The sequence below is a fragment of the Actinokineospora sp. NPDC004072 genome (genome assembly GCF_053604195.1).
On sequence record NZ_JBSGHB010000009.1, the window covers coordinates 216,796 to 302,133 of the forward strand.

The 85,338-nt window shown below is 74.0% G+C and carries 81 protein-coding genes; 32 read left to right on the forward strand and 49 right to left on the reverse strand.

The annotated features are described in order from the left end of the window. Positions 1 to 330: 330 nt before the first annotated feature. On the reverse strand, positions 331 to 3,264 hold the full coding sequence (locus tag ACWEPX_RS16270; protein WP_451897969.1) for a BTAD domain-containing putative transcriptional regulator: 2,934 nt from the start codon (positions 3,262 to 3,264) through the stop codon (positions 331 to 333). A 299-nt stretch (positions 3,265 to 3,563) separates the two neighbouring features. Here ACWEPX_RS16270 and ACWEPX_RS16275 point away from each other — a divergent pair, with 299 nt between their 5' ends. Then, positions 3,564 to 4,754 carry a hypothetical protein gene (locus tag ACWEPX_RS16275; RefSeq protein WP_451897970.1) on the forward strand — a complete coding sequence of 397 codons (1,191 nt, stop codon included), beginning with the start codon at positions 3,564 to 3,566 and terminating at the stop codon, positions 4,752 to 4,754. Positions 4,755 to 4,934: 180 nt separating this feature from the next. Here ACWEPX_RS16275 and ACWEPX_RS16280 read toward each other — a convergent pair whose 3' ends face one another. After that, a complete protein-coding gene (locus tag ACWEPX_RS16280; RefSeq protein WP_451897971.1) occupies positions 4,935 to 6,983 on the reverse strand; it encodes a tetratricopeptide repeat protein in 2,049 nt (682 codons plus the stop codon). A gap of 430 nt (positions 6,984 to 7,413) precedes the next feature. On the opposite strand from ACWEPX_RS16280, the gene ACWEPX_RS16285 reads away from it, so the two are divergent. Then, positions 7,414 to 7,827 (forward strand): enediyne antibiotic chromoprotein, encoded by a 414-nt coding sequence (locus ACWEPX_RS16285; RefSeq protein WP_451897972.1) that lies wholly within the window; start codon positions 7,414 to 7,416, stop codon positions 7,825 to 7,827. A 78-nt stretch (positions 7,828 to 7,905) separates the two neighbouring features. Here ACWEPX_RS16285 and ACWEPX_RS16290 read toward each other — a convergent pair whose 3' ends face one another. Then, the gene (locus ACWEPX_RS16290; protein WP_451897973.1) at positions 7,906 to 8,235 is read right to left on the reverse strand and encodes a hypothetical protein; all 330 of its coding nucleotides are present in this window, start codon (positions 8,233 to 8,235) and stop codon (positions 7,906 to 7,908) included. A gap of 79 nt (positions 8,236 to 8,314) precedes the next feature. On the opposite strand from ACWEPX_RS16290, the gene ACWEPX_RS16295 reads away from it, so the two are divergent. Both ACWEPX_RS16295 and ACWEPX_RS16300 read left to right on the forward strand, forming a co-directional pair. Further along, positions 8,315 to 9,043 (forward strand): Long-chain-fatty-acid--CoA ligase, encoded by a 729-nt coding sequence (locus ACWEPX_RS16295; RefSeq protein ID WP_451897974.1) that lies wholly within the window; start codon positions 8,315 to 8,317, stop codon positions 9,041 to 9,043. 41 nt (positions 9,044 to 9,084) lie between these two features. Continuing rightward, positions 9,085 to 9,747, forward strand: a complete 663-nt coding sequence (locus ACWEPX_RS16300; RefSeq protein ID WP_451897975.1) for a HemK2/MTQ2 family protein methyltransferase — start codon at positions 9,085 to 9,087, stop codon at positions 9,745 to 9,747. Here ACWEPX_RS16300 and ACWEPX_RS16305 read toward each other — a convergent pair. After that, positions 9,731 to 11,770 carry an MMPL family transporter gene (locus ACWEPX_RS16305; RefSeq protein WP_451897976.1) on the reverse strand — a complete coding sequence of 680 codons (2,040 nt, stop codon included), beginning with the start codon at positions 11,768 to 11,770 and terminating at the stop codon, positions 9,731 to 9,733. The two genes, ACWEPX_RS16300 and ACWEPX_RS16305, sit on opposite strands and share 17 nt — an antisense overlap. Positions 11,771 to 11,851: 81 nt before the next feature. Between ACWEPX_RS16305 and ACWEPX_RS16310 the strand changes: the two genes are divergently transcribed. Further along, positions 11,852 to 12,310: a MarR family winged helix-turn-helix transcriptional regulator gene (locus tag ACWEPX_RS16310; RefSeq protein WP_451897977.1), complete on the forward strand. Its 459-nt coding sequence runs from the start codon at positions 11,852 to 11,854 to the stop codon at positions 12,308 to 12,310. A 1-nt stretch (position 12,311) separates the two neighbouring features. On the opposite strand, the gene ACWEPX_RS16315 is transcribed toward ACWEPX_RS16310, so the two are convergent. The 16 genes from ACWEPX_RS16315 to ACWEPX_RS16390 form a co-directional block, all read right to left on the reverse strand. Continuing rightward, a complete protein-coding gene (locus ACWEPX_RS16315; protein ID WP_451897978.1) occupies positions 12,312 to 12,776 on the reverse strand; it encodes a quercetin 2,3-dioxygenase in 465 nt (154 codons plus the stop codon). An 8-nt stretch (positions 12,777 to 12,784) separates the two neighbouring features. Beyond that, complete coding sequence (locus tag ACWEPX_RS16320; protein WP_451897979.1) at positions 12,785 to 14,770, reverse strand: iron-containing alcohol dehydrogenase; 1,986 nt, start codon at positions 14,768 to 14,770, stop codon at positions 12,785 to 12,787. Further along, positions 14,767 to 16,002 carry a DegT/DnrJ/EryC1/StrS family aminotransferase gene (locus tag ACWEPX_RS16325; protein WP_451897980.1) on the reverse strand — a complete coding sequence of 412 codons (1,236 nt, stop codon included), beginning with the start codon at positions 16,000 to 16,002 and terminating at the stop codon, positions 14,767 to 14,769. The genes ACWEPX_RS16320 and ACWEPX_RS16325 overlap by 4 nt, the downstream gene beginning before the upstream one ends. Further along, positions 15,971 to 17,467 carry a GMC oxidoreductase gene (locus ACWEPX_RS16330; RefSeq protein WP_451897981.1) on the reverse strand — a complete coding sequence of 499 codons (1,497 nt, stop codon included), beginning with the start codon at positions 17,465 to 17,467 and terminating at the stop codon, positions 15,971 to 15,973. The genes ACWEPX_RS16325 and ACWEPX_RS16330 overlap by 32 nt, the downstream gene beginning before the upstream one ends. A 16-nt stretch (positions 17,468 to 17,483) precedes the next feature. Continuing rightward, positions 17,484 to 17,861 (reverse strand): cupin domain-containing protein, encoded by a 378-nt coding sequence (locus ACWEPX_RS16335; protein WP_451897982.1) that lies wholly within the window; start codon positions 17,859 to 17,861, stop codon positions 17,484 to 17,486. Continuing rightward, on the reverse strand, positions 17,858 to 18,562 hold the full coding sequence (locus tag ACWEPX_RS16340; protein WP_451897983.1) for a cupin domain-containing protein: 705 nt from the start codon (positions 18,560 to 18,562) through the stop codon (positions 17,858 to 17,860). Before ACWEPX_RS16340 ends, ACWEPX_RS16335 begins: the two co-directional genes overlap by 4 nt. Before the next feature lie 9 nt (positions 18,563 to 18,571). Next, entirely contained in the window at positions 18,572 to 18,943 is a 372-nt protein-coding gene (locus tag ACWEPX_RS16345; RefSeq protein ID WP_451897984.1) for a cupin domain-containing protein, read from the reverse strand. Next, positions 18,940 to 19,266, reverse strand: coding sequence for a hypothetical protein (locus ACWEPX_RS16350; RefSeq protein ID WP_451897985.1), 327 nt, complete (start codon positions 19,264 to 19,266; stop codon positions 18,940 to 18,942). The genes ACWEPX_RS16345 and ACWEPX_RS16350 overlap by 4 nt, the downstream gene beginning before the upstream one ends. Beyond that, positions 19,263 to 19,679: a cupin domain-containing protein gene (locus tag ACWEPX_RS16355; RefSeq protein ID WP_451897986.1), complete on the reverse strand. Its 417-nt coding sequence runs from the start codon at positions 19,677 to 19,679 to the stop codon at positions 19,263 to 19,265. Before ACWEPX_RS16355 ends, ACWEPX_RS16350 begins: the two co-directional genes overlap by 4 nt. Further along, complete coding sequence (locus ACWEPX_RS16360) at positions 19,676 to 19,945, reverse strand: phosphopantetheine-binding protein (RefSeq protein ID WP_451897987.1); 270 nt, start codon at positions 19,943 to 19,945, stop codon at positions 19,676 to 19,678. Before ACWEPX_RS16360 ends, ACWEPX_RS16355 begins: the two co-directional genes overlap by 4 nt. 1 nt (position 19,946) lies before the next feature. Further along, positions 19,947 to 21,572 (reverse strand): (2,3-dihydroxybenzoyl)adenylate synthase, encoded by a 1,626-nt coding sequence (locus ACWEPX_RS16365; RefSeq protein WP_451897988.1) that lies wholly within the window; start codon positions 21,570 to 21,572, stop codon positions 19,947 to 19,949. Between the two features lies 1 nt (position 21,573). Beyond that, positions 21,574 to 22,614 carry a ketoacyl-ACP synthase III family protein gene (locus tag ACWEPX_RS16370; protein ID WP_451897989.1) on the reverse strand — a complete coding sequence of 347 codons (1,041 nt, stop codon included), beginning with the start codon at positions 22,612 to 22,614 and terminating at the stop codon, positions 21,574 to 21,576. Continuing rightward, positions 22,611 to 23,957, reverse strand: coding sequence for a salicylate synthase (locus ACWEPX_RS16375; RefSeq protein WP_451897990.1), 1,347 nt, complete (start codon positions 23,955 to 23,957; stop codon positions 22,611 to 22,613). The genes ACWEPX_RS16370 and ACWEPX_RS16375 overlap by 4 nt, the downstream gene beginning before the upstream one ends. Before the next feature lie 135 nt (positions 23,958 to 24,092). Then, entirely contained in the window at positions 24,093 to 25,268 is a 1,176-nt protein-coding gene (locus ACWEPX_RS16380; protein WP_451897991.1) for a 3-deoxy-7-phosphoheptulonate synthase, read from the reverse strand. Between the two features lie 279 nt (positions 25,269 to 25,547). Further along, positions 25,548 to 26,321 carry an SDR family NAD(P)-dependent oxidoreductase gene (locus ACWEPX_RS16385; protein ID WP_451897992.1) on the reverse strand — a complete coding sequence of 258 codons (774 nt, stop codon included), beginning with the start codon at positions 26,319 to 26,321 and terminating at the stop codon, positions 25,548 to 25,550. Between the two features lie 43 nt (positions 26,322 to 26,364). Then, positions 26,365 to 26,988 (reverse strand): LmbU family transcriptional regulator, encoded by a 624-nt coding sequence (locus ACWEPX_RS16390; RefSeq protein WP_451897993.1) that lies wholly within the window; start codon positions 26,986 to 26,988, stop codon positions 26,365 to 26,367. A 326-nt stretch (positions 26,989 to 27,314) separates the two neighbouring features. Here ACWEPX_RS16390 and ACWEPX_RS16395 point away from each other — a divergent pair, with 326 nt between their 5' ends. Beyond that, entirely contained in the window at positions 27,315 to 28,925 is a 1,611-nt protein-coding gene (locus ACWEPX_RS16395) for an FAD-binding oxidoreductase (RefSeq protein ID WP_451897994.1), read from the forward strand. A 3-nt stretch (positions 28,926 to 28,928) separates the two neighbouring features. Here the strand turns inward: ACWEPX_RS16395 and ACWEPX_RS16400 are convergent, their stop codons facing one another. The 9 genes from ACWEPX_RS16400 to ACWEPX_RS16440 all read right to left on the reverse strand — a co-directional run bounded on the left by ACWEPX_RS16400 (position 28,929) and on the right by ACWEPX_RS16440 (position 34,768). Then, positions 28,929 to 30,080, reverse strand: a complete 1,152-nt coding sequence (locus ACWEPX_RS16400) for a GyrI-like domain-containing protein (RefSeq protein WP_451897995.1) — start codon at positions 30,078 to 30,080, stop codon at positions 28,929 to 28,931. A gap of 46 nt (positions 30,081 to 30,126) precedes the next feature. After that, a complete protein-coding gene (locus ACWEPX_RS16405; RefSeq protein WP_451897996.1) occupies positions 30,127 to 30,996 on the reverse strand; it encodes a GyrI-like domain-containing protein in 870 nt (289 codons plus the stop codon). Positions 30,997 to 31,100: 104 nt separating this feature from the next. Next, positions 31,101 to 31,496 carry an iron chaperone gene (locus tag ACWEPX_RS16410; RefSeq protein WP_451898057.1) on the reverse strand — a complete coding sequence of 132 codons (396 nt, stop codon included), beginning with the start codon at positions 31,494 to 31,496 and terminating at the stop codon, positions 31,101 to 31,103. A 179-nt stretch (positions 31,497 to 31,675) separates the two neighbouring features. Beyond that, on the reverse strand, positions 31,676 to 32,194 hold the full coding sequence (locus ACWEPX_RS16415) for a hypothetical protein (RefSeq protein ID WP_451897997.1): 519 nt from the start codon (positions 32,192 to 32,194) through the stop codon (positions 31,676 to 31,678). Between the two features lie 24 nt (positions 32,195 to 32,218). Continuing rightward, positions 32,219 to 32,887, reverse strand: a complete 669-nt coding sequence (locus ACWEPX_RS16420) for a hypothetical protein (protein WP_451897998.1) — start codon at positions 32,885 to 32,887, stop codon at positions 32,219 to 32,221. Between the two features lie 7 nt (positions 32,888 to 32,894). Continuing rightward, positions 32,895 to 33,596 carry a WXG100 family type VII secretion target gene (locus ACWEPX_RS16425; RefSeq protein WP_451897999.1) on the reverse strand — a complete coding sequence of 234 codons (702 nt, stop codon included), beginning with the start codon at positions 33,594 to 33,596 and terminating at the stop codon, positions 32,895 to 32,897. Then, positions 33,593 to 33,907: a type VII secretion target gene (locus ACWEPX_RS16430; protein WP_451898000.1), complete on the reverse strand. Its 315-nt coding sequence runs from the start codon at positions 33,905 to 33,907 to the stop codon at positions 33,593 to 33,595. The genes ACWEPX_RS16425 and ACWEPX_RS16430 overlap by 4 nt, the downstream gene beginning before the upstream one ends. A gap of 3 nt (positions 33,908 to 33,910) precedes the next feature. Next, positions 33,911 to 34,372, reverse strand: coding sequence for a YbaB/EbfC family nucleoid-associated protein (locus ACWEPX_RS16435; RefSeq protein WP_451898001.1), 462 nt, complete (start codon positions 34,370 to 34,372; stop codon positions 33,911 to 33,913). 63 nt (positions 34,373 to 34,435) lie between these two features. Further along, entirely contained in the window at positions 34,436 to 34,768 is a 333-nt protein-coding gene (locus ACWEPX_RS16440; protein WP_451898002.1) for a DUF6223 family protein, read from the reverse strand. Between the two features lie 185 nt (positions 34,769 to 34,953). Here ACWEPX_RS16440 and ACWEPX_RS16445 point away from each other — a divergent pair, with 185 nt between their 5' ends. Both ACWEPX_RS16445 and ACWEPX_RS16450 read left to right on the forward strand, forming a co-directional pair. Then, positions 34,954 to 36,060 carry a sensor histidine kinase gene (locus tag ACWEPX_RS16445; protein WP_451898003.1) on the forward strand — a complete coding sequence of 369 codons (1,107 nt, stop codon included), beginning with the start codon at positions 34,954 to 34,956 and terminating at the stop codon, positions 36,058 to 36,060. Beyond that, a complete protein-coding gene (locus ACWEPX_RS16450) occupies positions 36,057 to 36,710 on the forward strand; it encodes a response regulator (RefSeq protein WP_451898004.1) in 654 nt (217 codons plus the stop codon). The genes ACWEPX_RS16445 and ACWEPX_RS16450 overlap by 4 nt, the downstream gene beginning before the upstream one ends. Here the strand turns inward: ACWEPX_RS16450 and ACWEPX_RS16455 are convergent. The 4 genes from ACWEPX_RS16455 to ACWEPX_RS16470 all read right to left on the reverse strand — a co-directional run bounded on the left by ACWEPX_RS16455 (position 36,707) and on the right by ACWEPX_RS16470 (position 40,377). Next, positions 36,707 to 37,924: an ATP-grasp domain-containing protein gene (locus ACWEPX_RS16455; protein ID WP_451898005.1), complete on the reverse strand. Its 1,218-nt coding sequence runs from the start codon at positions 37,922 to 37,924 to the stop codon at positions 36,707 to 36,709. The two genes, ACWEPX_RS16450 and ACWEPX_RS16455, sit on opposite strands and share 4 nt — an antisense overlap. Further along, positions 37,921 to 38,898 (reverse strand): glycosyltransferase family 2 protein, encoded by a 978-nt coding sequence (locus tag ACWEPX_RS16460; protein ID WP_451898006.1) that lies wholly within the window; start codon positions 38,896 to 38,898, stop codon positions 37,921 to 37,923. The genes ACWEPX_RS16455 and ACWEPX_RS16460 overlap by 4 nt, the downstream gene beginning before the upstream one ends. Further along, a complete protein-coding gene (locus ACWEPX_RS16465; RefSeq protein ID WP_451898007.1) occupies positions 38,895 to 39,902 on the reverse strand; it encodes an NAD-dependent epimerase/dehydratase family protein in 1,008 nt (335 codons plus the stop codon). Before ACWEPX_RS16465 ends, ACWEPX_RS16460 begins: the two co-directional genes overlap by 4 nt. 100 nt (positions 39,903 to 40,002) lie before the next feature. Next, positions 40,003 to 40,377 carry a YybH family protein gene (locus ACWEPX_RS16470; RefSeq protein ID WP_451898008.1) on the reverse strand — a complete coding sequence of 125 codons (375 nt, stop codon included), beginning with the start codon at positions 40,375 to 40,377 and terminating at the stop codon, positions 40,003 to 40,005. A gap of 224 nt (positions 40,378 to 40,601) precedes the next feature. Between ACWEPX_RS16470 and ACWEPX_RS16475 the strand changes: the two genes are divergently transcribed. Both ACWEPX_RS16475 and ACWEPX_RS16480 read left to right on the forward strand, forming a co-directional pair. Then, on the forward strand, positions 40,602 to 41,300 hold the full coding sequence (locus tag ACWEPX_RS16475) for a hypothetical protein (RefSeq protein WP_451898009.1): 699 nt from the start codon (positions 40,602 to 40,604) through the stop codon (positions 41,298 to 41,300). Next, complete coding sequence (locus tag ACWEPX_RS16480; RefSeq protein WP_451898010.1) at positions 41,297 to 42,547, forward strand: hypothetical protein; 1,251 nt, start codon at positions 41,297 to 41,299, stop codon at positions 42,545 to 42,547. Before ACWEPX_RS16475 ends, ACWEPX_RS16480 begins: the two co-directional genes overlap by 4 nt. A gap of 3 nt (positions 42,548 to 42,550) precedes the next feature. Here the strand turns inward: ACWEPX_RS16480 and ACWEPX_RS16485 are convergent, their stop codons facing one another. The 8 genes from ACWEPX_RS16485 to ACWEPX_RS16520 form a co-directional block, all read right to left on the reverse strand. Next, complete coding sequence (locus tag ACWEPX_RS16485) at positions 42,551 to 43,546, reverse strand: GNAT family N-acetyltransferase (RefSeq protein ID WP_451898011.1); 996 nt, start codon at positions 43,544 to 43,546, stop codon at positions 42,551 to 42,553. After that, on the reverse strand, positions 43,543 to 44,580 hold the full coding sequence (locus ACWEPX_RS16490) for a GNAT family N-acetyltransferase (protein WP_451898012.1): 1,038 nt from the start codon (positions 44,578 to 44,580) through the stop codon (positions 43,543 to 43,545). The genes ACWEPX_RS16485 and ACWEPX_RS16490 overlap by 4 nt, the downstream gene beginning before the upstream one ends. Continuing rightward, positions 44,577 to 45,359 (reverse strand): hypothetical protein, encoded by a 783-nt coding sequence (locus ACWEPX_RS16495; protein ID WP_451898013.1) that lies wholly within the window; start codon positions 45,357 to 45,359, stop codon positions 44,577 to 44,579. The genes ACWEPX_RS16490 and ACWEPX_RS16495 overlap by 4 nt, the downstream gene beginning before the upstream one ends. A 100-nt stretch (positions 45,360 to 45,459) precedes the next feature. After that, positions 45,460 to 46,179: a hypothetical protein gene (locus tag ACWEPX_RS16500; protein ID WP_451898014.1), complete on the reverse strand. Its 720-nt coding sequence runs from the start codon at positions 46,177 to 46,179 to the stop codon at positions 45,460 to 45,462. After that, complete coding sequence (locus ACWEPX_RS16505; protein ID WP_451898015.1) at positions 46,176 to 48,302, reverse strand: caspase family protein; 2,127 nt, start codon at positions 48,300 to 48,302, stop codon at positions 46,176 to 46,178. The genes ACWEPX_RS16500 and ACWEPX_RS16505 overlap by 4 nt, the downstream gene beginning before the upstream one ends. 379 nt (positions 48,303 to 48,681) lie before the next feature. Next, a complete protein-coding gene (locus ACWEPX_RS16510; protein ID WP_451898016.1) occupies positions 48,682 to 49,722 on the reverse strand; it encodes a hypothetical protein in 1,041 nt (346 codons plus the stop codon). After that, positions 49,719 to 51,665, reverse strand: a complete 1,947-nt coding sequence (locus ACWEPX_RS16515; RefSeq protein WP_451898017.1) for a hypothetical protein — start codon at positions 51,663 to 51,665, stop codon at positions 49,719 to 49,721. Before ACWEPX_RS16515 ends, ACWEPX_RS16510 begins: the two co-directional genes overlap by 4 nt. Beyond that, the gene (locus tag ACWEPX_RS16520; RefSeq protein WP_451898018.1) at positions 51,662 to 52,255 is read right to left on the reverse strand and encodes a toll/interleukin-1 receptor domain-containing protein; all 594 of its coding nucleotides are present in this window, start codon (positions 52,253 to 52,255) and stop codon (positions 51,662 to 51,664) included. Before ACWEPX_RS16520 ends, ACWEPX_RS16515 begins: the two co-directional genes overlap by 4 nt. A gap of 255 nt (positions 52,256 to 52,510) precedes the next feature. Between ACWEPX_RS16520 and ACWEPX_RS16525 the strand changes: the two genes are divergently transcribed. From ACWEPX_RS16525 to ACWEPX_RS16540, 4 genes are read left to right on the forward strand one after another with little or no spacing between them, the layout of a single operon-like run. Then, positions 52,511 to 53,107: a TIR domain-containing protein gene (locus tag ACWEPX_RS16525; protein ID WP_451898019.1), complete on the forward strand. Its 597-nt coding sequence runs from the start codon at positions 52,511 to 52,513 to the stop codon at positions 53,105 to 53,107. Further along, positions 53,104 to 54,816, forward strand: coding sequence for a tyrosine-protein kinase family protein (locus ACWEPX_RS16530; RefSeq protein WP_451898020.1), 1,713 nt, complete (start codon positions 53,104 to 53,106; stop codon positions 54,814 to 54,816). Before ACWEPX_RS16525 ends, ACWEPX_RS16530 begins: the two co-directional genes overlap by 4 nt. Next, positions 54,773 to 55,342: a hypothetical protein gene (locus ACWEPX_RS16535; protein WP_451898021.1), complete on the forward strand. Its 570-nt coding sequence runs from the start codon at positions 54,773 to 54,775 to the stop codon at positions 55,340 to 55,342. Before ACWEPX_RS16530 ends, ACWEPX_RS16535 begins: the two co-directional genes overlap by 44 nt. After that, entirely contained in the window at positions 55,339 to 58,398 is a 3,060-nt protein-coding gene (locus ACWEPX_RS16540) for an ATP-binding protein (RefSeq protein WP_451898022.1), read from the forward strand. The genes ACWEPX_RS16535 and ACWEPX_RS16540 overlap by 4 nt, the downstream gene beginning before the upstream one ends. A 95-nt stretch (positions 58,399 to 58,493) precedes the next feature. Here the strand turns inward: ACWEPX_RS16540 and ACWEPX_RS16545 are convergent, their stop codons facing one another. Then, positions 58,494 to 59,387: a hypothetical protein gene (locus ACWEPX_RS16545; RefSeq protein ID WP_451898023.1), complete on the reverse strand. Its 894-nt coding sequence runs from the start codon at positions 59,385 to 59,387 to the stop codon at positions 58,494 to 58,496. 215 nt (positions 59,388 to 59,602) lie between these two features. Here ACWEPX_RS16545 and ACWEPX_RS16550 point away from each other — a divergent pair, with 215 nt between their 5' ends. The 3 genes from ACWEPX_RS16550 to ACWEPX_RS16560 all read left to right on the forward strand — a co-directional run bounded on the left by ACWEPX_RS16550 (position 59,603) and on the right by ACWEPX_RS16560 (position 62,083). Then, positions 59,603 to 59,764, forward strand: a complete 162-nt coding sequence (locus tag ACWEPX_RS16550; RefSeq protein WP_451898024.1) for a hypothetical protein — start codon at positions 59,603 to 59,605, stop codon at positions 59,762 to 59,764. A gap of 108 nt (positions 59,765 to 59,872) precedes the next feature. Then, positions 59,873 to 61,060 carry a helix-turn-helix domain-containing protein gene (locus ACWEPX_RS16555; RefSeq protein WP_451898025.1) on the forward strand — a complete coding sequence of 396 codons (1,188 nt, stop codon included), beginning with the start codon at positions 59,873 to 59,875 and terminating at the stop codon, positions 61,058 to 61,060. A gap of 69 nt (positions 61,061 to 61,129) precedes the next feature. Continuing rightward, positions 61,130 to 62,083 carry a LysR family transcriptional regulator gene (locus ACWEPX_RS16560; protein WP_451898026.1) on the forward strand — a complete coding sequence of 318 codons (954 nt, stop codon included), beginning with the start codon at positions 61,130 to 61,132 and terminating at the stop codon, positions 62,081 to 62,083. Between the two features lie 3 nt (positions 62,084 to 62,086). Here ACWEPX_RS16560 and ACWEPX_RS16565 read toward each other — a convergent pair whose 3' ends face one another. Further along, positions 62,087 to 65,014, reverse strand: coding sequence for a tetratricopeptide repeat protein (locus tag ACWEPX_RS16565; RefSeq protein WP_451898027.1), 2,928 nt, complete (start codon positions 65,012 to 65,014; stop codon positions 62,087 to 62,089). A 138-nt stretch (positions 65,015 to 65,152) separates the two neighbouring features. Here ACWEPX_RS16565 and ACWEPX_RS16570 point away from each other — a divergent pair, with 138 nt between their 5' ends. The 4 genes from ACWEPX_RS16570 (at position 65,153) to ACWEPX_RS16585 (ending at position 68,557) form a co-directional block, all read left to right on the forward strand. Further along, positions 65,153 to 65,734, forward strand: coding sequence for a vWA domain-containing protein (locus ACWEPX_RS16570; RefSeq protein WP_451898028.1), 582 nt, complete (start codon positions 65,153 to 65,155; stop codon positions 65,732 to 65,734). 89 nt (positions 65,735 to 65,823) lie between these two features. Further along, positions 65,824 to 66,741 carry a hypothetical protein gene (locus ACWEPX_RS16575; RefSeq protein ID WP_451898029.1) on the forward strand — a complete coding sequence of 306 codons (918 nt, stop codon included), beginning with the start codon at positions 65,824 to 65,826 and terminating at the stop codon, positions 66,739 to 66,741. A gap of 20 nt (positions 66,742 to 66,761) precedes the next feature. Continuing rightward, positions 66,762 to 67,388, forward strand: a complete 627-nt coding sequence (locus ACWEPX_RS16580) for a GntR family transcriptional regulator (protein WP_451898030.1) — start codon at positions 66,762 to 66,764, stop codon at positions 67,386 to 67,388. Then, positions 67,385 to 68,557 carry an amidohydrolase gene (locus ACWEPX_RS16585; RefSeq protein WP_451898031.1) on the forward strand — a complete coding sequence of 391 codons (1,173 nt, stop codon included), beginning with the start codon at positions 67,385 to 67,387 and terminating at the stop codon, positions 68,555 to 68,557. The genes ACWEPX_RS16580 and ACWEPX_RS16585 overlap by 4 nt, the downstream gene beginning before the upstream one ends. A 50-nt stretch (positions 68,558 to 68,607) precedes the next feature. Here ACWEPX_RS16585 and ACWEPX_RS16590 read toward each other — a convergent pair whose 3' ends face one another. Continuing rightward, positions 68,608 to 69,270 (reverse strand): LysR substrate-binding domain-containing protein, encoded by a 663-nt coding sequence (locus tag ACWEPX_RS16590; RefSeq protein WP_451898032.1) that lies wholly within the window; start codon positions 69,268 to 69,270, stop codon positions 68,608 to 68,610. A gap of 36 nt (positions 69,271 to 69,306) precedes the next feature. Between ACWEPX_RS16590 and ACWEPX_RS16595 the strand changes: the two genes are divergently transcribed. Both ACWEPX_RS16595 and ACWEPX_RS16600 read left to right on the forward strand, forming a co-directional pair. Next, positions 69,307 to 69,678 (forward strand): DUF5997 family protein, encoded by a 372-nt coding sequence (locus tag ACWEPX_RS16595; protein WP_451898033.1) that lies wholly within the window; start codon positions 69,307 to 69,309, stop codon positions 69,676 to 69,678. A gap of 5 nt (positions 69,679 to 69,683) precedes the next feature. Further along, the gene (locus ACWEPX_RS16600) at positions 69,684 to 70,460 is read left to right on the forward strand and encodes a class I SAM-dependent methyltransferase (protein ID WP_451898034.1); all 777 of its coding nucleotides are present in this window, start codon (positions 69,684 to 69,686) and stop codon (positions 70,458 to 70,460) included. Between the two features lie 59 nt (positions 70,461 to 70,519). Here the strand turns inward: ACWEPX_RS16600 and ACWEPX_RS16605 are convergent, their stop codons facing one another. After that, complete coding sequence (locus ACWEPX_RS16605) at positions 70,520 to 70,984, reverse strand: hypothetical protein (RefSeq protein ID WP_451898035.1); 465 nt, start codon at positions 70,982 to 70,984, stop codon at positions 70,520 to 70,522. Between the two features lie 122 nt (positions 70,985 to 71,106). On the opposite strand from ACWEPX_RS16605, the gene ACWEPX_RS16610 reads away from it, so the two are divergent. Together ACWEPX_RS16610 and ACWEPX_RS16615 are read left to right on the forward strand one after the other, a co-directional pair. Then, positions 71,107 to 73,743, forward strand: a complete 2,637-nt coding sequence (locus tag ACWEPX_RS16610; RefSeq protein ID WP_451898036.1) for a BTAD domain-containing putative transcriptional regulator — start codon at positions 71,107 to 71,109, stop codon at positions 73,741 to 73,743. A 58-nt stretch (positions 73,744 to 73,801) separates the two neighbouring features. Further along, positions 73,802 to 74,440: a ComEA family DNA-binding protein gene (locus tag ACWEPX_RS16615; protein ID WP_451898037.1), complete on the forward strand. Its 639-nt coding sequence runs from the start codon at positions 73,802 to 73,804 to the stop codon at positions 74,438 to 74,440. Between the two features lie 124 nt (positions 74,441 to 74,564). Here the strand turns inward: ACWEPX_RS16615 and ACWEPX_RS16620 are convergent, their stop codons facing one another. The 3 genes from ACWEPX_RS16620 to ACWEPX_RS16630 form a co-directional block, all read right to left on the reverse strand. Then, a complete protein-coding gene (locus ACWEPX_RS16620; RefSeq protein WP_451898038.1) occupies positions 74,565 to 74,813 on the reverse strand; it encodes a WGxxGxxG family protein in 249 nt (82 codons plus the stop codon). 78 nt (positions 74,814 to 74,891) lie between these two features. Continuing rightward, positions 74,892 to 75,680, reverse strand: a complete 789-nt coding sequence (locus ACWEPX_RS16625; protein ID WP_451898039.1) for an AfsR/SARP family transcriptional regulator — start codon at positions 75,678 to 75,680, stop codon at positions 74,892 to 74,894. 168 nt (positions 75,681 to 75,848) lie between these two features. Beyond that, entirely contained in the window at positions 75,849 to 77,408 is a 1,560-nt protein-coding gene (locus tag ACWEPX_RS16630; protein WP_451898040.1) for a class I adenylate-forming enzyme family protein, read from the reverse strand. 92 nt (positions 77,409 to 77,500) lie between these two features. Here ACWEPX_RS16630 and ACWEPX_RS16635 point away from each other — a divergent pair, with 92 nt between their 5' ends. Beyond that, positions 77,501 to 79,081, forward strand: a complete 1,581-nt coding sequence (locus ACWEPX_RS16635; RefSeq protein WP_451898041.1) for an FAD-dependent oxidoreductase — start codon at positions 77,501 to 77,503, stop codon at positions 79,079 to 79,081. Continuing rightward, positions 79,081 to 79,848, forward strand: coding sequence for a cyclase family protein (locus tag ACWEPX_RS16640; protein ID WP_451898042.1), 768 nt, complete (start codon positions 79,081 to 79,083; stop codon positions 79,846 to 79,848). The genes ACWEPX_RS16635 and ACWEPX_RS16640 overlap by 1 nt, the downstream gene beginning before the upstream one ends. A 2-nt stretch (positions 79,849 to 79,850) precedes the next feature. Here the strand turns inward: ACWEPX_RS16640 and ACWEPX_RS16645 are convergent, their stop codons facing one another. Next, positions 79,851 to 80,300 carry a nuclear transport factor 2 family protein gene (locus tag ACWEPX_RS16645; RefSeq protein WP_451898043.1) on the reverse strand — a complete coding sequence of 150 codons (450 nt, stop codon included), beginning with the start codon at positions 80,298 to 80,300 and terminating at the stop codon, positions 79,851 to 79,853. Between the two features lie 107 nt (positions 80,301 to 80,407). Here ACWEPX_RS16645 and ACWEPX_RS16650 point away from each other — a divergent pair, with 107 nt between their 5' ends. From ACWEPX_RS16650 to ACWEPX_RS16670, 5 genes are read left to right on the forward strand one after another with little or no spacing between them, the layout of a single operon-like run. Further along, the gene (locus ACWEPX_RS16650) at positions 80,408 to 81,352 is read left to right on the forward strand and encodes an SRPBCC family protein (protein ID WP_451898044.1); all 945 of its coding nucleotides are present in this window, start codon (positions 80,408 to 80,410) and stop codon (positions 81,350 to 81,352) included. A 57-nt stretch (positions 81,353 to 81,409) separates the two neighbouring features. Continuing rightward, positions 81,410 to 82,672 (forward strand): beta-ketoacyl-[acyl-carrier-protein] synthase family protein, encoded by a 1,263-nt coding sequence (locus ACWEPX_RS16655; RefSeq protein ID WP_451898045.1) that lies wholly within the window; start codon positions 81,410 to 81,412, stop codon positions 82,670 to 82,672. Further along, complete coding sequence (locus ACWEPX_RS16660; RefSeq protein WP_451898046.1) at positions 82,669 to 83,889, forward strand: ketosynthase chain-length factor; 1,221 nt, start codon at positions 82,669 to 82,671, stop codon at positions 83,887 to 83,889. The genes ACWEPX_RS16655 and ACWEPX_RS16660 overlap by 4 nt, the downstream gene beginning before the upstream one ends. After that, entirely contained in the window at positions 83,886 to 84,143 is a 258-nt protein-coding gene (locus tag ACWEPX_RS16665; RefSeq protein ID WP_451898047.1) for an acyl carrier protein, read from the forward strand. The genes ACWEPX_RS16660 and ACWEPX_RS16665 overlap by 4 nt, the downstream gene beginning before the upstream one ends. Positions 84,144 to 84,173: 30 nt before the next feature. Next, positions 84,174 to 85,205 carry a methyltransferase gene (locus tag ACWEPX_RS16670; protein WP_451898048.1) on the forward strand — a complete coding sequence of 344 codons (1,032 nt, stop codon included), beginning with the start codon at positions 84,174 to 84,176 and terminating at the stop codon, positions 85,203 to 85,205. Positions 85,206 to 85,338 lie beyond the last annotated feature (133 nt).

The following is an 85,338-nucleotide window of genomic DNA, read 5'->3' on the forward strand; positions in this document are numbered from 1 at the left end:
CTCCAAGCGGCTAGTGGTACCGCCACCACAGGGCGGTCACCATGTCGGGGGCCGCTGAGGCGGTGGTCGGAAAGAGAGCCACCGCCGCGATGACCGCCAAGGCGATCACCAAGCGGCTATGCCGGTACTGCAAAGTCAGCTCCTCGGGACATTCGACACATCGTCTGCTAGAGGCGAAAAAGTCTCTGCCGGAGGGAACTTACTCGATCACTCGATGAAGCAGCCATCGGGGGTAGGGCACGACGACCCGCAGACTGGGAGTACCGCTCTTACCAGCGAAGACCCCAACGAGGGGTCAAAGGGTTCACGCCACCGAGGGGCGATCGGGGGCTAGGCCAACCCGGAGTGGGTGTCGTCGTCGGGCTGGATGGGGTTGGTGGGGCCCTCGCCGGGCGTGCTGTTCAGGCGGGCGCGGATGCGGGTGACCCCGGTTTGGTCGCGGAGCTGGGCGTAGGCGTGCAGGGCCTGGGTCCAGCAGACGTTGGCCTGCCTGCGGTTTCCCAGCCGTTCGCACGCGGTGCCGTGGACTTCCGAGCCCCTGGCCAGGGTCGCCAGCGCGTTGATCCGGCGGGCGAGGGTCACCCCGGTGCGGGCGGCGGATTCGGCGGGCTCGGGGGCGCCGCGGTCGAGGTGCAGGGTGGCCAGGGAGATGTGCAGGCGGGCGGCGACCGGGAGGTCGGTGGCGGCGGTCAGGGCCAGCGCGGCCTCCACGTAGCCGACCGCGGTGGCCCACTCGCGCCTGCCCCGGTGCAGGTCTGCCAGCCCCTCTAGGCACTCGGCCAACGCGGAGGGCTCACCCAGCATCCGGCTGTGGAACTCGCCGTGGCGCAGGTGAAACTCGGCGTCCCCGGTGTTGCTTGCCTTGAGAAGGGCCTTGCCGAGCGCGATGTTGGCCCAGGCGAGGGATTCGCCGTCGTTCAGCTGATGGGCGAGGGCGAGGTGGTCGCGCAGGTGGCGGATGGCGGTCGACACCGATCCGCTGGTCAGCTCCAGCTCGCCCATGGCCTTGTGGACTGCGCTGAGCGCGCGGTCGTTCCCGCTGGCCCGCGCCCACTCCTGGGCTGCGGTGAGGGAGAACCGGGCCTGGTCGGTGTCGCCTTCGGCCATGAGGAGGAGGCCGAGTTCGAGGTGGTTGGACGCCTCGGCCTCCAGGTTGCCGTCGGCTCTGGCGGCCTCGGCGGCGAGTTCGTGCAGGCGGCGGCAGTCGCTGAAATGGCCGTGGCGCATCAGGTGGGCGCTGAAGCAGTCGGCGAGGCGCCAGGCGTGGGCGTGCTCGCCGTGCTCCACGGCCAGTGCGACCGCGCGCACCAGCGCGGTCCGCTCGGTTTCGCACCACGTGCGCGCGTCGGCGGCCGTGGTGAAGGCCAGCGGGCGCACGCCGGGCCCGCACCGGAGGTCGAGGCTGCGGCTGTGCTGCACCGGGAACTGGGCGGCGTTGGCCGAGTGCGCGCTGAACAGGTAGAAGTCCAGCAGCCTGCGCACGCCGCGCGCCTGCTCGCCCGGGTCCTCCAAGCCCACCCGCTGGCGGGCGTAGCTCCGCAGCAGGTCGTGGAACTGGAAGCGCTGGCGCCCGCCCGCGCGGGCCAGCAGGTGCCCGCCGACCAGCACGCCCAGCGCATCCCGGGTGGCGGCCTCGTTCATGCCTGCGCAGGCGGCCGCGGCCGCGAGGCTGAAGTCGCCCGCCGGGTGCAGCCCGGCGAGCCGGAACACCCGCTGGACCTGGTCGGGTAGAACCCGGTAGGACCAGCCGAACACCCGCTCGGGGGAGGAACCGTCGTCGCCGTCGCGGCCGATCTCCTGCAGCAGCTCGTCGGCGTCGGGCAGCGCGGGGGGACCGGTGTGCGACGCGAGGTGCTCGGCGAGCAGAGTGACGATCAGCGGCAGCCCGCCGCACACCGCGGCGAACGCGGCCACCGGCCGGGGGAGCGGGACGCGCCCGGCCAGCCGGGCCGCCAGCAGCTCGGCGCTCTCGGCCGTGGTCAGCGGCGGCACGGTGACCGCCCGGGCGCCCTTGCCGCTCAACGAGGTCAGCCGGTTGCGGCTGGCGACCAGCACCAGGCACTCGGCCAGCACGGCCAGCAGATCGGCGACGTGCTGGGCGTTCGCGGCGTTGTCGAGGACGACGAGCACCATCCGGCCCGCGACGAGCTGCCGCAGCGCGGCCTGCCGGTCCCGCCGCAGGTCGCCGCCGCCCTCCGGGTGGAGGTGGACGAGCAGGGCTTCGACCACCGCACGCGGGTCGACCGGCTCCTCCTCGGCGAAGCCGTTGAGGTCGAAGTACGCCACCTCGTCCACCCGGTCGCGGACGCGGTGGGCCCAGTGGATGGCCAGCGTGCTCTTGCCGACGGCGGGCGGGCCGTCGACCAGCAGCACACCGCGCCGCGGCGCCCCGGCGGCGTCGAACGCGGCGGCGTCGAGCGCCGCGAGCTGGTCGGCCCGGCCGAGGAAGTCCGGGTAGTCCGGGGGGAGCGTGCACAACGCCTGCCCGGCTGCCGCGGGTGGCGGGGGCGGCGCGGACGGCTTGGCGGGGAACATGAGCGCGTTGTGGTGGTCGAGCAGCACCTGCGCGCCCTCCTCGTCGCCGAGCTCCAGCAGCGCGGCGCGCGTCTCGTGGAAGTAGGCGATCTCCTCGCGGCGGTGGCCGCGGGCGACCAGCGCGGTGATGCGGACCTTGGCCAGCTCCACGTCGGTCGGGTGCTCGCGCTGGATCTCCTCCAGGGCGATGAGCGCGCGGTCGGGCTCGTCCAGCACCAGCCAGGCGTCGACCAGGGTGAGGTAGGCCGGGACGAGCTGGTAGCGCGCGGCCTGCCGCCGCCACCGCTCGGCCGCCTCGGTGCGCAGGTCGTCGAGGGCGGGCCCGCGCCACAGCCGGATGGCCTCCTGCGCCAGCTCCGCGGCCCGGTCCGGCGCGGTCGCCTCCCGCGCCATCCGGGCCAAATCCTGGAAGCACCACAGGTCGACGTCCGTCGGGTCGGCGGGGATGCGGAACTTGCGGTCCCTGGTCTGCACGCGCGGTTGGCCCGGCAGCCGCTCCAGGACCGGCTTGAGCTTGCTGGCGTAGCTGTCGAGGGTGCCGGTGGGGTTCTTCGGCTCCGCCTGCGGCGTCCACATCAGCTCCGTCAACGCCTCCCACCGCATCCACTTCCCCGGACGGGTCAGCAGCGCGGCCAGCATCGCCCGCAGCCGGGGCGGCCCCCAGTCGTCGACGAACTGCCCATCGATGCGCAACGCGGTGGTGCCCAAGATCCCGAACAGCGCGTTCACCAGCTTCACCCCTGAGCCGGTAGGGACTCTGTTCCCGCTCTCTCACTACTCTGCGAACGGTCGATGTGACGTTCCGTGATCTTGGAGTGTAGCCGACCGGGCTGCGACCGAGGACCGGCAGAACGACGAAAGTGAACCGTCAGGAGTTTCCAACGCGAAACGCGAACCACCGTCGTTTTCCGGCTGCCGCAAGCCGATGAACCACGCGGCGCGAGGGATTCGCGCGGATGCCCGGGCGACCCTGGTCCGCGACGGCGGGAATCGATTCCCGGCAGGCGCAGGGACAGGGGAGGCGCGAGATGGGAACGGTCAGGTGGATACGCGGGCCGGTCGGCCACGACGCGGCCGGTCGGCTCACCCGCTCCGGGCTCAAGTCGGTGCTGGTGCTGGTGCAGACGGTGACCGCGGCCAACCGGCTGGCGGACGTGCTGCCGGTGTTCGACGGGGACAACCGCGTCCAGCTCGTCTACGCCGTGCCGCACGGCGAGGACGTGTGGGACGGCGTGGAATCGCATGTGCGCTCGCTCGGCGGGCTCGTGCTGCCGTGGGAGCAGGCCATCCGGCAGGAGTGGGACCTGGCGATCAGCGCGTGCCAGGAGGGGATCGAGCAGGTGCGCGGGAAGCTGCTGACGCTGCCGCACGGCGCGGGCGCGGGCAAGTCCCGCAAGCGCAGCCGGATGAGCGTGGCGACCGAGCCGACGACCGGCCTCGACCGGGAGGTCTTCGTCCGCGGCGGTCGGATCATCCCGCAGCGGATCGCGCTGTCCACTGAGGACGACCTGCGCCTGCTCGCCGCGCACTGCCCGGAAGCCCGGGAAAGGGCTTTCATCGCAGGCGATCCGTGCCTGGACCGCATGCTCGCCTCCCGCGCCCTGCGCGAGCGCTACCGCGCGGCGATGGGCGTGGCCCCTGGACAAGAGCTGGTGCTGCTGACCTCCACCTGGTCGCCGGAGTCGGCGTTCGGCCGCCATCCCGGCCTGCCGGACCGGCTGGTCGACGAGCTGCCGTCGGCGCGCGTCGCGCTCGTGCTGCACCCCAACGTCTGGGCCGTGCACGGCGCGTCGACCATCCGCGGCTGGCTGGCCAGGGCGGTGGCCCGCGGGCTGGTGGTCGTGCCGCCCGAGCGCGGCTGGCAGGGCGCGGTGCTCGCCGCCGACGTCGTCCTCGGCGATCACGGGTCGACCACGGCCTACGCCGTCGGCGCGGGCGCGCGGGTGGTCCTCGCCACGACCCCGGTGGACAACCTGCGCCGGGGCAGCGTGGCCGACCAGGTGCGCGCCGCGCTGCTCGTCATCGACCACGGGCGCCCGCTGGCGCAGCAGCTCAGCCGCGCGCAGGCCGTGCCCGCCCTGGCCGCGGCGCTGTCGTCCTGCCCCGGCGAGGCGCACGCCCGGCTGCGGGCGGCGATGTACCGGCTGCTCGGCCTGCCCGAGCCGGAGTGGCCCGCGGTCGCGGCGTGCGTGCCCGTCCCGGTTCCGCTGCCGTGGTAGGAGTGGCTATGGCGATCATCTGGATCCAGCTCACCGCGGTGGCGCCGGGCGTGCACCGGGCGGACTGGCTGGACACCGCGCTCGGCCGGGGCGACGTGCTGGTCGCCGAGGACGGCGCGGACGACCGGTGGCGTGCCGTGGCCGACGTGGTGACCTCGGCGGACACCGTCCTCCCGGCGGTCAGGTCCTATGTGGAGGAAGTTGCCCGATGCGTTCGCGGACGGCATCGGCCTTCGCCTCGTCCGACTCCGTGTAGAGGTCTGCGGCCTCGGTCCAGGCGGTGAGCGCGGCGTCGTGGTCGCCCTCGTGGCGGGCGGCGTCGCCCAGGGCGGTCAGGAGTTCTGCGGTGTAGTAGGGCGAACCGAAGTCGCGCATGGCGGCGGTCGCGTCGGCCAGCACCCGGCGGGCGCGGCCGCCGTCCCCTTGGCGCAGCTCGATCCCCGCCAGCAGGGCGGCCGCGCGCGCGTGCTGGACGGGGTCGCGGAGGTCAGCGGTCGCCGTGACGACGGCGGACAGCTCGTCGGCAGCCGCCGCCAGCTCACCCCGGTCGGCCAGGATCTCGCCGATCCGCCGCCGGCACAGCACCACCCCGCGCGTGCAGTCCAGCTGCGCGTGCAGGTCGCGGGAACGCCGGAAGCAGGCCAGGGCATGCTCGGGGTCCGCCGAGCGCACGACCACGCCGAGCTGCTCCCACGCGATGGCCTCGCCCATCTCGTCGCCGCACGCGCGGGCGAGGTCCATCGCGCGGGTGCAGTGCTCGGTGGCGCTCTCGGTGTCTCCCAACTGCGCGTAGGCGTAGGCGAGCTGGTTGCGCAGCCTGCATTCCGCTCGGGCGTCCCCGCAGCGGCGGGCGCTGGCGATGCCCGCCTGCTGCAGGTCAATCCACTCGGCGTAGCGCCGGGTGTGCAGGAACCGGCCCCACAGCGCCTCGCAGAACTGCCACACGAGGTCGTCCCAGCCGTGCTCGACCGCGCTGTCCACGGCGGCGCGCACGTTGGCGCGCTCGGCCTCCGCCCAGGCCAACGCTTCCTCCGAGGAGCCCAGGGGCCGCGCGGCCGGGAACCGCGGGCCGATCCGCTCCCGCAGCGGGTGGATGGTCAGCTCGGCGGCGACGGTCCGGTCGAGGTACCACTCGACCACCGCCCGGACGGCGGCCGAGCCGCCCTCGCCGCGCCCGTGCAGGCGCACGAGGTCGTGGAGCGCGTACCGCCCGTCGGCCACCTCCATCACCAGACCGGCCTCGCACAGGGCTTCCAGCCGCCCGGCCATCTCCGCGTCGGCCACCCCCGCGCCCGCCGCCACCGCGGGCACGCCGAACTCACGGCCGGGGTGCCAGGCGCACACGTGGTACGCCTCGCGCAGCGGTGCGGGCAGGTCGCGCGTCGACAGGTCCAGCGCGGCGCTGACCGACAGGTCGTCCCCCAAGGCGAGACCGGCGAGGCGTTCGCGCTCGCTGTCCAAGTTGCCCACCTCCCATTCCAACCGGCGGCGGGACCGGGTGGCCAACCTGGCCCCCACCACGGACAGCGCGAGCGGCAGGCCGCCGCAGAGCCTGCCCAGGGCGGCGGCTGCGCTGGGCTCGGCGGCCACCCGGTCCCGGCCGACCACCGACTCCAGCAGCCGCACGGAATCCCCCGCCCCGAACGGCTCGACCCGCACCCACTGCGCGCCGTCGGTCGCCAAGCCGGACAGCAGGGCCCGCGAGGTGACCACGACCGCGCTGCCGCCTGCGGGCAGCAGCGGCCGCACCTGCCGCGCCGAGACGGCGTCGTCCAGCAGGACGCGCAGCTGCCGGTCGGCGGTGACCGACCGGTAGAGGGCGGCGCGGCGCGGTTCGTCCGGGGGGATGCGTTCGGGTGGGACGCCCAGGGAGAGCAGGAACCACTCCAGGACGTCGGAGGGGGCCGCGGGGCCGCTGAGCACGGCGAACAGGGAGCCGTCGGGGTGCGGGCGCGTGCTCAGCCAGCGGACGGCCAGCGCGGTCTTCCCGGCGCCGCCGATCCCGGTGAGGACGAGCGGGCCGCCGCCCGCGTCGTGGGCGCAGTCCATCGCGGCCAGCTCGGCGGCGCGGGCGACGAAGGCGGCCGGGGGCCGGGGGAGCTGGTCCGGGGTGACGCGCCAGGCGGGCTGCCCGTGGAAGTGGACCGCGCCGACGCTGCCCGCCTGCACGATCTGGTCGGTGGAGCGCCCCACCACCGAGTTGCTGACGGTGCGGTCGGTGCCGCCCATGCCCACCCCCCGGGTGCCGTCCCCCTTCTGTCTTAGCCGCTTCCGATCACCGGGTTGTCCGGTCGGGGCGGTAGTCCACCCGATCGGCGCATGCGGGTGCCTGGGGGGAGTCCTGGCGGTATGCCTTTCTTTTGGGCCGTGGTCCGATAGGGTGAACACGTATTCACCGGCGCCGATCGGCCGCTTTCTCCGCGATGTTTACACGGTTTCCGCAATGGGTGGGAAATTCGCGCCTGCGCACATCCGGCGAACCGCGTCCACTTCCAGAAGGCGCAGAATTACACCTTCTTCCATCGTGCTGTGAACTGTTCACGAACGCCGGTGATCCGCTACTCTTTGGCGGCGGGCGAAATTCACGCCCCATCCCATTGCTGAGCGACGGGAGAACAATTTGCGCAGATTTCAGCGGATCAGTGCGATTGTGGGACTCATGGTCGGGCTGGCCTTCGTCGTGCAACCGGTGGCCGGTGCGTCCGCCGCGGGCGCGGAGCAGACCGCGCGGCTCAGTGTCAGCAAGACCGCGGGGCTCGTCGACGGGACCAGGGTGACCGTGCGGGTGACCGGGTTCCGGCCGAACAGCACCGTCTTCGTGGGCGAGTGCGGCGGCGTCCGCGGCGAACCCGCTTGCCCGGCGGGCAGGCCGCTGGCGGTGACCACCGACAGCACCGGGTCGGCGGCGGTGGCCGTGCCGGTGCGGCGGGCCTTCGAGGGGTACTCGATGACCGGCGCGCCGCTGGGCGTGGTCGATTGCGCCACCAGCACGTGCTACCTGCTGGTGAGCGACCCGGTGTGCGAACCGAGCGTGGAACTGCCGATGGCGGTCCTCTCGTTCCAGACGGCCTAGCCGTCATCGGCTGAATTGACGCGGGCAGCTCGAACGGAGGGAACGCGCGCCTTTTCCGTTCGAGCTGTTTCCGCGGTTCTAGACGAGTATGTGGCGGTGGGGGCGGTCGGGGTCGTAGCACAGGGCAACGGTGTCGCCCGGCTGGGGAATCCGGCTGGAGCGGAAGAACTTCTCGCCGGTGATCTGGTGGGGCTCGCCGGTGTGGTCGGCGAATGAGATGGTGTATTTGACTGCCTCGAACATCGAGGTGGTGTCGCCGGTGCGCGGCGTGACGGTGGTGAACACGCCCTCCGCGCGGTGGCCGTCGCGCAGCATGGCGGTGACCCAGAACGCGATCAGCGCCGTCCCCGCCACGACCAGCACCCCGCCTGCGATTGCGAGCCACGGCCGGCGGCGGGAGGTGATCATGGCGACCACCGTACAAGCAAGACCCGGCAGCCTGCGGCGATCACCCCCGCGGCGTGATCGCCCGCGGCTAGGATCCGGCATGCAGATCCTCACCACCGCCGAGCACCCGGACCTGATGGAGTCGGCCAAGGCGGCGCTGCGGTCGGTCTGGCCGGAGTTCATCCGCCACGACCCGGCGTCGAACACCCACCGCGACGCGGTGAAGCGGTACTTCCCCGAGTTCAACATCCTGCTGGTGGCCGACGGCGAGGTGTGGGCCAACGCGGTCGCGGTGGCGCTGCGGTGGGACGGGGAGGTGGGGTCGCTGCCCGAGGGCTACACCGGGGCGCTCACCGCCGCGGTGGCCGAGCACGAGGCGGGCCTCGCCCCGGACACCCTGTGCGTCATGTCCGCCACGGTCGTGCCCGACCGGGCCCGCGGCGGGCTGGCGGGCGCGGCGCTCACCGCGCTGCGGGAGCGGGCGCAGGCGGCGGGGCTGCAGCGGGTCATCGTGCCGGTGCGGCCCACCCTCAAGGCGAGCTACCCGCTGACCCCGATGGCCGACTTCCAGCGCTGGACGCGCGACGACGGCCTGCACATCGACCCGTGGATCCGCACCCACCAGCGGCTCGGCGCGGTGGTCCTGGGCCCGGCGCCGCGGTCGATGACGGTGACCGGCACCGTCGCCCAGTGGGAGGAGTGGACCGGCATGGCCTTCCCGCAGAGCGGCAGCTACGTCGTGCCGGGCGCGCTGGAGCCCGTGGCGATCGACCGCGACGCCGACCAGGGCGTCTACCACGAGACCAACCTCTGGATGCGCCACCGGTAGGCAGGCGAGTTTGACCGGTTCGCGCCGGGGCACTCTGGCGCATGCTGCTGCGGATACCGGGCGTCTACCGCCCCCAAGGCGACACCCGCCTGCTGTGCTCGGCGTTCCACGACGCGAACCTGCCGCGGGGCGCGAGCGTGCTGGACATCGGCACCGGCACCGGCGTGGTCGCGCTGACGGCCGCCCGCGCCGGGGCCCGCGCCGTGACGGCCGTCGACGTCGCGCGCCGGGCGGTGGCCACGGCGCGCGTCAACGCCTGGCTCAACCGGGCGCCGGTCACCGTGCTGCACGGCGACGCGCTGGCGCTGGTCGCCGGGCGCAGCTTCGACGTCGTGCTGGCCAACCCGCCCTACGTCCCATCCGTCGCCGACGGCGCGGTGACGGGCCCGGCGCGGGCGTGGGAGGGCGGCTGCGACGGGCGCGCCGTCCTGGACCGGCTGTGCGCCGCGGCCCGCGACCTGCTCGTCCCGGGCGGCACGCTGCTGATGGTCCACTCCGCGCTGTGCGGGATCGACCGGTCCCTGCTCGCCCTGCGCGAGCTGGGCCTCAAGTCGGCGGTGGTGGCCCGCGCCCGCGAGCCGTTCGGCCCGGTCATGCGGGGGCGGGCGGCCGCGCTGGTCGGCGCGGGGCTGCTCGGCCCGGACGACGTGGACGAGGAGCTGGTGGTCATCCGGGCCGACCGGGCGATCACCGACGTGGTCTAGCCAGCGCGGACGGCCACCAGATCCGGCGGCCGATGTCGATGGTGAGCGCGGGCACGAGCAGGGAGCGCACGACCAGGGTGTCCAGCAGGACGCCGAAGGCGACGATGAACGCGAGCTGGGCCAGGAACAGGATCGGCAGCACGGCGAGGGCGGCGAAGGTCGCCGCCAGCACCACCCCGGCCGAGGTGATCACCGCGCCGGTCAGCCGCAGCCCGCGCAGCGTGCCCTCGCGGGTGCCGTGCGCCGCGGCCTCCTCGCGCACGCGGGTCATCAGGAAGATGTTGTAGTCGATGCCGAGCGCGACCAGGAACACGAACCCGAACAGCGGCACGACCGGATCGGCGCCCGGGAAGCCCAGGACGTGGTTGAAGACCAGCGCCGACACGCCCATCGTCGCAGCGAAGGACAGCACGACGGTGGCGATGAGCATGAGCGGCGCGAGCAGGGCCCGCAGCAGCAGCGCGAGCACGGCGAAGACGACCGCCAGCACGATCGGAATGATCACCGCGCGGTCGCGCTCGGAGGTCAGCTGGGTGTCCAGCAGCTGGGCGGTGGGCCCGCCCACCTGGGCGTTCGCGCCCGGCACCGCGTGCACGGCCGAGCGCAGCCGGTCCACGGTGGCGATGGCGGTCTCCGAGCCCGCCGGGTCGGCCAGCACGGCCTCGATGCGCACCAGGCCATCGGCCTGCCCGGTGACCCGCGCGTCGGCGACCCCCGGCACGCGCGCCGCGCTGGTGACCGCCTCGGCCTGGCCCGCGTCGGCCACGATGATGGCCGGGGAGCCGCTGCCCGCGGGGAAGTGCCGCGACAGCGCCTCCTGGCCCGCGACCGACTCCACGGGCGTCAGGAAGATGTCGGACTGCGCGGTGCCCTCGGCCTTGAGCTGGGGGAGGAACGCGGCCAGCGCGACCAGGCCGATGGTGGTGGCGACCCAGACCGCGCGCGGGGCCCGGCCCACGCGCCCGGCCACCCGGGCCCAGAGCCCGCCGTGGTCGGCGCCCGCGTCGACCTTGGGCGCGAACGGCCAGAACGCGGCCCGGCCGACCAGGGCGAGCACGGCGGGCAGGAAGGTGACCGCCGAGAGCAGGGCCGCGCCGATGCCGATGGCGGCGACCGGGCCGAGGCCGCGGTTGGAGTTGAGGTCGCTGAACAGCAGGCAGAGCACGCCGAGGATGACCGTGCCCGCCGAGGCGGCGATGGGCTCGATCGTGGCCCGCCACGCCCGGCTGATGGCGACGTGCTTGTCCGCGGTGCCGCGCAGCTCCTCGCGGTAGCGGGCGACCAGGAGCAGGGCGTAGTCGGTGGCCGCTCCGAAGACCAGGATGAACAGGATGCCCTGGCTCTGCCCGTTGAGCGCGAGCACGTCGTGGTCGGCCAGCAGGTAGACCGCCAGGCTGGCCAGCCCGAGCGCGAACACCGCCGCGACCAGCACGAGCAGCGGCAGCAGGGGGCTGCGGTAGACCACGACCAGGATCAGCGCCACCACCGCGCCCGCGACCAGCAGCAGCAGGCCGTCGACGCCGCCGAAGGCCTCGCCCAGGTCGGCCGCCTGCGCGGCGGGGCCGGTCACCAGGACCGCGAGCCCCGGGGGAGCGCCATCGCCGACCGCGGCCCGCATCGCCTCCACGCCGTCTCCGGGGTCCTGCCCGGGCGCCAGCGCGACGACCACCTGCGCGGCCTCGCCGTCCTCGGCGGGCAGCACGGGGGAGACCTCGCCCAAGCTGGTGAGCGCGCGGGTCGTGGTGCGCAGGTGGTCGAGGTCGGCGGGGGTGAGCCCGCCCGCCCGCTCGGCCACGACGACCGCCGGGATGCCCTGCCGGTCGGCGAAGCGCCGCTGCGCCTCGGCGACCTGCGTGGACTCGGCCGAGGCTGGCAGGAACGCGGCGCTGTCGTTCTCGGCGACGCCCGCCAGCTTGCCCGCGTACGGCCCGGCGATCGAGCCCAGCGCCAGCCACCCGACCGCCACCAGGGCGGGCAGCAGCCACCGCCACCGTCGGGGCCGGACCGGTGCGCTGGCGTCCACGGCACGCTCCATTTCGGTGGCGGGATTTTTCGGCCACCGAAGGATAAGCTGGGCCGGTCCACCCGGCAACCGGAGGTCCGCATGTCCGACGACGACGGCCTGATCGCCCTGATCCGCCGCCTCGGCGTCGAATCCGAGCGCTTCACCGACCTGTTCGTCGAGTTCCACGGCGTGCACCGCACCGACATGACCGCGCTCGTGGTGATCATGGACGCGGCCCGCGCGGGCGCCCCGATGACCCCCACCGCGCTGGCCGCCGCCCTGAACCTGAGCAACTCGGCCACCACGTCCGTGCTCGACCGCCTCGAACAGGCAGGCCACATCGAGCGCACGCGCAGCGCCCAGGACCGCCGCCGGATCGAGCTGCGGATGCACGAGCGCGCCCGCGAACTCGGCGCGGCGTTCTTCGCCCCGCTGCGCGCCGAGCTGGTCGACGCATGGCAGGGCATGACCGACGCCGACCGCGCGGTCGTCGCCCGCTTCCTGCGCACCACGATCGAGGCCACGGTCGCGGCCCGCGAGCGCCTCCAGCGCCGGTGACTCAGCGCTCGGCGCTCTCCCAGCCCAGCCGGGTGGCGATCTCGGTGGCGCGCAGGAACTTCTCCGGCCCCCACGTCGGGATCGGTTCCCCCGGCACCGCCGGGTCACCCGCCTCGGTGAACAGCGCCTCGAATCCCCCGGGCGTGTAGAGGAACACCGTGCGGGCGACGTGGGAGCTCAAGTTGCGGAAGCAGTGCGGCGTCCCGCGCGGCACGAAGACGAAGTCGCCCGCGTTGCCGAGGAACCGCTCGTCGGCGACGCGGAACTCCAGCTGTCCGGAGAGGACGTAGAACGCCTCGTCCTCGCGCGTGTGGACGTGCATCGGGGGGCCGCCGCCCGGGGGGATGGACGACTCCAGGACCGACAGCGCGCCGCCGGTCGTCGCCGCGCTGGCCTTGACGGTGTAGACGTTGCCGTCGAACCAGGTGGTCTCGCCCTGGCCCGCGGGCACGTGTGCGGGGCGCATGCTGCTCCTCACTCGGTGGACCACGGTCGGTCCGGTCGGTACAGCCGGGCCGCCGTCCGCTGCTCGAACGGCGCCCCGGCGGGCAGGTTGATCAGCTCCATCTGCATCCCCCACGGCGTCAGGAAGTACACCCAGCGGTCGCCCGCGATGGGCCCGTCGGCGATGGTCTCCGGATCGCCGAGGACGTCGACGCCCCGGGAGCGCAGGTAGTCGGCGGCGGCGTCCACGTCGGCCACGTGGATGGCCAGGTGGTGGCCGCCCCAGTCGCTGTTGCGGGGCAGCTGCCTGCGCTGGTCGGGCGCGTTGTACTCGAACAGCTCCAGATTGGTCACCGGGCCGAGGCGGAGCATGGCGACCCGGGCGGTGGCGGTGGGGTGCACGGCGAGCTTGCGGGTCATCCAGTCGCCCTCGTCATCGCGCACCGGCCCCTCCTCGTACACCAGCCGCGCGCCGATGACCTCGGTGAAGAACGCCACCGCCGCGTCGAGGTCGGGGACGGTGTAGGCGACGTGGTGCACCGCCGACGCCCCCGGGATCACCCCGCACCGCCCGCGCGCGGCACGTCGATCGCCAGCCAGCAGCTCCTCCGCGCCGAGGTTGGCGAAGCGGTGCGCCGACCCGGTCCGGGTGGCGACCAGGTGCCCCGGCCGCAGCCGGTGCGGCGCGTCGTCGACGTCGAGCCGACCGTCGCCCGCGAGGACGAAGTAGAACCGGTCGGTGTCGGGCCGCTCGTCGCGGACCGCGCCGGGCGGCAGCGACGACCAGGTGATGGCGCCCCACGTGCTGCTCAGCCCGTCCCTGCGCACCTGCGGCCCGCCGCGGTCGGGGCAGGCCAGCCCGGCGAGGGCATCGGCGGCGTCGGCGAGCTCGGCTGCGGTGAGGTCGTTGCGGAAGCAGGCCGCGCCGATGCCCACCGGCAGCGGCATGCGCTGCAGCCCGTCGCGGTGGCGGGTCGTCTCCCGCAGCGCCTGCCCCAGCAGGTCGGCGTCGAGCAGCGGGTGCCACACCGGCAGCCGCAGCCTGCGCATCAGGGTGAAGATCCGCTCGCGGTCGCGTTCGGACACCAGCCCGCGCCGCTCGGCGAGCACGGTGGTCAGCGCCATGTCGATGGCGACGGCCTCGCCGTGCAGCAGCGCGGGCAGCGCGCGCATCTCCAGCGTGGGGCTGAACGAGTGGCCGTAGTCGACCACGCGCTCCAGCTCCTTCTCCCACAGGTTCGGCCGCAGCTCGTCGAGCATGCCGCCGACCGCGCGGTTGAACACCTCGGTGGCGATGATCTCCCCGGTCAGCGTCTGCCCGGTCAGCCGCTCGGCGAGCAGCAGCTCGGCGTACTCCTCCAGCAGCCGGAACAGGCGCGCGTCCTTGATCAGGGCGATCTTGAGGATCTCCGCGAGGCCGTTGCTGACGTGCCGGTCGGCCAGCGTGGCCAGGAAGCCGCGGTCGAGCAGGGCGACGCTGGCGGGCGAGTAGGACCCCAGCCGGTTCTTGTGGCAGCCGAAGTTCACCCCCGTCTTGACCCCGATCCCGGCGTCGACCAGCCCGATCAGCGAGGTCGGCACCCGCACGTACGGGGTGCTGCGCCGGTAGAGGCCCGCGGCCAGGCCCACGATGTCGAGCACGATCCCGCCGCCGATGCCGATGATCGGCTCGTGCCTGCGGGAGATGCCGAAGGCGTCGAGCCCGCGCACGATGGTGAAGACGGCGTCCATCGTCTTGGCCTCCTCGGCCGCCGGGAGGACGCACAGCCGGTACTCGCACCCGTGGTGCTCCAGGTAGGCGCGGATGTCCTGGCCGTAGCGCTCGTGCACCTCGGCGTCGACCACGACGAACCGCCGCGGCCGCTCGGTGGCCACGGTGGCCCCGGCCTCGATCAGCGCCGGGTTGGCCGGGTCGAAGACGCCGCTGACCGCCTTGACCTCGTAGGTGATGGACTGCTGGGCCGAGACCTGCCAGTGGTGGGGCGCCAGTTGGGTGCGCGCCGCTGGTGTGTTCATATCCTCGCAACCACTTCGTTGACTGCTGACTGCACGGCGGCGGCCGCTGCCGCGATCGCCGCGGGCGGGGAGAGCGGGTCGATGCCGAACCCGGCGCCGAGGTAGGCGTCGACGACGCCGACCGACAGCGCGATCGACCGGCTGAGGAGGTCGTCGGTGCGGGGGAGCATGTTCGGCGCGTACCGCCGGGTGGTGGGGTGCGCCGGGCACGCGAACGGGTGCTCGGCCGCGGTGGGCATGCGCCGCCCGAACAGCTGCGGCATGTTCCCGTAGTAGTGGCGGCCGGAGTCGATGAGCGTGGCGGTGCCGAGCCGGTCGGCCACCGCCCGCGCCGCCGCGGCCGACTCGAACCGCAGGACGAGGAAGGTGGCGCACTCGCCGTCGGGGTCGTTGAGCCGCCTGCGGGCCACGCCCGGCAGCTCCCCGATCGCCTCGGCGAAGGCCGCCTTCTGCTTGCGCAGCACGGCCAGGATGGTGTCGATCTTGCGGAGCTGGCCCAGCGCCACCGCGCCGCTGAGCTCGTGCATCCGCAGGTTCATCCCGAACAGCGAGTCGGCGTCGGCGATGCCCCGCCGCAGCGGTTTGACGCCGTGGTCGTGGAAGGCGAAGGCGCGTTCGTAGGCGTGGTCGTCGGCCAGCGTCAGCAGGCCGCCGTCGCCGCTGGTGATGACCTTGAACAGGTTGAGCGAGAACGCCCCGGCGTCGCCGATCGCGCCGAGGGCCCGGCCGCGGTACCGGCCGCCGCACGCCTGGGCGGCGTCCTCGATGAGCAGCAGGCCGTGCGCGTCGGCGACCTGCCGCAGCTCGGCCATCGCGGCGGGCGCGCCCAGCATGTGCACGGCGATGACGGCCTTGGTCGCCGGGGTGATCCGGCGGGCCACGTCGGCGGGGTCCAGCGTCAGCGACTCGTCGACCTCGGCCAGCACCGGCACCGCGCCGCGGTGCACGACCGCCGCGATCGTCGCGATGAAGGTGTAGCCGGGCACGATCACCTCGTCGCCCGGGCCGACGCCGAGCGCGGCCAGCGCGGTGAGCAGCGCCGAGGTGCAGCTGTTCACCGCGAGGCAGTGCCGGGCCCCGGTGCGCTGCTTGAACTCCCGCTCCAGGGTGTGCACCATCGACGGCGCGTCCGCGTCGTCGAACCGGTACCGGTTGATGCGCCAGCCCGCCAGCGCTTGGTGCACCAGGGCTTTCTCTTCGTCACCGAGGAAGAAGTATCCCGGGCCGCTCATCGGCGCGCCTTTCTGCCGTGGGGTGGCGGTCGGCGCCGAGGATCCGGTCGGCCGACCGCAGGGCCAGTGCGACGCTGGTCAGCGTCGGGTTGCTCGCGGTGCCGGTCGGGATCAGGCCGTTGCCGCCGAGGTGGAGGTTGGCGACGCCCCAGACCCGGGCGTCGGGGTCGACCACGCTGGTGGCCGGGTCGGCGCCCATGCGGGTGGTGCCCGCGATGTGCAGCGGCAGCGTGGGCACCACGAACCGCGGCTCGGACCCGGGCAGGTACGGCCCCAGCGCCGCCGCGGCCCGGCGCAGGTCCGCCATCATCCGGTGCTGCCGGACCCGGTCCGCGGTGCTGAGCGCGAACTCGAAGCGCGGCTCCGGCATGCCGAAGGCGTCCCGCGCGGTCTCGGCGAAGCGCACCCGGTTGGCGGGCGCCGGGTCGACCAGGCCGAACCAGCGCAGGTCCACCACGCGCCGCCGGTCGACACCGGGGTGGGGGACCGCGTCGGCGTAGGGCAGGTCGCGGTGGATCTGGCAGTGCCAGGGCCGCCCGTCCGACACCGGGATCCACACGTTCGGGTCCTCGGGGTCGGTCAGCTCCCCCAGCTCGTCGCGCAGCACGACCTGGCAGAAGGCCACCGGCTGCTCGGTGAGGTACCGGCCCAGCGCGGGCGGGCGGATGCCGGAGGCGTGCAGCAGCTGCGGGGTGAGCACCGCGCCGCAGGCCACGACGTAGGTCTGCGCCTCGACGTGCAGGACCTGCCCGGTGGTGAGGTCCTCGACCTCGGCGCGCTCGACCCGGGAGCCGTCGGCCGAGCGGACGAGCCGCCTGCACAGGTGCTGCTCGCGCAGGGTGAAGCCCGCCCAGCCCTCGGCCAGCGGGCCCAGGACGGTGTCCGCGCCGGTCCAGCGCACCAGCCGCGGGTTGTCCGCGCTGCGCTGCGCGGCGATGGGCAGGTGCTGCACGCCGTGCGGGTCGGGCAGCTCGGCGTACTCGGCGGCCAGCGCGCCGAGGACCGCCCGGTGGCAGGGCGCGTGGGCGGTCAGGTCTGAGCGGGTGCCGAGCAGCGCCTCGGCCTGGGCGTAGCGGGCCTCCCACTCCGCGGCCGGGAGGGCGGTGGAGCGCTCGACGGTCGGGTGGTGCCGGGGCGTCACGCCGGTCCAGTGCGTGGCCATCCCGCCGACGGCGTAGGTGGCCACCGCCGCGTCCAGGCTGATGAGCAGGTCGCGCTCGGTCGCCGCGGACGCCGGGCCGGACAGCGGGTGCAGGTGCCCGCGGACCAGCGCGCCGAAGCGGTCGTGGTCGCGCTGGTAGGCGTGGGTGTTCTTCAGGTGCTCGCCGGGCCTGCGCGACAGCTGCGGCCCGGCGTCCACCATCAGGACGCTGCGGCCCCCGGCGACGATGGTGCGCGTGAACGCGGCGCCCACCGGCCCGGAGCCCACGACGAGGACATCGACCTCGACGCGCTGGTGACTCATGCGGTTTCCCCTCTGATCAGTCGGCCGGTGTGCGCACCGGAAGGCCGGCGCTCACCGCTGCGGGCATCAACGCGAGCAGCAGCAGTTCCAGCGGCGCGTCGCCCGCATTGCGCCACCGCCCGCGCACCGCGTGCGCGCACAGGAGCACCGCCCCTGCGGCGACGGGCAGCGGCGCGGCCCCCTCGGCGGTGTACTCGCCTGCGCCGCCGAGGACGAACCACACCTCTTCGATGTCGTCGCGCCCGCGCTCGTCGAGGACCGCCCCCGGCGCGAGCCGGACGTAGTCGAAGGACTCGCACTCGCTGAACAACATCCCGCGGCGGCCCAGGCACCGCCACGCCGCGTCGCCGTCGAAGGACCGGGTGAGGCCGTCGTGGGTCCGGGAGACGATCACGCCGCACCTCCCGCCGCCAGGCTGACGACGAAGAACTCCAGGCCGCGCGGCCCGCTCGTCACGGTGACGCCCTCACCGAGCGGCACGGCGACGGACACCCCGTGCCGCAGCGGGACGGTCCTCGTCGCCGTCGCGGCGGTCCCGGTGCCCGCCAGCGCGAAGAGCACGTGCTCCTGGCCGTCGGCGACCAGGACCTCGGCGTCGGCCGGGCGCAGGCGCACCAGCCGGGCCCGGCGCAGCGGCCCGGCGAGGTAGCCCGCGGCGTCGAGGTCGCGGACCTCGCGCAGGGGGACCACCGCCGCCCGGACCGCGCCTGCACGCTCGGGCGACCCGCAGGCCATCCCCGGCCCGGACACCTCGATGACCAGCCAGACCAGGTCGGCCGCGCCGGTGTTGCGGATGCCGTGGCGGGTGCCGAGGCAGGTGGTGACCAGGTCGCCGGGGCCGACCGGGTGGTCCACCCCGTTGATCGTCATCACCCCGGAGCCGGAGACGATGTAGTCGAACTGCTCGGTGCGGCTGTGCAGGTGCTCGCCGCTGGCCCCGCCCGGGGGCAGCCACGAGCACTCCACCGCCTCCCACGCGCCGAACAGGTTGTTCCGGCGGGCCAGGCACTTCCACCGCGCGACCTTCTCGCCGCCGTGCATCTGGTAGACCTCGGACGGCTCGTCCAGCGTCGTGACCACCAAGCGGTCGGCCATGCGCACCTCCTAGGCGACGGGGCAGCGGGCGGGGAGCCGGTCGGTGACCGCGGCGGGCAGCACCGCGAGCGCGACGAGTTCGAGCGGGCCGCCCGATCCACTGTGGACCGAGCCGCCGCGGCCGCCGGTCCACAGGACGAGGTCGCCCGCGCGCACCGGGACCGAGTGGTCGGCGCCGTCGTGGAAGCGGCCTTCGCCGCTGAGGACGAACCACACCGCCTCGACGCCCGCCCGGCCGCGTCCATCCCGGACCGACCCGGGCGGCAGCCGCACGTAGTCCACGGCCTCGCACTCGCTGTGCAGCATGCCCCGCCGCGCCAGGCAGCGCCAGGCCGCGCCCGCCGCGGTGCGGCTGCGCACGCCCGCGTCGGTGACGATCACGACGCCGCGCCGTCGGGCTGCGGGGTGGCCAGGCTGGCGATGAACAGCTCCAGGCCGTCGCCGCCCGCCTCGACGGTCACGCTGCTGCCCAGCGGCAGCGTCAGCGCGACCCCGTGGCGCAGGGCGACCGTCGCCGAGCCGTTCACCGCGTTCCCGCTGCCCCGCACCGTGAACAGCGTGTGCTCCTGGGTGTCGGCCACCAGCGTCTCGCGCTGGCCCGGGGCCAGCTGCGGCAGCCGGATCCGGCCCAGCGGTCCACTGAGGAACACCCGGGCGTCGATCTCCCGGACCTCCCTGAGGTTGATCACCACGGCGTTGCTCATCGCATCCCCCCATGTTCGGCCTGCTTCTGGTAATCGGCGTAGACGGCGGCCATCAGCGGTCCCACCACTTCGATGACCAGCCACGTCAACTGGTCCTCGCCCGCGTTGCGCAGGCCGTGACGGGTGCCGATGCCGTTGAGCACCACGTCGCCGCCCTGGACCGGGTACTCCCGGCCGTCGAGGAGCATCACCCCGGTGCCGGAGATGATGAAGTACAGCTCCTCGGTGCGGGTGTGCACGTGCTCCCCGCTGACCCCGCCCGGCGGCAGCCCGGCCCACTCGACGGCCTCCCACCCGCCGAACAGGTCGTCGCGGCGGGCGAAGCACTTCCACCAGGACACCCCGGCGGCGCCGTGCACGCCGTGGACCTCCGACGGGTCGGCGGCGTCGGCGATGACCGCGGGCTCGGTCACGGCCGCCCTCCCGCCCGCAGCCCGTCCAGGTGGGCCAGCCACCCGCGCAGCGTCGGCGCGGCCGCCAGCTCCTCGAAGACCACCGGGATGCGGGCCCGCCGCCAGCGGCCGACCAGCCGCATCATGTCGATCGAGCTGAGCCCCAGCAGGACCAGGTTGGCCTCGGCCGGGATGTCCTCGGGCGCCACGCCCAGCAGCGGGGCCACCAGCGCGCGCAGCTCGGCCTCGTCGGGCGGCTGGGTGCTCGTCGGGGAATCGGTGTCCATGTCAGCCTCCGGGGTTCGCCGCGGGCGTGCGCGGCCGGTCGGCCCGCAGCGCCAGCGCCTTCTTGTCGACCTTGCCCAGCGGGGTCGTGGGGAGCTCGGCGACGAACTCGACCCGGTCGGGCAGCTTGTAGTCGGCCAGGCCCCGCTCGCGCAGGGCGCGCTTGATGTCGGGCAGCGCCGGGGGCTCGCCGGTGACCACGAGGTAGGCGCAGGTGCGCTCGCCCAGCAGGTCGTCGGGGACGCCGACCACCGCGGCGCGGGCGACGCCCGGGTGGGCCAGCAGGTGGCCCTCCACCTCGGCTGCGGAGATCTTGTCGCCGCCGCGGATCACCACGTCCTTGATCCGGCCCTCGATGACCAGCTCGCCGTCCCCGGTCAGCCGGGCCAGGTCGCCGCTGCGGTAGAACCCGTCGGCGGTGAACGCGACCGCGTTGTGCTCCGGCGCGCGGTAGTAGCCGCGCAGGGTGTACGGGCCGCGGGCGAGCAGCTCGCCCACCTCCCCGGGAGGCACGTCATGGCCGTCGCGGTCGACGATCCTGATCTCGTCGGCGGGGGACAGCGCCCGGCCCTGGGTGCCCAGGACCACCTCGCGCCGGTCCTCCGGGCGGGTCATGGTGATCAGGCCCTCGGCCATGCCGAAGACCTGCTGCAGCCCGCAGCCGAAGGCGGGCGCGATCCGCTCGGCGACCGACCGGGGCAGCTTCGCCCCGCCGACCTGCACCACCCGCAGGCTCGACAGGTCCGCCTCCGACCACTCCGCCGCCTCCAGCCACAGCTGGGCGACGCTGGGCACCAGCGAGGTCACCGTGACCCGCTCCCGCTCGACCAGCGCGAAGCAGTCGTCGGCCGTGGGGTCGTCGGCCAGCACCACCGTGCCGCCCGCCAGCAGCGTGCCGATGACCCCCGGGCAGCCCCAGGTGAAGTTGAACTCCAGCGGCAGCACGGCCAGGTACACGTCCGATGTGGACATGCCGAGCACAGCGCTGCACGCCCGGGCCTGGTAGGCGTAGTCGTCGTGGGTGCGGGGGATGACCTTCGGCAGCGCGGTGGTCCCACCGGAGAGCAGGAAGAAGGCCACGTCCCCGGCGTCGGGCTCGGGCAGGTCGACCGGCTCGGCGTCCACAGCGGACAGGTCCGCGATGTCGCCCTCGCCGCTGGTGCTCACCAGCAGCCGCAGGTCGGGCGCCTGCGCGCGGACCGAGCGGGCCAGCTCGCGGTGGTCGAACCCGCGGTGCACCCCGGGCAGCACGTAGGCGGTGGACCCGGTGATCCGGCACAGGTGCCCGATCTCCTGGCCCCGGTGCGCCGCCAGCGCGAACACCGGTGTCGCGCCGAGCCGGAACAGCGCGAAGCACACCGCGGCGAACTCCGGCACGTTGGGCAGCTGCACCACAACCCGGTCACCGGCTGCGACGCCGCGCTGGGCGAAGCCCGCGGCCATCCGGTCGGCCCAGCGGTCGAGCGCGGCGTAGGAGATCCGGCGGTCGCCGTGCACCAGCGCGGTGGCCGGGCCGAACCGGGCCGCGGCGCCGCGCAGCAGCGCGCCGAGGGACTCCCCGCGCCACATCCCGGCCGCCCGGTAGCGCCGGGCCGCCTCGGTGGGCCAGGGCGTGCATCCGGCGAGCATGTCAGCCCTCCTCCGGCTCGGGGGCGGCGCTGATCTCGACCACCGCGGCGCCCATCGACGCGCCCGCGCCCGAGGACACCAGCAGCACGCGGTCGCCGGGGCCGACCTGCCCGCTCGTCCACAGGTGCTCCAGGCCGATGAAGACCTCCGTCACCCCGGCGTGCCCGATGCCGCGCAGGTGGTCCCAGACGCCGCGCTCGGCGTCGATGCCCAGCGGGGCGAGGAACATCGCCTCAAGCGAGTCCCAGCCGAACCCCGGGTGGGCCACCCGGGCGATCTCGTCGAGGGTGCAGCCCGCCTCCTTCAGCACCGACTCCACGACGTCGACGATCTTGTCGCCGAAGTAGCCGATGGGCGGGGTGACGCCCCGGGCCCACTGGGCGCGCATGTGCGCGCGCCGCCGGTCGAAGTCCAGCGGGGCGCCGACGGTCACCCCGGGCGGGAACAGCGGGTCGCCGCCGCGGTCGAGCGCCTCCATCCGGGCGTCGGAGACCGAGCCGATGGCCAGCAGCCGGGCGAACCCGCCGGTCCGCGACACCGCCACCGCGGCGGCGGAGTCGGCGAGCACGAACGCCGACGAGGTCCGCCAGCGGTCCACCAGCGGGATGGAGAAGTTGTCCGCCGCGGTCACCAGCGCGGCCGGGTGGCTGGGGTTGGCCAGCAGCCGGGTCGCGGCCAGCTCCAGCGCGGCCAGGCCGCCCAGGCAGCCCTGCTTGACCTCGATCGCCGGGATCGGGCGGTCCAGGGTGTTGTTGAGGATGTAGTGCGCGGGCGACCAGGCGTCCGGGCCCTGGTGGTGGGCGTGGCTGTGCAGCAGGACGCCGAAGTCGTCTGCGGTGTGCCCGCTGCGCCGGACCGCCGTCGCGGCGGCCTCGACGGCCATGTCGGGCGCGGGCCGCGGACCGGCGACGGCCACGGCGGTGAGGCGCGCGGACTCGCGGGCCGCCGCGTCGTACCAGCCCTGGGCCACCGCGTGCTCGGTGCTGACCCGCTCGGGCACGACGCTGCCGATCCCGGCCAGGTGGATGCCGTCGGTCCTCACGCGCCCACCCCGGCGCGCACCGGGCTGGCGACGAGGAACCGCGCCACGCTGTCGAGCTTCTCGCAGGTCTCCTCGAACTCCCGCTCGGGCTGCGACTGGCCGACGATCCCCGCGCCCGCCCGCAGCCAGGTCCGCCCGTGCTGGCGGTAGATCGTCCGCAGGACGAGGGCGGCGTCCAGGGCGCCCGATTCGTCCACTGTGAGCACCGCGCCGCTGTAGACCCCGCGCCGCTCGGCCTCGTGCCTGCGGATCGAGGCGTAGGCCGCCTCCTTCGGCACCCCGGATGCGGTCACCGCGGGGAACACCGCGCCGAAGGCGTCCCAGGCGTCACGCCCGGCGGCCAGCCGCCCGGTCACCCGGGAGGCGAGGTGCTGGACGCTGCCGCGCTCGGCCAGCGACATCAGGTCGCGGACCCCGACCGAGTCCGGCTCGCACACCGTCAGCAGCTCGTCGTTGCCGACCTTGACCGAGATCGCGTGCTCGTAGATCTCCTTGGCCGAGGCCAGCAGCTCCCCGCCCAGCCTGCGGTTGGCCGCGGCGTCGGCGGTGAGCGCGCGGGTGCCCGCCAGCGGCTGGCTGACCACCCCGCCGTCGGCGGTCACGCTGACCACGATCTCCGGGCTGAACCCGGCCGCCTCCAGCCCGTCCAGCCGCAGCAGGAACGAGCGGGCCGGGGTGTTGCGCCTGCGGCCGAGCACGTAGGTGCCCACCAGGTCGACGTCCTGCTCCACCTCGACCAGCCGGGACAGGATGACCTTCTGCAGCCGCTCGTCTTCGATCTCCCCGACGGCGCTGGCCACCGCGGCGCAGTACTCGTCGTGCCCGGTCTGCCGCACGTCGATGGGCACGGCGCGGTGGTCCCGCTCGGGGACCGGGCCGGTGAGCAGGTCGATGAGCGCGGCCAGGGTGGCCGGGTCGGTGGCCCGCACGTGGGCGTGGCCGCCGCTGATGCGCACCTCGCTCTCGGGCACCACGAGGTGCAGCAGGGCCGCGTCGTCCAGATGCGACCGGTCGCCGCCCTTGGCGTAGGACAGCTCGAACGCGGCGGTGCCGTAGGCCCGCCAGCCGCGCACCGGCACCATCGCCAGCAGGTCGCCGACCTGCCGCAGCGGTTGGTCGCCCCACGGCAGCGAAGCATCGCGCACGCCGCGCAGCCGCGCCCCGCTGCGGTCGAGCCGCAGGTCGGCGAGCACCCCGCCCGCGTACGACCAGTGCCCGCCGTTCTCGTACACCACGAACTGCTCGTGCGGGCCCGAGTCGGCCAGCCGGGCGACGGCGTCCAGCGGGTCGGCGGGCACCTCGATCGTCGTCTCGATGTAGTGCGGCCTTGCAGTCGTGCCCATCCCAGCGACCTCCGGTAGCCCGAGAAATGCGATTTCAGCGAAATGTGATGAGCGCGAGGACCTGCGCTCGCAAATGCGGTGTCCCGCCCCGCGGGACATCGGGAGGAAATCCAACCCGCCGTGAACCAGGCTAGTTCACCGCGGCTGCGGCCCGCCACGGAACCACGCGGAAACCACCGCTATGGCCTGCTTGGGGTTGAGCCGGGGATCGCAGAAACTGGTGTACTTGTCGCCGACGTGATCAATCATCGAGGCGTCGGCGACGCATTCGGTCACCGCGTCCGGGGTGGTCTCCAGGTGCAGCCCGCCCGCGACCCCGCCGCCCGCGGCCACCGCGCGCTGGAACCCCACGACCTCGCGCACGACGGTCTCCAGGAACCGCGTCTTGAGCCCGTTGGGCCCGTTGACGGTGTTGCCGTGCATGGGGTCGGTCAGCCAGACGACCGGGTGGCCCGCCGCGCGCACCGCGGCCACCAGCGGCGGCAGCCGCTCGCCCACGGCGTCGGCGCCCATGCGGGCGATGAGGGTCAGCCTGCCCGGCGTGCGGAAGGGGTCCAGCAGCTCGCACAGCGCGACCAGCTCGTCGGGGTCCATGCCCGGCCCGACCTTGCAGGCGACCGGGTTCTCGACCGCGGCCAGCAGGGCGGCGTGCGGGCCGTCGACCTGGTTGGTGCGGTTGCCGATCCACGGCCAGTGCGTCGAGGTGAGCAGCCGCCGCCCGGCCTCGTCGCGGCGCAGCATGGGCAGCTCGTAGTCCAGCAGCAGGGCCTCGTGGCTGGTCCACACCGACGCCGCCACCCGCGGCTGCCGCTCCCGGGTGCGCCAGCACAGGTAGCCCATCGCCGCGCTCGCCGCGTCGTAGCCGGTGAGCAGCCGCCGCGGGTCGGGCAGGCGCAGCAGCGGGTCCGGCTCCGGCCGGTTGACCATGTGGCCGCGGTAGACGGGCAGGTCCGCCCCGCCCACCCGCTCGGTCGGCCGCGACCGCGGCTTGCCGAACTGCCCCGCGATCCGGCCCACCCGCAGCACCGGCCTGCCGGTGGCCATCTTCAGCACCCCGGCCAGCAGGTCCAGCAGCGCGACCTTGCGGGCCACGTAGACCGGGGTGCACTCGTCCGGGTCCTCGGCGCAGTCGCCCGCCTGCACCACGTGCATCTCGCCCGCGGCGACCCGGGCCAGCAGGCGCCGCAGCGCGGCGACGTTCTCCGCGCGCACCAGCGGCGCCCGCGCGGCCAGCTCGGCCCGGACCAGCCGCACGTGCCGCTGGTCCGGCCATTCCGGCTGCTGCAGCGCCGAATCGGCCGATATCGACAACAGTTCACTCCGCACCTTGGCCTCCGACCACCGACAACGGTCCACCCGGCCATTTCGCAATTCCCCCCGGGCGGCGTGCGCCTTTCCAACATGGCACACGCGCGGCGGGGGCCGCGAGGAAATTGAATCCCGTGGAATCCCGCCGTCCCGCCGGCGGGACGCGAATCGCGGCCGATGTTGCCGTCGCGGGCTGATCGGGAATAGGGTGGGATCGAATTCATCGGCGGACGCGGGCAGCCGGGGCCGCCCGCGTCCGCGGGGGTGGTGCGGGCGAGCGGGTCAGACGCTCTTCATCATCCCGCCGTCGATCACCAGGTCCGCGCCGCTCATGTTGCGGACCCGGCCGGAGGCCAGCAGCGCCACCAGCGCGGCGATCTCCGCCGGGTCGGCGAACTCCCCGGTGGACACGCCCACGGCGGCGGGCAGCCGGTCCTTGTACTCGGCCAGCGTGGACCCCGCGCGCCGGGCGAGCATGTCCCCGGCGCCGCCGGGCGACGACCACAGGTCCGTCCACACCGGACCCGGCGAGATCGTGTTGACGCGCAGGCCCTGGGCGCCGAACTCCTCGGCCAGCGCTTTGCCGAGGTTGGTCACCGCGGCCTTGACCGCGGACTGGGCGACCAGCCGCGGCTGCGGCACCCGCGCGTTGACCGAGCTGATGTTGATGACCGCGCCGCGGGTGGCGAGCAGGCTCGGCAGGGCGGCCCTGGTCGTGCGGACGGTCGACATGAGCGTCGCGTTGACCGTGTGCAGCCAGGCGTCGTCGTCGAGCTGGAGGAACCCGCCGGACGGCGACGACGTGCCCGCGACGTTGTTGACCAGCACGTCGATGCGGCCGTGGTGGTCGATGGCGTGGCGCACGACGCGCGCGGGCGCGTCGGGGTCGCCCAGGTCGGCCTCGACCGCGTCCGGCGTCAGCTCGGCGAGCGCCGCGGTGACCGTGCGGCTGGCCCCGACGACGGCGAACCCGTCGTCGGCGAGGGCGCGGGCGACCGCGAGGCCGATCCCCCGGCCCGCACCGGTCACCACGGCGACTCGCGTTGTCTTCGTCATCTGGTCTCGTCCTCCACGGCGGTAGCTGAATCCTGTTCGCAGATCACGGCGCGGCGCCTCCGGTCAGGGCGTGCTCGGCCGCGCGGTCGAGGATGAGCACGATCCAGTTCTCCAGCTCGTCGTCGCAGCGCTGCGCCGCGGCCCGCCAGCGCTCGACGCGCTCGCGCGCGACCGGCAGCCGCGGCATCAGCGACGTCGGGGCGGGGGCCTGCCGCTCGCCCCCGCGGCTGCCGCGCAGCCTGCGGCGCAACTCGTTGCGCGACCATCCCGCCTGCTCGGCGCGATCGAGCCACTGGTCCTGCACCGCCGTCGGCAGCGCGGCCACCTCGGCGTGGTGCTGGAAGCTCAGCCCCTCCCGGCGCCGGTGCAGCGGGAAGCGCCGGGCGATCCATGCGTAGTTGCGCAGCGTCTGGTAGTCGAGCCCGGCGACCTCGACGGCCCGCAGGTACCGGTCGGCGTAGTTCTTCTGGCCGCAGACCAGCCAGTCGCCCAGGCACCATGCCGACGAATCGATGATGCGCGAGAGCTGGACCCCCGTCCGCTGCCAGCTGTCGTAGGTGAGCCCGCCCGGGATGCGCAACCCGACGCGGGACATGAGCACCTGGTCGTCTTCGCGTTTCCCCGGCGCGCGGGCAGGCTCCCGGACCTGCTGCTGTGCTGGTGGCACGTTTCCCCCTAAGAGTGCCTACTGGTGTGGCGGCGCTTTCGGCGGTTCGGGGGCGACTCGGGCACACCCGGCGAAATAGCCATTCCGCCCGTTGCTCGCCAATTGATCTCGGGCTCGCCAAAGCAGTCCCCCCGGACCCCAGTGCGGCCACCCTAGCACAGGGGTCCTCGACCAGACTCCCGTTGCGGGCCAACGCATTCAGCAGCGTCACCGGGTCTTCACCTGATAGTGTGAAGGCGCAGGTGAATTGGGGAAACTGGGGTGGCCCCGTCCGTAGAGTCGTTCACGTTACGGCGCGGGCGTTGGGCCATGTGGGGGAGAACGCAATGGATGAAATCTTGACCAGGAATGCGGAAAACGACGAGCGCTCAGCGCAGTTCCCGCCGAGCCGCTTCGGGCCGTTCACCGTGTTCCCGGGCGATCCGCGCTACGGCGAGCTGGTCACCGGGGACAACCAGCGCTGGGTCGGCTCGCCCGACTACTTCCAGCTGGTCGGCTCGACCCAGCAGGTCGTCGACGCCGTGCAGCGGGCCGTGCGCGCCGGGCGGCGGGTCGCGGTGCGCAGCGGCGGGCACTGCTACGAGGACTTCGTCGCCAACCCGGACGTGCGCGCGGTCATCGAGCTGTCCGGGATGGACGCGGTCTACTACGACCCGCGCATGCGCGCCTTCGCCGCCGAGCCCGGCGCCCGGCTGCTGAACCTCTACGCCACGCTCTACAAGGGATGGGGCGTGACGCTGCCGGGCGGCCGGTGCTACTCGGTCGGCGCAGGCGGGCACATCTGCGGCGGCGGCGACGGCCCGCTGTCGCGCCGCGACGGGCTGACCGTCGACCACCTCTACGCCGTCGAGGTCGTCGTGGTCGACCGGCACGGCACCGCCCGCAGCGTGGTGGCCACCCGCGAGCCCGACGACCCCAACCGCGACCTGTGGTGGGCGCACACCGGCGGCGGGGGCGGGAACTTCGGCGTCGTCACCCGCTACTGGCTGCGCTCACCGGGCACGACGGGCGAGGACCCGACCACCGCCCTGCCCAGGCCGCCGTCGGCCGTGCTGCTCAACGCGATGGCGTTCTCCTGGGACGAGCTCACCCCGGAGCGGTTCGCCCGGCTGGTGCGCAACTACGGCAACTGGCACGAGCGCAACAGCGCGCCGGGCTCGCCGGGGGTGGCCCTGGCCGCGTCGCTGGCGCTCAACCACCGCTCCAACGGCAGCGTCTCGCTGTTCGTCCAGGTCGACGCGGACGCCCCGCGCGCGGAGCGGCTGCTGGCCGACTTCGTCGCCGAGGTCCGCGACGGGGTGACCCCGCAGGTCTACCCGGTGACCAGCAACGCGGGCGAGTACGGCCCGATGCCGGAGCTGATCGACATCCAGCGCCTGCCCTGGTTCCAGTCGGTGCGCTTCCTGTCGACCAACTCGACCGTCCTGACCAACCCGGGCCTGCGCGCCGACCACAAGTCGGCCTACCGCCGCAAGGGCTACACCGACGCCGAGATCGCCACGATCCACAAGCACCTCACCAGCCCGGACATCGCCAACCCGAACGCCATGGTGCTCCTGCTGCCCTACGGCGGGAACATCAACGCCGTCCACCCGTCGGCCACCGCGGCCTCCCACCGCGACTCGGCGTTCCAGGCGATCTACCAGACCTTCTGGGTCAAACCCGCCGACGACGCCGTGAACCTGGCGTGGCTGCGCGCCTTCTACGCCGACGTCTACGCCGGGACCGGCGGCGTCCCGACCCCGGGGCCCACCTCCGACGGCTGCTACATCAACTACCCCGACACCGACCTCTCCGACCCCGCCTTCAACACCTCGGCGGTCCCCTGGCACGACCTGTACTACAAGTCCAACTACCCGCGCCTCCAGCAGATCAAGGCGAAGTGGGATCCCCGCAACATCTTCCAACACGCCCAGTCGATCCAACTGCCGTCCTAGCGCCTACGTCGGCCGGACCGGCTGGCGCAGGATCGTCCGCCGCTTGGCGGGCGGGGTGCGGCGGGGGTCGCTGAGGTAGATCTCGTGGTGGTCGCCGTTGAAGGTCAGGCCGTGGGCGGGCAGGTAGTCGTGGTGCAGCCGGTCCAAAGTGGGCGCTTCGTCGTCAAAGGGGCCGATGTGCAGGATCTGGACGCTGGTCCCCTCGGTGAGGGTGAGCAGGCGGACCTCGGCGAGCGCGGGGAGGGACTTCTTCCGCGCCACGCTGTCGACCGCGTTGCGCACCATGTCCTCGGTGATCCACGGCGGCTGGCTGATCAGCATCGTCCACTCCCACGCATCCTTGCTGCGCTTGGTGAACACGCTCGGGTCGTCGGCCCGCCACAGGCCCTCCAGCGGGCCGACGACGAAGTCCCTGCCTTGGGCCTTGCCGGCGAACTTCAGCGTGTAGGCGACGCCGTAGAGGGCTTCGACGGCGGCGGCGTAGGCGGGCGCGGTATTCGGGTCGCCGCGGCCGTCGACGGCGAGGTACTGGATCGGGGGCACGTCGACCACGGCGAAGTCGCGGGACGGCGGGGCGTAGAGGGCCTTGCGGGCCTTCTTGATGTCGTACTTCTCCACGGTCCTGTCCTCGGTGAGCGCGTCGAGCGTCGATCGCGTCCAGGCGATGTCGGCCTTGAGCATGGCCTCGCCGTGGTCGAAGATCGCGCAGGCGGCGAACGGCAGCGGATGCTGGGCGGCCCGCGCCGCCTCGACCTGCGCCAACTGCTCCCGCAGGGCGTCGAGGCGGCGGGTCAGCCCGGACACCACGTCGGCCGCGGGCAGCCCCGGGCTGTTGGCCATCCCGATCAGCACCCGGGCGCGCAGCGGGGTCGGGGTGGCCAGCGCCTCCCGCGTGGCGGCGGCGCACAGCTCCCGGCCCGCCGCGGTGGCCTGGAAGGTGACGCGCGACTTGCCCGGCCCCGGCGCCCCGGTCGGTTCGACCAGACCGCGTTTGGCCAGCTTGTCGAGCACGTAGTAAATAGAGGAGAAGCCGAGCGCCGTCCACGCGCGCACGCCGCGCTCCTCGATCACCCGCTCCAGGTCGTACCCGTGGCGGGGGTGCTCGACGAGCAGGCCGAGGACGGTCAGCTCGCCGTCGGTCAGGGACGCGGACATGCCGCCTATTCTAGCGCTAGAATAGGCGGCATGCCCGGCCGGTGGGTCAGGCCGCCTCGACCGGCAGCCACAGCTCGCAGGTCGCGGTGCTGAAGTCCGCGGCGCGGTCGAGCACGGCGACGATCGACGGTCCGGGCCGCAGCCGCCACGGGTTCGCCGGGAACCACTCGGTCGCGGTGGCCGCCCAGGTGTCCTGAAGGGCCTGCGGGTGCGGCCCCGAGGTGCGGAACACCGCCCACCGGCCCGCGGGGACCTCGATGGCGTCGAGGTCGTCGGGGGCGGGCGTGCCCGCGGCGACGGCCACCCCGTGCAGGTAGGTCAGCTCGGTGCCCTCAGCGGCATCGGGGTCGATGTCGTCGGTGACCTGGAGCAGCCCGGCCGGGTCGGTGTCGCCCAGCGCCTTGAGCCGGGCGTGCTCCGCGGCGGGCAGCCGCGCGATGTGCTGCTGGATGTGCGGGTTGACGCCGCGGTGGATCAGCGGCACGCGGGTGGCGTGGCCGATCAGCCGGAACGCGGGCCGGTCGAGGATTCGGGTGTCCATCGGGGAGCTCCCTTCGACGGTCAGGCGGAACCTGAGTTGCGGTTGGGTGCGAAGGGGGCCGCCGTCGCGCCGCGCGTCGCGCGGGCTGATCCCGTGCACGGCCCGGAACGCCCGCCCGAAGGCCTCGGTCGAGCCGTACCCGTGGTTGACCGCGATCGTCAGCAGGTCGTCGTCGCCGCGGACGACCTCGGCTGCCGCGCGGGTCATCCGGCGCCGCCGCACGTACTCCGACAGCGGCATGCCCGCCAGCGACGAGAACATCCGCCGCAGGTGGTACTCGGTGGTGCCGTGCCCGCTGGCAAAGCCGTCCACATCGATCTCCGCGCCGAGGTGCTCCTCGACGAGGTCGACCAGCCGGTTGAGCGCCGTGATCATCAGCGGCCTCCCTTCGCCACCACCTTCTCCCGAACCGGCCCGCCGGGGCCCGATCGCAGCGGACCGATCGGGTCATCCCGGCCGGCCGCCGCGGCTCCGGGCGCTCAGCCGACGGCCTTGCGCACCAGCTCGGCGATCTTGGTCTCCACGGCGGACGTCACCGCGGTGATCGCGAAGGCCGTGGCCCACATGGTGCCCTCGTCCAGCTCCGCCGGGTCGTTGAAGCCCAGCGTGGCGTAGCGGGCCTTGAACTTGTCCGCGGGCTGGAAGAAGCAGACGATCTTGCCGTCGACGGCGTAGGCGGGCATGCCGTACCACAGCCGCGGGGCGAGGACGGGGGCGTTGGCCTTGATGATGGCGTGCACGCGCTCGGCGATGACCCGGTCGGACCCGGGCAGCTCGGCGATCTTGGCCACGACGTCGCGCTCGGCCGCCGCGGCCTTGTCCGCCTGGGAGGCGCGCCTGGCCTGCTTCTTCAGCTCCTGGGCGTGCTCCTTCATCGCCGCCCGCTCCTCGGCGGTGAAGCCCGCGTAGTCGGCGGTCTTCTTGGCGGTCTTGGTGGCGTTGCTCACGGGAGGGGTCCTTCCGGCTGGTCAGCGGCTCGTGCTGACAGCAACGCTAGGCGCGGCCCCACCGCCCCCGCTTCTCCATTCCTGACCGACCCTCACGTCCGGGGTCGTCAGGGGATCCGGTTGGTGACCTGCTCGTCGCGGTCGTAGCGGGCGATCGACCGGTAGTCGCCGAAGGCGGGCACCGGCTCCCAGTTCGCGTCGACCGGCACATCGGTGTATTCGACGGTTTCCTGAACCCGGTCGACCTTGTTCCGGATGAGCCGCTTCACATAGCCGTCCTCGCGGTAGGTCACCGTTTCGTGGGAGGAGGCGTCGGAAAGCCGGAGCCCGGCCTGCTCGTCCGGGTACTTCCACAGGTGGACCCGGGCCAGGAATAGGCTTTCCCCGGTTTTGCGCATGAACGTGTATTCAGTGGACTTGCGGCCCGGGGCGTCGAGGAAGGTCACCACGAAGACCCCGGTTTTGCGCACCACGGTGACCAGCGTCGGCGATTTCGCGCCGGTCCGCGGCGGCATGATCGCGGTGTACTCGTCGCCCGCTGCGTCGCGGACCCGGGCCTCGTCCTCGGTCAACGGCTCCCCGGGGGCGCTGTCGGCGTAATTCCACTTGAAGCAGTAGTCGACCATGTCTCCGTGCCCGCGAATTGTGGATCAGTACGTTCGGCCGTTCTCGTCCCGGATGATGATACCCAGCTTGCGCGCCTCGGCCAGCACGGCTTCCGGCACGTCCCGCGTCTGCACGGGCACTTCCAGGACCATGTCGCCGTCCATCGGCAAACCGATGGCGTCGTCGCCGAGATCGCGCCGGTTCGTCGGCGTGTCGGCGACAATCGTGCCCGGCCCGTAGTGGTTGGCGAGTTCGCGCAGATATCCGATCGCCGTGCTCTCCTGCACCTCGCCCAACTGGGTGTGCTTGCGGCTGACGATCTCCTCGCCGGGCACGTAGGAGTCCACCCGCGGGTACTGGCCCTTGTCCGAGCGGGGCTCGACGTGCACCTCGTTCGCGCCGCCCTGCTCCTCGTAGTAGGGCTCGCGCCGCCGGTTGAACTCGTTGCCCTCCTCGATCCGCTGCCGCAGCCACTCCGGCATGCTGCTGGACTCCTCCGAGCCCGGCTCGCGGGTGCGGCCGGGCTGGGTGGTCTGCCCGTTGCCGGACGCGCCTCCCGGGCGCCCGCGCTGGGCGATCTCCTGGGTCGCGCGCTGGGCGGTGGAGACGCTGGAGGAGGCGTCGACGTCGCCGGAGCGCCGCGACGGCCTGCGCCCGGAGCCGCCGTCGCCGCCGTCACCGCCGCCGCCCGGCCGCCGGGTTCGTGGGGTCATGTCGCGCCTATCCGTCGAGCAGCAGGGAGAGGTTGGTGATGCTCTGCACCAGCGAGGTGGTGTAGTTCAGGATGCGCCCGGCCCACTTGACCACCGCGGCCGCGATCTGCGCGGCGATCACCGGGATGGTCACCACCAGCAGCGCCTCGACCGCCCAGACGACCACCCGGGCCACCAGGTCGGCGATGAGGTCGCGGACGATCTCGCGGGTCATCTCGACCAGGCCGCCCGCGCCCTCGGTGGCCGCGGCCATCCCGGCCGAGATCGCGGCCAGCCCGCCGATCGCATCGACGTTGTTGGCCATCAGCTCGCGGTAGCCCTCGGCCGCCGCGCCGGTCCACTCCGAGAGGTCGCCGTCGAGGTTCCTGCGCAGCTCCTCGGACATCGCCTGCAGCTCGGTGGCCATGTTGTTCCAGGTGGCCGCGTGCGAGCGGACCACGTCGGGCATGCCGGTCAGCTCGTCGAGGGCCTGGCGCAGCGGCTCGAAGTACTCCATCGCCCAGCCCAGGCCGTTGGACAGCAGCGCGCTGAACGGGTCCATCACCGTGGCCGCGCCCTCCAGCGCCAGGCCCGCGCCCGAGAGCGCGCCGGTGACCCAGTCCTCGCTCTTGATCGCGGTGACCAGGTCCTCGATCCCGTCGGCGAGGCTGGAGCCGGTCCACGGGTCGCGCGTCGACTGGACCGGGGCGACGAGTGATCCGTCGGTCACGGCAGCTCCACCACCCCGATGCGGTTGAGCTTGTCGGCGCTGTCGTTGTCCACCTCGTCGTAGGCGTCCGCGCTCAGCTCCAGCTCGCGGCTGGCGATGTCGAGGTTCTCGGCCACGTAGGCCAGCAGCTCGTCCTGCTTCTGGTGCCTGCCCTCCAGCACCCCGGCGATCCAGCCGCACAGCAGCCCGTACGCCTGGTCGTCGCGCGCGATGTGCGAGCTGGCGCTCTGCACGGCGTCGAAGCGCTGGCGGACCGCCTGCACGTTCTGCGCGTGGGTCCGCAGCTGCTGGATGTCGACTTTGAATCCCACGGCTCACCCCTCGGGGAACGGGTCGTAGTAGCCCTCGTCGTCCTCGTCGGGGCGGCGCTTCTGCGGGCTCGGCGGGTTCGGCGCGCTGAAGTCGCGGCGCAGGTGCCGGTCCACGCTCTCCGCGATGGCCTTGGCAGCAGGCGACTCGGTGCCGACCGTCTCGGCGATGACCTCCCGCGACCGGTCGGCGAGGGTTCCGCGCGCCGCGCCGAGCGTGCTCATGATCGCCTGCGCCACCACCTCCGGCGCGACCCGCCCGATGCGGTCGGTCAGCCGCAGGTCGACCAGCGCCCCGGTGGAGTCGACCGACACCTCGGCCAACCCGTTCGGGTCCCGCGCGGTCACCCGCAGCTCCTGCAGCCGCTGGCGCATCGCCTCGGTGTCCTGGGCCATCTTGTCGATGCGCCCCTTCCACGCCGCCAAATGCTCCCGCGCACCGCCGGGGTCGAGGATCGCGCCGTCCATGCCCAGCAGCCTAGTGATCGGGGGCGGCCCGCGGGCAGTGCTCGCGCGGATTCGTCCGCCAGTTCATGCGGTGCGACGGCGGGCGACACCACCCGCGATCGCCCCCGCAAGTCCCAGCGCGATGGACACCACGCCGCCGCCGAGGCCGTTGCCGGTGCCGAGCCCGCCGTCGGCGGTGACGACGACCAGCGCGCCGATGACCGCGCCCATCGCGCCCAAGGCGACGGCGGCCGCGCTGGAGCGCCGCGCGGTGGCGGGGCGGCGGGTGAAGCGGGTCAGGGACAGGATGGCTGCGGTGAGGGCGGCCAGGCCGAGCAGCGCGGCGGCGAGGGCGGCGAGCCTGCCTGGGGAGAGGGTGTAGGCGTCGGCGCTCTGGGCCAAGGACGTGACCAGCATGGGGGTTCCTTCCAGTGAGTTGCCGCTGATCTTGTCCGGCCGATCACCGGTCGTCGTCGTGCTCGGGCAGGCACTTTGCGGTGCCACGGGTGGCGCAGGGCGGCGGGGGAGTACTGCGGGTGCGGTAGTCGGCGGTCGTCCCCGCGTGGGATTCGGCGGTGCGCGGCCGTGGTTAGGGTGGCCGCATGAAGGGGCGGGCGGTCGTCGTCGATGGGGGGCTCGCCGTCGGGGTGGCGGTGACGCTGGTGGTGACCGGGCTGTCCAAGCACCACCCCGATGCGGGTCTGCCGGGGTACGTCGTGCTGGCGGCAGGCGGATTGGCGCTGGTCGGGCGCAGGCGGGCGCCGGTGGCCGTGCTCGCCGCGACGGGGCTGTGCGCGCTGGGCGCGCAGGCGCTCGGGTTCGACGTGCCGGTCGTGGCGTACCTGTTCGCCGTCTACTCCGCCATGCGCGCCGGCCACCGCGCGATCACCGCCGCGAGCGCCGTGCTCATGCTCGCCGCCCTGCCGCTGGCGATCGTGGTGTCGCCGCACGGCGCGCTCGTGGGGGAGGCGTTCGCCCGCTCCCGGGACGTCCTCGAACTGGCGTGGCTGGTCGCCGCGGCCGCGGCGGGGGAGGCGCTGCGGCAGGCCGAGCGGCGCGCCGACGAGGCCGAGCGCACCCGGGAGGAGACCGCGCTGCGCCGGGCGAACGAGGAGCGGCTGCACATCGCCCGCGAGCTGCACGACTCGCTCACCCACCAGATCTCGGTCATCAAGCTGCAGGCTGAGGTCGCCGTCCACCTCGCGCGCAAGCGGGGCGATGCGGTGCCCGAGGCCCTGCTGGCCATCCGGGACGCGGGCCGGGAGGCGGCCAGGGAGCTGCGCGCGACGCTGGCGGCCCTGCGCGACGACGACAAGGCGGCCCAGCACGGCCTCGACCACGTGCCCGACCTGGTCCGCCGGGTCCGGGCCACCGGCCTGGACGCGACGCTGACGATCGGGGGCACGCCGGACGCCGTGCCCGCCGCGGTCGACCGCACCGCCTACCGCATCGTGCAGGAGTCGCTGACCAACATCACCCGGCACGCGGCGGCCGCGACGGCCACCATCCGCATCGACTACCGGCCCGACGCCCTGGTGATCCGCGTGGACGACGACGGGACGGCCACAGCGGACGATCCGCCCGCGCCCGGCGTCGGCCTGCTCGGGATGCGCGAGCGGGTCACCGCGCTGGGCGGCGCGCTGCGGGCGGCGCCGCGCGGGGGCGGCGGCTTCACCGTCCACGCCGAACTGCCGGTGGAGCAGCGGTGATCCGGGTGCTGCTGGTCGACGACCAGCCGCTGATCCGCAGCGGCTTCCGCGCGCTGCTGGCCGCCGAAGACGACATCGAGGTGGTGGCCGAGGCCGCCGAGGGCGCCGCCGCCGTGGCGCTGGCCCGCCTGCACCGCCCGGACATCGCCCTGGTGGACATCCAGATGCCCGGCGTCGACGGCATCGAGGCCACCCGCAGGATCGCCGCCGACCCGGACCTGGCCGGGGTGCACGTGGTCATCCTGACCAACTACGGGCTGGACGAGCACGTCTTCGACGCCCTGCGGGCGGGCGCGGCCGGGTTCCTGGTCAAGGACATCCAGCCGGAGGACTTCCTGCACGCCGTGCGCGTCGCCGCCCGCGGTGACGCCCTGCTCGCCCCATCGATCACCCGCAGGCTGATCAACCGGTTCGTCGCCCAACCGCGGCCCACCGCCCCTCGGTCGGACGACCTGACCAACCGCGAACGCGAAGCCGTCGCCCTGGTCGCCCGCGGGCTGTCCAACGACGAGATCGCCGCCCGCATGGTGATCAGCCCGCTGACGGCCAAGACGCACATCAACCGGGCGATGGCCAAGCTCCACGCCCGCGACCGCGCCCAGCTCGTCGTCTTCGCCTACGAGTCCGGGCTGGTCACCCCGGCGGGCTAGGCGACGGCCTCCGCGGGGCGGACCTCGACGTCCAGCGCCGCCACGACCTCGTCGACCCGCTGGGCGAGGCCGTCGCGGTCGTCGGCGCTGACCACCACCCAGCCGAGCTTGCGGCCCGCCTCGGTGAAGGGCTGCACCGCGTCGCCGGGGCGGACGAACAGCTCGACCGACGTCACGTCCGGCAGGGCGGCCACCGCGTCCAGCCCGTTCGCCCCGACGAACTCGCCCGGGCCGGGCAGGGGCGAGGTGAGCACCTGCAGCCGGGTCGGCCGCCACCGGGTGGGTTCCAGCCGCACCGGCTCGCCGATCGCCAGGGCGACGACCGCGGCCACGCAGTCCACCCCGGCGAGGGCCGACACCAGCCGCGGGAAGCCGTTGCCGGACATGCGCGCGCCCACCTCCAGCACGTACCGCGTGCCGTCGGGGGAGACCACGACGTCGAAGTTGGCCGGGCCGTCGAGCAGGCCGAAGGCGCGGCACAGCGCGGCGGCCTCGGCGGTCATCGCCGCCTCGTCGGCAGGCGTCAGCCGCGCGGGCGCGGTGTGGCCGCCGATCAGGAACCCGGGGCCGGGCAAGATCATCTTCTCGGTGATGACGCCCAGCGCCACCTCGCCGCCGGACATGAACACGTTCACCGTGTAGTTCACGCCCTCGACGAACTCCTCCACGATGACCTGCCCGCGCGGGGAGAGCCGCGCCGCGGTCTTCAGGGCGACGTCGAGGTCGGCCGGGTCGTCCACGCCGTGCACGCCGCGCCCGCCGGAGGCGTCGGTCGGCTTGACCACGACCGGGAACCGGAACCCGGCCGCGGCGGCGGCCAGCTCGGTCAGGTCGTCGGACTGCGCCCAGCGGTAGGTGGGCACGCCCGCGGCCGCCGCGGTGCGGTGGAAGGCCGACTTGTCCATCGACACCGCCGCCGCCTCGGCGGGGTACACCCACGGAGTTCCGAAGTGGACGGACAGGTGGTGCCAGGAGTCCAGGCAGGTGTCGGCCGCGGTCGACACCACCCCGGCCAGCCGCCTGCCGCGCAGCGCCGCCGCGATGCCCCGGTGGTCGGTCGTGGAGATGCGCAGGAACTCGTCGGCCAGGGCGATGCCCGGCCGGTCGGCGCGCATGTCCACCGCGATGGTCCGCAGGCCGCGGCGGCGCGCCTCCTGGTAGAGCACCACCTGCTCCTCGCCCGCGCCCAGGACGAGCAGGTCCCCGGCGCTCACCGCGGCGCCGCCTCGGCCGCGCGCCGCGGTGGCGGCGGCGCCTGCACGCCCCGGTCCAGCAGGTCGTCGTCGGACACCGGGATGTTCGCCTCCCGCACGTAGTAGATCCGCCGTGGTCGCACATCCATCATCCGCCGGTGCAGGTACCGCCCGACGACGGCGACGCAGACCGCCGTCGTCGCCGACACCAGCAGGGCGGTGGCCAGCAGCGCGGTCCCGCCCACCGCCCCGGTCGCGCCGAGGACCGACAGCACCACCGCGGCGAGCGCGGCCACGGCGGCCAGCAGGTACACCGCGTTGAGCGGCCGCCAGGAGAACCCGAACCACAGCTCGAAGGCGTCCCCGGCCAGCCGTCCGATGCGGAACTTCGACGTGCCCGCCGCCCGCTCCCGGTGCGCGACCGGGACCGTGGCGCACCGGGCGCCGATCTGGGGCGCCTTCGCCACGAAGTGCGAGTTGCCCGTCGGCAGGTCGACGATCGTGCGGCCGACCTCGGTGCGCACGACCCGGAACGACGTCGCCCCGTGCGGCACGTCCACGTGCAGCACCTTGCGCGCCACCCAGTGGGCGCCCGCCGCGCCCATCCGCCGCAGCACCGAGTCCTTGCGGTCGGCCCGGATGCCGAAGACCACGTCGTAGCCCTCGCCCGCGGTCTCCAGCAGCCGCCACGTCTCCGCCGCCGGGAACTGCATGTCGGCGTCGAGCTGGACCGCCCACGGCCGGGCCGCGTAGCGGAACCCGGCCGTGACCGCGGCGGGCAGGCCGAAGTTGCGGGCGAAGGAGACGTAGTGCACCCGCGGGTCTTCCTCGGCGATGCGCTTGATCCGCGCCAGCGTGTCGTCGCGGCTGCCGTCGTCGACGAACAGCACCTCCAGGTCGTCGACCGCGCCGAGCGCGTCGCACACCTCGCGGTAGGCGCGGTCGACCTGGGCGCCCTCGTTGTAGCAGGGGACGATCGCGGTCAGCCCGCTCACATCAGCCGCCGGGACCAGGTCGTCGGGGTCAGCTCGTTGACGATCTCCAGTTCGAGGTTGTAGTCGAACTCCCGCGGCCCCTGCCGGGAGATCCACTCGACCATCTCGGCCAGGCCCTCGCGCAGGCCGACCTCGGTGCGGTAGCCGAGGAGCCTGCGCGCCTTGTCCGAGCTGCAGGTGGCGTGGTGGACCTCCAGCGGCCGGGCGGGCATGAAGATCGGGTCGCAGTCGACGCCGATGATGTCGCAGATGGTCTGCGCCAGCTCCAGCACCGTGACCGTGCCCTCGTCCGGGCCGACGTTGACCACCTCGCCGACGATGTCGCGGTCGATGGCCAGCTTGGTCAGGCAGGACACCACGTCGGAGACGAAGCTGAAGCAGCGCAGCTGGCTGCCGTCGCCGTAGATCACCGGGGGCAGCCCGCGCAGCACCCGGTTGATCATGATGGCTGCGACGTTCCGGTACGGGTCGTCGAAGCGCTGCCGCGGGCCGATGATGTTGTGCGGCACCGCGATGTTGTGCTCCATCCCGTGCACCCCGGCGATGGCCCGCACCTGGAGGTCCGCCGCGTACTTGGCGATCCCGTACGGGGTCAGCGGCTCCGGGCGCATGTCCTCGGTGAACGGCGGGACGAGCTCGCCGTAGCGCGACATCGATGAGCAGTGGACGAACCGCCGCACACCGTTGCGCACCGACGCCGACAGCATCGCGACCGTGGCCCCGGTGGTGTGCTCGTTCACCAGGTACGGCGCGAACACGGACAGGCCCTCGTAGGGCGCGGCCGCGCAGTGGAAAACGATGTCCACCCCGTCGAGCATGTCCTCGTACTCGGCGGCGTTGCGGCAGTCGGCCACCCGGAACTCAACGCCGTCTGGAACGTTATCCTTAAAACCGTCGATCATGTTGTCGATACCGCGGACGTGGTAGCCCTGGGTAAGCATCCAATCCGCTACGTGACTGCCGAGGAACCCGGCAACCCCAGTTATGAGAACGCTGTCTTCCATCGTTGCGTCGCCCTTTCCACGGCGCGAAGTGCCCGGACTGTAACAATCGGTTCCGTGTCGGGAAAGACCGTTCTTCTACGGAAATGCCGAATATTCCGAACTACTCCGTACGGAGCACGGTGCACTGGTCGTGAACGAGTAGCCAGGCGCTGCCCTCCCGGACGAACGACAGCCCCATGACGAACCGCGACGGCGGCGCCCCCGGCCCGTCGGCGTAGGTCACCTCGACCACCCGGACGGCCGAGTCGGCCGTGGTGACCGAGCGCCGGTGCACCACGTCGTAGGTCCAGCCCGGTTGGGCGAACCACTGCTCGTGGAAGGCGATGACCTCCGCCGCCCCGGTCATCACCCGCCCGCTGGGCACCACGACGGTGACCTCGGGGTGCAGGCTCGCCGCGTACCCGGCGAGGTCGCGCCCGGCGATCGCCGCCAGGTGCGCGTCGATGGCCGCCTGGGGGTCGGTTTCGACGGCCACGGCGAACTCCTTTCGGTTTTCGGTGAATACGCCCGCGCCCGCCTGCGCAGGCGCGTGACATTACCCAATTCCCGTCGCCGCGGAAGGCGGTTCGGCGCAACCGTGACCGGGAACGGCGGCCGAACGGACGCGGACGCTGGTCCGCTTCGCCGAACCTGCTTCCCAACGGCCCGCCGGTGGTTACGATGCCCGTCACGGGTGGGGCGAGGAATTCTGGAGCGATCATGGTTGTTGATCAATCCGCGACGCGGTCGCGGTGGATCTTCATCATCCTGGCGGCCGCGGCGTTCGCCGCGGCGGCAGCGGTCTATTTCGGGTTCCCGCACGAGAAGGAGCTGCCCAACATCTGGGTGTTCCTGGCCAAGCTCGTCCCGTTCGTCCTCGCGGTCGAGGCCATCGCCGCGATGGACCTGTCGGCCCGGGTGCGCCGGGGCATCGCCCTGGCCGCCATCCCGATCTGCTTCCTGGTGTACTTCACCTACTTCGTGCCGAAGATCTTCTTCGGCGAGGGCGTGTACTACCTGGTCCTCATGCTCACGCCGTTCCTGATCCTGGCCTTCGTGCTGGCCTGGCGGCTCGGCGGCGGCTCGGGCGGGATGGCGCGGCGGCTGGGCTACGCCTGCATCCTGCTGCAGCTGTCCGGGTTGGAGGACCTGGCGTACCTGACGGTCAACCCGCACACCGACCCGAAGTGGACGCCGATCCCGGAGGTGTGGTCCTGGGCCGACCACATGACCGTCCGGGTCGGCCACGAGCTGACCAAGAACGAGGCGTTCGTCTTCATCGGCGTGCACGTGGTGCTGGCGATCCTGGTGCTGACCCTGCCCGACCGGTTCTGGCGCAGGCTCGTCGGCCGCCGCACGCGCCCGGCTGGCGACGGCGCGCGGCGCGCGGAGCCGGAGACCGTCCACGCGGGTCAGTGACCGCCCGGCCGCGCCGCCGCGACGTCCTGCGGGTCATCGCCGGACGCGGGACGGCGCGGGCGTGCCTCTCGATGTCGGCGGTGGTGCTGCTGCCCGCGTGGGGCGCCGCGCGCTTCGGCGAGTACGTCGCCGCCACCAGCACCTTCGTCTTCCTCGTCTTCCTGGTGATGGGCGCGGAGAAGACGATGCTGACCTCGGTGCCCAGGACCGCGCGGCTGGCCCACCAGTCGATGCGGGCGCTGCTGGCCAGGGCCGCCGCGCCGGTCGCGGTGTGCGCCGCGGTCGCCGCCGCCCTGGCCCCGCTCGGCGGGCGCCCCGCGCTCTACGGCCTGGGCGCGGTGTACCTCTCCGGCCAGGGCCTGCTGTCCGCGCTGGCCTCGACGCACCGCCTGCTCGGCCACCCGGCCCGCGACGGCCTGGCGTTCACCGCCGTCGCCCTGCACGTCCTCGCCGCGACCGCGCTGGCGGTGGCCGGGTACCTGGAGCCCTACGCCTACCTGCTCGTGCTGGTGGTGGGCGTGCTCGCGGTGTGCGCGGTGCTGGCCGCCCTGGTGCCCGCCGTGCGCGCCCGGCCCGCCCGCCCGCGCGCCGGGCTCGGCCCCCTGCTCACCCGCCGCGCCGCGCTGGCCTCGGTCACCGACGTGGCCGACTCGGCGTCGATCTCGGTGCTCTACGTGGTGCTGGCGGTGGTGGTCGCGCCGCAGGACGTGGCCGCGGTCTACCTGGCGCTGCTGGTGTCCGCCGCGCTCGGCGGCCTCGCGCTGCTGCTGCTGCGGATCGGCCAGCCCGCCACGTCCCTGCGCCTGCGCGGCACGGCGGGCCGGTCCGGGCGGGCGGTGGCCCGGCGGATCAGCGGGGTGGCCGTGGCGGTGACCGCGGTGGCCGTCGGGCTGGTCCTCGGCGCGGCCGCGGTGGTCTGGGCGCGCGGGGGAGCGGCGGCCGTCGGCGACCTCGGCGCGAACCCGGTGGCCCTGGCCGTGGTGACGCTGGTGGAGATGACCGTGTTCTGCGCCGTGGTCTACGCGGTGTACCTGCTGGAGAACACGACCGGGGCGGCCTTGCGCACCACCGGCTCGGCCGCGGTCGCCGGTCTGGTGGCCACCGCGGCGGCGGCGCTGCTCATGGTGCCGACCCTCGGCGCGGTCGGCGCGATGACCGCCCTGGTGATCGGCCTGGCCGCCAAGGCGGCCTGGCTGCGCGCCCGGCTCCGCGAACCGGCGCGCGTGCCCGCCCCGGTCGCGGCCTGAGGCTCAGCGCAGCAGGGCGGCGTGCTGCTCGGTCTCGGTGGCCCCCACCGACGACTTCAACCGGCCCTTGCCCTTGCCCAGGACGAGCGCCGGGCGGCGGTTGCCGGTGATCCACTCGATCATGCGCGTGATGTGCAGGAAGTACAGGTCGCGCACGCCGCCGTCGTCCACCGGGACCATCGCCCACGTGCGCCAGACCGGCGCGGTGGGGTGGTCCAGCAGGATGCCGACGCCGACGAGCCTGCCGGTGCCCGGGTCGGTGTAGCGGAAGGTCACCGTGTCCGGCTGGCCGGTCAGCTCCTCGATGTAGCCGGTCAGCTGCGGCACCGGGTTGTGCATCAGGCCCTGGTACTTCGCGTTGTTCTGGCGCAGCAGCTCGGTCACCTCGGCCGCCTGGCTCACCCGCTCGCCCGCGGTGGTGGTGACCACGACGCGGTCGGCGAGCTTGCGCCCGATCACCCGCAGGTTGCTGCGGCGCTTCTTGTCCAACGAGCGCAGCCAGGCATCCACATCGGACATTCCGGCCGTATCGATCGTCCAAATCGGTTCCGTGATGCGCGACAGCAGGACTCGATCGCCCAATGCGGACAACTCGGCCGTCGTCGCCTGGCGCAGCACCGTGGCCAGGCAGCCGGGGCCGAGCTGGGCGCGCATGGCCCGCTGGTAGCAGGCCAACCCCCGCACCCCCTCCGCCAGCCACCAGCCGGGGACGGCGCTGGTGCCCGGGCCGCGCACGTGCAGCGCGCCGAGCCGCGGCCGCGCGCCCGCGGGCAGGAAGCCCCGCCAGCGGCCGGGGAACCCCAGCCAGCCCGCGTTCACCACCCCGACCGGGCCGTCGTCGCCGTGCAGCACGGTGATCAGGTGCGGGCACCGCCCGCTCCACGCCTGCGCCCGCAGCACCGGCCACGCCCAGTCCGCGCGCAACCCGGCCCGCTTGCGCAACTGCGCCCAGTACGCCGGTTCGGGGTCCGTGCGCGGGTCCAGCACCTCGACCGTCATCGGCGGCCCACCGCGGGTTGGGGCACGGCGACCGTGCGCAGTTCGCGGGTGCGGAACCCCAGCGAGGTCTTCACGTCCATCAGCCCGCGCCCGGAGGTCAGCTCGGCCCGCCCGGCCGAGACCAGGTGCCGCACGCAGCGCAGGTAGCAGTCGAAGTACAGGTTGTGCCTGCCGCCCTCGGCCGGGGTGAGCGCGGCCCAGTGCTGCAGCACGGTGCTCGACGGGTGGTCCAGCAGCGTGTTCGCGGCCAGCAGCGTGCCGCTGTCGTCGCGGTAGGTGAGCAGGCGGACGTCCGGCCTGCGCACGAACTCGGCCAGGAACGCCCCGGACACCGCGGTGCGCGGGTCGGTGCGCGCGATCCCCAGCCGGGCGCGGTGGCGGTTGATCAGCCCCGCCAGCTCGTGCGGGTCGGTGTCGGTGCGACCCCAGCCCTCCCGCACCTCCAGCGTCGGATCGCGGTCGATCTTGCGGGCGTAGCGGCGGATGCTGGTGCGCCGCTCCTTGCCCAGCCCGGCCAGCCAGCCGTCCTCGGTCGGCCACTCGTTGGCCAGCACCGAGGTCGGGTCGCTGCGCCAGGCCCGGGCCAGCGGGCGGTCCAGCGCGGCCACCAGGTCCGGGTACACCGCCCGGTAGGCGATCCCCAGCAGCCCGGGGCCGACATGGCGCAGCAGGGCCTGCTCGAAGGAGCGGACCGCGGTCGCGCGGTCGTCGAGGTCGGGGTCGAACACCACGGCCGGGTAGCCCGAGAGCCAAGGCAGGTAGACCTCCGCCCACCGCGGGCGCAGCGACCGCTTGGCGGGCGTGGCCGCGTACCGGTGGGCCTGCGGGCGGCAGACCAGGGCGGTGGCCGCGGCGACGATGCGCCCGCCGTCGCGGACGACCCCCAGCACCGGGGGGTTGCGCGACAGCCACGCCTCCAGCCGCATCAGCCCGTAGTCCCAGACCGAGTGCAGGTCCAGCCGGGCGGCGAAGTCGGCCCAGCCGTCCGGTTCGGCGTCGGTGCGGGGGTCGTGGATGCGGGCGGTGGGCGTCACGGCTCCACCACCGGCGTCCCGTGCCGCGGGCACCGGCCCGGCCGCCCGCTCCCGGCGAGGACGTCCACCAGGCGCGGGGACCGCTGCCGCAGCAGGGTGTAGGCCGGGCCTGCCGGGGTGGCCCGCAGGTACACCCTGCGGTGGTCGATGTGCCAGCGCCCGCACGCGCCGAGGGCGCCGAGCACGCCGAGCAGCGGGTGGGCGATGAGGGCGTGCGGCCCGACCGGGTCCGCCAGGTCCTCCGGTCCGCGCAGCGGCGCGCGGGCCACCCGCGGCGCCAGCGCCTCCGGCAGCGCGGCGCTCAACTGGTCCAGATCCTTGTCCCCGCCCACGGCGACGACGTGCCGACCGGCCCGCAGCTGGGTGGCCACCTCCGCCAGCACGCCCGCGTACGGCCCGCCCAACCCCGCTGGGTCCAGCACGCACGACCGCGCGCCCGCCGGGAGGTCCACCGGCGGCTGCGGCGTCGCCGGGTCGACCACCACGACCAGCGCGCCCGGGCCCACCGCCAGGTGCTCGGCGAGCACCGGGCCGAGGCCGCGCAGCGCATCGATGGTCGCCGGGCCGCCGGCGAGCGGGACCAGGTCGCCCACCCGCCCGTCCAGGGCGGCCGCGGGGACCGCGCCGCCGTCGACCCCGGTGCGCCCGGGGACCAGGACCGGGTCGGTGCGGCCGCCGAGCGCCCACAGCTCCCGGTAGAACGGCACCGTGGCGAAGGACGAGCGGACCACCCGCAGGTAGCCCCGCCGCCACGCCATCGCCCGCGCCCGATCCCACACGCGGCGGAGTGTGCCATCCGGACTTGCGCCGGTCATCGGTTCCACATCTGAAAGAGCCGTTCGGCCCAGCGCCGATACGACCGGCGGGCGAGCGGGCGCGTCACACCCGCAGGATGCCCGCGATCTTCCTGGCCAGCCGCCCGCCCCTGGCCACCAGGGTGGCGAGCGCGACCACGGCCACCCACGGCACCAGGACCGTGCTGCGCCCACCGGAGGCGATGGCGTAGATGGTCACCGAGATGGTCAGCACGACGGCGACCAGCAGGGCGAACCCGCGCCAGAACCGCACCTCGGAGTTGTTGTTGAAGAAGTACAGCATGATGAAGCCGACGGCGGAGAACAGCACGACGAACGCCACCTGGGCGTCGATCGAGGTGATCAGCAGCTGCTGGGTCCGCGTCGAGCCCGGGGGGATCGGCGCGTCGGGGTTGAGCAGCAGGTAGCCGAACCCGCTGCCCCGGGCCCAGACCACCGCGGTCGCCAGCGCCGCGACCAAGGCGGCGACCCCGCCCGCGGGGTGCTCCCAGAAGAAGCAGACGACCAGCGCGCCGGTCAGCAGCACCGCGGTGACCGCGTGCGGGATCGTCGGCCCGCGCAGCCACCAGGTCGAGCCCGCCGCGAGCAGCAGCAGGGCCGCGCTGGCCACCGCCCAGGTCTTGCGCGCGTGCTCGGTGCCGCCCGCCAGGGTGAGCAGGTAGTCCACGGCCCAGTGGCCCAGGCACTTCGGCTCGCCGTGCCTGCGGCGGGTCGCCCGGCGGCCGCAGGGGTCCCCGGCGCCCGCGGCGCGGGTGTAGGCGCAGGGGAAGCCGAGGTCCCTCATGCCGACACCTCAAGCGCCTGCCCGGAGGGGAGCTGGCTGGCCCGCGCGGCGACCACCTGCTTGTGCAGCCACTGGATCGCCGCCCTGCGGCTGGACTGCCACACCTTCCACCACGGCCCGTCCGACAGCGGCACGGCGAACCAGCGCTTCAGCTCGTCGGCGGAGACGGCGTGCCGGGCCACCTCATCGATCACCCGCCGTCGGCGGCGCAGCAGCAGCCTGCCGACGATGTTGCCGACCAGGGCGAGCCCGGAGACGGCCACCAGCGCGATCGCCAGCCATTGCGGGAAGTAGGCCGGGTCGGCGTCGTCGGGCACGGCCGGGTCGTGCAGGAGCAGGCTGGTCAGGCCCGCGGCGAAGATCGCCAGGAAGAGCGCGGCGGCCACGTAGGAGCGGCGGATCGCCCGGCCGAGCAGCCCCCGGGTGACCTCGGCCCAGCCGGGGTTGTTCACCAGCCACAGCGACCACTTGCTGAACCGGTCCCACTCGCTGGGCAGGAAGTCGCGGTGCAGCCCGTCGCAGCCGTTGCGGTCGGAGGCCACCAGGATCTCGTGCCAGGCGTGGCTGAGCTCGTCGTAGCCCAGCTCGAAGTTCGGGCGGCCCTCCTCCCAGTCCTGGAAGAGCTTGCGGTCGAAGGGCAGCCAGTGGAAGCTCTTGCCGTAGCCGGGGTCGCCCCAGTGCCGCACCAGCGCCTCCCGGCTCGGCACGCGGTTGACCACGGTCTCCACCCGCATCCGGTTGAAGTCCTCGACCGTCTGCGTGCAGTTGCTCAGGATCGTCTCCCGCGAGTCCTTCGCCCCCGCCCGGGCCGCCGCCACGACGAACGGGTGGTGCGCCGCGGTGATCGCGTTGACCACGAGCGGGTCGAACTGGGCGCCGCAGTCGATGACGACGCAGGTCGCCCCCTGCCGGGTGCCGCGCTCGAAGGCCGCGTCGAGGATCTGCCTGCACACCGAGTTGGAGCGGCGGTCCTTGATCTCGGCGACGAGGTTGAACACGAACAGCTTGTCGCTGGTGCGCGCGGCGGGCAGCAGCAGGATCTTCCCGCAGTCGAACCGGCGCAGGTAGTCCGGCGTGACGTCGAGCAGCCGGTCGTTGAGGTGGTGCTGCTGGGTGCGGGTCGGCTCCTTGGAGAAGGCCGCCACGTGGTCGGCGAAGGTGCGCGCGGTGCCGATGTCGACCTTGGCCCGCTGGCACCACTCGCTGGTGCCGCCGTGCTGGGCGATGTCGGCGTCGAGGTAGAGCACGGTGTTGCCGGACTCGGCCAGCAGCTCGGCGGTCATCATCGCCAGCGTCGTCTTGCCCACGCCGCCGGAGGTGCCGACGAACGCCCAGCTCGGCAGGGGCGGCTGGTAGGGGGCTGGGGTCGGCAGCGGGATGCTCCAGTCCGCGCCCTGGGCGGCCACGTGCAGCGACGGCGTCTGCCCGCCCCTGGTCTCCCGGCGGACCAGCTCGCGGATCTCGGCCATCAGCGTGGTCACCTTGGCCTGGCGGGCGCCGGTGTCGCGCTCCAGCGCCGAGAGCACCGCGCCGGTGAAGTGGCCGTGCCCGCGCCGGTCGTCCTCCCGCGCGACCTCGGTGGGGCCGCAGGCGGAGATGACGACGCGGCCGTGGCCCTCCATGCGCAGGAAGTCGTCGTCGGCGTCGACGGCCGCGCCCCGCGCGCCGATGGCGAAGCCGCGGCTGTCGCCCGCGAACGCGCCGCTGAAGCAGGTGTCCAGCATGACCAGCAGCCTGCGCGACTTGAGCCGGTTCAGCAGCGCCCACACCTGCGCGACCGGGAACGCCGAGGCCATCGGCTGGTCGATGTCGGCGTCGTGCGGCAGCAGGAAGGTCGACCAGCCGCGGTCGCTGTCGGCGGTCTCCCGCAGGTCCGACATGCCGTGCCCGGACCAGTAGATCAGCACCGGCTCGTCGGCGTCGCGCACCCGCTCGTTGAGCCCGACCTCCAGCTCCCAGTGGATGTCGCGCCGGGTGGCGGCGAAGTCGGTGAGCGTGACGACCTCGAACCCGGCGGACTTCAGGTGCCGGGACACCTCCTCGGCGTCGTTGGCTGCGCACCGCAGCGGCGGAATCCGCTGCGCCGAGTAGCGGTCGATCCCGACGACGAGGGCCTGCGGCACTGTTCCTCCAAGCTAGCGCTGCCCGGGGGCCACGCCGCCCGGTTCCGGATCGCCGCGGCGCGCCGCCGAGCACCCCGCGCGGGTGGCCCGCCCACATCGGCGCGGCAAGCGCACGGCGGACCCCGCAGGTGCCACCGGTTCCCGCGCCGACCGGCCGGCTCCGCCGCGACCGGCGGCGCACCCCGCCGCCGACCCGCTGTCCCGGATGATCACAACGCCGCCCCCACCGGTCACCGCAGCTGTGTGATCAAAGACGCTAGCAACGCCACCCCGCTCCATCGCTCGGACGCGCCCGAGATCACCCGAACGGCCTAGGTCGCGCTGTCGAAGCGAGCAACCCACCACTTGTGACCTGCGCAAACCCGTGTCGAAGGCGTGGTCATCCGCTGACTTCGCCCACCTCGTCATGCGGCCCGTCGCCATTGCGTGCGGCAGCCGGGACGTCGGTCGGGCTGAAGAGATCCGCAGCGAGGAGATCCGGCGCGTTGAACGCCTCCCGGATGCGCGCCGCGACCTCGTCCGCCCCGAGTTCGGAAGCCAGGCTCGCCAGCCGATCGGCGAAGTCCGACCGCACGTGCTCCGCGCTGCCGGGGACGACCTCGTCCATCAGCCTGCGCACGGCCGCCTCCACCGTCTCGGGAACCTCCTCGAACTGCTCGAACACCGGGTCAAGCGGCCGGTCCTGGGCGACGGCGGACAGCTTGGCCAGCGCGCCGATGAGCGAGACCGTCTGCTCGACGCGGGTCGGGTCCTGGGCCAGCCACCACACCACCGCGCTGCCGGTGGACTGCAGGACGTCGTCGCGCAGGTAGCGCCGCTTGTTCCGCTCAAGCTGGCGCTCCTGCTCCCAGACCTGCTCGTCCTTGCGCACGTCGGCGAGCCTGCGCAGGCGTTGCAGGTCGGCGTCCGGGAGCGTGACGACGACCTCCTCCAGCCACGCCTCGACCAGCCCGGTGCGGTCGGGCGCGGGCTGGCCCAGCTCGACGGCCAGGCGGGGCGCGATGAGGTCGTGGACCTCGGGCGGCTCCTGGCGGGTGATCCGCTGGGCGCGCTCGACCACGGCGTTGACCGCGATCCGCTCCGCGCCGGTCACGGGCGCGTCCGCCGCCGCCCGCCAGCGGACGAGGCCGTGCAGCAGGAAGCGGTAGTCGGCCGCGGCGCTGGGCAGGGCGACATCGCGGATGTGCGTGCCCGGGGGCGCCTGGACCGCGGCGGGCTGGACCGGGACCGGCTGGTAGACCACCGGGGCGGCGGCCCTGCTGTCCTCCCAGTGGTGGCGCACCAGGAGCACGAGGGCGAAGACCGGCACGCAGATCGCCGAGCCCAGCCAGAACGGCTGGCCCGCCGCGGCCAGGACGAAGGTCCCCACCACGGTGGCGGCGATGCCCGCCCCGACGATGATCCGGTCGCTGCTGGTCACTGCGAGGTCCTTTCACTGTGGACGGTCATGCACGCCTTGCGCAGCTGCGCCGCCGTGCGCAGGCGGTTTCGGGCGTCGTCGGGGGTCGGGGCGGCGGCGTGCCAGTCGCGGGCGGTCGCGTAGAGCAGGGCGACGGCGGCGGGGGTGCCGCGCGCGGCGTCGGCCAGGCAGTCGATGAGCGCGTCGCGCTCCGGCGCGGCGGCGTGCGCGTCGAGCCAGGAGGTGATCAGCGGCGCGCTGCCCGCGGTGAGCGCGACCGCCCACGCCTCGGTCAGCAGCCGCCGGGTGCGCGGCTCGGTGATCCGCAGCCGCGCCCGCCCGCCCGCGCCGAACAGCAGCGCCGGGTCGGCGACGACGGCGAACAGCGCGTGGTCGACCGGCTGGGGGTGCCAGCCGCTCAGGTCGTGGTGGACGCGGTGGAGCAGCCGCCGGGCGAAGTACCCGTCCTGCTCGGCCAGGCGGGCGATCGCGGCGCGGGCCTCGGCGGCGACGCCCGCGTCCTGGTGCTTGGCCAGGTGCCGCAGCCGCACCAGGGCCTGCCCCGGCCGGACGGGGGCGATGGTGTCCACGCACAGCTCGATCAGCAGCCCGGCCAGGGCCGGGGGCAGCGCCGCCTGGCGCGACCAGTCGTACACCTGGCCCCGGAACCAGCGGTCGTGCCGGTCGTCGAGCAGGCCCCGGCTCAGCGCCGCGCCTGCCGCGGCGAGCAGCGGCTCGCCCGCCCCCGCGGCCGTCCAGCCGTCGACGACCTCCTTGACGTCCTCCGGGTGGTCGGTGGCCAGGCACTGCTCGGTGAACCGCAGCGCGGCGGCGACGCGGTCCTCGGCGGGCATCCGGCCGTCGCGCAGGAACTGCCCGATCCAGCGGCGCAGCTTCGGCCGCAGCTCGGGGAAGGCGGTCCAGAAGTGGGTGCGCACGGCCTCGGCGTAGGTGAGGGTTGCGAAGCGCACGCGCCGACCGGCGATGTCCGCGTCCAGCTCGTGCAGGGCTTGGGCGAGATCGGGCTTGTCCAGCCGGTGCTCCTCGTCGGGCGGGTAGTCGACGAGGTCGAGCAGCCGCGCGCTGGCCAGCGCGACGACCTCGGGGGTGGCCTGCTCGAACACCGCGGCGGCGAGCAGCAGCGCGCGGGTGCGCCCGCCGCGGTGCTTGCGCACGGCCGCGGCCACCGCGCCGGCCTGCGCCTGGGCGCCGTTGAGCGCGGGGGTGAGCCACTGCTCCCAGGTGCCGCCCCCGTCGAGGTCGGCGCGGGCGCGGGCGATCCGGTCCGCCAGGGCGGCCAGCTCGCGCATCGGGTCGCCTGCGCAGTGCGGGGCGAGCCGCTGGTCGGCGGGCGCGTCGGGCACACCCAGCGCCGCCAGGTGCCTGCGCAGCACCTCGGCGCCGTCCGGGCGGCCGATCTCGACCACCGGCGCCTGGATCTCGGTGTGCCCGGCCGTCGCGGGCAGCACGATCGCCAGGTAGGCGCCGCGCTCGGCGACCTCGGCCCGGTACGCGCGCAACTGCGCGCACACCTGCGGGGTCAGCGCCCGCGCGTCGGCGGAGAAGTCGAGTACGAGGCGTTCGCCGGGCTCGATGACCTCTGGGTCGAAGCGCAGGACCCCGTCGGACTCGTCGTCGGGCAGCTCGCGGAACCCGCTGCCCGCGTCGCTGGACTCCACCAGGGCCATCAGCGCGGCGGACCGCCGCCCGGTGCCGGGCGCGCCGGTCACGATCACCGTCCGCCGCTTCCGCAGGTGGTCGGCGATCTGGCCGTAGCCGCGCGGGGGGACGAACACCTTGAGCAGGGTGTCGATGATGTCGTTCGGGACCAGCCTGCGCACGTGCGGGGTGGCAGGGGCGTTGATGGTGAAGTCGGCCCGCTCGACGACCATCACCGACGCCTGGGGATCGGTGATGGCGAAGACCCGGTTGCCGGAGACCGACCCGATCCCGCCCGTGCTCATCGCGGCTCCCGGTGCGTCCCGGAGTGGGGGCGGTGGAAGGTGATCCGGTCCCCGATGTGCACCGGCCCCTGCGCGTCGGTGAGGGCGGTGACCGTCGTGGCGGTGATCGAGCCGATGCCGCCGCCGCGGACCGGCGCGTTGGCGGGGGCGGCGGCGGGTGCGCCGAGCGCGGCGGCCAGCCGCTCCAAGCCCGCGTCCGCGTCCGGCACGTGCAGCCGGATCCCCTGGCATTTGGCCAGACCCGCCAAGGGCTCCGGCAGGTCCGCCGCCGCAGGCCGGGGCACCGCGTCGACCAGCAGCGGGATCACGGTGACCTGGTGGGAGAGCGCCTCGGCGATCTCGCGGCGCACCCAGTCATGCGGGTCGTCGAGCCGGTCGCGCGCCGCCAGCCACCGCGCGCCGATCACGGCGACGAGGGCGTCGCTGCGCCAGACGTTGCGCAGCAGCTCGCGGTCGAATTCCGCGCCCGCCGGGATCGAGCGGCTGGCGAAGAACACGTTCTCCGCGCCCAGCCGCGCGCTGAGGAATCGGGACACGAGCAGGGCGATGTGCTCGCCGTCGCCGGTCCGGTAGTTGACGAATACTCGCATCGTGGGGATTCGCTCCCGGTTCGCCGGTGGGTGGCCGCAGCCGTCGGGCGCCGACGGCGGCAATGGCCGGACAGTGCGGGACCAGACCTTAGCGAAAGCCACCGACAACGGGGGTGGTTGGGATGTTTCCAGTTCGGCGGCCGGGGCGGAATCGGCGGGGTTGGCCATTCTTTGTCCACTTCCGCGTCCCATTCCCCGCAACTGTCCACTTTTCACTCTTTCATTTCCGGGTGATCGCTGCTTATCATCTGCCGCGTGTCCGGCTACAAGTTCGACATTTTCATCAGCTACTGCCGCCACGGCAGCGTGCAGAAGTGGCTGCTGAACCACTTCCACCAGAAGCTGAAGGACTGCCTCGCCGACCAGATCGCCCCCGCGCCGCGGGTGTACGTGGACCGCACGATGCCCCGGGGCGTGCACTGGCCGTCGGACCTGCAGCGCGCGCTGCTGCACAGCAAGATCATGGTGCAGCTGCTGACGCCGGGCTACTTCCAGTCGCCCTGGTGCATGGCCGAGTGGCGGAGCATGCAGGAGCGGGAGAAGGTGCTCGGGATCGCCAACCCGCGCATCCCGCAGGGATTGGTGTACCCCATTCTCTACTCCGACTCGGAGAACTTCCCGGCCGAGGGCCGCGAGCTGGCGTGGTGCGATTTCAAGGATTACGGCTTCCCCGACGTCGTCTACCAGGAGAGCCGGGAATTCGTGCGCTTCCACCGGCGGATGACCGAGCTCGCCCAGGACCTCGTCCAGCTGCTGCAGCAGGTGCCCCCGTGGCAGCCCGATTGGCCGGTCGTCGTCAAACCCGATCCGGTGATCATCCCGCCGCCGCCGATGCCGAGGTTCGACCCATGACCGGGACCGTCATCACGTTCTACTCCTACAAAGGCGGGGTCGGGCGCAGCTTCACCCTGGCCAACATCTCCGTCCTGCTCGCCAGGTGGGGATACCGCGTGCTGGTCATCGATTGGGATCTGGAAGCGCCTGGCCTGCACCACTACTTCGCCCCGGTGATGCCCACCGCGCCCGAAGGCGGCGTCATCGACCTCGCCTACGACTTCCTCGCGGGCGCGCAGGGGCCGCGGTCGCACGAGGTGCGGCTGGCCATCGAGGGCGACACCCTCGCCCTGCTGGCCGCGGGCAGGCGCGACGGCTCCTACACCCGCCGCATGCAGGCCATCGACTGGGAAGACCTCTACCGGCGCGGGTTCGCCACCTTCCTGGAGCGCTGCCGGGAGGAGTGGACCGCCGACTACGACTTCGTGCTGATCGACAGCCGCACCGGGATCTCCGACATCGCGGGCATCTGCACCGCCCACCTGCCCGACCGGCTGGCCGTGGTGTTCACCGCGAACGACCAGAACCTCGTCGACGCGATGGGCATCGTGCGGCTGGCCGACCAGGCCCGCGACCGCCTGCCCTACGACCGCCCGCGGCACTTGGTGCTGCCGATCCTGTCCCGCCTCGACAACCGCGTCGAGTACGAGCGCGCCGAGAGCTGGCAGCGCAAGTGCGCCGAGGTCGTCGCGCCGCTGTTCGGCTCGTGGCTGGCCAAGACCGTGCCGGAAGACCTGATGCTGCGCCACCTGACCCTGCCCTACGTCTCCTACTGGAGCTTCGGCGAGCAGCTCCCGGTGCGGGAGGAGCGCGTCCCGTCGGCCGACCAGATCTCCTTCGCCCTGGAGACCGTGGCCGCGGTGATCGCCCAGCAGTTCGACCGCACCGACCTGCTCGCCGACAACCGCGACGCCTACGTGGCCGCCGCCCGCGCCCGGCACCGCAGCTTCGACCTGGACCTGCTGGTGTCCAGCCCGCGCTCGGCGCTGCCCACCGCGACCGCGCTGATCGACGAGCTGCGCGCGCTGGACCTGCGGGTGGACCGGTCGCTGTCCGGGGACGCGGAGTTCCTCGACCGGACCCGCGAGCCCGCCAAGCACCTGTGCCTGGTCGTCGACGGCGAGGTGAGCCGCTGGCAGCTCACCGAGGCCGAGCGGTTCCTGCGGCACGCCCTGGACCCCGACGGCGACCAGCGCCAGCTGTTCTGCGTGCTGACCCGCGGCACCGACCGCGACCGCCTGCCCGGCTTCCTGCGCAACCTGCGGCCCCTGGAGTTCGAGCCCGCCGCCCGGCCGGTCCGGGTGGCCCAGGAGCTGCACGGGCTCATCACCGGGGTCGCCCAGGAGGGCGCCGACCCCGACGTGGACGCCCTGCGCGCGGCGGCGGCCGCCCTGCGCGCCCTGGCCGAGATCCCCTATCCCGAGCGGCTGGGCCTGGTCGAGCAGACCTTGCTCGGCATGGCCCAGGCCCTGGACGAGGGCGAGCTGGCCCGGCTGCGCGACCTCGCCGTCGACCTCGACCTGCTGAGCCGGTCGGCGGGCGGCGGACCGGGCATGCCCGCCCCCGACGACCTGCGGGCCGGGCGCGACGCCCTGCTCGACCGCATCGACCGACGAATCCACGCAGCGACCAACGGAAAGGCGCGACATGGCGGAGAAATTCGGGCCCCACGAGAAGGCGGCGATGCTGCTGCTGATGCGGGAGAACCGGGCGGTGCCCAACACTGACCTGACCAAGGCCGGGATCGACCTGCGCCCGGCGGGCCGCCAGCGGCTGAACAAGGCGGGCCTGCTCAAGACGGCCACCGACACCAGGCCGTACATGCACCAGATCACCGACGAGGGCATCGCCTGGTGCGAGCGGGAGCTGGCCGCCATCGAGGCGCCCGCCCGCTCCGGCCCGATGATCGTCATCGCGCTGGACCTCCTGCGCCGCATCGCCGCGCACCTGAGCCGGACCGGCGCCAGCCTCGCGGAGATCATCTCCCCGCGCGACCTGGAGACGCTGATCCGCGCGGCCTACCTGGACCTGTCGGTCAAGCCGCAGGACTGGGTCCGCCTGGCCAAGCTGCGGCCCCGGCTCGACGGCGCGGAGCGGTCCGAAGTGGACGCGGTGCTGCTGCGCATGGTCCGCGCGGGCGAGGCGCACCTGGCCCCCGACTCCAACCGCAAGGTCCTCACCGAGGCCGACCACGCCGCCGCGATCCGGGTCGGCAACGAGGACAAGCACCTCATGGCGATCGAGGAATCATGACCGAGCACCTACGCGAGGCGCTGGCCGCGCTGCGCTTCAACTCCGCCGAGACGCCCGACGACGTCTGGCACACCTCGCCGTCGCACGTGGAGGGGCTGCACTTCAAGGCGGAGCAGCGCATCCTGGCGGGCATCGCCGACGCCAAGGCGAGCACCGGGCCCAGCCCGGTCGGCCTGGTGCTGCAAGGGCAGAAGGGCGTCGGCAAGACCCACCTGCTGGGGACGGTGCGCCGCATGGTGCAGCGCGACGGCGGCTACTTCTTCCTGGTCGAGCTGACCGCGGGCAAGGTGTTCTGGGACGACGTCGCCGACGCGATGCGCAGCGAGCTGCGCCGTGCCGACGACGACGGCGAACTCCAGCTCACGGTGCTGCTGCGGCAGCTCGCGAGGACCGCGGGCGTGCCGGACGCCGTGGCCGCCGCGGTGCTCGGCGACGCCCCGCTGACCCCGGACGACCTGCGCGTCTTCGGCAACCACCTGCGCAAGGTCGACCCCCGCATCGCTGTGGAGTGCGCCGACACGATCCGGGCGCTGGTGCTCTACGGCTCCGAGCACGCCGACATCGGCATGGCGTACCTGCAGGGCCTGCCGGAGGCGGGGGAGGAGCGGCGCCCGTGGGGCATCCAGCCGCGGGCCAAGCCGTCGCGGGCGCTGGTGCGCGACATCTCCCGGGTGCTGGCGCTGACCGGCCCGTGCGTGGTCGCCATCGACCAGCTGGACACCCTGGTCAACCGCGGCCAGGACGCCATCGACGAGGCGGTGACCGGCACCGAGCTGGCCCAGGAGATCGCGCTCATCGCCGACGGCCTCATGCAGCTGCGCGAGACGACCCGGCGCACGCTGTCGATCGTGGCGTGCCTGCCCAACACGTGGAAGCAGCTGCACTCGATCGCCAGCGACACGGTGTTCGACCGGTTCACCGAGACCCCGATCCTGGGGTCCATCATCAACCCGGAGAACGCCAGGACGCTGGTGCAGCGGTGGCTGGGGGTGATCTACCAGCGCGACGGGTTCGTCCCGCCGCACCCGACCTGGCCGGTGGCCCCGGAGGCGTTCGCCGACGCCGGGTGGGTCGCGCGCACGCCGCGGGAGCTGCTCAAGCGCATCCACGCCCACGCCGAGTCCTGCCTCTACGGCGAGATCCACGAGCTGACCTCCTTCGACGAGCGCCCGCCCGAGGCGCACGCGCCGCAGGACGGCCCCGAGCCGGACTACTTCAGCGAGTTCGACGCGCGCTTCGCCCAGCTGCGCAGCCAGGCCGCCATCACGGCGGCCGAGCTCAAGCAGCACAACGAGGACGAGGTGATGCCCGCGCTGCTGCTGGCCGGGCTCAAGTCGTGGATCAACGAGGTCGGCAACGACGACATGGCCTGGGCAGCCGAGCCCGCCGACGGCTCGCCTGGCTCGCTGCACGCTGGCCTGCGGCGCACCCTCAACGAGGAGCTGGACACCTTCGAGCGCTGGGGCTTCCGGATGATCGCCAGCAGCCACGGCAACCGGGTGCTGCGCAGGCTGCGCGACGCCCGCACCGCCGCGCAGGTCAGGATGGGCGCCCGCGACCGGCACCTGGTGCTGATCCGCAACGGCAAGCAGGGCTGGACCGGCGACAAGACCAAGGCCGAGGTGGCCGAGCTGGAGCAGGCGGGCGGCAAGTGGGTCAAGATCTCCGACGACGACCTGCGCACGTTCAGCGCGCTCAAGGAGATGCTGCCCATGCCGAGCCACCAGCTGCTGGCGTGGCTGGTGGCGCGCAAGCCCGCGAGCCGCACGCTCCTGCGGGACATCCTGCCCGACCCCGGCCGGGCCGCGGGCAGCCACCAGGAGACCCGCCCGCCGCCGCCGGACGTGCTCGCCCTCGGCATGGCAGGGGAGATCCGCATCGCGCTGGAATCGCTGCGCAAGCACGTCATGATCTTCGCGGGGTCCGGCAGCGGGAAGACCGTGCTGCTGCGGCGGATCGTGGAGGAGTGCGCGGTGCGCGGCGTCTCGGCGATCGTGCTCGACCCCAACAACGACCTCGCGCGGCTGGGTGACCCCTGGCCGTCGCCGCCGCCGGACTGGCGGCCGGGCGACGACCGGATCGCCGCGGAGTACCTGGCCAACACCGACGTGGTGGTGTGGACGCCGGGCCGCTCGTCGGCGCGCCCGCTGAGCTTCCACCCGCTGCCGGACTTCGCGGGCGTGCTCGACGACGCCGACGAGTTCACCGCGTCGGTGGAGGCCGCCGTGGCCCGCCTGGTGCCGCACGCCCGGGTGGCGGGCGGCACCAAGACCGCCGTGCGCGGCCAGGCGGTGCTGCGCGAGGCGCTGACCCACTACGCCCGCAGCGGCAAGCGCGACCTGTCCGGGTTCGTCGACGTGCTCGCCGAGCTGCCCGAGGGGGTCAGCCAGCTCAGCAGCGCCGCGGCCATGGCCGCCGACCTGGCCGAGACGCTGCGCGCGGCGATGGTCAACGACCCGCTCCTCGGCGGGGCGGGCGAGCCGACCGACCCGGCGGGGCTGCTGACCCCGGCGCCGGGCAAGCGGGCCCGGGTCTCGGTGATCAGCTTCGTCGGCCTGCCGTCGGACGAGCAGCGGCAGGCGTTCGTCAGCCAGCTCCAGCTGGAGGTGTTCGCCTGGGCCAAGCGCAACCCGGCCGCCGACCGCCCGCTGGCGGGCCTGCTGGTCATGGACGAGGCCCAGACGATCGCCCCGTCCGGGGCGTGGACGGCGAGCACGCAGAGCACCATCCTGCTCGCCTCGCAGGCGCGCAAGTACGGCCTGGGGCTGGTGCTGGCCACGCAGGCGCCCAAGGGCGTGCACAACCAGGTGACCGGCAACGCCACGACGCAGTTCTTCGGCAGGCTGAACAACCCGGCCCAGATCGCCGCCGCGACCGAGCTGGCCAGGGCCAAGGGCAGCGCGGTCGCCGACATCGGCAAGCTGGACCGCGGGCAGTTCTACGTCACCGGGGAGGACTTCGGCTTCCGCAGGATGCTCGCGCCGCTGTGCCTGAGCCACCACCCGCCCAGCCCGCTGCGGTTGGAGGAGGTGCTCGACCGGGCCCGCCGGGAGTGACCGCGAACAGCGCCCCCGCACGAGGGGGCGCTGTTCGCCGTTTTCGCTGTGGACAGCAAGAAGCGCCCCTCGGCTGAGGGGCGCTCCCGGCGTGGTCAGCGCACGGTGGCGGCGAGGACCTCCTCGATGCGCTGCCAGAGCGCGGCGAAGAGGGCTTCGCGGCTGTAGGTGCGCGGTTCGGCGGCGCCGCGGCCCAGCACCGACAGGTCGTGCAGCTCCAGCCCCGCCGAGCCGGTGGCCGGGTCGTAGACCGGGCGGGCCCAGCCGTTGCTGCAAGCGCTGCCCGCGTCGTGCCTGCCGACGACGAAGTTCACCGTCTCGTCGCCCCCGATGCCGCCGCGCTGGACGTCCAAGGCGTACACCGTGTCGCCCGCGCGCTCGACGCGGACGGCGATGCGCGCCTCGCCGCGGTGCACGGTGCCGACGAACCCGCGCCGGGCCAGGCCGGGCGCCGCCGCGGCGAACTGCTCGCCGAGGTAGCGCAGGGCCGCGTCCTGCTCGGCGTAGCGGCTGAACCCGGCCGGGATCGCCGCCACCGGGGCGGCGGCCGCGCGGGCCGCGGTCACCACCTCCGCGACCGCCGCGCGGTCGCGCCCGCTGGCCTCCGCCGCCTCGATCCGCCCGCTCAAGGCGTCGGTGAGGCGGTCGGGGTCGGTGCCGCGCAGATAGGACACATGCGGGTGCAGCAGGTCCGCGGGCACCTCGACCCCGCCGACCAGCACCGGCAGCACGTGCTCGTCCCCGGCCTTGACCGCCCGCAGCATGGCCGCGCTGAACTCGTCCACCGAGGACACGAACGGCAGGAAGAACCGCACCCGGGCGGCGGGCAGGTCGCCGCCGTCCTTGTGCGCCCACCACTCGTGGATGTGGTCGGGGCCGTGCAGGACGGTCAGCCCGCGCTGCCGGAACGCCTCGACCACCTCGTCGACGGCGGCGCGCTGCTCCTCGGCGAAAGACACGGCGACGTCGTAGGTCGCAACTTCGCTCACTCTCCAAACCTCCCGGATGATCGCTGTTTGTCGTGCGCGGCGAAGCATGGGCGCGGCCTGTCGACCGGACGTGGATGGTGCGTGGATCGGGCTGTGTCCCGTTGTCCGCCCCGCGGGGAAACGGTCACCTCCTTGTTGGTCGCACCACTGTGGGCGAATCCTTGTGGTGGGCGTTGAAATGCCCGGTCAACCACAATTCCCGAGGAGTGTTCGCCATGTCCAGAATCGTGTCCGGTCTGCTCGCCGCCATCACCTCGTCGCTGGTCGCGCTGTGCCTCGTCGGCACCGGGACCGGGGCCGCCGACGAGGGTTCGCCCGCCGCGCCGCCCACGACCACCACCACGGCCACCACCGAGGGGAACCCCTGGCACGGGTGATTCGCCCCTCCTGCCCCGGCCGCGGTTTCCACGCGGGAATTCGCGGCCGGGGCAATTGCCCGGCGACCCGCGAACTGCTGTACTCGATCCACTCGACAAGGAGGCGTCGTGGTCGAATCCTTTGGCGCGCTGCTGCGCGAACTGCGCGCGGCGGCCGGAATGTCCATGGGCGAACTGGCCAAGCGCGTCAACTACAGCAAGAGCTACCTCAGCAAGATCGAGAACGACCTCAAGCCGCCGAACGAGACGATGGCCCGGCTCTGCGACGGCGCGCTGGACGCGGGCGGGCGGCTGATCGACGCGGCCCGCTCGGCGCGGCCGGAGCCGACCGTCGACCGCCGCCAAGTGCTCGCCGCCGGGACGGTGCTGGGCATCGCCCTGGCGGGCGGCCCCCGCCCCGCCCCGGACGAGCGGGTGATCGCGGGCATGCGCACCACGTTCGAGCACCTGCGCGCCCTGGGCGCCGAGACCAGCCCGGCGGTGGTCCTGGAACCGCTGGTGGCCCAGGTCCGCACGGTGCACGGGCTCGCGGCCGAGAACCCCGAGCCGATCCGGTCGCGGCTGCTGCTGCTCGCCGCCCGCATCGCCGAGTACACCGGGTGGATGAGCCAGGAGGCGGGCGACGAGCGCGCCGCCCTGTGGTGGACCCGGCACGCGGCCACGCTCGCGGGCGCGGGCGGGGACCGGGAGGTCGAGTGCTACGCCTTCGTCCGCGAAGCCGGGCTGGCCCTCTACCGGCACGACGCGATCAGCACCGTCGAGCTGGCCAGGCAGGCCCAGCGCAGCGGGCTGGCGAGCACGCGGACGCTGGCGCTGGCGGCCCGGCGCGAGGCCCAGGGGCACGCGCTGGCAGGCGATCGCGGCGAGTTCGAGCGCGCGCTCGACCGGGCGGGCGAGCTGTTCGAGCAATCCACAGTGGACAACGGGCCGTACCCGGTGCTCGGCACCACGGCGCCGGAACCGATGGCCCTGGCCAGGGGATGGTCCCTGTGCGACCTCGGCCGGGCTGGCGAATCGGCGCAGGTCCTCGACGGCGCGCTGCCCGAGCTGCCCGCCACGTCGCGCCGGGCCAGGGCCCGCTTCGGCGTCCGCCGCTCGCTGGCGCACGCGCTGTCCGGTGAGATCGATCAGAGCTGCCGGACCCTCACCGGGGTCATCGAGGACGCCGCCCACGTGGACTCCGCGACGGTGCGCCTCGACCTGCGCGAGCTGGCGCGGACGCTGAGCCGGTGGCGCAGCCACGGCGCGGTCCGGGAGGTGTACCCGGAGCTGAACCGCGTGCTGCAACGGTACTGAGTCCGCATACCGGTCGGTAAGCGCATTGGTCCTTCGCCGCCGCGCCCGGGTCGGTTTATGTTGCCCGGCATGGAGTTGGAGTTCCGGCATCTGCGGATCCTGATCGCGCTGGCGGACGAGGGCAGCATCTCCCGCGCGGCGACCGCGCTCGGCGTCTCGCAGCCGTCGCTGACCGCCCAGGTGCGGCGGATCGAGCGGGCGCTGGGGGCGCCGCTGTTCGAGCGGGGGCACACCGGGGTGGCGCCGACCGGGTTCGGGCGGGCCGTGCTGGTCAAGGCGCGGGCGGTCATGGGGGAGATGGCCGGGCTGCGCAGCGCGGCTCCGCCCGCCTCGGCGGCGGGGGAGACCGCGCTGGAGCTGGGCTGCGCCCCGGGCTACCTCGCCGCGGCCCTGGTCCCCCGGCTGGTCGCCGCGCACCCGCGCCCGCTGCGGGTGCGCGTGCACAGCGAGGCCAACGCCGCCGACCTGATGGCCAGGGTCCGGTGCGGGCGGCTGGACGCGGCGCTCGTGGTCGAGGTGGCCGGCTTCGAGTCCGAGCCGCCCGACGGCCTGCTGCGCGAGGTCGTCGTGCCCGTCGAGCCGGTGTTCGTCGCCCTGGCCGAACACCACCCGCTGGCCGCGCAGGAGACCGTCGACCTGGCCGCGCTCGCCGAGGAGAACTGGCTGGTCGACGCCTACGGCGGCCCCGGGCCCATCGCGGCGCTGCGCTGGGCCTGCGGGGCGGCCGGGTTCGAGCCGCGGATCACCCACGAGATCGGCGACGCCTCCTCGGCCCGCCCGTTCCTGGCCGACGGCCAGTGCGTCGGCCTGGCCCAGCCCACCTCGCTGGAGGGCCGCGGCATCGTCGTGCGCCCGCTGCGCGGGGACCCCCTGGTCGCCACCCGGTTCCTGGCCTGGCGCCACCCCTGCCCGGTGGACCCGGCCCTGCTGCGCCGCCTGGTCGCCGCGGCGTACCTGTCGCTCACCAGCCACAATCCCAGCTACGCCCGCTGGTGGGCCGCCCACGGGCCGACCCTGGTCTGATCCTCATCCGCAGCCGCACCCCAGGCAGGCGCGCGCGGCGCGGATGCCCGCCGCCTCGGGCTGGCCGAGGTCGGTGAAGCGGGCTTCGGCGGCCTGCCAGTGCTGGACGGCCTCGGCGTGCCTGCCCAGCGCGTGCAGGGTTTGCGCGATGCCGTGGTGGGCGTGGGCCTCGTGCGTGCGGTTGCCCGTGCTGGCGGCCAGGTCCAACGCGGACTGGAAGGCGCGGAACGCCTCGGCCAGCTCGGCCCCGGCGAGCGCGGTCGCGCCGCGGTCGCGGTAGAGCTGGGTGCTCAGGTCGGCGTCGGACAGCCCGGCCGCGGCCTGCCTCGCCTGCTCGTGGTGGCGCTTGGCCTCGGCCAGGTCGCCCAGCTGCCGGTGCACGTTGGCGATGTAGTTCAGCGCGTAGGCGGCCACGCAGTCGTCGCTGACCTGCCGCGCGAGCTCGTAGGCTTCCCGGTGGCCCGCGAGGGCGGCCGACGGCTGCCCGAGCTGCTGCTGGACGGACCCGAGGTTGTTGAGCGCGTGCGCCAGCCCTTGGGCGTGCCCGACCTCCCGCAGCATCGCCACCGCGGCCTCGTGCCTGCGCAGGGCGAGCGCGAGATCGCCGCGGAGCTCGTCGAGGAGGCCGAGCATGCTCAGCGCGTGGGCCTGCCCGCGCAGGTCGCCGATCTGCTCGAACCTGCCCAGCGCGGCGTCGAAGTGCGCGATCGCCGCGTCGTGCGCGCCCAGCTCCATCGTCGGGATGCCCAGCGCGCACAGCGCCGCCGCCTCGCCGGGCACGTCGCCCAGCCGGGTCCACACCGGCAGCGCCTCGGCGGCCAGCTCCCGGGCCTCGGCGAGCTTGCCCAGCCGGTTGTGCGCGGTGGCCAGGCGCAGCAGCACGTGCGCCCGGCCGAGGTCGTCGGCGGCGATCCGCCGGACCAGCTGCATCGTCGCCAGCCAGTCGGCGAGCTGGCTGTTGCTGTGGAAATGCCGCCACAGCAGCACCGCCAGCCGCCAGGCGTGGTGGTGCAGCTCAGGGACGGCGACCGCGTGGTGGATGGCGGCCACCAGGTTGTCCCGCTCGGCGGTGATCCACACCTGCGCGTTGTCGGGCGCGGTGAAGTCCGGGGCGACCGGGCACGTCCGGCCCGCGGCGGGCTGAAGGGCCCGGTCGAACGGGTACGCGGTCCGCACCGCGCGTTCCAGCGCCACCAGGTAGTAGTCGAGCATGCGGAGCAGGGCGTCGGCGCTCTCCCCTGGCGCGGCCGGGGCTGGCTGGGCCGCGGCGAACTCCTTGAGCGGGTCGAGCATCCGGTACCTGTCGGGCACCACCTCCTCCAGCAGGCACACCTCGTGCAGGTCGTCGAGCACGTCCCGCGCCCAGCCGACCGCGCGGCCTGCCAGCGCCGCCGCGCCCGCCACGTCGACGTCGGGCCCGGGCAGGTGGCCGATCAGCCGGAACAGCTCCCGCTGCGCCTCGTCCAGGTGCTCGTAGGACACCCGCACCGCGGCCGCGCCGTCCCCGTCGTCGCCTGTGCGCCACGGGCCGCTCTCCTCCAGCAGCCGCAGCAGGTGCTCCAGCGGCCACCGCTCGTGCCTGCGGAAGATCGCCGCCGCCAGCCGGATCGGCATGGGCAAGTACCCGCACCGCTTGACCACCGCGCCCACCTCGGCCGCGCGACCGCGCACCCGCCGCTGGTCGACGAACGCCTCGAACAACGCGATCGCCTCGTCCGGCGACAGCGGGGACAGCCGCAGGTGCTCACCGGCGCCCGGACCGCCCATCCGCCTGCTGGTCACGATGGCCAGGCACTCGGCCGCCTCGGGCAGCAGCGGCCGGACCTGCTCGGGCGACGCCGCGTCGTCGAGCACCAGCAGCCGCCGGGTGCCCAGCAGCTCGGCCTGGTACAGCGCGGACTTGCGGCCCACCGTCGTCGGGATCTGCTCGGGCGGCACGCCGAGCTCGCCCAGCAGGTGGGTCAGCGCCTCGCCGACCGCCGTCGCGGGCGCGTGGGAGCCCAGGCCGTTGAGCCGCACCAGGAACTGCCCGTCCGGGAATCGGTCGCGCATGGCGTGCGCGGCCTCCACGGCCAGCCCGGTCTTGCCGACGCCCGGCGCCCCGCTCACCCACACCGCCCGGCGGCCGCTGGCCGCGGCCGCCTCGATCAGCGCCAGCTCCGCGACCCGGCCGGTGAACCCGCCCGGGCGCGACGGCAGCCTGCTGGCCGGGTCGCCGCGCTGCGCCCTGGCCAGCAGGTTGCGCAGCTCGTGGCCGGGCTCCAGGCCCCACTCCGCCAGCGCGGCCGCGGCCCGGTGGAAGACCCGGATCGCGCTCACCCGGTCGCCGGTGGCCAGCAGCGCGCGCATCAGCAGCACCGCGAACTTCGGCTCCGGCTCCAGGCGCGCCACGTGCCGCAGCCGGTCGCGCGCCGCCCGGTGCTCGCCGACGGCCAGCTCCAGCTCGGCGAGGTCGCCCACGGCGTCCAGGTAGCTGTCGTGCGGGGGGATCACCTCCGCGCCGCCCACCCGGTCGGGATCGATGTCCTCCAGGAAGCGCCCCCGCCACAGCCCGACCGCGGTGCGCAGCAGCTCGACGGCCCGGCGCGGGTCGTCGGCGGCCACCGCGGCCGCCTCCGCGCGCAGCCGCTCGAACCGCGCGGTGTCGAGCTGGTCGGCCCCCACGCGCAGGAGGTAGCCGGTCGGCGTGGTCTCGATCGCCACGTCGTCGGCGTCCTGGAACGCCTTGCGCAGCCGGTTGATGTAGTTGCGGACGAGGGTGCGGCGGTCCGGGTTGTCCCCCCAGATGATCTCGGTCAGCCGCTCGGTGGACACCGGCTTGTTCGCGTGCAGCAGCAGCACCACCAAGACGAACCGCTGCTGCTGCTCGCCCAGGGGCACCGGCGCGCCCGCGTGCCACGCCTCCAGCGGACCAAGCATCCGAAATTCCACGCCGCCTCCCGCGATCACGGTCCCGATCTCACTGACAGGGGTCGTCGCAGCGGCCGAAGTGTGTCGGATGGGCTTTCCGTCCACGTTCGCTCGACACGGCCGGGGCACGCTCGCCCGCCCACCGAGAGGAGAGGTCGTATGAGGTCCGACGTGTTGCCGTGCTACGTGGTCTTCGACGTGTCGTCGTCCATGTCCGACCACATGGACGAGCTGAACGCCGGGCTGCGGGAGTTCCGCGGCGCGGTCCACGCCGACCCGGCCGCGGCCGCGCGGGTGCGCGTGTGCGTGGTCGGCTTCGCCGAGCGGGCGCGGGTGCTGCAGCCGCTGCGCCCGGTCGCCGAGCTGGCCGAGCTGGCCGGGACGGAGCTGCTGGCGGGCAGCCGCTTCGGGCCCGCGTTCGCCTTCCTGCGCCGCACCGTCGAGCGCGACGTGCGCGGGCTCAAGGAGCAGCGGCTGGCCGTGAGCAGGCCGGTGGTGTTCTTCACCTCCGACGGGCGCGCCACCGACCCGCTGGCCTGGCCGTCGGCGCTGGCCGCGCTCGCCGACCCCGGGTGGCCCGCCCGGCCCGCGGTGGCCGCCTTCGGCATCGGGGCGGCCGACCCGGACGCGCTGGGCCGCATCGGCGCCTTCCGGGTGTTCCTGCGCCGCGACGGGGTCCGCATGGGCGCGGCGCTGGCGGTCGCGGTCGCGGCGGCGGGCTCGCGCGCCGACCGCGTCTAGACCATCCACGTCTAGACCATCCACCAAGCGTCCACTCCCGGTCCACCCGCCCACCGCACCCTCTGCGCTGGACGAGGGGAGGCGAGCGGGTGAACCGGTACCCGGAGCTGGTCAGGGAGTTGAAGGCGCTGCGCAAGGGCGGTGGCGTGCACGCCAGCCGCATCGATCAGCGGGTGGGCCCGACGTTGCGGGCGACGTGCGGGATCACCGGCCTGGACGGGCCGCTGGCGATCCGCGAGAAGGTCAGCGCCCGGCTGGGCGAGCTGGTCGACCGGCTGCCGCCGGAGCTGGGCCTGCCCGCCCAGGCGGCCTTCGCGATCAAGGGCGTCCGGCTGCCGCTGTACCAGGACCGGGTGCGCTGGGCCGCGATGCGCCTCGACCGCGACCCGCGCACGGTGCGCCGCCGGGTGGACGACGCGATCGCCCGGCTCGCCGAGATGGCCGCCGAGCTGCCGCCCGCGCGGCTGGGCGGCTGGCGCACCACCGAGCTGCGTGTGGCGGTGGCGCTGGACCGGGCCCAGCCGGAGGTGCTGGTGCAGCGGCGGGTCGTGGCCGACCAGGACGGCGTCGGCGAGCTGGAGATCGCCGCGCCGATCCAGGTCACCCGCCCGGAGGTGGACGTGCGCGTGCTGTACGGCGGCACGGTCGGGGCGCGCGGCACGGCCGACGGGCGCGTCGCGTTCGCGCTCACCCCGCCTGCGCCGATCCAGCGGGGCGCCGCGCACGACATCGGGCTGGTCTACCGGCTGCCGTCGGCGCAGGCGCTGCGGCCGCACCTGGTGTGCGTGCCGCAGCACCCGTGGGAGCTGTTCGAGCTGCGGGTGCGCTTCGGCATCGGGGCGGGCGTGCCGCGGGTGTGGACGCTGCCCGGGGCGGACGGGGCCGAGACCGGCAGCCCGGTCCCGGTCGACGGCGCGGGGGAGGTGCACGCGCGGTTCCGCAAGCTGGTGCCCGGCCTGGCGTACGGCGCCCGGTGGACCGGGGGCTGTGGTATACCAACCCCCTGACTACTCGGGGGAGGGGTGGCGTGGGCGGGTTCGAGGCGGAGTCCGAGCGGGTCGTGCGGCGGTTGCGGGACGAGATCATCGACGGGGTGCGGCGGCCGGGGAGCAGGCTCGTGGAGCGGGAGCTGGCCGCCGAGCTGGGGGTGAGCCGGGTGCCCGTGCGCGACGCGCTGCGGGTGCTCGTCGCCGAGGGGCTGGTGGTGGCCCGGCCGCGGACGTGGGCGGTGGTCCGGGAGTTCACCGCGGCCGACGTCTCCGACCTGGCCGAGGTCCGCGCCGCGTTCGAGCCGCTGGTATTCCGCCTCGCCGCCCAGCGCAGGACCGGTGACGGGCTGCGGCGGCTGCGTGTGGTGGTGGCCGAGGGGCTGGCCGCGGCCAAGGCCGGGGACGGGGTGCTGGCGCGCCGGGCGGCGGCCGACTTCCACGAGGTCGTCACCGAGCTGGCCGCGAACGAGCTGCTCATCGAGGTGCACCGGCCGCTGCGCAGCCGGATGCGGTGGTTCATGGGCCAGCACGACGACCTCGTCGCCGTCGCCGAGCAGCACGCGCAGCTGTGCGAGGCGATCGCCGACCGCGACGTCGAGCGGGTCGACCGGCTGGTGGCCGGGCACATGGCGAACGGGCGATTTGGTATACCATCGTCGGCATGACGTGGAGCTTGACCGATGTGCGCCCGTGGGGCGGCGAGCCGGTGGACGTGGTGGTGTCCGGGGACCGCATCACCGAGGTGGTGCCCGCGGGGACCGCGACCGGGGAGAAGGTGGACGGGTCCGGGCTGCTGGCGCTGCCGGGCCTGGTCAACGCGCACGCGCACGTGGACAAGAGCTGGTGGGGCCAGCCCTGGGTGTCCGCGCGCGACCTGCGCGGCACGCAGGACGCGATCGCCCACGAGCGCGCCGAGCGGGACAAGTACGGCATGCCGCGGCTGGACAGCACGGTCGCCGTGCTGAGCGAGTTCCTGCGCCACGGGACCACGGCGACGCGCACCCACGTCGACGTCGACCTCGGCGTCGGCCTGCGCGGCATCGAGACCGTGCACGCCGCGGCCGCGGCCCTCGGCGGCGCCGTCGAGGTCGAGGTCGTGGCGTTCCCCCAGGACGGCGTGGTCCGCAGGCCCGGGGTGCTCAAGCTGCTCGACGAGGCCGCGGCCGCGGGCGCCACCCGCGTCGGCGGCATCGACCCCGCCTCCATCGACCGCGACCCGGTGTCCCAGCTCGACGGCCTGTTCGAGATCGCCGAGCGGCGCGGCGTCGGCCTGGACATCCACCTGCACGACGGCGGCGAGCTGGGCGCGTTCCAGTACGAGCTGATCATCGACCGCACCCTGCGCACGGGCCTGCAGGGCAAGGTGACCGTCTCCCACGGCTTCGCCCTCGGCGACATCCGGCCGCACCGGCAGGCCGAGCTGCTGGCCCAGCTCGCCGAGGCGGGCATCTCCTGGGCCACCGTCGCGCCCCCCGGCTACGCCCCGCTGCCCTGGCGCGGCATGCGCGAGCAGGGCGTGGCGATCGGCCTGGGCACCGACGGCATCCGCGACCTGTGGTCGCCCTACGGCGACGGCGACATCCTGCGCATCGCCCAGGGCTTCGCCCGCCTGCACGGCCTGCGCACCGACGACGACCTCACCTGGGCCGTCGAGCTGGCCACCGCGGGCACCTTCCTCGACCAGCCCACCCGCGGCATCACCCCGGGCTCGCGCGCCGACATCGTGCTCGTCGACGCCGAGAACGTCCCCGACGCCCTGGTCCGCGCACCCCGCCGGAAGCTGGTCGTGGCGGGCGGCCGCGTGGTCGTGCGCGACGGCGAGCTGGTGATCTAGCGACGGCTTGACCCGCCCGGAGGCTGCGGCCTCCGGGCGGCGCAGCCCTGCTAGCGGCGGCGGGGCTTGCTCCGGCGCGGCCCGGCGGGACGGCGGGGCGGGGCGACGGTCGGGGTTGACCGGCCACGGGTGCTGTTGACGGTGCGCCCCCGGACGATGCCGATGAACAGCTCGATCGGGTCCGTCGTCTCGTCCTCCAGCCACGACAGCGCCACCACCGACTGCGGCGCGTCCGCGATCGGGCGGGCGATGAGGTCCTTGCGGTAGTGCAGCCGGAACAGGGATTGGGGGACGACCAGCAGGCCCAGGCCCCCGGCGACCAGCTTGAGCGCGTCGGCGGTGCTCTCGGGCCGGTCGTCGGCGACGCGGGCGGGCGGGTCGGCCCAGCCGAGCACGTCGTCGAGCGGGCGCAGCAGGACCTCGTCGGCCAGGTCGGCGGGGGTCAGCTCGTCGGCGGCGGCGATCACGTGGTCCTTGGGGGCGACCACGACCGTCGTCTCGGTGTAGAGGGGGATGGCGTGCAGGCCCGTCCGGTCGCCCAGCCGCAGGATGGCCGCGTCGAGCACGCGGTCGCGGAGCATCGCCGCCGCGTCGGCCGCGGGCACGTGGAGCAGGTCCAGCGGCAGGTGGGCGAAGCGCTCGCGCCAGGTCCGCACCCACTTGTCCGGCGTCACGCCGGGGACGTGGCCGAGGCGGAAGGCCGAGGAGGTCACGCGGGCAGGCTACCCACCTCCCGTTACCCTGGTCGCATGACCTCGCGCAAGACGCCCCAGATGATGAAGCCCGCGACCGCGGCCAAGAAGCTGGGCGTGTACCTGGCCGCCACCCCGGCGGAGTTCCGCGAGGGCGTCGTCTCCCGCGACGAGCTCAACGCGCTGCAGGCCGACCCGCCGCAGTGGCTGCGCGAGCTGCGCCGCAACGGCCCGCACCCGCGCCCGGTCATCGCCGCCAAGCTGCGCATCTCCATCGGCGGCCTGGCCCGCGGCGGCATCACCGACCCGCTGACCACCGACCAGATCGAGCAGCTCAAGGCCGACAACCCGGAGTGGCTCCAGCGCGAGCGCGCCACCCAGGCCGAGGTCCGCAAGGAAGCCGAGCGCCTCGCCGCCAAGCAGCGCTGACCGCCGTGGACTCCCGCGAGCAGCACTGGCGATCCAGGTTCACCGAGGTGTTCGCCCAGCCTGCGTCCGCGGTGCACGCCCGTATCTGGGCTGAGGTGTACGGCGCGGAGTACCCGGCCGAGGTCGAGCCCTACAGCTACATCTCCACCACCGAGCTCGCCCGCTTCGCCGCCGAGTCGAACCTGCGCCCCGGCGACCGCCTGGCCGACATCGGCTGCGGCCAGGGCGGCCCCGGACTGTGGGTGGCCGCCAGGACCGAGGCGCGGCTGGTGGGCATCGACATCGCCGAACCCGCGGTCGAGGCCGCCCGGGCCAAGGCCGCCGCCCTCGGCCTCGCCGACCGCGCGACCTTCCAGCTCGGCACCTTCGCCGCCACCGGCCTGCCCGACGCCACCTGCCACGCGGTGATGAGCGTCGACGCCCTGCCCTTCGCCCCGGACAAACCCGCCGCCCTCGCCGAACTGGCCCGCATCACCACCCCCGGCGGCCGCCTCGTCCTCACCACCTGGGACTACCACACCCAACCCGCGGCCCGCCCGCCCCAGCTCCCCGACCACCGCCCAGCCCTCACCGCCGCAGGCTTCACCGTCCGCACCTACGAGGAAACCCACGACTGGCGCGACCGGATCGCCCGAACCACCGCCCTCCTCATGGACTCCATCGACGCCCTGGCCGCCGAATCCGGCACCAACCCCGCCGACATCGAATCCGCCCTCCACGAAATGCACGCCGCCACAACCTGCATGACCCGCCGCATCCTGATCGTCGCCGAACGGGCCTGATCAGGCGGCGGGGTGGTGAGCATCCCCACCACCCCGCCGCACCCCCAGAGCTGCCCCGGTCAGGGGGCGTCGGTGACGGTGTCCTTGATGACCTGCCAGCGGCCGCGTTCGCGGACCAGGGTGAGGCTGATGGTGAGGTGGCGGTCGACGTTCTGGGAGGGGACGAGGTAGCGGGCGTCGAGGATGGCGAAGCCGGAGGTGCAGCCGGTGACCACGGTGTGGGTGACCGTCCACGGCATCGACCACTCGTAGGGCAGCTTGAACGACTCCAGGACCGGCAGGACGTTGGCGTCGTAGCCGATGTGGACCGCGCCCGTGCGGCCGACGGTGACCATGTCGCGGTGGATGATCGCGCGGTAGCGGGACTCGTCGCGCTTGTTGAAGCTGTCCATGTCCTCCCAGACGGCGCGGTGGAACTCCCGCTCGCACGTGCGGTGGTCGGGCTGGCCGCCCGCCGCCGGGGCCCCGGCCACCACCGCCGCGCCCGCGGCGATCACCCCCGCCACCGCCAACCGCTTGCCCATCTGCGATCCCTCCCGTCGTCGTTGCTGTTCGCGCCCAGCCTCGGCGGAGGGCGCATCACAGGTGCATCACGGGCGCATCGCGGCGGGCCGCGCGGTGGTTGGGTCGGATCATGGAGTTCCGCGTGCTCGGACCCGTGGGGGCGCACGCCGGGGGCCGCCGCGTCGCGCCGGTCGGGGCGCGGCAGGAGCGCGTGCTCGCCGCCCTGCTGCTCGACGCGGGCCGCGTCGTCCCGGTGTCGCGGCTGGTGGACGTGGTGTGGGACGGCGAACCGCCCGCGACGGCGTCCCGCCAGATCCGCAACGTCACCACCGGGCTGCGCCGGACCCTCGTCGCCGCCGGTCTCCCGCCGGACGCGCTGACCGCGGTGGGGCCGGGTTTCGCGCTGCACCCGCCCGAATTCGACCTGCGCGCCTTCGACCACCACGTCGAGCGCGGCGCCTACGCCGAGGCGCTGGCCTGCTGGCGGGGTCCTGCCCTGGCCGGGATCGGCAGCCCGGCGCTGGCAGGCGCGGCAGCCGCCCTGGACGAGCGCCGGTTGTCCGTGCTGCACCTGCGGCTGGCCGAGCAGGTGGCCGCAGGCCACGACGTCGTGGCCGAGCTGACCGACCTGGTCGCGCGCCACCCGCTGGTGGAGGGCTTCACCGCCCTGCTGATGCGCGCCCTGCACCACCAGGGCAGGCAGGCCGACGCCCTCGCCGCCTACCACGCCACCCGCAGGCGGCTGGTGGACGAGCTCGGCGTCGAGCCGGGCGCGGACCTGCGCGCGGCCCACCAGCACGTGCTGGGAGCGGAGCCGACGAGCCTGGCCGCGGAGCCGACAAGGCCGTGTTATCTGCCTGCCGAGATCCCCGACTTCACCGGCCGCGCAGCCGAATTGGCCGCGGTGGTGGCCGCGCTGCCCACGCCGGTGGTGATCGACGGCATGGCGGGCGTCGGCAAGACGGCGTTGGCGGTGCGTGCCGCGCATCGGGCTGCCGGGCGCTTCCCCGACGGGCAGCTCTACGTCGACCTCCACGGCTACACCCCCGGCCGCGAGCGCGTGGCGCCCGGGGACGCGCTCGGGACGCTGCTGTGGCAGGCCGGGGTGCCTGCCGCCGCGCAGCCGCCGGGCGTGGACGAGCGGGCCGCGCTGTGGCGGGCGCGGACGGCGGGGCGGCGGCTGGTCGTGCTCATCGACAACGCCGCCGACGCAGGCCAGGTGCTGCCGCTGCTGCCGGGGGCGCCCGCCGCCGCGGTGATCACCAGCAGGCGGCGGCTGGTGGAGGTCGACGGGGCCGTTCCGGTGCCGCTGGACCCGCTGCCCGCCGGGGAAGCCGCGGAGCTGTTCGCCGCCGTCGCCGGGCGGCCCGACGCCGGTGTCGCCGAGCTGTGCGGGAACCTGCCGCTGGCCGTGCGGATCGCCGCAGCCCGGCTGCGGCAGCGTCCGCAGTGGACGGCCGACGGCCTGGCGGCCCGGCTCGGCCGGGAGCGCGACCGGCTGGCCGAGCTGCGCGTGGGCGGCCGCGACGTGGCCGCGACCTTCCAGCTGTCCTACCGCGAGCTCGACGCCGCGCGGCAGCGGATGTTCCGGCTGCTCGGCTCCCACCCCGGTGGCGTGATCACCGCGCCCGCGGCGGCCGCGCTGGCCGAACTGCCCGTCGCCGCGGCCGAACGGCTGATGGAGGACCTGCTCGACGCGCACCTGGTCGAGCCAGAGCACGGCGGCTACCGCCTGCACGACCTGCTCGCCGAGTTCGCCCGCAGGCTGTCCGACGACGACGGCTTCGCCCGGCTGCTGGCGTACTACCGGACCGGCGGGGGCCGCGACTGGTACGCCGCGGAGCGGTCCAGCCTGCGCGCGGTCGTCCAGCGGGCGGTGGAGCGCGAGTGGGACGAGTCGGCGTGGCTGATCGCCGACCACGCCGCGCCGCACCTGCGCGACCACCAGGACTTTCGGGCCGTCGCCGAGGCCGCCGCCCGCGCCGCCGCCCGGCTGGGCGACCCCGCCGCCCTGCACCGCGCCCTCGGCCACCTCGCCGACGCCTGCTGGGACGACGGCGACCTCGCCGGGGCGCTCGCCTGCACCCGCAGGCGGCTGCGGATGCCCGTCCCCGCCCCGGCCGCCGCGGCGACCGCGTTGAGCAGGATGGGCGCCCTGCACGCCATGTCCGGGCAGTACGCCGCGTCGATGGACTGCTACCACCGCGCCCTCGCCCTGGTTGACGACCCCGACGTGGTGGCGCTGCTGCTGGGCAACCTCAGCCACGCCCAGGAGATGCTGGGCGACTTGCCCGCCGCCCTGTCCTCGATCCAGCGCTCCCTCGACCTCGCCACCACCGCCGACAACCCCGCCCGCGTCGTCCTCAGCGCCGCCCAGGAAGCGCTGATCCTGGCCAAGCTGGGCACCGGCCCCGCCGCCGACCGCGCAGAGGAAGCCCTGCACGCCGCTGAGCAGCTCGACTACCCCTTCGGCGCCGCCTGGGCCCACACCGACTACGCCGAGGTCCTCCTCATCAACGGCGACCCGACCGCCGCCCGCGCCCACGCCGACCGGGCGTGCGCGATCCTCGCCGACATCAACCACCCGCTGCTGCTCGTGATGGCCGACAACACCCTCGCCACGGCCTGCCTGCGCACCGACGACCCCCGCACCGCCCTGGCCCACCACCGCCGCGCCCACACCACCGCCCGCCGCGTCGGCTACCGCAGGCAGGCCGAGCGTGCGGCCGAGGGCATCGCCCGCGCGCAGGCGGCCATGCACGGCCCGCGCCCGCTGTAACGGACGCCCCCGCGCATCGATACCCTCTGGCGAGACCGCACGCCCGGGGGAGGACGCCGTGACCGCGCCAGTTCGCAGCCGCCTGGGTGGGCGGTGGTACTACCCCGTGGTCATCCTGTCCGCCGGGGTGCTGTCGGTGGTCCCCTTCCTGCACGCGGCGCTGCGGCTGCGGCGCCCGTCCGCGTGGGTGTGGGTCGGCGTCTACGGGCTGGCCTGCTCCGGGCTCGTGACGCTGGCCGAACTCGACAACCAGGTGAAGGACAAGTATTCGGCGCTGGTGGGGCTGGCCGTGATCGTGCTGGTCGTGACCGCCTGCCTGCAGCTGAGGTCGCTGCGGGTCGCGGTGTACGGCGAGCCCGTGGTCGAGCCGGTCGACCCGGCGGTCGCGCAGGTGCTCGCCGCGCGCGAGCGGCGCCAGCAGGCCAGGGAGCTGGCCGCGCGCGACCCGATGATGGCCAGGGAGCTGGGCATCGGCCGCCCGGACCACCCCCGGACCTACGACGACGGCGGCCTGGTCGACCTCGCGGCCGCCCCGGCGCAGGCCATTGCCGCGACCGTCGGGCTCTCGCAGGCCGAGGCGGAGCGGATCGTCGCGGCCCAGGGCCGCTTCTCCAGCGTCGACGAGCTGCTCGTCGTGGTCGACCTGCCGATCGACGCCTGGGACCGCATCCGCGACCGGGGCGTCGTCATCGGCTGACCGTCACAGCACGGCGTTCAGCAGCACGGTCAGCAGGACCGACAGGACGATCGAGATCACCAGCATGGTCAGGCAGCCCGCCCGGCCGCCGAGGAACTCCACCCGGGTGCGGCCGACACGCACCTCAGCGGCCCGGCGCGCCGCGGTCGTCCACGTGGTGGATGGTGCGCTTGCGGCCCGCGAGACCGGCCAGGCCCAGCAGGCCGACCAGACCCAGCAGGCCCCAGTTGCCGCTGCTGCCGTCATCGTCGTCGTGCGTGGTGGTGTCCTGGGCGCTGACCGCGGGGGAGGGGTCGGCCGCGGCGGCGGTGGGCGCGCCCACCACCGCCACGGCCAGGACGGCTGCCAGCAGCAGGCGCTTCGCGGTGTCCATGCGGGAACCTCCGATTCGGTGGTCGAGCGCACCGGGTACCGCCGGACCCGGCGGCCCATGCGCCACCGACGGGTGAGATCAGCGCACCGAGGCCGGGCTGCGCCGCTCCTGGCTCGGGATGACCGGGATCGGCGGGCTGTCGCCGGTGAGCAGCTGCTGGTGCAGCCTGCGCATCGCCGGTGACGGCTCCAGGCCCAGCTCGTCGTGCAGGATGCGGCGCAGCGCCTGGTAGGCCTGCAGGGCCTCGCCCCGCCTGCCGGTCGCGGTGAGCGCCTTGATCAGCTCGCCGTGGAACCACTCGTTGAGCGGGTGGCTGCTGACCAGCGAGCGCAGCTCGGGCAGCAGCTCGGCGGCCCGGCCCAGCTGCCGGTCGGCCCGGATGCGCAGGCCCAGGGCCTTGATCCGCAGCTCGTCGAAGTGGGTCACGTGGGCCTCCAGCAGCCTGCCCGCCGGGATGTCGGCCAGCGCGGGGCCGCACCACAGGTCCAGCGCGGAGCGCAGGGTCCGCGACGCCTCCTCCGGGTTGCCGGAGTCGAGCAGGTCGCGGCCCTGGTTCAGCAGCCGCTCGAAGACCCGGGCGTCGAGCGCCTCGTCATCGATCTGCAGCGTGTAGCCGGGTGAGCGGGTCAGGATTCGGGGCACCGCGCGGTCGTCCCGCGCGGCGACCTGGCTGAAGATCTTGCGCAGTTGGTAGATGTAGGTCTGCATGGTCGTCAGCGCGCTGCGCGGCGGGTGGTCGCCCCACAGCTCGTCGATCAGGGACGCGGTGTCGACGATCCGGTTGGCGCGCAGCAGCAGGAAAGCCAGGGTCCACCGCACCTTCGTCGCCGTGGGTGTGCAGACCCGGCCCGCGTGCGTCACTTCCATGGGCCCGAGGATCTTGAATCTCATGTGGATCGCTCTCAGGTCACCCCGCGGCGAGGCGGGACCGGACAGGTTGCGAACCGCAAAGCATGTCCCAGCATCGAGTTGACTTTCCGGGCACGCAACTCTGATCCCGTTCGTCGCCAGTGGATTCACCCGGTCGACACCCATTCACGAACGCGCAATTGCCGCCTTGCGGAGATCGCTGCGGGAGACCTTCCCGGTGGGTGATCGCGGAATCGCCGAGACCAGTTCCACGTGCTCGACCTGCTCGAAGTGCGGCACCTGCCGGTTGACGAACTCCTTGATCCTGGCCGCGTCCGCGGTCGCGCGGGCGGGCACGACGAGCGCGTGGGCGACCGCGCCGGAGAACTCGTCCGGGTGGTCGAAGACGACGCAGTCGGCGACGTCGGGGTGGCGCAGCAGGACGGCCTCGATCCGGCCCGGCGCGACCAACCAGTTGTCGCGCTTGAATACGTCCTTGATCCGGTCGACGACGAACAGATATCCGTCCTCGTCGAGGAATGCGATATCCCCGGTGGCGAACCACCCGCCCGGCTGGAGATCGGCATCGATGTCGCGGTCCAGATAACCGGCCATGAGTTGGGGGCCCTTCACCTGGAGCTCGCCGGTTTCCCCGATCGGCACGACCGCGCCGGTGTCGATGTCGACCACCCGGCATTCCGCCCCCGGCACGACCACCCCGGACGAGCCCGTCCGCGGTCGGTCGAGGTCGGCCAGGTGGGTGCACGGCGCGGCCTCGGCGATGCCGAACCCCTGCACCACCGGCACCCCGAGGCGCCGGGCCAGCGCCTCGGCGCGGTCGGGTCGCAGGGCCGAGCCGCCGGACAGCACCGCCCGCAGCGTCGGGATCCGCACCGCGGCCAGGTGCGGGTCGGCGGCGAGCCGGGCCAGCCGGACCGGGAGGCTGTAGAGGTGGGTCGCCCCGCAGCGGCGGGCGGCCGCGGCCATCGCCGGGGTGTCCTCGTCCGGGAACAGCACGTGCGAGGCCATCGCGGCGACGCCGATGCTCAGGTGCATGAGGTGGAAGGTCGGCAGGTAGTTGAACAGCACCGAATCCGCCGTGAGCTGGTGGCCGTGCACGGTCTGGGCGGCGTTCACCGTCAGGTTGCGGTGGGTCAGCCGCACCCCCTTGGGCGCGCCCGTCGTCCCGCTGGTGAACTGCAGGCAGGCCACCGCGCCGGGGTCGTCGTCCAGGCGCACCGGCGGCCGGTTCTCGGCGGCGAGGTCGGCCAGGGCGGGCACGCCCGGGTGGGCCTCGTCGGGCTCGGTGAGGATGAGCTCGCGCAGCGCCGGGAGCTGGTCGCGGACGGGGGCGAGCCGGTCGTAGACGTCGGGGGGCACGACCGCCGCGCGCGCCCGGCTCGCGCCGAGCACGTGCACCAGGCCGTCGGCCCGCAGCAGCGGGTTGACCAGCGCGCTGACGTGCCCGGAGCGGGCGATGCCGTAGAAGCCCAGCGCGTAGGCCGGGTGCAGGACCATGGCCAGGGCGACGACGCCCGGCTCGGGGAGCAGGGCGCGCAGGGCTGAGCCGATGCGGGTGGCGCGGTCGTCGAGGTCGGCGAAGGCGAGGTCGCCCACGGCGGCCTTGTCCGGGACGCGGGCGGCAGCGCGGCGCAGCGGGTCATCGATGCGCGGCCCCTCGCACAGCCCGGCGACGGTCTCCAGGGGTGGTCCGCAGGCGATGCTCAGGGCCTTCGTCGTCGTCATGCGCGCGAGGCTGGCAGCGGCGGTTCGATCGGCCGTCGAGCCGCGAGCCCGGCTCCAGCGGGAATCGAGCGGGCGCGATCAGGGTGCCGGGCATGGTTGATGTCCTCGTAGTCGGAGCTGGACCCGTCGGGCTGACGGTTGCGCACGAACTGGCCAGGCGCGGTGTCTCGGTGCGGGTGGTGGACCGGGCCGACGGCCCGGCGACGACCAGCCGGGCGACCGCCAACCACGCCCGCACCCTGGAGGTCTACCACCAGATGGGGGTGCTGCCCGACATCCTGGCCCGCGGCCACCGGGTCAGCCGGTTCAGCGTGCACCGCGGCGGCCGCAGGCTGCTGCGGCTGGGCACCGACTACCGCAAGCTGCCGACCCGCTTCCCGTTCACCCTCCAGGTGGAGCAGGTGGAGGTGGAGCGGGTGCTGCGCGAGCGGCTGCTCGGCTTGGGGGTGGCCGTCGAGTGGTCGACCGCGCTGCAGGGGCTGCGCCAGCGCGGCGACCACGTGCTGGCCCGGCTGCTGCTGCCGGACGGGCGCGCGGTCGAGCAGCCGGTGCCGTGGCTGGTCGGGGCGGACGGCGGGCGCAGCGCGGTGCGCGCCGGGCTGGGCATCGGCCTGGTCGGCGAGTCGTCGCGGACCTGGCTGGCCGCCGACGCGGTGGTGCACGGCGACATCCCCAGGGACAGCCTGCACCTGCTGGTCACCCCCGATGGCACCATCCTGCTGGTCCCGCTGCCCACCCCCGGCCGGTGGCGGCTGGTGGACATGACCGGCGGCGAGAACGACCCCGAAGCCCTCGCCGACTGGTTCACCGAGCGGGTGTCGGCGGCGATGGGCGCCCGGATCGTCGTGGAGCGCCCGAGCTGGTCGTCGGAGTTCCTGGTCCGCCAGCGCATGGTCGACCGGATGCGGGAGGGCCGGTGCTTCCTGGCGGGCGACGCCGCGCACGTGCACAGCCCGGCGTCGGGGCAGGGGATGTGCACCGGGGTGCAGGACGGGGTCAACCTGGCCTGGAAGCTCGCCGACGTCATCCGGGGGTACGCCGGGGAGGCCCTGCTCGACAGCTACGACGCCGAGCGCGTCGAGGTCGGCGCGCAGCTGCTGCGCTCGACGCAGACCGCGACCACGGTGCTGGCCCCCGCCGCGGGCATCCCGATCCCGAAGCCGCTGCTGCCGGTGGTGGTCGCCGCGGTGAACACCATCCCGCCCCTGCGGCGGGTGGTGGAGCGCAAGATCCTGCGGGCGATGTCCGGCCTGGCCCTCAGCTACGCCGACAGCCCGCTCACCGAGCCCGGCGACGGGCGGCTCAAGCCGGGATCGCGGCTGGCCTGCTCGGCCGAGACCGAGCAGGCCAGCCCGGGCTGGCGGGCGCTGTGCGCCGAGCTGGCCGACCCGCGGTGGACCCTGGTCGCGGTCCCCGGCGACGACCTGGGCGGCCTCGACCGCCAGTACGGCGCGGCGGTCTCGGTGCGCGGCATCGGCGGCGGGCCCCACCCGCTGCCCGACCCCGACCGGCGGCTGCGCCGCGACCTCGGCATCGATCGCGGCGGCGCGGTGCTGATCCGCCCGGACGGCTACCTGGCAGGCCGCTTCGGCCCGCATGAGCCGCTGGACGCCGCGCTGCGCCGCTTCCACCTGCTGCCCGCCGCCGCCCCTGGAATGGAGCTGACCGCCTGATGCGCATCATCGACATCTCGACCCCGATCGACGCCGACGTGTGGGAGCCGAACCCGGTCGTGCACGAGGTCATGACGTGCGCCGAGGGCGGGCGGCACATGGCCGAGGGCATGCTGGAGCGCCACGGCATCGAGTTCGACCCCGCCGTCCTCCCCGACGGCGAGCTGCTGTCGCTGGACACGATCACCTGCACCACCCACACCGGCACCCACGTCGACGCGCCGTCGCACTACGGCACCAAGGCCCGCTACGGCACGCCTCGGCACATCGACGAGATGCCGCTGGAGTGGTTCATCGGCCCCGGCGTCGTCCTCGACCTCAGCGACGCCCCGGTCGGCGCGGTCGGCGCCGACCACCTGCGCCGCGAGTTCGACCGCATCGGCTACACCCCCCGCCCGCGCGACATCGTGCTGCTGCGCACGGGCGCCGACCTGGTCTTCGGCACCCCCAAGTACTTCACCGACTTCGTCGGCCTGGACGCCGAGGCGACGCACCTGCTGCTGGACCTGGGCGTCCTGGTGATCGGCACCGACGCCTTCAGCCTGGACGCGCCGTTCCCCAGCATGCTGGAGCGCTACCGCGCCACCGGCGACCGCTCGGTGCTGTGGCCCGCCCACTTCGTCGGCCGCGAGCGCGAGTACTGCCAGATCGAGCGCCTCGGCAGCCTGGACCTGCTGCCCAGCACGGGATTCACCGTCTCGTGCCTGCCGGTGAAGATCGCCCGCGCAGGCGCGGGCTGGGCCCGCGCCGTCGCCATCTTCGACTGATCTCAGCCCAGATCGTCGCGGGTGACCTTGCGGCACTGCACGAGCAGGTCGGCGCCTGAGCGCACCAGCACGTCCTGGCAGACGCAGACGCGGTGGATGCGGGAGCTGCCGTCGGGTCCGGTGGCGATGACCAGCGAGTAGCAGCGGACGTCGAGGGCGCCGTCCGGGCGCGGGGTCACGTCGACCATCCCGTGCCAGTGGCGGTGCACCTCGCCCGCCTGCGCCGCCGCGCCCGCCGCGCGGCCGGGCACGGTGGCCAGCGCGGCCCGACCGCGGATCGGCTCGGGCAGGTTCGGCAGGGTCATCACCGCGTCCACTGTGAACGTCGCCGCCCAGGGCTCGCCCGCGCCGGTGTCGAACAGCTGCATCTGCCGCGCGTAGAACTGCTGCACCGCAACGTAGATCTCGTGGAACGGGATGTCGACCGCGTCGTCCGCGTACCGGATGCTCATGCACCCGACTCTGCCCGGGAGCAGTCGAAGCGGGCTCAAGCGGCGCTCCAGCGCGGTCGAGCAGGCTGGGGGCACCCCTATGCCAAGCCCCGAACGAGGAGCGCCAGGTGCTGACGAACAAGAAGCACGTGACCGAAACCGAGGTGGTCGTCGCCGCGCCGCCCGAGGTCGTCCGCGACGTCGCCATGGATTTCGCCAGGTGGCCGCGGTTCCACGGCCCGGCGGTGCACGCCGAGCGCGTCGCCGACGGCGGGGACGGCGAGCTGATCCAGTTCTGGTCGCTGGCGGGCGAGGACTCGGTGCGCAGCTGGAAGGCCCGCCGCTACCAGACCGCGGAGGGCATCGAGTTCGCCCACGAACCGGCCGCGGAGCCGTTCGAGCACGTCGGCGGCGGGTTCACCTTCCGGCCGCTGCCCGGCGGGTCGACCGAGGTGCGGATGCGGCACGAGTTCTCGCTGCTGGCGGAGGACGACGCCCTGGCGGCCGACCGGCTCGCGTCGATGCGCCGCGGCGCGGACGCGCACCTGGCGTCGCTGCGCTACGCCGCGGAGAACCAGTCCGACCTCGACCGGCGCACCATCGCCTTCGACGACTCGGTGTTCATCGCGGGCGACATCAACGACATCTACGCCTACCTGTACGAAGCGGACAAGTGGCCCGAGCGCATCCCGCACGTGTCCCGGCTGGAGATGACCCAGCCCACCCCCGAGGTCCAGTTCTTCGACATGGACACCAGGACCCCCGAGGGCGCGCAGCACACCACCCGCTCGGTGCGGATCTGCCTGGCCCCGCGCCTGATCGTCTACAAGCAGGTCCAGCCGCCCAAGGCGCTGGACTCCCACACCGGGCACTGGCGCTTCGAGCAGACCCCCGAGGGCGTGATCGCCACGGCGCGGCACGTGGCCGTCATCAAGGAATCGATGCTCCACCTCTTCGGCGAGGGCGCGACGCTGGAGCAGGCCCGCAAGTACCTGCGGCGGGTGCTGGGCGCCAACAGCACGAGCAACCTGCGGCTGGCCAAGGAGTACGCCGAGAAGCGCGCGGGCTACTAGCGGCGCTGCGGGCGGACGGCGGTCAGGCGGACGGCGAGACAGGGCGAGGTGCGGACGATGGACAGGCAGGTCGTGGTGACGGGGCTGGGCGTGGTGGCCCCCGGTGGAATCGGCGCCAAGCAGTTCTGGGAGCTGCTCACCGCGGGGCGCTCGGCCACCCGGCCGATCTCGCTGTTCGACGCCACCGGGTTCCGCTCCCGGGTGGCCGCCGAGTGCGACTTCGACCCGCGGCTGGCCGGGCTGACCCACCGGCAGATCCGGATGTGGGACCGCACCACCCAGTTCGCCGTGGTCGCCGCCCGCGAGGCGCTGGCCGACAGCGGGGTCGCCTGCGGGGTCGTCCCCGAGCGGACCGGGGTGTCCATCGGCACCGCGTGCGGGATGACCCAGCGCCTGGACCAGGAGTACGCCGTGGTCAGCGACGAGGGGCGGGACTGGCTGGTCGAGGACCGGCACGGCTCGCCCTACCTCTACGACTACTTCCTGCCCTCCTCGATGGCCGTCGAGCTGGCCTGGCTGGTCGGGGCCGAGGGGCCGACGGCGATCGTGCCGACCGGCTGCACCTCCGGCATCGACGCGATCGTGCACGCCGCCGAGCTGGTGCGCGACGGGGTGGTCGACGTGGTGCTGGCGGGCGCGTCCGACGCGCCGATCTCGCCCATCACCGTGGCCTGCTTCGACGCGATCAAGGCCACCACGCCGCGCAACGACGAGCCGGGCACCGCGTCGCGCCCGTTCGACCGCACCCGCAACGGCTTCGCCCTCGCCGAGGGCGCCGCGGTGCTGGTGCTGGAGGAGGGCGAGCGGGCCCGCCGCCGGGGCGCCCACGTCTACGCCGAGCTGGCCGGGGCGGCGGGCCGCTGCAACGCCCACAGCATGACCGGCCTGCGGCCCGACGGCGCCGAGCTGGCCGCGGCGATCACCGCCGCGCTGGCCGCCGCGCGGATCGACCCGAGCGGGGTGGACTACATCTGCGGCCACGGGTCCTCGACCAAGCAGAACGACCGGCACGAGACCGCCGCCTACAAGGCCAGCCTCGGCGAGCACGCCCGGCGCACCCCGATCAGCTCGATCAAGTCGATGGTCGGGCACTCCCTCGGCGCGATCGGCGCGCTGGAGACCGTCGCGTGCGCGCTGGCCATCGAGCACTCGGTGGTGCCGCCGACGGCCAACCTCGTCGAGCCCGACCCCGAGTGCGACCTGGACTACGTGCCGATCACCGCCCGCGAGCACCGCGTCGACGTGGCGCTCAACGTGGGCAGCGGGTTCGGCGGGTTCCAGAGCGCGATGGTGCTCACGGCGCCGGGGAGGGCGCGGTGAGCACCGCCGCGCCCGTGGTCACCGGGCTGGGCGTGGTCGCCCCCAACGGCCTGGGCGTCGAGCGGTACTGGGCGGCGACCCTGGCCGGGCGTCCGGGGATCGACCGCGTGCGCCGCTTCGACACCAGCGGCTACCGGGCCCAGGTCGCGGGCGAGGTCGAGATCGATGCGGCCGAGCTGCTGCCGGGCAGGCTGCTCCCGCAGACCGACCACATGACCCGCCTGGCGCTGGTCGCCGCCGAGGAGGCGCTCGCCGACGCCGGGGTCGAGCCCGCCGCGCTGGGCCGCTTCGGCTGCGGGGTGGTGACCGCGGCCTCCGGGGGCGGGTTCGAGTTCGGCCAGCGCGAGCTGGAGGCGCTGTGGAGCAAGGACAGCACCTACGTCAGCGCCTACCAGTCCTTCGCCTGGTTCTACCCGGTGAACACCGGGCAGATCTCGATCCGCCACGGCCTGCGCGGGCCGGGCGGCGCGGTGGTCACCGAGCAGGCGGGCGGGCTCGACGCCATCGGCATCGCCCGCCGCGACATCCGCACCGGGACGCCGGTCATGGTCAGCGGCGGGGTGGACGGCTCGCTGTGCCCGTGGGGGTGGCTGTGCCTGACCCGCTCGGGCCGGATGAGCCCGGCCGCCGACCCGCGGCGGGCCTACCTGCCCTTCGACGCCGAGGCCTGCGGGTTCGTCCCCGGCGAGGGCGGGGCGCTGCTGGTCCTGGCCGACCCGGCTGCGGCCGACGGCGGCTACGGCGAGGTCGCGGGCTACGCCGCCACCTTCGACCCGCACCCGGACACCGGCCGCCCGCCCGCCCTGCGCCGCGCGGCCGAGCTGGCGCTGGCCGACGCGGGGATGTCCGCCGCCGACGTCGACGTGGTCTTCGCCGACGCCAGCGGCGTGCCGGAGCTGGACCGGCAGGAGGTCGCGGCCCTGGTGGAGCTGTTCGGCCCCGGCCGGGTGCCGGTGACCGCGCCCAAGACGATGACCGGCAGGCTGCTCGGCGGCGGGGCCGCGCTCGACGTGGCCGCCGCCCTGCTCGCCCTGCGCGACGGTGTCATCCCGCCCACCGTCCACATCGGCCGCCCCCGGTTCGCCGATGTGCTCGACCTGGTCCGCGACGACCCGCGCCCGGCCAGGGTGGACTGCGCGCTGGTGCTCGCCCGCGGCCACGGCGGGTTCAACTCGGCGCTGCTCGTGCGGCGCCGCGGAGGAAGGAACCGCAGATGACCGAGATGACCCTGGCCGAGCTGACCCGGCTGCTGCGCGAGTGCGCGGGCGCGGACGACGCCGTCGACCTCGACGGCGACATCCTGGACGTCCCCTTCGACGACCTGGGCTACGACTCGCTGGCGCTGTTCAACACCGCGGGCCGCATCGAGCGCGACCACGCCATCCGCCTGCCGGACGACCTCGTCGGCGAGGTCTCCACCCCGCGCGAGCTGCTGGACGTCGTCAACGCCCACCTCGGCCAGCCCGCCTGACTGCCGACCCGACAGAAAGGGAAACGACTGATGTCGGTTCCGAACCCGGTGGCGCGGGCCCGTGCCATCATGGAGATCAACAACGGCTACTTCCGGTCGAAGGTGCTGCAGAGCGGGGTCGACCTCGGCCTGTTCGACCTGCTGGCCACCGAGCCCGCCACGGCCGACGAGATCCGCGACCGGCTGGGCCTGCGCCACCGGCTGCTGAGCGACTACCTCGACGCGATGGTCGACATGGGCCTGCTCGACCGGGAGGGCGACGCCTACCGCGACAGCGAGGACGCCGCGGAGTTCCTGGTCTCCACCTCGCCGACCTACCTGGGCGGCACGGCCAGCCAGCACGCGCGGGTCCACTACCACGCCTGGGGCAGGCTGGTGGAGGCGCTGCGGGACGGGCACGGCAAATCCGACGTCCGCCCGGAGGGCACGCAGGCGTTCATCGAGTTCTACGCCGACCCGGAACGCGCCCGCAGGCTGATGCAGCACGTGGACGCGCACAACGGGTTCATGGCCGACGAGCTGGTCAGGCACTTCGACTGGAGCGGGAGCACGACGTTCACCGACATCGGCGGGGCGCGGGGGAACCTGGCGGCGCGGATCGCGCTGGCGAACCCGCACCTGCGGGGGTATGTGGTGGACCTGCCGGTGCTGGAGCCGCTGTTCGATGAGCTGGTGGCGGAGCTGGGGGTGGCGGATCGGGTCGAGTTCTTGGGCGGCGACTTCTTCGCGCGGCCGCTGCCGGTGACGGATGTGGTGGTGATCGGGCACGTGCTGCCGGATTGGCCGGAGGCGGAGCGCGATCACCTGGTGAAGCGGTGCTTTGACGCCGTGCGGCCCGGCGGGTGGCTGGTGGTGTACGACGCGCTGGTGGATCCGGCGTTGAAGGACCACGACACGTTGCTGCGGCGGCTGAACAGCACGATGATCCGGGATGATCACCAGCCGTTCAGCGTGGATGAGTGCTTTGAGCTGTTGGGGCGGCATGGGTTTGAGGTGGATCGGTGGTTCGTGTCGGACACCATTGCGCGGGATCATGTGGTGGTGGCTCGAAAGCCCGAGTGATGCCGCCCGGCTGCGGGCAGAACGCGCCCCGCTAAGCCTGTCCGATGGGGTGGACTTGCATTCGCGGGGAGCGAAGCGCCGCTAAACTTGCGGGGGCGTGAACGGGCTTCGCCCGCATCGCCGCTCTTCACGC

Coding starts and splice junctions, on each gene's coding strand:
- ACWEPX_RS16275 (WP_451897970.1), top strand. CDS start 3,564: ATGGGAACGGTCAGGTGGATACGCGGGCCGGTCGGCCACGACGCGGCC.
- ACWEPX_RS16280 (WP_451897971.1), bottom strand. CDS start 6,983: ATGGGCGGCACCGACCGCACCGTCAGCAACTCGGTGGTGGGGCGCTCC.
- ACWEPX_RS16285 (WP_451897972.1), top strand. CDS start 7,414: ATGGTCGGGCTGGCCTTCGTCGTGCAACCGGTGGCCGGTGCGTCCGCC.
- ACWEPX_RS16290 (WP_451897973.1), bottom strand. CDS start 8,235: ATGATCACCTCCCGCCGCCGGCCGTGGCTCGCAATCGCAGGCGGGGTG.
- ACWEPX_RS16295 (WP_451897974.1), top strand. CDS start 8,315: ATGCAGATCCTCACCACCGCCGAGCACCCGGACCTGATGGAGTCGGCC.
- ACWEPX_RS16300 (WP_451897975.1), top strand. CDS start 9,085: ATGCTGCTGCGGATACCGGGCGTCTACCGCCCCCAAGGCGACACCCGC.
- ACWEPX_RS16310 (WP_451897977.1), top strand. CDS start 11,852: ATGTCCGACGACGACGGCCTGATCGCCCTGATCCGCCGCCTCGGCGTC.
- ACWEPX_RS16315 (WP_451897978.1), bottom strand. CDS start 12,776: ATGCGCCCCGCACACGTGCCCGCGGGCCAGGGCGAGACCACCTGGTTC.
- ACWEPX_RS16320 (WP_451897979.1), bottom strand. CDS start 14,770: ATGAACACACCAGCGGCGCGCACCCAACTGGCGCCCCACCACTGGCAG.
- ACWEPX_RS16325 (WP_451897980.1), bottom strand. CDS start 16,002: ATGAGCGGCCCGGGATACTTCTTCCTCGGTGACGAAGAGAAAGCCCTG.
- ACWEPX_RS16330 (WP_451897981.1), bottom strand. CDS start 17,467: ATGAGTCACCAGCGCGTCGAGGTCGATGTCCTCGTCGTGGGCTCCGGG.
- ACWEPX_RS16340 (WP_451897983.1), bottom strand. CDS start 18,562: ATGGCCGACCGCTTGGTGGTCACGACGCTGGACGAGCCGTCCGAGGTC.
- ACWEPX_RS16350 (WP_451897985.1), bottom strand. CDS start 19,266: ATGAGCAACGCCGTGGTGATCAACCTCAGGGAGGTCCGGGAGATCGAC.
- ACWEPX_RS16360 (WP_451897987.1), bottom strand. CDS start 19,945: ATGGACACCGATTCCCCGACGAGCACCCAGCCGCCCGACGAGGCCGAG.
- ACWEPX_RS16365 (WP_451897988.1), bottom strand. CDS start 21,572: ATGCTCGCCGGATGCACGCCCTGGCCCACCGAGGCGGCCCGGCGCTAC.
- ACWEPX_RS16375 (WP_451897990.1), bottom strand. CDS start 23,957: ATGGGCACGACTGCAAGGCCGCACTACATCGAGACGACGATCGAGGTG.
- ACWEPX_RS16385 (WP_451897992.1), bottom strand. CDS start 26,321: ATGACGAAGACAACGCGAGTCGCCGTGGTGACCGGTGCGGGCCGGGGG.
- ACWEPX_RS16395 (WP_451897994.1), top strand. CDS start 27,315: ATGGATGAAATCTTGACCAGGAATGCGGAAAACGACGAGCGCTCAGCG.
- ACWEPX_RS16400 (WP_451897995.1), bottom strand. CDS start 30,080: ATGTCCGCGTCCCTGACCGACGGCGAGCTGACCGTCCTCGGCCTGCTC.
- ACWEPX_RS16405 (WP_451897996.1), bottom strand. CDS start 30,996: ATGATCACGGCGCTCAACCGGCTGGTCGACCTCGTCGAGGAGCACCTC.
- ACWEPX_RS16410 (WP_451898057.1), bottom strand. CDS start 31,496: ATGAAGGAGCACGCCCAGGAGCTGAAGAAGCAGGCCAGGCGCGCCTCC.
- ACWEPX_RS16415 (WP_451897997.1), bottom strand. CDS start 32,194: ATGGTCGACTACTGCTTCAAGTGGAATTACGCCGACAGCGCCCCCGGG.
- ACWEPX_RS16420 (WP_451897998.1), bottom strand. CDS start 32,887: ATGACCCCACGAACCCGGCGGCCGGGCGGCGGCGGTGACGGCGGCGAC.
- ACWEPX_RS16435 (WP_451898001.1), bottom strand. CDS start 34,372: ATGGACGGCGCGATCCTCGACCCCGGCGGTGCGCGGGAGCATTTGGCG.
- ACWEPX_RS16440 (WP_451898002.1), bottom strand. CDS start 34,768: ATGCTGGTCACGTCCTTGGCCCAGAGCGCCGACGCCTACACCCTCTCC.
- ACWEPX_RS16445 (WP_451898003.1), top strand. CDS start 34,954: ATGAAGGGGCGGGCGGTCGTCGTCGATGGGGGGCTCGCCGTCGGGGTG.
- ACWEPX_RS16465 (WP_451898007.1), bottom strand. CDS start 39,902: ATGGAAGACAGCGTTCTCATAACTGGGGTTGCCGGGTTCCTCGGCAGT.
- ACWEPX_RS16475 (WP_451898009.1), top strand. CDS start 40,602: ATGGTTGTTGATCAATCCGCGACGCGGTCGCGGTGGATCTTCATCATC.
- ACWEPX_RS16485 (WP_451898011.1), bottom strand. CDS start 43,546: ATGACGGTCGAGGTGCTGGACCCGCGCACGGACCCCGAACCGGCGTAC.
- ACWEPX_RS16500 (WP_451898014.1), bottom strand. CDS start 46,179: ATGAGGGACCTCGGCTTCCCCTGCGCCTACACCCGCGCCGCGGGCGCC.
- ACWEPX_RS16515 (WP_451898017.1), bottom strand. CDS start 51,665: ATGAGCACGGGCGGGATCGGGTCGGTCTCCGGCAACCGGGTCTTCGCC.
- ACWEPX_RS16520 (WP_451898018.1), bottom strand. CDS start 52,255: ATGCGAGTATTCGTCAACTACCGGACCGGCGACGGCGAGCACATCGCC.
- ACWEPX_RS16530 (WP_451898020.1), top strand. CDS start 53,104: ATGACCGGGACCGTCATCACGTTCTACTCCTACAAAGGCGGGGTCGGG.
- ACWEPX_RS16535 (WP_451898021.1), top strand. CDS start 54,773: ATGCTGCTGCTGATGCGGGAGAACCGGGCGGTGCCCAACACTGACCTG.
- ACWEPX_RS16540 (WP_451898022.1), top strand. CDS start 55,339: ATGACCGAGCACCTACGCGAGGCGCTGGCCGCGCTGCGCTTCAACTCC.
- ACWEPX_RS16550 (WP_451898024.1), top strand. CDS start 59,603: ATGTCCAGAATCGTGTCCGGTCTGCTCGCCGCCATCACCTCGTCGCTG.
- ACWEPX_RS16560 (WP_451898026.1), top strand. CDS start 61,130: ATGGAGTTGGAGTTCCGGCATCTGCGGATCCTGATCGCGCTGGCGGAC.
- ACWEPX_RS16570 (WP_451898028.1), top strand. CDS start 65,153: ATGAGGTCCGACGTGTTGCCGTGCTACGTGGTCTTCGACGTGTCGTCG.
- ACWEPX_RS16585 (WP_451898031.1), top strand. CDS start 67,385: ATGACGTGGAGCTTGACCGATGTGCGCCCGTGGGGCGGCGAGCCGGTG.
- ACWEPX_RS16595 (WP_451898033.1), top strand. CDS start 69,307: ATGACCTCGCGCAAGACGCCCCAGATGATGAAGCCCGCGACCGCGGCC.
- ACWEPX_RS16605 (WP_451898035.1), bottom strand. CDS start 70,984: ATGGGCAAGCGGTTGGCGGTGGCGGGGGTGATCGCCGCGGGCGCGGCG.
- ACWEPX_RS16620 (WP_451898038.1), bottom strand. CDS start 74,813: ATGGACACCGCGAAGCGCCTGCTGCTGGCAGCCGTCCTGGCCGTGGCG.
- ACWEPX_RS16625 (WP_451898039.1), bottom strand. CDS start 75,680: ATGGAAGTGACGCACGCGGGCCGGGTCTGCACACCCACGGCGACGAAG.
- ACWEPX_RS16630 (WP_451898040.1), bottom strand. CDS start 77,408: ATGACGACGACGAAGGCCCTGAGCATCGCCTGCGGACCACCCCTGGAG.
- ACWEPX_RS16635 (WP_451898041.1), top strand. CDS start 77,501: ATGGTTGATGTCCTCGTAGTCGGAGCTGGACCCGTCGGGCTGACGGTT.
- ACWEPX_RS16640 (WP_451898042.1), top strand. CDS start 79,081: ATGCGCATCATCGACATCTCGACCCCGATCGACGCCGACGTGTGGGAG.
- ACWEPX_RS16645 (WP_451898043.1), bottom strand. CDS start 80,300: ATGAGCATCCGGTACGCGGACGACGCGGTCGACATCCCGTTCCACGAG.
- ACWEPX_RS16655 (WP_451898045.1), top strand. CDS start 81,410: ATGGACAGGCAGGTCGTGGTGACGGGGCTGGGCGTGGTGGCCCCCGGT.
- ACWEPX_RS16665 (WP_451898047.1), top strand. CDS start 83,886: ATGACCGAGATGACCCTGGCCGAGCTGACCCGGCTGCTGCGCGAGTGC.
- ACWEPX_RS16670 (WP_451898048.1), top strand. CDS start 84,174: ATGTCGGTTCCGAACCCGGTGGCGCGGGCCCGTGCCATCATGGAGATC.